Origin of the sequence: Kitasatospora sp. NPDC088160 (assembly GCF_044741445.1) — a bacterium.
Classification (GTDB): Bacteria; Actinomycetota; Actinomycetes; order Streptomycetales; family Streptomycetaceae; genus Kitasatospora.
Genome location: NZ_JBIUSS010000026.1, coordinates 1 through 115,343 on the forward strand (window position 1 = coordinate 1; position 115,343 = coordinate 115,343).

The 115,343-nt window shown below is 73.5% G+C and carries 85 protein-coding genes and 1 rRNA gene (1 of these 86 running past the window's edge); 64 read left to right on the forward strand and 22 right to left on the reverse strand.

Going from position 1 to position 115,343, the window contains the following annotated elements; translation table 11 throughout:
• A 5S ribosomal RNA gene (gene rrf / locus ACIOGZ_RS33255) occupies positions 1-87 on the forward strand; the annotation flags it as partial.
• Positions 88-185: 98 nt separating this feature from the next.
• Positions 186-1,031 (forward strand): phosphatase PAP2 family protein, encoded by an 846-nt coding sequence (locus tag ACIOGZ_RS33260; protein WP_363584621.1) that lies wholly within the window; start codon positions 186-188, stop codon positions 1,029-1,031.
• Here the strand turns inward: ACIOGZ_RS33260 and ACIOGZ_RS33265 are convergent.
• Together ACIOGZ_RS33265 and ACIOGZ_RS33270 are read right to left on the reverse strand one after the other, a co-directional pair.
• Positions 1,024-1,587 (reverse strand): GPR1/FUN34/YaaH family transporter, encoded by a 564-nt coding sequence (locus ACIOGZ_RS33265; protein ID WP_363584619.1) that lies wholly within the window; start codon positions 1,585-1,587, stop codon positions 1,024-1,026. The two genes, ACIOGZ_RS33260 and ACIOGZ_RS33265, sit on opposite strands and share 8 nt — an antisense overlap.
• 304 nt (positions 1,588-1,891) lie before the next feature.
• Positions 1,892-4,453 (reverse strand): SpoIIE family protein phosphatase, encoded by a 2,562-nt coding sequence (locus ACIOGZ_RS33270; RefSeq protein ID WP_400988732.1) that lies wholly within the window; start codon positions 4,451-4,453, stop codon positions 1,892-1,894.
• 570 nt (positions 4,454-5,023) lie between these two features.
• Between ACIOGZ_RS33270 and ACIOGZ_RS33275 the strand changes: the two genes are divergently transcribed.
• The 9 genes from ACIOGZ_RS33275 to ACIOGZ_RS33315 all read left to right on the forward strand — a co-directional run bounded on the left by ACIOGZ_RS33275 (position 5,024) and on the right by ACIOGZ_RS33315 (position 18,271).
• Complete coding sequence (locus ACIOGZ_RS33275; RefSeq protein WP_400808729.1) at positions 5,024-9,532, forward strand: HAMP domain-containing protein; 4,509 nt, start codon at positions 5,024-5,026, stop codon at positions 9,530-9,532.
• A gap of 294 nt (positions 9,533-9,826) precedes the next feature.
• The gene (locus ACIOGZ_RS33280) at positions 9,827-10,465 is read left to right on the forward strand and encodes a response regulator (RefSeq protein ID WP_063351395.1); all 639 of its coding nucleotides are present in this window, start codon (positions 9,827-9,829) and stop codon (positions 10,463-10,465) included.
• A 146-nt stretch (positions 10,466-10,611) separates the two neighbouring features.
• Positions 10,612-13,299, forward strand: a complete 2,688-nt coding sequence (locus tag ACIOGZ_RS33285; RefSeq protein WP_363630369.1) for a DNA translocase FtsK — start codon at positions 10,612-10,614, stop codon at positions 13,297-13,299.
• 263 nt (positions 13,300-13,562) lie between these two features.
• Positions 13,563-14,426 (forward strand): helix-turn-helix domain-containing protein, encoded by an 864-nt coding sequence (locus ACIOGZ_RS33290; RefSeq protein WP_363584611.1) that lies wholly within the window; start codon positions 13,563-13,565, stop codon positions 14,424-14,426.
• A 117-nt stretch (positions 14,427-14,543) separates the two neighbouring features.
• Positions 14,544-16,037 (forward strand): 30S ribosomal protein S12 methylthiotransferase RimO, encoded by a 1,494-nt coding sequence (gene rimO / locus ACIOGZ_RS33295; protein ID WP_363584609.1) that lies wholly within the window; start codon positions 14,544-14,546, stop codon positions 16,035-16,037.
• Positions 16,034-16,672, forward strand: coding sequence for a CDP-diacylglycerol--glycerol-3-phosphate 3-phosphatidyltransferase (gene pgsA / locus ACIOGZ_RS33300; RefSeq protein WP_363374405.1), 639 nt, complete (start codon positions 16,034-16,036; stop codon positions 16,670-16,672). The genes rimO and pgsA overlap by 4 nt, the downstream gene beginning before the upstream one ends.
• 32 nt (positions 16,673-16,704) lie before the next feature.
• Positions 16,705-17,181 carry a CinA family protein gene (locus tag ACIOGZ_RS33305; protein ID WP_400808726.1) on the forward strand — a complete coding sequence of 159 codons (477 nt, stop codon included), beginning with the start codon at positions 16,705-16,707 and terminating at the stop codon, positions 17,179-17,181.
• A 381-nt stretch (positions 17,182-17,562) separates the two neighbouring features.
• Positions 17,563-17,931: a helix-turn-helix domain-containing protein gene (locus tag ACIOGZ_RS33310; protein ID WP_049660741.1), complete on the forward strand. Its 369-nt coding sequence runs from the start codon at positions 17,563-17,565 to the stop codon at positions 17,929-17,931.
• 55 nt (positions 17,932-17,986) lie between these two features.
• Entirely contained in the window at positions 17,987-18,271 is a 285-nt protein-coding gene (locus ACIOGZ_RS33315; RefSeq protein WP_363584605.1) for a hypothetical protein, read from the forward strand.
• Between the two features lie 77 nt (positions 18,272-18,348).
• Here ACIOGZ_RS33315 and ACIOGZ_RS33320 read toward each other — a convergent pair whose 3' ends face one another.
• On the reverse strand, positions 18,349-23,100 hold the full coding sequence (locus ACIOGZ_RS33320) for an ATP-dependent helicase (RefSeq protein ID WP_363584603.1): 4,752 nt from the start codon (positions 23,098-23,100) through the stop codon (positions 18,349-18,351).
• A 172-nt stretch (positions 23,101-23,272) separates the two neighbouring features.
• On the opposite strand from ACIOGZ_RS33320, the gene ACIOGZ_RS33325 reads away from it, so the two are divergent.
• The 7 genes from ACIOGZ_RS33325 (at position 23,273) to rny (ending at position 31,065) form a co-directional block, all read left to right on the forward strand.
• Entirely contained in the window at positions 23,273-24,874 is a 1,602-nt protein-coding gene (locus ACIOGZ_RS33325) for a S8 family serine peptidase (RefSeq protein ID WP_400988734.1), read from the forward strand.
• Positions 24,875-24,927: 53 nt separating this feature from the next.
• Positions 24,928-25,518, forward strand: a complete 591-nt coding sequence (locus tag ACIOGZ_RS33330) for a GNAT family N-acetyltransferase (protein ID WP_363584599.1) — start codon at positions 24,928-24,930, stop codon at positions 25,516-25,518.
• Positions 25,515-25,709, forward strand: a complete 195-nt coding sequence (locus tag ACIOGZ_RS33335; protein ID WP_363584597.1) for a DUF3046 domain-containing protein — start codon at positions 25,515-25,517, stop codon at positions 25,707-25,709. The genes ACIOGZ_RS33330 and ACIOGZ_RS33335 overlap by 4 nt, the downstream gene beginning before the upstream one ends.
• Positions 25,710-25,916: 207 nt before the next feature.
• Positions 25,917-27,050 carry an AI-2E family transporter gene (locus ACIOGZ_RS33340; protein ID WP_363584633.1) on the forward strand — a complete coding sequence of 378 codons (1,134 nt, stop codon included), beginning with the start codon at positions 25,917-25,919 and terminating at the stop codon, positions 27,048-27,050.
• Between the two features lie 177 nt (positions 27,051-27,227).
• Positions 27,228-28,346 carry a recombinase RecA gene (gene recA / locus ACIOGZ_RS33345; RefSeq protein ID WP_363630360.1) on the forward strand — a complete coding sequence of 373 codons (1,119 nt, stop codon included), beginning with the start codon at positions 27,228-27,230 and terminating at the stop codon, positions 28,344-28,346.
• A 4-nt stretch (positions 28,347-28,350) separates the two neighbouring features.
• Positions 28,351-29,439, forward strand: a complete 1,089-nt coding sequence (gene recX / locus ACIOGZ_RS33350) for a recombination regulator RecX (RefSeq protein ID WP_400988736.1) — start codon at positions 28,351-28,353, stop codon at positions 29,437-29,439.
• 156 nt (positions 29,440-29,595) lie between these two features.
• Positions 29,596-31,065, forward strand: a complete 1,470-nt coding sequence (gene rny, locus ACIOGZ_RS33355; RefSeq protein WP_400988737.1) for a ribonuclease Y — start codon at positions 29,596-29,598, stop codon at positions 31,063-31,065.
• A gap of 68 nt (positions 31,066-31,133) precedes the next feature.
• Here rny and ACIOGZ_RS33360 read toward each other — a convergent pair whose 3' ends face one another.
• From ACIOGZ_RS33360 to ACIOGZ_RS33380, 5 genes are all read right to left on the reverse strand, one after another.
• On the reverse strand, positions 31,134-32,882 hold the full coding sequence (locus ACIOGZ_RS33360) for an FAD-dependent monooxygenase (RefSeq protein ID WP_400988739.1): 1,749 nt from the start codon (positions 32,880-32,882) through the stop codon (positions 31,134-31,136).
• Between the two features lie 122 nt (positions 32,883-33,004).
• Positions 33,005-33,856 (reverse strand): amino acid ABC transporter permease, encoded by an 852-nt coding sequence (locus tag ACIOGZ_RS33365; RefSeq protein WP_363584589.1) that lies wholly within the window; start codon positions 33,854-33,856, stop codon positions 33,005-33,007.
• Positions 33,853-34,503, reverse strand: a complete 651-nt coding sequence (locus ACIOGZ_RS33370; protein ID WP_363584587.1) for an amino acid ABC transporter permease — start codon at positions 34,501-34,503, stop codon at positions 33,853-33,855. The genes ACIOGZ_RS33365 and ACIOGZ_RS33370 overlap by 4 nt, the downstream gene beginning before the upstream one ends.
• Before the next feature lie 55 nt (positions 34,504-34,558).
• Positions 34,559-35,461, reverse strand: a complete 903-nt coding sequence (locus ACIOGZ_RS33375) for a glutamate ABC transporter substrate-binding protein (protein WP_363623184.1) — start codon at positions 35,459-35,461, stop codon at positions 34,559-34,561.
• Positions 35,462-35,581: 120 nt separating this feature from the next.
• Positions 35,582-36,355 (reverse strand): amino acid ABC transporter ATP-binding protein, encoded by a 774-nt coding sequence (locus tag ACIOGZ_RS33380; RefSeq protein ID WP_363584583.1) that lies wholly within the window; start codon positions 36,353-36,355, stop codon positions 35,582-35,584.
• 371 nt (positions 36,356-36,726) lie between these two features.
• Between ACIOGZ_RS33380 and ACIOGZ_RS33385 the strand changes: the two genes are divergently transcribed.
• Both ACIOGZ_RS33385 and ACIOGZ_RS33390 read left to right on the forward strand, forming a co-directional pair.
• A complete protein-coding gene (locus tag ACIOGZ_RS33385; RefSeq protein ID WP_350880177.1) occupies positions 36,727-37,482 on the forward strand; it encodes a response regulator transcription factor in 756 nt (251 codons plus the stop codon).
• A gap of 6 nt (positions 37,483-37,488) precedes the next feature.
• Positions 37,489-38,922 (forward strand): HAMP domain-containing sensor histidine kinase, encoded by a 1,434-nt coding sequence (locus ACIOGZ_RS33390; protein ID WP_363630357.1) that lies wholly within the window; start codon positions 37,489-37,491, stop codon positions 38,920-38,922.
• A gap of 102 nt (positions 38,923-39,024) precedes the next feature.
• On the opposite strand, the gene ACIOGZ_RS33395 is transcribed toward ACIOGZ_RS33390, so the two are convergent.
• Complete coding sequence (locus tag ACIOGZ_RS33395) at positions 39,025-40,044, reverse strand: TAXI family TRAP transporter solute-binding subunit (protein ID WP_363584579.1); 1,020 nt, start codon at positions 40,042-40,044, stop codon at positions 39,025-39,027.
• 85 nt (positions 40,045-40,129) lie between these two features.
• Between ACIOGZ_RS33395 and miaB the strand changes: the two genes are divergently transcribed.
• Both miaB and ACIOGZ_RS33405 read left to right on the forward strand, forming a co-directional pair.
• The gene (gene miaB, locus ACIOGZ_RS33400) at positions 40,130-41,632 is read left to right on the forward strand and encodes a tRNA (N6-isopentenyl adenosine(37)-C2)-methylthiotransferase MiaB (protein WP_363584577.1); all 1,503 of its coding nucleotides are present in this window, start codon (positions 40,130-40,132) and stop codon (positions 41,630-41,632) included.
• A 117-nt stretch (positions 41,633-41,749) separates the two neighbouring features.
• The gene (locus ACIOGZ_RS33405; protein WP_363630356.1) at positions 41,750-42,448 is read left to right on the forward strand and encodes a class III extradiol dioxygenase subunit B-like domain-containing protein; all 699 of its coding nucleotides are present in this window, start codon (positions 41,750-41,752) and stop codon (positions 42,446-42,448) included.
• Between the two features lie 15 nt (positions 42,449-42,463).
• Here ACIOGZ_RS33405 and ACIOGZ_RS33410 read toward each other — a convergent pair whose 3' ends face one another.
• On the reverse strand, positions 42,464-42,727 hold the full coding sequence (locus tag ACIOGZ_RS33410) for an antitoxin (protein WP_363584573.1): 264 nt from the start codon (positions 42,725-42,727) through the stop codon (positions 42,464-42,466).
• A 188-nt stretch (positions 42,728-42,915) separates the two neighbouring features.
• On the opposite strand from ACIOGZ_RS33410, the gene miaA reads away from it, so the two are divergent.
• The 5 genes from miaA to hflX all read left to right on the forward strand — a co-directional run bounded on the left by miaA (position 42,916) and on the right by hflX (position 49,761).
• Complete coding sequence (gene miaA / locus ACIOGZ_RS33415) at positions 42,916-43,881, forward strand: tRNA (adenosine(37)-N6)-dimethylallyltransferase MiaA (protein WP_363584571.1); 966 nt, start codon at positions 42,916-42,918, stop codon at positions 43,879-43,881.
• A gap of 226 nt (positions 43,882-44,107) precedes the next feature.
• Positions 44,108-44,608 (forward strand): hypothetical protein, encoded by a 501-nt coding sequence (locus tag ACIOGZ_RS33420; RefSeq protein ID WP_363374361.1) that lies wholly within the window; start codon positions 44,108-44,110, stop codon positions 44,606-44,608.
• 97 nt (positions 44,609-44,705) lie between these two features.
• A complete protein-coding gene (gene dapF, locus ACIOGZ_RS33425) occupies positions 44,706-45,617 on the forward strand; it encodes a diaminopimelate epimerase (protein WP_363584569.1) in 912 nt (303 codons plus the stop codon).
• A 197-nt stretch (positions 45,618-45,814) separates the two neighbouring features.
• Positions 45,815-48,154 carry a RelA/SpoT family protein gene (locus tag ACIOGZ_RS33430; protein WP_400988742.1) on the forward strand — a complete coding sequence of 780 codons (2,340 nt, stop codon included), beginning with the start codon at positions 45,815-45,817 and terminating at the stop codon, positions 48,152-48,154.
• A gap of 104 nt (positions 48,155-48,258) precedes the next feature.
• Positions 48,259-49,761 carry a GTPase HflX gene (gene hflX, locus ACIOGZ_RS33435; protein ID WP_363584565.1) on the forward strand — a complete coding sequence of 501 codons (1,503 nt, stop codon included), beginning with the start codon at positions 48,259-48,261 and terminating at the stop codon, positions 49,759-49,761.
• Positions 49,762-49,910: 149 nt separating this feature from the next.
• Here the strand turns inward: hflX and ACIOGZ_RS33440 are convergent, their stop codons facing one another.
• Both ACIOGZ_RS33440 and ACIOGZ_RS33445 read right to left on the reverse strand, forming a co-directional pair.
• Positions 49,911-51,035 carry a hypothetical protein gene (locus tag ACIOGZ_RS33440; protein ID WP_363584563.1) on the reverse strand — a complete coding sequence of 375 codons (1,125 nt, stop codon included), beginning with the start codon at positions 51,033-51,035 and terminating at the stop codon, positions 49,911-49,913.
• A gap of 67 nt (positions 51,036-51,102) precedes the next feature.
• The gene (locus ACIOGZ_RS33445) at positions 51,103-52,275 is read right to left on the reverse strand and encodes a trypsin-like serine peptidase (protein WP_400988744.1); all 1,173 of its coding nucleotides are present in this window, start codon (positions 52,273-52,275) and stop codon (positions 51,103-51,105) included.
• A 334-nt stretch (positions 52,276-52,609) separates the two neighbouring features.
• On the opposite strand from ACIOGZ_RS33445, the gene ACIOGZ_RS33450 reads away from it, so the two are divergent.
• From ACIOGZ_RS33450 to ACIOGZ_RS33470, 5 genes are read left to right on the forward strand one after another with little or no spacing between them, the layout of a single operon-like run.
• The gene (locus tag ACIOGZ_RS33450; protein ID WP_400988746.1) at positions 52,610-54,427 is read left to right on the forward strand and encodes an IucA/IucC family protein; all 1,818 of its coding nucleotides are present in this window, start codon (positions 52,610-52,612) and stop codon (positions 54,425-54,427) included.
• Positions 54,424-54,993, forward strand: coding sequence for a GNAT family N-acetyltransferase (locus ACIOGZ_RS33455; RefSeq protein ID WP_363584558.1), 570 nt, complete (start codon positions 54,424-54,426; stop codon positions 54,991-54,993). The genes ACIOGZ_RS33450 and ACIOGZ_RS33455 overlap by 4 nt, the downstream gene beginning before the upstream one ends.
• 9 nt (positions 54,994-55,002) lie before the next feature.
• Positions 55,003-56,442: a lysine N(6)-hydroxylase/L-ornithine N(5)-oxygenase family protein gene (locus ACIOGZ_RS33460; protein ID WP_400988748.1), complete on the forward strand. Its 1,440-nt coding sequence runs from the start codon at positions 55,003-55,005 to the stop codon at positions 56,440-56,442.
• Positions 56,420-58,243 carry an IucA/IucC family protein gene (locus ACIOGZ_RS33465; protein WP_400335081.1) on the forward strand — a complete coding sequence of 608 codons (1,824 nt, stop codon included), beginning with the start codon at positions 56,420-56,422 and terminating at the stop codon, positions 58,241-58,243. The genes ACIOGZ_RS33460 and ACIOGZ_RS33465 overlap by 23 nt, the downstream gene beginning before the upstream one ends.
• Positions 58,244-58,255: 12 nt before the next feature.
• Complete coding sequence (locus tag ACIOGZ_RS33470; protein ID WP_363630347.1) at positions 58,256-60,397, forward strand: ATP-dependent DNA helicase; 2,142 nt, start codon at positions 58,256-58,258, stop codon at positions 60,395-60,397.
• Between the two features lie 132 nt (positions 60,398-60,529).
• Here ACIOGZ_RS33470 and lexA read toward each other — a convergent pair whose 3' ends face one another.
• On the reverse strand, positions 60,530-61,315 hold the full coding sequence (gene lexA / locus ACIOGZ_RS33475; RefSeq protein WP_371522837.1) for a transcriptional repressor LexA: 786 nt from the start codon (positions 61,313-61,315) through the stop codon (positions 60,530-60,532).
• A 452-nt stretch (positions 61,316-61,767) separates the two neighbouring features.
• On the opposite strand from lexA, the gene nrdR reads away from it, so the two are divergent.
• The 9 genes from nrdR to ACIOGZ_RS33520 all read left to right on the forward strand — a co-directional run bounded on the left by nrdR (position 61,768) and on the right by ACIOGZ_RS33520 (position 72,948).
• Entirely contained in the window at positions 61,768-62,265 is a 498-nt protein-coding gene (nrdR, locus tag ACIOGZ_RS33480; RefSeq protein ID WP_063349343.1) for a transcriptional regulator NrdR, read from the forward strand.
• A gap of 203 nt (positions 62,266-62,468) precedes the next feature.
• On the forward strand, positions 62,469-65,351 hold the full coding sequence (locus tag ACIOGZ_RS33485; RefSeq protein WP_400988750.1) for a vitamin B12-dependent ribonucleotide reductase: 2,883 nt from the start codon (positions 62,469-62,471) through the stop codon (positions 65,349-65,351).
• A 173-nt stretch (positions 65,352-65,524) separates the two neighbouring features.
• The gene (locus ACIOGZ_RS33490) at positions 65,525-66,289 is read left to right on the forward strand and encodes an SDR family oxidoreductase (RefSeq protein ID WP_400988752.1); all 765 of its coding nucleotides are present in this window, start codon (positions 65,525-65,527) and stop codon (positions 66,287-66,289) included.
• Between the two features lie 48 nt (positions 66,290-66,337).
• The gene (locus tag ACIOGZ_RS33495; RefSeq protein WP_363584548.1) at positions 66,338-66,574 is read left to right on the forward strand and encodes an RNA polymerase subunit sigma-70; all 237 of its coding nucleotides are present in this window, start codon (positions 66,338-66,340) and stop codon (positions 66,572-66,574) included.
• A 3-nt stretch (positions 66,575-66,577) separates the two neighbouring features.
• Positions 66,578-67,141, forward strand: a complete 564-nt coding sequence (locus tag ACIOGZ_RS33500; protein WP_363584546.1) for a Clp protease N-terminal domain-containing protein — start codon at positions 66,578-66,580, stop codon at positions 67,139-67,141.
• Positions 67,142-67,620: 479 nt separating this feature from the next.
• A complete protein-coding gene (locus ACIOGZ_RS33505; RefSeq protein ID WP_400988753.1) occupies positions 67,621-68,964 on the forward strand; it encodes an ABC transporter substrate-binding protein in 1,344 nt (447 codons plus the stop codon).
• A 209-nt stretch (positions 68,965-69,173) separates the two neighbouring features.
• Positions 69,174-70,196: a sugar ABC transporter permease gene (locus ACIOGZ_RS33510; RefSeq protein WP_363630341.1), complete on the forward strand. Its 1,023-nt coding sequence runs from the start codon at positions 69,174-69,176 to the stop codon at positions 70,194-70,196.
• Complete coding sequence (locus tag ACIOGZ_RS33515; protein WP_350880131.1) at positions 70,193-71,140, forward strand: carbohydrate ABC transporter permease; 948 nt, start codon at positions 70,193-70,195, stop codon at positions 71,138-71,140. The genes ACIOGZ_RS33510 and ACIOGZ_RS33515 overlap by 4 nt, the downstream gene beginning before the upstream one ends.
• 296 nt (positions 71,141-71,436) lie before the next feature.
• Positions 71,437-72,948, forward strand: a complete 1,512-nt coding sequence (locus tag ACIOGZ_RS33520; protein WP_400988754.1) for a DUF4153 domain-containing protein — start codon at positions 71,437-71,439, stop codon at positions 72,946-72,948.
• A gap of 142 nt (positions 72,949-73,090) precedes the next feature.
• On the opposite strand, the gene ACIOGZ_RS33525 is transcribed toward ACIOGZ_RS33520, so the two are convergent.
• Positions 73,091-74,638, reverse strand: a complete 1,548-nt coding sequence (locus ACIOGZ_RS33525; RefSeq protein ID WP_400808539.1) for an MFS transporter — start codon at positions 74,636-74,638, stop codon at positions 73,091-73,093.
• Between the two features lie 366 nt (positions 74,639-75,004).
• Between ACIOGZ_RS33525 and ACIOGZ_RS33530 the strand changes: the two genes are divergently transcribed.
• From ACIOGZ_RS33530 to ACIOGZ_RS33540, 3 genes are all read left to right on the forward strand, one after another.
• Positions 75,005-75,556: a TetR/AcrR family transcriptional regulator gene (locus ACIOGZ_RS33530; RefSeq protein WP_363584536.1), complete on the forward strand. Its 552-nt coding sequence runs from the start codon at positions 75,005-75,007 to the stop codon at positions 75,554-75,556.
• A gap of 125 nt (positions 75,557-75,681) precedes the next feature.
• Entirely contained in the window at positions 75,682-76,380 is a 699-nt protein-coding gene (locus ACIOGZ_RS33535; RefSeq protein ID WP_363584534.1) for a ribonuclease HII, read from the forward strand.
• 99 nt (positions 76,381-76,479) lie between these two features.
• On the forward strand, positions 76,480-77,157 hold the full coding sequence (locus tag ACIOGZ_RS33540) for a hypothetical protein (protein ID WP_363584532.1): 678 nt from the start codon (positions 76,480-76,482) through the stop codon (positions 77,155-77,157).
• A 255-nt stretch (positions 77,158-77,412) separates the two neighbouring features.
• Here ACIOGZ_RS33540 and ACIOGZ_RS33545 read toward each other — a convergent pair whose 3' ends face one another.
• Together ACIOGZ_RS33545 and ACIOGZ_RS33550 are read right to left on the reverse strand one after the other, a co-directional pair.
• On the reverse strand, positions 77,413-78,111 hold the full coding sequence (locus ACIOGZ_RS33545; RefSeq protein ID WP_363584530.1) for a hypothetical protein: 699 nt from the start codon (positions 78,109-78,111) through the stop codon (positions 77,413-77,415).
• A 359-nt stretch (positions 78,112-78,470) separates the two neighbouring features.
• Positions 78,471-80,666, reverse strand: coding sequence for a RecQ family ATP-dependent DNA helicase (locus ACIOGZ_RS33550; protein WP_363630335.1), 2,196 nt, complete (start codon positions 80,664-80,666; stop codon positions 78,471-78,473).
• 228 nt (positions 80,667-80,894) lie between these two features.
• Here ACIOGZ_RS33550 and ACIOGZ_RS33555 point away from each other — a divergent pair, with 228 nt between their 5' ends.
• The gene (locus ACIOGZ_RS33555; protein ID WP_400988756.1) at positions 80,895-82,472 is read left to right on the forward strand and encodes a DUF4192 family protein; all 1,578 of its coding nucleotides are present in this window, start codon (positions 80,895-80,897) and stop codon (positions 82,470-82,472) included.
• 61 nt (positions 82,473-82,533) lie between these two features.
• On the opposite strand, the gene ACIOGZ_RS33560 is transcribed toward ACIOGZ_RS33555, so the two are convergent.
• On the reverse strand, positions 82,534-83,847 hold the full coding sequence (locus ACIOGZ_RS33560) for an alpha/beta fold hydrolase (RefSeq protein WP_400988757.1): 1,314 nt from the start codon (positions 83,845-83,847) through the stop codon (positions 82,534-82,536).
• 765 nt (positions 83,848-84,612) lie between these two features.
• Between ACIOGZ_RS33560 and ACIOGZ_RS33565 the strand changes: the two genes are divergently transcribed.
• From ACIOGZ_RS33565 to ACIOGZ_RS33595, 7 genes are all read left to right on the forward strand, one after another.
• Positions 84,613-86,736 carry a glycogen debranching N-terminal domain-containing protein gene (locus ACIOGZ_RS33565; protein WP_363630379.1) on the forward strand — a complete coding sequence of 708 codons (2,124 nt, stop codon included), beginning with the start codon at positions 84,613-84,615 and terminating at the stop codon, positions 86,734-86,736.
• Positions 86,737-86,842: 106 nt separating this feature from the next.
• Complete coding sequence (locus ACIOGZ_RS33570) at positions 86,843-87,601, forward strand: NUDIX domain-containing protein (protein WP_350880113.1); 759 nt, start codon at positions 86,843-86,845, stop codon at positions 87,599-87,601.
• A 228-nt stretch (positions 87,602-87,829) separates the two neighbouring features.
• Positions 87,830-89,305 (forward strand): ATP-binding cassette domain-containing protein, encoded by a 1,476-nt coding sequence (locus tag ACIOGZ_RS33575; RefSeq protein WP_400808528.1) that lies wholly within the window; start codon positions 87,830-87,832, stop codon positions 89,303-89,305.
• Between the two features lie 3 nt (positions 89,306-89,308).
• A complete protein-coding gene (locus ACIOGZ_RS33580; RefSeq protein WP_400808525.1) occupies positions 89,309-90,232 on the forward strand; it encodes a hypothetical protein in 924 nt (307 codons plus the stop codon).
• 118 nt (positions 90,233-90,350) lie between these two features.
• Positions 90,351-91,283: a FadR/GntR family transcriptional regulator gene (locus ACIOGZ_RS33585; RefSeq protein ID WP_363584519.1), complete on the forward strand. Its 933-nt coding sequence runs from the start codon at positions 90,351-90,353 to the stop codon at positions 91,281-91,283.
• Between the two features lie 454 nt (positions 91,284-91,737).
• Positions 91,738-93,375: an RNA polymerase sigma factor gene (locus ACIOGZ_RS33590; protein WP_363584517.1), complete on the forward strand. Its 1,638-nt coding sequence runs from the start codon at positions 91,738-91,740 to the stop codon at positions 93,373-93,375.
• 300 nt (positions 93,376-93,675) lie between these two features.
• Positions 93,676-94,476, forward strand: coding sequence for a S1 family peptidase (locus ACIOGZ_RS33595; RefSeq protein ID WP_400808719.1), 801 nt, complete (start codon positions 93,676-93,678; stop codon positions 94,474-94,476).
• Positions 94,477-94,669: 193 nt separating this feature from the next.
• Here ACIOGZ_RS33595 and ACIOGZ_RS33600 read toward each other — a convergent pair whose 3' ends face one another.
• Complete coding sequence (locus ACIOGZ_RS33600) at positions 94,670-94,903, reverse strand: hypothetical protein (RefSeq protein WP_400988759.1); 234 nt, start codon at positions 94,901-94,903, stop codon at positions 94,670-94,672.
• Positions 94,904-95,440: 537 nt separating this feature from the next.
• Between ACIOGZ_RS33600 and ACIOGZ_RS33605 the strand changes: the two genes are divergently transcribed.
• The 6 genes from ACIOGZ_RS33605 to ACIOGZ_RS33630 all read left to right on the forward strand — a co-directional run bounded on the left by ACIOGZ_RS33605 (position 95,441) and on the right by ACIOGZ_RS33630 (position 102,628).
• Positions 95,441-97,552, forward strand: coding sequence for a DNA topoisomerase IV subunit B (locus ACIOGZ_RS33605; protein WP_363584511.1), 2,112 nt, complete (start codon positions 95,441-95,443; stop codon positions 97,550-97,552).
• A 163-nt stretch (positions 97,553-97,715) separates the two neighbouring features.
• Positions 97,716-98,201, forward strand: coding sequence for a CcdC protein domain-containing protein (locus ACIOGZ_RS33610; protein ID WP_400988761.1), 486 nt, complete (start codon positions 97,716-97,718; stop codon positions 98,199-98,201).
• A gap of 54 nt (positions 98,202-98,255) precedes the next feature.
• Entirely contained in the window at positions 98,256-99,416 is a 1,161-nt protein-coding gene (locus ACIOGZ_RS33615; RefSeq protein WP_363584507.1) for a histidine kinase, read from the forward strand.
• 73 nt (positions 99,417-99,489) lie between these two features.
• A complete protein-coding gene (locus ACIOGZ_RS33620; RefSeq protein ID WP_400988762.1) occupies positions 99,490-100,185 on the forward strand; it encodes a response regulator in 696 nt (231 codons plus the stop codon).
• Positions 100,186-100,310: 125 nt separating this feature from the next.
• A complete protein-coding gene (locus ACIOGZ_RS33625; protein ID WP_400808513.1) occupies positions 100,311-100,874 on the forward strand; it encodes a DUF485 domain-containing protein in 564 nt (187 codons plus the stop codon).
• A gap of 32 nt (positions 100,875-100,906) precedes the next feature.
• The gene (locus ACIOGZ_RS33630) at positions 100,907-102,628 is read left to right on the forward strand and encodes a cation acetate symporter (RefSeq protein WP_400988775.1); all 1,722 of its coding nucleotides are present in this window, start codon (positions 100,907-100,909) and stop codon (positions 102,626-102,628) included.
• Positions 102,629-102,695: 67 nt separating this feature from the next.
• Here ACIOGZ_RS33630 and ACIOGZ_RS33635 read toward each other — a convergent pair whose 3' ends face one another.
• Both ACIOGZ_RS33635 and ACIOGZ_RS33640 read right to left on the reverse strand, forming a co-directional pair.
• The gene (locus ACIOGZ_RS33635) at positions 102,696-103,385 is read right to left on the reverse strand and encodes a response regulator (protein ID WP_363584499.1); all 690 of its coding nucleotides are present in this window, start codon (positions 103,383-103,385) and stop codon (positions 102,696-102,698) included.
• Positions 103,385-104,980, reverse strand: a complete 1,596-nt coding sequence (locus ACIOGZ_RS33640) for a sensor histidine kinase (protein ID WP_363584497.1) — start codon at positions 104,978-104,980, stop codon at positions 103,385-103,387. The genes ACIOGZ_RS33635 and ACIOGZ_RS33640 overlap by 1 nt, the downstream gene beginning before the upstream one ends.
• A gap of 219 nt (positions 104,981-105,199) precedes the next feature.
• On the opposite strand from ACIOGZ_RS33640, the gene ACIOGZ_RS33645 reads away from it, so the two are divergent.
• The 3 genes from ACIOGZ_RS33645 to ACIOGZ_RS33655 all read left to right on the forward strand — a co-directional run bounded on the left by ACIOGZ_RS33645 (position 105,200) and on the right by ACIOGZ_RS33655 (position 108,086).
• Positions 105,200-106,024 carry an ABC transporter ATP-binding protein gene (locus ACIOGZ_RS33645; RefSeq protein ID WP_063349366.1) on the forward strand — a complete coding sequence of 275 codons (825 nt, stop codon included), beginning with the start codon at positions 105,200-105,202 and terminating at the stop codon, positions 106,022-106,024.
• Positions 106,014-106,889, forward strand: coding sequence for an ABC transporter permease (locus tag ACIOGZ_RS33650; RefSeq protein WP_400988764.1), 876 nt, complete (start codon positions 106,014-106,016; stop codon positions 106,887-106,889). Before ACIOGZ_RS33645 ends, ACIOGZ_RS33650 begins: the two co-directional genes overlap by 11 nt.
• Before the next feature lie 120 nt (positions 106,890-107,009).
• Complete coding sequence (locus ACIOGZ_RS33655) at positions 107,010-108,086, forward strand: ABC transporter substrate-binding protein (RefSeq protein WP_350880086.1); 1,077 nt, start codon at positions 107,010-107,012, stop codon at positions 108,084-108,086.
• 151 nt (positions 108,087-108,237) lie between these two features.
• On the opposite strand, the gene ACIOGZ_RS33660 is transcribed toward ACIOGZ_RS33655, so the two are convergent.
• Both ACIOGZ_RS33660 and ACIOGZ_RS33665 read right to left on the reverse strand, forming a co-directional pair.
• A complete protein-coding gene (locus tag ACIOGZ_RS33660) occupies positions 108,238-109,140 on the reverse strand; it encodes a sucrase ferredoxin (RefSeq protein WP_363584493.1) in 903 nt (300 codons plus the stop codon).
• 95 nt (positions 109,141-109,235) lie between these two features.
• Positions 109,236-111,686, reverse strand: coding sequence for a DNA topoisomerase IV subunit A (locus ACIOGZ_RS33665; RefSeq protein ID WP_363584491.1), 2,451 nt, complete (start codon positions 111,684-111,686; stop codon positions 109,236-109,238).
• A gap of 250 nt (positions 111,687-111,936) precedes the next feature.
• Here ACIOGZ_RS33665 and ACIOGZ_RS33670 point away from each other — a divergent pair, with 250 nt between their 5' ends.
• From ACIOGZ_RS33670 to ACIOGZ_RS33680, 3 genes are all read left to right on the forward strand, one after another.
• The gene (locus ACIOGZ_RS33670; protein ID WP_363584489.1) at positions 111,937-113,298 is read left to right on the forward strand and encodes a pitrilysin family protein; all 1,362 of its coding nucleotides are present in this window, start codon (positions 111,937-111,939) and stop codon (positions 113,296-113,298) included.
• 20 nt (positions 113,299-113,318) lie between these two features.
• The gene (locus tag ACIOGZ_RS33675) at positions 113,319-114,683 is read left to right on the forward strand and encodes a M16 family metallopeptidase (RefSeq protein WP_400336211.1); all 1,365 of its coding nucleotides are present in this window, start codon (positions 113,319-113,321) and stop codon (positions 114,681-114,683) included.
• 311 nt (positions 114,684-114,994) lie between these two features.
• Positions 114,995-115,343, forward strand: partial view of an RtcB family protein gene (locus tag ACIOGZ_RS33680; protein ID WP_400988766.1) — the start only. It continues 845 nt past the right edge of the window; only the first 349 of its 1,194 coding nucleotides appear in the window; it begins with the start codon at positions 114,995-114,997; the stop codon falls past the right edge of the window.

The following is a 115,343-nucleotide window of genomic DNA, read 5'->3' on the forward strand; positions in this document are numbered from 1 at the left end:
GGTTACATTCCGAACCCGGAAGCTAAGCCTTACAGCGCCGATGGTACTGCAGGGGGGACCCTGTGGGAGAGTAGGACGCCGCCGAACAATCATTCCGAAAAGACCCCCTCCCGTCCGGGAGGGGGTCTTTTTGCGTTAACCTCTGCCAACACACGAACCAGAGTTTGTCGGAGAGGCGCGATCCGTTGCAGAACCTGACCCTTACCTGGCAGTCCGCCGGGGGCGCCGCGGTCGCTCTCTACGGCGGGGCGTACGCCGCCGCCAGGGTCCGGAAGCCGTCCTTGTCGGCGCTGTTGCGGGAGGCCGGCACGCTGCTGGCACTGTTCGCGCTCTGGCAGCTGGTGGGTCACCTCTCGGTGAGGAGCGGGGACCACGCGCTGGACCGGGCGGATTGGATCCACCGCACCGAGTCGGCGATCGGTCTACCGGACGAGGCGTCCTGGCAGTCGGCCGTCACGCCGTACCCGGTGCTGGTGAGGCTCGCGAACTACTACTACGCGGCGATGCACTTCGCGGTGATGCTGGCGGTGCTGCTCTGGGTGTTCGTGCGGCACCGGGAGCGGTACGCGTGGGTGCGGAACACGGTGGTGATCACCACGGCGGTGTGTCTGCTGGTGCAGTTCATCCCGGTGGCGCCGCCCCGGATGCTGCCGCAGCACGGGTTCGTCGACGTGGCCGCCGAGTACGGGCAGTCGGTGTACGGGGGCGCGGTGGGCGGTGTGGTGGTGGCCGACCAGCTGTCGGCGATGCCCTCGGTGCACGTCGCGTGGTGCGTGCTGGCGGCGGTCGCGGTGGTGCGGGTCTCGCGGAGCCCGCTGCGGTGGGCGATGGTGCTGCACCCGGTGCTGACCGTCGCGGTGGTCGTGGTGACCGCGAACCACTTCTGGGCGGACGGCATCGTCGCCGTCGTGATCCTGCTGTTCGCGTACGCCGCCCAGGCCCTGGTGGCACGTCGCCGGGGTCGGGCCTCCGTCGACACGGAGGTCCGACCCCGGCGCGCGACGGCGGATCAGCCGCAGCGGGTCACTTGACGGGCAGGGCGATCCTGCCCCAGGAGCCGTTGCTGAGCGCGGAGGTGGCCCAGTACCAGGCGGTGAGCCCGGAGACGGCCGCGATCCAGCCGGCGAACTTGGCGAGGCCGCTGTAGCCGCCGAAGGCGGCGATGGCGTTCAGCAGCAGGGACAGCGTCAGCAGGCCGTAGACGGCGCGGCTGAACAGGCCAGCGCCCCAGCTGGCGGCGGTCAGGGTGAGGGCGAGCAGGGCCCAGAGCAGGAGGAACAGGCCGGCGGCGTTCTTGCCCGCCCCGCCGGCCGCCGACCAGGTCGCCCAGAAGGCGCCGAGGCTGGTGAAGGCCGTTCCGGTGAAGCCCTCGCCGCCGCGGAGCTGCCACAGGCCCGCGATGAAGAGGGTGACTCCGCCGACCAGGTGGGCGAGATGTGCCGCGTCCCCGACCCCGGTGCCGCTCAGGACGCCGGTGGAGAGCAGGCCGTAGGCGAGCAGTGTGAGGCCGAGTGCGAGGTAGCCGAGGTTACCCGCGTCGGCTCCGGTGGAGCGGGCGTTCGTTGCCCCGGTAGCTTCGTTGCTCACCGGAGGCTCCTTTCACTTTGGGCGCGCGCAGGGCGCAGTCAACGCAGTGGTGTGGTCCGATGAGGTGGATGCGCGCGACCGCGCCGAGGGCGCACGGCTGGAGCGTGCGCGGGCTGCGGTCAGAAGTGATGGGCCGGCGGAAGAGCCGCCGGTCGTGTCCCCGCCGGGGGATTCCCCGGTGAGATCGGTGTACCCGGCCGTACTCGCTTGTACCCTTGTGAATATAACAATTTGTGACGATGTCAGTTGTGGAACGCTCAGGGCCGACCGGGACGCCGGGGGCTGACCGAGAGACGGCGTCGGCTCACGAGGTGCGCTGGGTCGGCACCCGCAGGGTCAGGATGGCCATGTCGTCGGACGGCGGTTCCGGGGCGAAGCGCTCGACGGCGCGCTGCACCCGCATCGCGACCGCCCCGGCGGTCAGGCCGGTACAGCCCGTGAGCACCTCGGCGAGGCCGTCGTCGCCCAGCATCCGGCTGCCCTCGCGGCGTTCGGTGACGCCGTCGGTGACGCACAGCAGGACCTCGCCGGGGGAGAGCACCAGGCGCTCGGCGGTGAGGTCGAGGTCCTCCATGACGCCGAGCAGCGGCTGCGGGGTGGCGGCCCGGTCGACCTGGCCGTCGGTGCGCAGCCGGAGCGGCAGCGGGTGGCCGGCGCAGACCAGGGACAGCTCGGTGCTGCCGTCCGGGCGGGGCGTCAGCTCGCCGTAGAGCAGGGTGAGGAAGCGGCTGCGCGAACCCTCGTCCAGGATGGCCGCGTTGAGGCGGCGGAGCACCTGCGGTGCGTCCAGGCCCTCGCGGGCGAGCAGGCGCAGCGAGTGCCGGGCGAGGCCGGTGACCGAGGCGGCCTCGGGGCCGGTGCCGCAGACGTCGCCGATCGCGAAGCCGTAGGTGCCCTCGCGGATGGTGAACAGGTCGTAGAAGTCGCCGCCGACCTCGTTGCCCTCGCCGGCGGCCTGGTAGTAGACGTCGACCTCGACGCCCGGGATCTCGGGCAGGTCCGGCGGGAGCAGGCTGCGTTGCAGGGCCTGGCTGGTGGCGGTGCGCTCGGAGTAGAGGCGGGAGTTGTCGAGTGCGAGGGCGGCCCGGCGGGAGAGGTCCTCGGCGAGTTCGAGGATCTCCTGGCGGAACCGGACGCCGGCCGGGACGCCGAGCGCGAGCAGCCCGATGACCCGGTTGCGGGCGGTCAGCGGCAGGACGACGGTCTCGCCGAGCAGTCCGGCGAGTTCGGGGCTGTCGGTGAGGCCGCCGGCGGCGGCGGTCTCGGCGGGCGCCGACCAGAAGCGGACGCCGTGGGTCGGGCCGGCGTCGGGGGCCGGGGTCTTGTCGAGCAGGTCGCGCAGCGGGTCGATCCGGTCCTCGTCCTCGTGCAGGACGAAGGCGAGGCCGGCCGCGGCGCGGTGGTCGCCCTTGGTGTAGACGGCGCACCAGGAGGCGAGGGTGGGGACGGCCATCTGGGCCATCAGGGCGAGGGTCTGCTCGTGTTCGAGGGTGCCGGCGAGCAGGTCGGAGGCCTCGACGAGGAAGGACAGCGAGCCCCGGCGGAGTCGTTCGAGCTCGGTCAGCCGGGTGCTCTCGACGGCGAGGGCGACCCGGTCGGCGGCGAACTGCAGCCGCAGGGCGTCCTCGTTGTCGTAGCGGCCGGGCGCGGCGGTGGCGATGCCGAGCGAGCCGATCAGCCGGCCCTCGACCTTGAGCGGGACGGTGACCAGGGAACGCATGCCGCTGCCGGTGAGCAGGGGCAGGCCGGTCGGGCGGGCGGTGAGGTCCTCGTGGACGGAGGGCAGCCGGGCGGAGTCGTAGCGGCTGCCGGTGTCGACCGGGAAGCGGGTGTGCCGGCGGTGTCCGGAGGTGAAGCCGGTGGCGGCGCGGACCTCGAACTCGGTCTCGTCGTCGGTGGTCAGCAGCAGGTACGCGGCGTCGGCGTCGAGCAGGTCGCGGGCGCGTTCGACGGTGCGCTGGAGCAGGGTGTCGAGGTCGTCGGTGGCGACCGGGCCGGCCAGCAGGTCGAGTCGGGGGCCGGTCGGGTCGGAGCGCTCGCCGGGCAGGGCTCGGGCGGGGGAGCGGAGCACCGCGCGGTCGGGTTCGAGGACGAGCAGGCAGAGGGTGGAGGGGACGCCCTCGGTGTCGCGCACGCGGACCTGGACGCCGTACACCTCGACCTCGTGGCCGTCCGCGCGGCGGACGCCGTAGCCGCCCTCCCAGCGGGCCAGTCGCAGGGTGTCGGCGAGGCCGAGGCCGCGGCCGGCGGACTGCGGCCAGACGGCGAGGTCGGCCCAGGGGCGGCCGAGGACGGTGGTGGCGGGGTACTGGAAGAGCGCCTCGGCGTCCGGGTTCCAGGCGAGGACGCGGCCGTCCTCGTCGAGCTGGACGACGGCGACGTGCACCGGGCCGGGGCCGCTGGGCAGGTCGCTGCCGGGGGTCGCGGGGACGGCGTAGCGGGTGCCGGCCACGGGGGCGGGCAGGGCGAGCCGGAACCAGACGGTCTTGCGCCCGGCCGCGTACTCGACGCCCCAGCGCTCGGCGAGGGCGGAGCACATCAGCAGGCCGCGGCCGCCCTCGCCGTCGGGGTCGGCGTAGCGGTCGGAGGAGGTGACGGGGCCGTCGCCGAGGGAGGGCAGGCCGCGTTCGGGGTGGTGGTCGGTGACTTCGATCCGGACGGTGCCCTCCTCGCGCAGGCAGCACACCTCGGCGGCGGTGCCGGCGTGGACGACGGCGTTGGTGACCAGTTCGCTGACCAGGACGACGGCGTCGTCGACGACCTCGGGCAGACCCCAGCCGAGCAGCGCGTCCCGTACGAAGCCCCGGGCGGCGGCTGCGGACCGGCCGTCGGGGGCGAAGGTGGCGGCTGCGCGCGCGGTGACCACGTTGCCACTTCTCCTCTGCTGCTCTGGCCTTGACTGTCCGGGGCGTGGCGCCGACTCCCGGTGCGTGCCGCCGGGGTGGCGGCGCTGGGTCGGGTCATGGCCCGGTGCAGCGCTCCACCCTACTTTCCGCTTGGTTCCCCGTGGGGGCGGGGCGTTGAAACAGGCACCTGAGAGTGATTCTGCCCACCTGTTTCGGACGGTCGGCTACCAACCGGGCGCAACCGGCCGTATACCCGGCGCCGGTGCTGCCAGACTGGGGGGTCCGCGACGGCCGGTCGGAGCAGTACGGTCGATGCGGGTGCCGGTGTGCCGCGTGGGGCGCCGGTACGCAGCCCGACCGGGCCGGTGCCCCGGTGCGTGCCGTACCGGCACGGACGGTCACCGGAAAGTTCACGATGTGGGAGGGGCCCGTTGAGTTCGGCCACCAAGGACGCAACCGGTACGACGCCGCCCGTTCCGCGCGGTGGGCGGTCCGGGACCGCGCCGCGGAACGCGGCCGGCCGGCGAGTGAGCCACAACCGGGGGGCGGAGCCGGCCGAACTGCGGAAGCTGTTGGCCGCGCTGACCGCGATGCGGGACGGCAACTTCCGCCGCCGGCTGACGGTTCCGGGGGACGGGCCGCTGGCGGAGATCGCCGCGGTGTTCAACGAGGTCGCCGAGCGCAATCAGCACCTGACCGGAGAACTGGCCCGGGTGCGGCGGGCGGTGGGCCGCGAGGGCCGGCTGAACGAGCGGCTGGAGACCGGCGCGGGCGAGGGCGCCTGGATGGCGGCCGTCGACAACTGCAACGCGCTGATCGACGATCTGGCCCGTCCGATGGCCGAGGTGGGCCGGGTGCTCTCGTCGATCGCCGAGGGCGACCTGGACCAGAAGATGGAGCTGCGCTCGCTGCACAGCAACGGGGTGAGCCACCCGCTGCGCGGCGAGTACCTCAAGATCGGCCGGACCGTCAACGGGCTGGTGGACCAGCTCTCGGAGTTCACCGACGAGGTGACCCGGGTGGCCCGCGAGGTGGGTACCGAGGGCAAGCTGGGCGGCCAGGCCAAGGTCCGCAGTGTGTCCGGCAGTTGGAAGGACCTGGCGGATTCGGTCAACACCATGGCCGGCCGGCTGACCGCGCAGGTGCGCAACATCGCCCAGGTGACCACCGCGGTGGCCAAGGGCGACCTGTCCCGCAAGGTCACCGTCGAGGTGGCCGGCGAGATGCTGGAGCTGAAGAACACCGTCAACACGATGGTGGACCAGCTGAACGGGTTCGCCGCCCAGGTCACCGGGGTGGCCAGGGACGTGGGCACCGAGGGCCGGCTCGGCGGCCAGGCGCAGGTGCCGGGCGTGGCCGGGGTCTGGCGGGACCTGACCGACTCGGTGAACTTCATGGCCGACAACCTGACCGGCCAGGTGCGCAACATCGCCCAGGTGACCACGGCGGTGGCGCGCGGGGACCTCTCGCAGAAGATCGAGGTGGACGCGCGCGGCGAGATGCTGGAGCTGAAGAACACCATCAACACGATGGTCGACCAGCTCTCCGGCTTCGCCGAACAGGTGACCAGGGTGGCCCGCCAGGTGGGCACCGAGGGGCGGCTCGGTGGCCAGGCGCAGGTGCCCGGGGCGGCCGGGGTGTGGCGCGACCTGACCGACAACGTCAACTTCATGGCGAACAACCTCACCGATCAGGTGCGCAACATCGCGCAGGTGACGACCGCGGTCGCCAAGGGCGACCTGTCGCAGAAGATCCAGGTGGACGCGCGCGGGGAGATCCTGGAGCTGAAGAACACCATCAACACGATGGTGGACCAGCTGGGCGCCTTCGCCGACGAGGTCACCAGGGTGGCCCGGGACGTCGGCACCGAGGGCATCCTCGGCGGTCAGGCGAGCGTGCCCGGGGTGTCCGGGACGTGGAAGGACCTGACCAACAGCGTCAACCTGATGGCCAACAACCTGACCAGCCAGGTCCGCAACATCGCCGAGGTGACCACGGCGGTGGCGCGCGGCGACGTGTCGAAGAAGATCACCGTCGACGCCCGGGGCGAGATCCTGGAGCTGGTGACGACCGTCAACACCATGGTCGACCAGCTGTCGGCGTTCGCCGACGAGGTGACCCGGGTCGCCCGCGAGGTGGGCACCGAGGGGATCCTGGGCGGCCAGGCGCGGGTGCGCGGGGTGTCGGGGATCTGGAAGGACCTGACCGACAACGTCAACTTCATGGCCTCCAACCTGACCGGGCAGGTCCGCAACATCGCCGAGGTCGCCACCGCGGTGGCCCGCGGCGACCTGTCCAAGAAGATCACCATCGAGGCGCAGGGCGAGGTCGCCGCCCTCGCCGGGACCTTGAACACCATGGTCGACCAGCTCTCCTCCTTCGCGGTGGAGGTGACCAGGGTGGCCCGCGAGGTCGGCACCGACGGCACCCTGGGCGGTCAGGCGAGCGTGCCGGGCGTGGCCGGCATCTGGAAGGACCTGACCGACAACGTCAACCTGATGGCCAACAACCTCACCGGCCAGGTCCGCAACATCGCGCTGGTGATCACGGCGGTGGCCCGCGGCGACCTCTCGCAGAAGATCGACGTCGACGCGCGCGGCGAGATCCTCCAGCTCAAGACCAGCATCAACACCATGGTCGACCAGCTGTCGGCGTTCGCCGACGAGGTCACCCGGGTCGCCCGCGAGGTGGGCACCGACGGGCGGCTCGGCGGTCAGGCCCGGGTACCCGGCGTGGACGGCACCTGGCAGGACCTCACCGAATCGGTGAACGAACTGGCCAACAACCTGACCCGGCAGGTGCGCGCGATCGCCCAGGTCGCCACCGCCGTGACCAGGGGCGACCTGAGCCTGCGGATCGACGTGGACGCCGCGGGGGAGCTCGACGAGCTCAAGGACAACATCAACCAGATGATCGCCAACCTGCGCGAGACCACCCGCACCAACCAGGAGCAGGACTGGCTCAAGACCAACCTGGCGCGGATCTCCGGCCTGCTCCAGGGCCGCCGGGACCTGGAGGCCGTCGCCTCGCTGATCATGACCGAGCTGACCCCGGTGGTCTCCGCCCAGCACGGCGCCTTCTTCCTCGCCCAGCCGGCCGGCCGCACCGCCGAGCTGATCACCGAGGACGACGACGAGAACGACACCGTCCTGCGGCTGATCGGCAGTTACGGCTACCAGCGGCGCGCGATGCCGACCACCTTCCGGCCCGGCGAGTCGCTGATCGGGCAGGCCGCGGTGGAGAAGCGGGCGATCATCCTCAAGGAGGCGCCGCCCGGATACCTCAAGATCGCCTCCGGCCTCGGCGAGGCCTCGCCGGCCCACATCGTGGTGCTGCCGGTGCTGTTCGAGGGCCGGCTGCTGGGCGTGATCGAGCTGGCCACCTTCAGCTCCTTCACCACCGTCGCGCTGGACTTCCTCAACCAGATCGCCGACCTGATCGGCGTCACCGTCAACACCATCAGCGTCAACACCAAGACCGAGGGCCTGCTGCTGGAGTCCCAGCGGCTCACCGCCGAACTCTCGATGCGATCCGCCGAGTTGGAGGCGCGCCAGGAGGAACTGGAGCGCACCAACGAGGAGTTGCAGGAGAAGGCCGAGCAACTCGCCCAGCAGAACCGCGACATCGAGATCAAGAACAGCGAGATCGAGGAGGCCCGGCAGGTCCTGGAGGAGCGCGCCGAGCAGCTCGCCCTGGCCTCCCGGTACAAGAGCGAGTTCCTCGCCAACATGTCGCACGAGCTGCGCACCCCGCTCAACTCGCTGCTGATCCTGGCCAAGCTGCTCTCCGACAACAACGAGGGCAACCTCTCGCCCAAGCAGGTCGAGTTCGCCGACACCATCCACGGCGCCGGATCCGACCTGCTCCAGCTGATCAACGACATCCTCGACCTCTCCAAGGTCGAGGCCGGCAAGATGGACGTCCGCCCGGCCCGGATCGCCCTGGTCCAGCTGGTCGACTACGTCGAGGCCACCTTCCAGCCGGTCGCGCTGGACAAGAACCTGGACTTCGCCGTCCGGGTCTCGCCCGCCCTGCCGGTCACCCTGCACACCGACGAGCAGCGGCTCCAGCAGGTGCTGCGCAACCTGATCTCCAACGCCGTCAAGTTCACCGACGCCGGCGCGGTCGACTTCTCGATCTCCCCGGCCGGCGCGGAGGTCCCGCAGCACGTGCGCGAGCGGCTGCTGGAGTCCGGCTCGATCAAGGACCCGGACGACGAACTGATCGCCTTCGCGGTCTCCGACACCGGCATCGGCATCCCCGGCAACAAGCTGCGGGAGATCTTCGAGGCGTTCAAGCAGGCCGACGGCACCACCAGCCGCAAGTACGGCGGCACCGGGCTCGGCCTGTCGATCAGCCGCGAGATCGCGCGGCTGCTGGGCGGCGAGATCCACGCCGAGAGCGAGCTGGGCAAGGGCTCCACGTTCACGCTCTACCTGCCGCTGCGCACCGAGGCCCCGGACCCGACCCAGGTCGAGCGCCCGGTCGTGTCGAGCGTCCCGGCGCTGCGCGCCTCCGTCGGCGTGACCCCGATCGGGGTGCCCGTGCCGGTCGGCGAGAACCCGGCCGACCACTGGGCCCAGGAGGTCCGCGAGCTGGCCGAGGAGCGCCGCCGCGGCGCGGTGGAGCGCCGGCGCAGCGCCTCCCTGGAAGCCGCCGCCGGGACCCGCCCGGTGGAGCCCGCGCCGCCCCGCCCCAGCCGCAGCGACGTGCGTTTCGACGGCCAGCAGGTGCTGATCGTGGACGACGACGTCCGCAACGTGTTCGCCCTCACCAGCGTGCTGGAACAGCACGGCCTGACCGTCCTGTACGCCGAGAACGGGCGCGAGGGCATCGAGATGCTGGAGCAGCACGAGAACGTGGCGCTGGTCCTGATGGACATCATGATGCCGGAGATGGACGGCTACGCGACCACCGAGGCGATCCGCCGGATGCCCCAGTTCGCCGGCCTGCCGATCATCGCGCTGACCGCCAAGGCGATGAAGGGCGACCGCGAGAAGTCGCTGGAGGCGGGCGCCACCGACCACATCACCAAGCCGGTGGAGACCGACCACCTGCTGGCGGTGATGCGCGAGTGGCTGCGGGCGGACCGCGCGTAGCGCCAGGGGAGGGCGCGAACTCCGGGGCGGGCTCCGGAGTTCGCGCCGTCCGGTGGGCCGGTTTGCTGGCGGTCGGGCCCGGGAACCGGGTAGGGTCACCGATCGTTGCGAACAGTGACCGGACGGCGACACATTGCTGAGCGTGCGCCGGAGCACTGGGCGCGCGCCGCTCCGGATCGGGTCACGACGGAGCGATGTGCCGGGCGAGGGGGTGCGGCTAGCATGACCGGGGTAGCGGTGGGCAGTACGCGAGTGCCATCACCGGGCGGCAGGCAGGCGACAGGAGGGCGAGCCCTGATGCAGAAGGCGAAGATCCTCCTGGTCGACGACCGACCGGAGAACCTGCTGGCGCTGGAGGCGATCCTCTCCGCGCTGGACCAGACGCTGGTGCGCGCCGTCTCCGGCGAGGAGGCGCTCAAGGCGCTGCTCACCGACGACTTCGCGGTGATCCTGCTGGACGTCCAGATGCCCGGGATGGACGGCTTCGAGACGGCCGCCCACATCAAGCGCCGCGAGCGCACCCGGGACATCCCGATCATCTTCCTGACCGCGATCAACCACGGCCCGCACCACACCTTCCGCGGCTACGCGGCCGGCGCCGTGGACTACATCTCCAAGCCGTTCGACCCGTGGGTGCTGCGCGCCAAGGTCTCGGTCTTCGTCGACCTGTACGTGAAGAACTGCCAGCTGAAGGAGCAGGCCGCGCTGCTGCGGCTGCAACTGGAGGCGGGCGGCGGCGAGCCGCCCCTCGGCGGGGCGCTGCTGGGCGAGCTGTCCGCGCGGCTGGCGGCGGTCGAGGAGCAGGCGGAGGCGCTGGGCAAGCAGTTGGACGGCGTCGAGGACGCCGGGGTGGCGGCCACCGCGGCGCACCTGGAGCGCAAGCTGGCGGGGCTGCGCCGGGCCCTGGACGCGCTCCGGCCGGGAACCGCGTAACCGATCGTCGGGGTTCACTCCTGCGGGTGAATTTCCGACGCGGCCGGGTGAAACCGGGTCAGCGTGACGGTGTGTCTGCGACACGTCCCCGAGCCCCGGCTCGGGCACATGTGCACTGGTGGCCCACCCCGGTAGGCTGCTGACCCATGGCCACTCGTACGCCCGGAAGCGCGGCACGCAACCCGAGTCCGGGACCGTCCAAGAAGGCCGCGGCGAAGGCCCCGGGCAAGCCGCCCGCGAAGAAGGCGGCGGCCAAGAAGGCGGCCCCGGCGAAGAGGGCGGCGGCCAAACCGGCCCCGCCGTCCCCGCCGCCGCCCAAGCCGATACTCTTCCGGGCCGTCCGGGCCGTCTGGCTCGGCGTGGCGAACAGCATCGCCGCGATCTTCCGGGGCTTCGGCGACGGGGCCAAGAACCTCCACCCCGCCCACCGCAAGGACGGGCTGGGCCTGCTGCTGTTCGCACTCGCGCTGGTGACTGCCGCCGGCACCTGGTTCAGCCCGCAGGGCTGGCTGGGCGAGGCGGCCACCGCCGTGGTGTCCGGGCTGTTCGGGCGGCTCGACGTGCTGGTGCCGTTCCTGCTGGCCGGGATCGCGGTCCGGCTCTGGCGCCACCCGGAGCTGCCGGAGGCCAACGGCCGGATCATGATCGGCCTGAGCGCGCTGCTGGTCGGCGTCCTCGGCCTGGTGCACATCGGCTGCGGCGCGCCCATGATGGGCAGCGGCGCCTCGCGGATACGGGCGGCCGGCGGGATCATCGGCTGGGCCGTGTCCACCCCGATGATGGCCGCCGCCGGGCCGGCGCTGGCCGTGCCGCTGCTCCTGCTGCTGTCCTTCTTCGGCCTGCTGGTGGTCACCGCCACCCCGGTCAACCGCATCCCCGAGCGGCTGCGGTCGGCCGGCGTGCGGCTCGGCGTGGTGGAGCCCGGGCCGGAGGACGAGCTGCGCGAGGGGCGTACGCCGGAGCGCGACCTGTCCACCGAGCCGCCCGAGGACGCGGACCCCTCCGCGCTGCCGTTCACCGTGGGCAGCGAGGACCCGGGCGACGAGGTGGCCGCCCGCCGTCGGCGCCGCCGCCGCAAGCCGGCGGACGACGAGGACCAGCCCGATGCCGTCCGGGTGTCCCTGGACAAGGAGCCGCTGGACCCGTACGCCACCCGCGACCTCGCCGCCGGCGCCGCCGCCGACCTGGACGGGGCACTCGTCTACGGCGTGCCCGCCTCCTCGGCGGTGGCGAACATGATGCACCAGGTGCAGGACCGCACCGCCCCGCCGGAGGAGGCCGCCGTCCCGGCCGCCCGCAGCGCGGGCCCGGGCGCGCCCGAGGAGCACGGCCCGGCGCCGGTGCGGATGGAGCAGCTCCAGCTGGCCGGCGACGTCACCTACGCGCTGCCCCCGCTCGACCTGCTGGAGCGCGGCGGCCCGGCCAAGGCCCGCAGCGCCCTCAACGACGAGGTGGTGGCCCAGCTCAGCAGCACCTTCACCGAGTTCAAGGTGGACGCCAGGGTCACCGGTTTCACCCGGGGCCCGACGGTGACCCGCTACGAGGTCGAGCTCGGCCCGGCCGTCAAGGTGGAGCGGATCACCGCGCTCGCCAAGAACATCGCGTACGCGGTGGCCAGCGCCGACGTGCGGATCATCAGCCCGATCCCGGGCAAGTCCGCGGTCGGCATCGAGATCCCCAACCGGGACCGCGAGATGGTCAACCTCGGCGACCTGCTGCGCTCGCGCACGGCCGCCGAGGACACCCACCCGATGGTCGTCGGCATGGGCAAGGACGTCGAGGGCCAGACCGTGATGGCCAACCTCGCCAAGATGCCGCACATCCTGGTGGCCGGCGCGACCGGCGCGGGCAAGTCGTCCTGCATCAACTGCCTGATCACCTCGATCCTGGCCCGGGCCACCCCGGACGAGGTGCGGATGGTGCTGGTCGACCCCAAGCGGGTCGAACTGACCGCGTACGAGGGCATCCCGCACCTGATCACGCCGATCATCACCAACCCGAAGAAGGCCGCCGAGGCCCTCCAGTGGGTGGTCCGCGAGATGGACCTGCGCTACGACGACCTCGCGGCGTTCGGCTTCCGGCACGTGGACGACTTCAACGCGGCGGTGAAGGCCGGCACGGTCACCCCGCCGCCGGGCAGCGAGCGCGAGCTGACCCCGTACCCGTACCTGCTGGTGATCGTCGACGAGCTGGCCGACCTGATGATGGTGGCGCCGCGCGACGTCGAGGACTCGGTGGTCCGGATCACCCAGCTGGCCCGTGCGGCCGGCATCCACCTGGTGCTGGCCACCCAGCGGCCCTCGGTGGACGTGGTCACCGGTCTGATCAAGGCCAACGTGCCGTCCCGGCTGGCCTTCGCGACCTCCGCGATGGCCGACTCCCGGGTCATCCTGGACCAGCCCGGCGCGGAGAAGCTGATCGGCAAGGGCGACGCGCTGTTCCTGCCGATGGGCGCCGGCAAGCCGATCCGCCTCCAGGGCGCGTTCGTCACCGAGGCGGAGATCGCCGCGGTGGTGCAGCACTGCAAGGACCAGCTGACCGCCGTCTACCGGGACGACGTGACGGTCGGCGGCGGGGCCAAGAAGGAGATCGACGAGGAGATCGGCGACGACCTGGACCTGCTGATCCAGGCGGCCGAGTTGGTGGTCTCCACCCAGTTCGGCTCGACCTCGATGCTCCAGCGCAAGCTCCGGGTCGGCTTCGCCAAGGCGGGGCGGCTGATGGACCTGATGGAGTCGCGCGGGATCGTCGGGCCGAGCGAGGGTTCCAAGGCCCGCGACGTCCTGGTGAAGCCGGACGAGCTGGACGGGGTGCTGGTCGGCCTGCGCGGTTGACGACCCGCGCCCGCGGCGAGTGTTCACTCGTTCGGAGGAGGGTAGGCGCGTGCAGGGGAACCGAACGTCCGTACGCCGCGTCACAGGCCGGAAAGCGAACCCCCCGGGTTCCCCGTGCGGGCCCGCTGACGGCCGTTCAGCGGGGTGCCGGGCCCCCGTCGGGGCGGGCGCGCGCATTCGGGCCTGTTCCGCTTGAGAAACGATCCGCCCGCGCCCCTAGACTGTTCCCCAGCAGGTGGCCATCCGCTCGAAAGGCGTGCCCCGTGACCATCGGCAAGTCCCCCGACCGCGAGAACGCCCCGTCGTCCGTCGAGTCGACCGACGACGCGGTGCAGGCGGCCGATGCCCCGAGCATCGGCCGGGTGCTGTCCACCGCCCGGATCGAGGCCGGGCTCACGGTGGACCAGGTGAGTACGGCGACCCGGGTCCGGGTGCCGATCGTCCATGCCATCGAGGAGGACGACTTCGGCCGCTGCGGCGGCGACTTCTACGCCCGCGGGCACATCCGCGCGATCGCCCGCGAGGTCGGCGTCGACGGCGAGGCCCTGATCGCCCGGTACGACGCCGCGCACGGCGGCTCGCCCGCCTCCAAGCGGCCGACCCAGCTGATCGACAGCGGCCCGATCAAGGTGCCCGGCCGCGGCCGGCCGAACTGGGCGGCGGCCATGGTCGCCGCGATCGTCGTGGTGGTCGTCCTGATCGGCTTCAACCTGGTCAGCGGCAAGGACGGCCACACCGGCACCGGCTCCGCCAGCGCGCCGCTGCCCAGCGGCTCCGGCACCGGCTCGGTCGCCTCCGTGCCCTCGCCCACCGTGCAGCCGCCGGCGCCCGTGCCGAGTGCGGCCGCGATCGCCGCCGTCCCGGCCGACAAGGTCACCGTGAAGCTGGTCGCCGAGGGCAGCACCAGCTGGGTGTCCGCGGTGGACGGCAGCGGGAAGTCGCTGTTCCAGAACAACATCAGCGACGGCCAGGACCAGACCTTCACCGACGCCAAGCAGATCAAGCTGGTGCTCGGAAACGGCGGGGCCGTGCACGCGTACGTCAACGGCAAGGACCTCGGCCTCCTCGGCAAGGACGGCCAGGTGGTGCACGTCACGTACACCCCCGGCGATCCGCAGGCGGGCTGACCACAGGCCTGCGGAGGCCCTGGAGAGCGGCCCTGCGGCCTGGCGAAGATCTGGTAATCCGAGGCGCGCGGCCTCCGGGGCGAACGGCACCGGAGGCCGCGCGTTAATCTTGGCCCTATGCCTGAACGCCGTACTGTCGCCCTTGTCACGCTCGGATGTGCCCGCAACGAGGTGGACTCCGAGGAACTCGCCGGGCGACTGGAAGCCGACGGCTGGTTGCTCGTCGACGACGCCGCCGAAGCGGACGTCGCCGTCGTCAACACCTGCGGCTTCGTCGAGGCCGCCAAGAAGGACTCCGTGGACGCCCTGCTGGAGGCCAACGACCTCAAGGGGCACGGCCGCACCCAGGCCGTCGTCGCGGTCGGCTGCATGGCCGAGCGGTACGGCAAGGAGCTCGCCGACGCCCTGCCCGAGGCCGACGGCGTGCTCGGCTTCGACGACTACTCCGACATCTCCGACCGCCTCCAGACCATCCTCTCCGGCGGCCACCACGCCCCGCACCTCCCGCGCGACCGCCGCAAGCTGCTGCCGATCAGCCCGGCCGAGCGGCAGTCCGCCGCCGAGGCCGTCGCGCTGCCCGGCCACGGCGCCGCCGAGACCCCGGCCGAGCCGATCGCCGACCTGCCCGAGGGCCTCGCCCCGGCCTCCGGCCCGCGCACCCTGCGCAAGCGGCTCGACGACAACCCGGTCGCCTCGGTCAAGCTCGCCTCCGGTTGCGACCGGCGGTGCTCCTTCTGCGCCATCCCGGCGTTCCGCGGCTCCTTCATCTCCCGCCGCCCCTCCGACGTGCTGCACGAGGCCCAGTGGCTGGCCGAGCAGGGCGTGCGCGAGGTCGTCCTGGTGAGCGAGAACAACACCTCGTACGGCAAGGACCTCGGCGACATCCGGCTGCTGGAGACGCTGCTCGGCGAGATCTCCGCGCTCGAGGGCGTCGAGCGGGTCCGGGTCTCCTACCTGCAGCCCGCCGAGATGCGCCCCGGGCTGATCGACGCGATGACCGGGACCACGGACGTGGTGCCCTACTTCGACCTGTCCTTCCAGCACTCGGCGCCCGCCGTGCTGCGCCGGATGCGCCGCTTCGGCTCCACCGACCAGTTCCTGGACCTGCTGAAGACCATCCGCGACCGGGCCCCGCAGGCCGGCGCCCGGTCCAACTTCATCGTCGGCTTCCCCGGCGAGACCGAGGCGGACTTCGCCGAGCTGGAGCGCTTCGTCACGCACGCCGGGCTGGACGCGATCGGCGTCTTCGGCTACTCCGACGAGGACGGCACCGAGGCCGCGACCTACGACGGCAAGCTGTCCGAGGACGTGATCGCCGACCGGCTGAACCGGCTCAGCCGGCTGGCCGAGGAGATGACCGCCCAGCGGGCCGAGCAGCGCGTCGGCACCGAGGTCGAGGTCCTGATCGAGTCCATCGAGGACGGCGTGGTCGAGGGCCGGGCCGCCCACCAGGCCCCCGAGACCGACGGCCTGACCACCCTCACCGGCGTCGAGGACCCGCAGATCGGCCAGTTCCACCGGGCCAAGGTGGTCGCCAGCGAGGGCGTCGACCTGATCGCCGAGGCGCTGGAGCCGGTCCGGGTCCGTCAGGCCCCGGGAGCCGGGGAATGACCAAGGGGCCCGGCGCCCCGGCCGCGGCCCATCCGGGCAGACCGCCGGCCGCGGTGCCGCCGGCGCCGGCTGTCTGGAACATCGCCAACATGCTCACGATGCTCCGGCTGCTGCTGGTGCCGGTCTTCGTGTCGCTGCTGTTCGCCGACGGCGGGCACGACCCCAAGTGGCGCTCGGTCGCCTGGGCGTCGTTCGCCATCGCGATGATCACCGACCTGTTCGACGGCGAGCTGGCCCGGCGCAAGGGCCTGGTCACCGACTTCGGGAAGATCGCCGACCCGATCGCCGACAAGGCGATCATGGGCTCGGCGCTGATCGGCCTCTCGCTGCTCGGCGACCTGCCCTGGTGGGTCACCGCGGTGATCCTGGCCCGCGAACTCGGCATCACCCTGATGCGTTTCTGGGTGATCCGCTACGGCGTCATCCCGGCCAGCCGGGGCGGCAAGATCAAGACGCTGACCCAGGGCATCGCGGTCGGCATGTACGTGCTGGAGCTGACCGGCTGGCTGGCCACCGCCCGGGCCGTGCTGATGGCCCTGGCGGTACTGCTGACCATCGGCACCGCGCTGGACTACGTCGGACAGGCGCTGCGCATGCGCCGCGAGGGACTGGCCGCGGAGCGCGCGGGCCGGTGAGTGACGGGGGAGACCGGGTGACGGACCACGAGCTGGCGGTACGGGCGCACGAGGCGCTGCGCTCCAGGGGCGGCACGCTGGCCGTCGCCGAGTCGCTGACCGGAGGGCTGCTCGCGGCCGCCCTGGTCGACGTCCCCGGGGCGTCCGCGACCTTCCGGGGCTCGGTCACGGCGTACGCCACCGAGCTGAAGGCCTCGGTGCTCGGCGTGGACGAGGGGCTCCTGGCGGTGTACGGGCCGGTCCACCCGGTGGTGGCGGGGCAGATGGCCGAGGGCGTGTGCCGGCTGCTGGGGGCCACGTACGGGATCGCGACGACCGGGGTGGCCGGGCCGGACCCGCAGGACGGGCAGCCGGTGGGCACCGTACACCTGGCGGTCGCCGGTCCGGAGGGAACTCTGGTCAGTTCGCCCCGGCTGTCGGGCGGGCGTGCCAGAATCCGTCACGGGGCGGTGACCGCCGCTCTGGAGCTGTTCGTCGGGCGGCTACGGGCCGCTACGCCCACGACCTGAACCCCGCGGGGCCCGCACCCGGGCGTCCCGCAGCCCGTGTGGAGGCGCCGCGGAGGCGTGGTGGAGTCCCGGTCGCGGCGATCTCCACCGAACCGCGATCTGCCGATCCGGTCCGCGGGCATGGCACAGCTGGAGGATCGTGTTACATCCAACGGCCTGGTTGGGCAGAAACCAGGTGGCGAACGAGTTGCGTGACGGTGGCCGGGCGGCCCACGGCGGGTACCACGAGGGGCCCGCGGACCCGGGAACGACACCGGAACGAGGAGGGGGACAGCCTTGCAGCCCAGAGTGAACACGACCAGGGTCCCCGCACGCGATGCGGGCAAGGCGGTACGGTGGGGTCGTGACATCTCGATCCGCAGTCCGAGGAGGGAGGCACCGATGATCCTGCTTCGTCGCCTACTGGGCGATGTACTGCGTCGGCAGCGCCAGCGCCAGGGCCGCACACTCCGCGAGGTGTCGGCGGCAGCCAGGGTTTCGCTCGGTTACCTCTCCGAGGTCGAGCGGGGACAGAAGGAGGCCTCCTCGGAGCTGCTCTCCGCCATCTGCGACGCGCTCGACGTCCGGATGTCCGAGGTCATGCGCGAGGTCAGCGACGAACTGTCGCTCGCCGAACTTGCGGCGATGGCCACCCTCTCCGAAGGTGATCTGCTGAGGCCGGTACTCGAACCGGTTCCGCTGCCCGCCCCCGGCACCGACCGGGCGAACATGTCGCCCAAGGCCGCCGCGATGGACGTGGTCGCCGCCTGAACCCGGCCTCGACTCCCGGGCTCCTGGTGCCCGGGGCGAGCGAAGGAGGGCGGTCGTGCGCAGAGCCGCGACGGCGTGCACGGAGGCTCGAATACGGCTGCGGCGACTGATGCCGTGGCCGGCCCGCCGGGTCCTGGTGATCCTGACGGCAGGGCTGGTCTGGTGGCTGCCGGCGGTCCGGGGACAGTTGGCCGACGGCGCCGCGCTGGGGTTGCTCGCGGCCGGCGGCTGGGGACTCGGCCTGATCCCGGTCCACGCCGACCGGGACGCCACCGGGCCGGAGCGGCGCCCATCGGCGGCCGTGGCCCGGGTGGAGGCGCAACCGCCGACGGTCGGCTGAGCCACTCGAACGGGTGATACGAGCGAACGAAGGCCGCGGGGCACCGGATGCCCCGCGGCCTTCGCTGTCGGCGGACCTCAGGAGGACCGCAGGCGCAGGCCGCGCGGGGTGGCGTGGAAACCGGCCTCCTCCAGCGCGGCGCCCAGCGCCGAGCCGAGGGCAGGCTCGCCGTTCGCCCGCTCGACCGTGACGCTGCCGAGCGCACCCTCGCGGACCGCGGCCGCCAGCGCGCCCACCGCCAGCGCCCGGGTGGCGCCGTCCTCCGGCCAGGCCAGCAGTGACTTGCCGCCCCGCTCGACGTACAGCGCCAACTCGCCGTCCACCAGCACCACCAGGGCGCCCGCCTTGCGGCCCGGGCGGTGCGCCCGGGCCTCCTTGGCTCCGGGGGCCGTCGGCGGCTCCGGCCAGGGCAGCGCGGAGCCGTAGGCGTTCGCCGGATCGGCGGCGGCCAGCACCAGCACCTGCGGCGGCTCGGTGGCCGGGGCGGCCGGCCACTCGGCGGCCCGGGCCCGCTCCAGTCGTCCGTTGACCGAGCGCAGCCGGTCGGCCGCGCCCTCCATGGCGAACTGGGCGCCGCCCAGCCCCTCGACGAAGTAGCCCCGGCGGGCCCGGCCGCGCTCCTCCATCGCGGCGAGCACCCGGTACACCCCGGCGAAGCCGCCCGGCACCCGCTCGGCGGCCACCGCGCCCCGGGTGACCAGGCCGTGCCGGTCCAGCAGGCTCTGCGCCTGGGTGGTGGCCCGGACCGTCGGGTCGGTGGTGAAGGCGGGCAGCAGTGACCAGCGCCCGGCCACCGTCGGCGGGCCGCTGCGCAGCGCGCCGCCGACCCGGCCGAAGGCGCGGCCGGCGCCGCCGTAGCGGCCGCGCGGGGTCGCCCGGGGCGCGCGGTGGGCGGTGGCACCGGCCGTCCGGCCGGAGCCGAGCAGGGCGCGCAGCGGGGCGAGGGTGTCGTTGGTGACGTACCCGGCCCAGACGAGGTCCCAGAGCGCCTCGACGGCCTCCGGCTCCGGCGTCTCCTCCGGCAACTGCTGGACCAGCTGGCGGAAGAACAGGCCGTAGCCGCCGGCCAGTGCCGCCATCAGCGCGCTGTGCACGGGGGTGAGCGCGGGCGGGACGGGCTCGGGGCGCAGCAGGTGGGCGTGCTCGGCCAGGTGCAGGCTGAGCCAGCCGTCCTTGCCGGGCAGTGCGCCGGCCCCGCACCAGCCGATCTCGCCGGCCGCCGTCAACTCGTCCAGCAGGCCGGGGGAGTAGTCGGTGAGCCGGGCCGGGAGGATCAGCTTCTCCAGGGCGGAGGCGGGCAGGGCGGTGCCCTGGAGCTGTTCGACCACCCGCAGCAGGCCGTCCGGGCCGCGCAGTCGGTGGCCGGCCAGGTGCTGCCACTGCGGGAGGAACGCGGCCAGGGCGCGCGGTGGGACGGGTTCGACCTCCTGGCGCAGGGCGGCCAACGAGCGGCGGCGCAGCCGGCGCAGGACCTCGGCGTCGCACCACTCGGTGGTGGTGTGGTCGGGAGGGGTGGTGTGGAGCGCCTCCGGCGAAGGGTGTTGGCGGGCGACGGGTGGGCGGAACTGGCCCTGGACCAGTCGGCCGGCGGCGGTGAGCCGGTGCAGGGTGCCGGTGACGACGGCGGTGCCGAGGCCGAAGCGGGCGGCCGCCTCGGCGGCGGCGAACGGGCCGTGGGTGCGGGCGTGGCGGGCGAGCAGGTCTCCCAGCGGATCCTTGACCGGCTCGGTGAAGGCCTCGGGGACGCCGACCGGCAGCGGGGTGCCGAGCGCGTCGCGCAGCCGCCCGGCGTCCTCGACGGCGGACCAGCGCCGCTCGCCGGCGATCCGGACCTGGATCACCCGGCGGGCGGCCTCCAACTCCAGTGCCCAGAGCGGCTCGGCGCCGCGGGCCGCCAGCTCGGCCTCGGTGAGCGGGCCGAGCAGGCGCAGCGCGTCGGCGACGCCCTCGGCGTCCTTGATCCGGCGCTCGGGGGTGAGGCGCTGGAGCTCGGCCTCCAACTCGGCGATGACCTGCGGGTCGAGCAGTTCGCTCAGCTCGGCCTGGCCGAGGAGTTCGGACAGCAGCCGGGAGTCGAGCGAGAGGGCGGCGGCGCGGCGCTCGGCGAGCGGGGAGTCCCCCTCGTAGAGGAACTGGGCGACGTAGCCGAACAGGAGGGAGCGGGCGAAGGGCGAGGGCTCGGGGGTGGTGACCTCGACCAGGCGGACGGCGCGGGATTCGAGGTCGCCCATCAGCTCGACCAGGCCCGGCACGTCGAAGACGTCCTGGAGGCACTCGCGGACGGCCTCCAGGACGATCGGGAACGAGCCGTACTCGGAGGCGACTTCGAGCAGTTGGGCGGCGCGCTGGCGCTGCTGCCAGAGCGGGGTGCGGCGGCCGGGGCTGCGGCGCGGGAGCAGCAGGGCACGGCCGGCGCACTCGCGGAAGCGGGAGGCGAACAGGGCGGAGCCGCCGACCTGGTCGGTGACCAGCTGCTCGATCTCGGCGGCGTCGAACAGGGCGGCGTCGGCGCCGACCGGGGCCTCGTCCGAACCGGACCGCTCCGAAGGGCTGTTGAAGTCGAAGTCGGTGGCGAGGAGGTCGGCGTCCGGCAGGCGCAGCACGATGCCGTCGTCGGCGTGCATGACCTGGGGGTCGAGGCCGTGCTTCTCGCGCAGCCGGGCGCCGAGCGCGAGCGCCCAGGGGGCGTGCACCTGGGCGCCGAAGGGGGAGTGGATGACGATCCGCCAGTCGCCGAGCTCGTCCCGGAAGCGCTCGACGACGATGGTGCGGTCGTCCGGGAGGTGGCCGGTGGCGGCGCGCTGCTGGGCGAGGTAGTCGAGCAGGTTGGCGGCGGCCCAGTCGTCCAGGCCGGCCCGGTGCAGCCGGGCGGTGGCGGCCTCGGGCGTCAGGGCGCCCAGCTCGCGGGTGAACGCGCCGAGGGCGCGGCCGAGTTCGAGTGGGCGGCCGAGGGTGTCGCCCTTCCAGAACGGGAGCCGGCCGGGCACGCCGGGGGCGGGGGTGACCAGCACCTTGTCGTGGGTGATCTCCTGGATCCGCCAGGAGGTGGTGCCGAGGGTGAACACGTCGCCGACGCGGGACTCGTAGACCATCTCCTCGTCGAGCTCTCCGACCCGGCCGCCGCCCTTCTTGCCCGTCTTCGAATCGGACCCGGTGGCGCCGGCGATGAAGACGCCGAACAGGCCGCGGTCGGGGATGGTGCCGCCGGAGGTGACGGCGAGCCGCTGGGCGCCGGGCCGGCCGGTCACGGTGCCGGCCACCCGGTCCCAGACCACCCGGGGGCGCAACTCGGCGAAGGCGTCCGAGGGGTAGCGGCCGGCCAGCATGTCGAGCACGGCTTCGAAGGCGGACTGCGGGAGGGTGGCGAAGGGCGCGGCGCGGCGGACCACGGTGAGCAGGTCGTCCACCGGCCAGGCGTCCAGCGCCGTCATCGCGACCAGTTGCTGGGCGAGCACGTCCAGCGGGTTGCGCGGGACGCGCAGCGCTTCGATCCGGCCGGCCCGCATCCGCTCGGTGACCACGGCGGACTGCACCAGGTCCCCGCGGTACTTGGGGAAGAAGACGCCGGTGGAGACGGCGCCGACCTGGTGGCCGGCCCGGCCGACCCGTTGCAGGCCGGAGGCGACCGAGGGCGGGGACTCGACCTGGACGACCAGTTCGACGGCGCCCATGTCGATGCCCAGTTCCAGGCTGGAGGTGGCGACCACGGCGGGCAGCCGGCCGGCCTTCAACTCCTCCTCGACCAGCGCCCGCTGCTCCTTGGAGACCGAGCCGTGGTGGGCGCGCGCGATGACCGGCGGGGCGCCCTTGGCGACGCCGGACTCGGCCATCAGCTGGGCGGGGGAGTGCGCCTCGGGCAGCCGCTCACCGGTGGCCCGTTCGAGGGCGATCTCGTTCAGCCGGTTGCACAGGCGCTCGGCGAGGCGGCGGGAGTTGGCGAAGACGATGGTCGAGCGGTGCGCCTGGACCAGGTCGACGATCCGCTCCTCGACGTGCGGCCAGATCGACGCCTGCCGCTGCGGGTCGGCGTCGGAGGAGGCGCCGGTGGCCGGGGCCGCGGGCAGGTCGTCCAGGTCGGGGACGGGGACGACCACCGACAGGTCGAACTCCTTGGCGGCGGCGGGCTGGACGACGACGGCGCCGCGCTGCGGGCTGAGGTAGCGGGCCACCTCCTCGACCGGGCGGACGGTCGCGGACAGGCCGATCCGGCGGGCCGGGCGCTCCAGCAGTTCGTCCAGCCGCTCCAGGCTGAGCGCGAGGTGGGCGCCGCGCTTGGTGCCGGCGACGGCGTGCACCTCGTCGAGGATCACCGTGTCGACGCCGCGCAGCGCCTCCCGGGAGGCGGAGGTGAGCAGCAGGAACAGCGACTCGGGGGTGGTGATCAGGATGTCCGGCGGGTGGGTGGCGAAGCGGCGGCGGTCGGCGGCGGGGGTGTCGCCGGAGCGGGTGGCGACCTGGACCTCCGGCTCGGGCAGGCCGAGCCGGACGGCGGCCTGGCGCAGGCCGGTCAGCGGGGCGCGCAGGTTGCGCTCGACGTCCACCGCGAGGGCCTTGAGCGGCGACACGTACAGGACCCGGCAGCGGCGCTTGGGGTCCGCCGGGGGCGGGGTGCTGCTCAGGCGGTCCAGGGCGGAGAGGAAGGCGGCGAGCGTCTTGCCGGAGCCGGTGGGGGCGACCACCAGGACGTCGGTGTCCTGCCGGATGGCGCGCCAGGCCTCGGCCTGGGCGGTGGTGGGGGCGGAGAAGGCGCCGGTGAACCAGGCCCGGGTGGTCGGGGCGAATCCGGCCAGGGGGTCGTCGTTCGGCGGGGTCGGGTGCGGGGGCGCCATGCCCCCATGGTGCCGGGTGGCACCGACAACCGGGGTGGGGGAGCGGAGGTCGCACGGGTGTGGTGAGCCCGGGTGTAGTTAAAGGAGCAAAAAGGCAAATCCGCTCATATGGTGATGAATCAGGCCAGTGATCCACCCCCGACCCACCGGACCGACGAGCGGAGACCGTGCGATGGCGCAGGTGAACCCGTCCGGCAGTCCCGCCCGTGCCGCCCGCCGCCGCGTCCGCGGGCCCGCCCGGGCGCTGCTCGCGATGCTGCTCACTGCACTCGTGGTCGGCGGCGCCGTCCCGTACGTGTCCGGATCCGGCCGGCCCTACCTCAGCTACCTGGTGCTCGCCGGGCAGGAGGACGCCGCCGGGGCCGCCCTGGCCGGGGCCGAGAGCCGGGCGGCGGGCGGGCAGGTGGTCCAGGAGTACCCGCAGATCGGGGCCGTCCTGGCGTACGCCACCGGCGGCTTCGCGGGCACGCTGCGGGCCCGGCCCGGGATCGCCGCCGTCGGCACCACCCGGACCGAACCGGTGGTCGCCCCGCCCCGCCTGCTGGACGGCGCCGGGGACTTCGCCGCCGGTACCGACCGCGCCGACCGCGCCGGCCGCAGCAGCACCGATCAGACCCGTCGCGACAGCGATCACGCCCGTCGCAGCAGCACCGACAGCGCCCGTCGCGACAGCGCCGACCGGCAGGACGGCGGCACCGTCACGGTGCCAGACCCGGGCGAGGGCGACCCGTGGAACCTCGCCATGCTCGGCGGCGCCGGCGCCCGGGCCGGCGACGCCTCCACCGGGATCCGCGGTCCCGCCGGCGCGCCGACCGCCGACGCGCTGCACAAGGTGCTCGTCGCGGTGCTCGACTCCGGCGTCGACGACACCCACCCGGACCTGCGCGCCGCCGTCGACCCGAAGGCCTCCGTCTCCTGCGCCGACGGCCGGCCCGACGCCCGCTCCGGCTCCTGGCGGCCCGACCCCGGGGTCAGCGAGAGCGGCCACGGCACCCACGTCGCCGGGATCGTCGGCGCCACCCGGGACGGCCACGGCGTCACCGGGGTCGCGCCGGGCGTGCGGATCGCCGCCGTCCGGCTGCTCGGACCGCTCGGCCAGTACTACGCCGAGAACATCGTGTGCGGCATGCTCTGGGCCGCCGACCACGGCGCCAAGGCGATCAACAACAGCTACTTCGCCGACCCGTGGAAGTACAACTGCCCGGAGGACCCGGACCAGGCCGCGCTGATCGCCGCCGTCGGCCGGGCCTCCGCCTACGCCCAGCGCAAGGGCGCCGTCGTGGTCGCCTCGGCGGGCAACGACGGGCAGGACCTCGGTGCCGCCCGGACGGACGAACGCAGTCCCAACGACCGGGTCTCCGGCCCGGCCCGCTCCCGCTACCTGGGCACCGAGTGCATCCGGCTGCCCGGCGAACTGCCCGGCGTCGTCACCGTCACCGCCGTCAACCGGGACGGCCGCCCGTCCGGCTACTCGAACTACGGCCGCGGCCGGGTCTCGCTGGCCGCCCCCGGCGGCGACCCGGACAGCGGGCCGCAGGGCGCGGTCGTCTCCGACTGGCCGGGCGGGCAGTACGCGGCACTGGCCGGCACCTCGATGGCGGCGGCGCACGTCACCGGCGTGGTCGCGGTGGCCGCCGCCCTGCACCCGGACTACGGCTCCGCCCCGCTCGCCGCCCTGCTCGCCGGCACCGCGGCGGCCGCCTGCCCGCCCGGGCCGTACGCCTGCGGGGCCCGGCAGTACTTCGGTGCCGGGCTGCTCGCGCTGCCGCGCTGAGGCGGGCGGAAAACCGGGTGACGCCGCCCGGGCCGGCGGGTGAGGATCGGGGCGTGACCGTCTTCCTCACCACCGAGCGGCTGGTGCTGCGCCGCTTCACCGCAGCGGACGTCGACCACCTGGTCGAACTGGACGGCGACCCGGAGGTGATGCGCCACCTCACCGGCGGGCGGCCGACCGCGCGGGAGCGGGTCGAGGGCGAACTGCTGCCGCTGTACCTCGCGCACCACCGGCGGTACGGAGACCTCGGCTGGTGGGCGGCCGAGGAGCGGGACGGCGGGGCCTTCCTGGGCTGGTTCGAGTTCCGGCCGACGCGGGACGGCGACCGCTCCGAGGTCGAGCTGGGGTACCGGCTGCGCCGGGCCGCCTGGGGGCTCGGGTACGCGACCGAGGGGGCGCGGGCGCTGGTCCGCCGCGGCTTCACCGAACTGGGCGTGCGGCGGGTGGTGGCGTACACGATGACGGTCAACGCGGGCTCGCGGCGGGTCATGGAGAAGACCGGGCTGTCGTTCGTCCGCACCTTCCACGAGGACTACCCGGAGGCGATCCCCGGCAGCGAGCACGGTGAGGTCGAGTACGCGCTGACGGCCGGGCAGTGGCGGGCCCGGAGCGGGGCCGCGCGGTCCGGGATACTGGAGCCATGAGGCTGACGGAGTTCTGGCGACGGATGCACGCGCACTTCGGGGAGGCGTACGCGGAGTCCTTCGCCTCCGACCACGTGATGAGCGAACTCGGCGGGCGGACGGTGCGGCAGGCGCTGGAGGCGGGCTGGGAGGCCAAGGACGTCTGGCGGGTGGTCTGCGAGACCCAGGGCGTCTCCGGCGTGCTGCGCTGACCACCGCCCGCCCGCGGGACCGACCCCGCCCCGGCGGGGTGCCCGGTGCTCGGGCGGTTCCGAGGGATGGGTGAGACTGTCGGAGTGACAAGCAGCGCAGAAGCACAGAATTCGGACAGGACGGCGCGGGTCGCCGACGAGGCTCCGGGCCCGCCGCCCGAACCGCGGCTGCCGGAGGGCGCGGCCGGCGGCCTCTGGGGTGGCGGGATGCCGCGCTGGCTGCCCCGGGCGATGGTGCTGGCCCTGGTGCTGGTCGGGCTGTTCCAGCTCGCCGACTGGGCCTTCCACCAGCTGATCGACCTCTTCGTGATGCTGCTGGTGGCCTTCTTCCTCTCGCTGGCGCTGGAGCCGGCCGTCGACCGGATGGCGGCGCGCGGGGTGCGTCGCGGGATCGGCACCTTCCTGGTGTTCGTCGCGGTGGGGATCGCGGTGATCGGGTTCCTCGCGGCGCTCGGCACGCTGCTGGTCGATCAGGTCGCGAAGATCGCCGGGGACCTGCCGCACCTGGTCGACAACCTGATCAACTGGGTGAACCGGACGTTCCATCAGGACCTGTCGCTGGGCGAGCTGCAGAAGAAGCTGCTCAAGGACTCCGGCGCGATCGAGAGCTACGCCCAGCAGGCCGCCGACAACGTCTGGGGCCTCTCCTCCACCGTGATCGGCGGGCTCTTCCAGGCCTTCACGGTCGGGCTGTTCACCTTCTACTTCACCGCCGAGGGCCCGCGGGTCCGCCGGACGGTCTGCTCGATGCTGCCGCCCGCCAAGCAGGGCGAGGTGCTGCGGGCCTGGGAGATCGCACTCGCCAAGACCGGCGGCTACCTGTACTCCCGGGCGCTGCTCGCGGTGGTCTCCGCGATCGGGCACTGGGTGATGTTCGCGCTGCTCGACCTGCCGTACGCGGCCGCGCTGGCGGTCTGGGTCGGCGTCATGTCGCAGTTCGTGCCGACCATCGGGACGTACCTGGCCGGCGCGCTGCCGGTGCTGGTGGCGCTCACCGTGCAGCCGGTGGACGCGCTCTGGGTGCTGATCTTCGTGGTGGTCTACCAGCAGGTCGAGAACTACCTGCTGCACCCGAGGATCACCGCGCGGACGGTGGACGTGCACCCGGCGGTCGCGTTCGGCGCGGTGATCGCGGGCGCGGCGCTGCTCGGCGCGGTGGGCGCGCTGATCGCCATCCCGGCGGCGGCCACCTTGCAGGGCTTCGTCGGGACGTACGTGCGGCGGTACGAGGTGGCCACCGACCCGCGGATCGACCGGGGCGAGCAGCGGCGGGCCCGGCGGGAGCTGCGCCGGGAGGCGGCGCGGCGGCTGCGGCGGATGGTCGGCGGCGACGGGAGGTGACCCGGCCGGCGGTGGCGGCACCGTTCGGACGTGCGAGGCTTGAATCGAACAGTTGTTCTCTATACTCTCCGGCGAGGAGTTTTCCACAGGCGGAGCCGGGTCGGGCTCGTTTGTCAGTGGGACGCGCTAGCGTCGAGGACGATGAAGCGCACAGCACAGAACCCGAGGGTGGAAGCCATGGCAGGTACGGACCGCGAGAAGGCCCTTGAGAACGCACTCGCTCAGATCGAGCGGCAGTTCGGCAAGGGCTCGGTGATGCGCCTGGGCGAGAAGGCCAACGAGCCGATCGACGTGATCCCCACCGGGTCCACCGCCCTGGACGTCGCCCTCGGTGTCGGCGGTATCCCGCGCGGCCGGGTGGTCGAGATCTACGGCCCCGAGTCCTCCGGCAAGACCACCCTGACCCTCCACCTGGCGGCCAACGCCCAGCGGGCCGGCGGCACGGTCGCCTTCGTCGACGCGGAGCACGCGCTCGATCCCGAGTACGCCAAGAAGCTCGGCGTGGACACCGACGCCCTGCTGGTCAGCCAGCCGGACACCGGTGAGCAGGCGCTGGAGATCACCGACATGCTGATCCGCTCCGGCGCGGTCGACCTGATCATCATCGACTCGGTCGCGGCGCTCGTCCCGCGCGCGGAGATCGAGGGCGAGATGGGTGACTCGCACGTCGGTCTGCAGGCCCGGCTGATGAGCCAGGCGCTGCGCAAGATCGCCGGTGCGCTGAACCAGTCGGGCACCACGGCGGTGTTCATCAACCAGCTGCGCGAGAAGATCGGCGTCATGTTCGGCTCGCCGGAGACCACGACCGGTGGCCGGGCGCTGAAGTTCTACGCCTCCGTCCGGCTGGACATCCGCCGGATCGAGACCCTGAAGGACGGCACCGAGGCGGTCGGCAACCGCACCCGCGTCAAGGTGGTCAAGAACAAGGTCGCCGCGCCGTTCAAGCAGGCCGAGTTCGACATCCTCTACGGCGTCGGCATCAGCCGCGAGGGCGGCCTGATCGACATGGGCGTCGAGCACGGCTTCATCCGCAAGTCCGGCGCCTGGTACACCTACGAGGGCGACCAGCTCGGCCAGGGCAAGGAGAACGCCCGCAACTTCCTGCGGGACAACCCGCAGCTCGCCGACGAGATCGAGCGGAAGATCAAGGGCAAGCTCGGCATCGGCCCGAAGACCGAGGAGCCGGCAGAGGGCGAGGCCGCGGCCGCTGCCGCCGACGGCGCCGCGAAGCCGATCACCGCGACCGCCGCCAAGACGGCCGCGGCGAAGAAGACGGCGGCGGCCGCCAAGGCCTGAACCGTTGACGCAGCACGACGCAGTGGGTGAGGGCGGACCGGCGGGTCCGAACGGCGACGACTACGGGCCGCCGGACTGGTTCGCCGCCGTGGCGGGGGAGCCGGAGCCGCCGTTCGAGGCGACGCCCCGGGCGCGGTCGCAGTCCCGGAAGGGGCGGCGGCGGGAGCGGTCCTCCGCCGCACAGTGGGCATCCGGTCCGGAGCCGGAGTTCGACCGGGCGCCGGCCCGGGCGGTGCGCGGCGCGGCGCCCGGGCCGGCTCCGGCGGAGCCGACGGTGGACGAGCTCGGGCTCGTCTCCGCCTCCGAACTGCCCACCGGCCGCCGCAGGCGGCGATCGGCACTGGCGGCCGAGGAGTTCGACGAGGCCGGCTCCGCGACGGCGGGCAGCGGCCGGGGCGAGGCCGGGGCGGTCGGTCACGGGGGTGTGACCGCCCCGGCCCCGCGCACCGGTGCCGGGGCGCGTCGTGGGCGGCGCACTGCGGCCGGGCGCTCCGCCGGGCACGCCTCGGACGAGGCGGGCGCTCCGGGTGACGAGCGAGACCCCTCCGCCCGTACCGGCCGAACCGCGCGGAAGCGGGCCGGGGCCGAGGAGACGGCCGATCCCGAGGGCCGTGCCCGCGACATCTGCCTGCGGCTGCTCACCGGCGCCGCCAAGAGCCGCAAACAGCTCGCCGACGCCCTGCGCAAGCGGGAGATCCCGGACGACGTCGCCGACGAGGTGCTCACCCGGCTCGAAGAGGTCGGGCTGATCGACGACGCGGCCTTCGCCGCGGCCTGGGTGGAGTCCCGGCACGCCGTCCGGGGGCTGTCCCGGCGGGCGCTGGCCCAGGAACTGCGCACCAAGGGCGTGACCGCGGACCTGGTCGAACAGGCCGTCGCCCAGCTCGACCACGACGACGAGACCGAGGCCGCCCGGGCGCTGGTGGACCGCAAGCTGCGGTCCACCCGGGGGCTGGACCCGCAGGTCCGGATACGGCGGCTGGTCGGCGTGCTGGCCCGGCGCGGCTACTCCGAGGGGCTGGCGTTCCGGGTGGTGCGGAGCGCGCTGGACGAGGAGGAGCCGGGCGAACCGTCGGGAACCGGGAGGGACTAGTGGCCGTCCGGTAGCCATTGCGTACGCTTCTTGGTCCAGTCCAGGTCGAGTCTTGACCGTTTCGTGACCCGCGCCTAGCCTCGCACTCAGTGCGGGGGCGCTTCCGGACGGCGGTCCACGCCGGGCGGCGGACAGCGGTGACGGGGAGTGGGCGGCATGAGGATCTCTGCGGGCACCGGATCGGACGCCTCCCTGCTGCTCCTCGCCGGGTCGGCCGGCGCCGTCCTGCTGCTCCTCGCCGTCCTGGTCGGGTTGCTGGCCAAGCGGCTCCGGGCCGCCCAGCGGCGCGCCGGCGTCGAGGCCGAGCGCGTTCGCGGCTGGGCCGAGCAGCAGACCTCCCGGCAGCGGGCCGAACTCGACCGGCGTGAGGAGCAGTTGGCCGAGGAGCTGCGCCGGGTCCGGACCAGGGAGGACGAACTCGCCGCGCGCTCCGCCGAGCTGGAGCGCGCCCGGGGCGAGGCCGAGGCGCTGGTGACCCGCCGGGTGGCGGTGCTGGAGCGGGCCGGCGGACTCTCCGCCGAGCAGGCCCGCGCCGAACTCCTGCGGGAGGCCGCGACCACGGCCCGGCGGGAGGCCGCGGTCACGGTCCGGGAGCTCGAGCGCGAGGCCAGGGAGGAGGGCGAGCGCCGGGCCCGGGGCATCCTCGCCGGGGCGATCCAGCGGCTGGCGACGGTGCAGACCGCCGAGACGGCGGTCACCGTCTTCCGGCTGCCGAGCGAGGACATGAAGGGCCGGATCATCGGCCGCGAAGGCCGCAACATCCGTGCCTTCGAGGCGGTCACCGGCGTCAACCTGATCATCGACGACACCCCCGCGACGGTGCAGCTCTCCTGCTTCGACCCGGTCCGCCGGGAGACCGCCCGGCTCACCCTGGAACAACTGGTCGAGGACGGCCGGATCCACCCGACCCGGATCGAGCACGTCCACGAGCGCAGCCGCGAGGAGGTCGAGCAGTGCTGCGTCCGGGCCGGTGAGGACGCCCTGCTGGACGCCCGGGTCGGCGGGATGCACCCCGAACTCGTCCGCACCCTGGGCAGTCTGCGCTACCGGGTCTCGTACGGGCAGAACGTGCTCGGGCACCTGCTGGAGTCCGCGCACCTGGCCGGGATGATGGCCGCCGAGCTCGGGGTGGCCCCGGAGCAGGTACGACGGTCGGCCCTGCTGCACGACATCGGCAAGGCGCTCACCCACGAGGTCGAGGGCAGCCACGCGGCGGTCGGCGCGGACTTCGCCCGCCGGCACGGGGAGTCCCCGGAGGTGGTGCACGCGATCGCCGCGCACCACGGCGAGGTGGAGCCGCGCACCGTGGAGGCCGTGCTCACGCAGGCCGCGGACGCCTGTTCGGGCGGGCGGCCCGGGGCGCGCAAGGAGTCGCTGGAGGTGTACGTGCGGCGGCTGGCGCGGCTGGAGGAGATCGCCCGCGCGCACGAGGGCGTGGCCGAGGTGTACGCGATGCAGGCGGGGCGCGAGGTACGGGTGATGGTGCGGCCGGAGGAGGTGGACGACCTCGGGGCGCAGCTGATCGCCCGCGAGGTCGCCCGGCAGGTCGCCGAGGAGCTGACCTATCCCGGCCAGATCCGGGTGACGGTGGTCCGGGAGAGCCGGGCCATCGCGGTGGCGAGTTAGGCCCTGCCCGGCCCTGCCAGGCCCTGCCAGGCCCTGTCCGGCGCACGCCCGGGGCGCGCGCCAGGGCCCTACGCGTGGGGTGAGTCCACCTGCCGGGGCGCCTGGCGGACGGCGGGCTCCGGCGCGGGGTCCTGGTCGGGCTCGGCTTCGGGTGCGCCGGCGAGCGGGGCCGGCCCGCCCCGGGCGCGGTCGGCGAGCGCCAGCAGGTCTTCGGCGGCGGCGCCCTGGGTGGCGCCGACCAGGTGCCCGTCCGGCCGGATCAGCAGCACGGTGTGCGGCCCGGCCTCCGGGTACTCCTCGGTGACCAGCACTTCGGCGGGCACCGGCAGCGCGGCGGCGACCTCGGCGAGCCGGGGCATCAGGCCGGCGCCCAGCCAGTGCTCGGCGGACCAGACGGCGGTGCCGGGGGCGACCAGCAGCAGCAGGAAGGTGACGCCGAGCCGGGCGTGCAGGTGGTCCGGGGTGCCGTCGGCGGCGAGCACCGGCAGGTCCGGGACGAGCACGCCGGGGGCGGTGGCCGGCAGCAGTTCGCTGAGCGAGGTGGTGCCGCGGGCGCCGCGCTGGACCGGCACCCGGCCGGGGACGCCCGAGGGCGCGGCCGGGTAGGCGGGCGCGCCGCCGAAGCGGCCGGTGCCGAGCTGTCCGTCGGCGAGCAGCGGTGCGTGCTTGCGGAAGCCGCCGACCAGCAGCGAGCGCCGGGTCTGCTGCCAGCCGCGCAGCGGGCGCAGCAGCGGCATGGACTGGTCGACGGCGCGCAGCCGGGCGCCGACCGCGCCGCGCCGTTCGGCCTCGTAGCCGTCCAGCAGGGAGCCTCCGGGTTGTGGGCCGCCGGAGTGGAGGTGCCAGGCGAGGGAGAGCCGCCAGGCGAGGTTGTCGGCGTCGCGCAGCCCGTCGGCCAGGTTCTGCATGCCGAGCGCGCCGTGCAGGTGGGCGGCGTCGCCGGCGAGGAAGCAGCGGCCGCTGCGGAACCGGGCGGCGAGGCGCTGCTGGGCGGTGTGGTCGGCGGCGGCGAGCAGGTCGAAGCGGGGGAGTTCGCCGCACCAGCCGGTGAGGGTGGCGGTGACCCGGGTGAGCAGGGTGTCGCCGGTGACGACGCCGGGCCAGGTGGCGTGCGGGTCGACGGTTTCGGTGGGCGCGGGCCGCCCGGGGGGCAGCCGCCAGTCGAGCCGCCAGACGCCGTCCGGCAGCGGGCGTGCGGAGGCCTCGCGGTCGCCGCGCCACGGGGGCTCGCGGTGCAGCCGGGCCTCGTGGAAGGGCAGGTCGACCCGGACGGTGGCGATGGCGTTGCGGTCGACGGCGGGGCGGCCGGGGAAGCGGATCTTCAGGAGCTTGCGGACGGCGGATCTGGCGCCGTCGCAGCCGACCAGGTGGCTGCCGCGCCACCAGGTGCTGGAGCCGTCCTGGGTGCCGTGGGTGCGGACGCTGACGCCGTCGCGGTCCTGTTCCAGTTCGACGACCCGGCTCAGCGGGACCAGCCGGACCAGCGGGGTGCCGGTGAGGGCGTCGCGCAGGCCGCGCTGGAGGCGGTGCTGGGGCAGGTGGAAGGCGGGGGAGTCGGTGAGGTCGATCCGCAGCACCTCCTGGCGGCGGCGCCAGACGGTGAAGGAGTCCCAGAGGGCGGAGTCCGAGACGGCCCGCGGGTAGCCGATCCGGGTGAGGAAGGCGGCGGTGTCGGCCCCGAGGACGACGCTGCGCGGGCCCTCGGGGCAGAGCCCGGAGCCCTCGTCCAGGACGATGGTCGGCACCTCGTGCCGGGCGAGGGCGAGGGCCAGGGCCAGACCGACCGGTCCGGCCCCGACCACGATCACCGGGTCCATGTGGTGACCTCCGGGCACGAACCGGCCGATGGGCCGGCGTCAGTTACCGCTGCCGCATATGCCGCGTGGATGCTCCCGGGAGGTGTCACGAAGAGCAATGCAACAGTTCACCTGCGTGTGCGTCAAGCAGCAGCTGAAGTGCGCCGGTTCGCGCCGCGACGGCCGCGCGCTTCGATCCACCGGGCGAGGGCGGTCAGCAGCAGGCACATGGCGATGTAGATCGGACCGATCACCAGCACCACGGGGATGTAGGGGAAGCCCGCGGCGTTGATCGGCTGGCTGGCGATCGCCTTGCCGACGAACAGCAGCTCGTGGAAGGTGATGACGAAGCCGAGCGAGGTGTCCTTCAGGGTGACGACCAGCTGGCCGATCATCGAGGGCAGCATCGAGCGGATCGCCTGCGGCACCAGGATGCCGGCCATCACCTGGGTCTTGCGCATGCCGAGCGCGTAGGCCGCCTCGGCCTGGCCGCGCGGGACGGCGTTGACGCCGCTGCGGATGATCTCGGCCTGCACCGAGCCGTTGTAGAGGGTGAGGCCGAGCACCAGCGCCCACATCGGCTCCTTCGCGAAGAACGCGTAGTAGAGCGCGACGATCAGGATCAGCAGTGGCATCGCCCGGAAGAACTGGACGAAGCCGACGGCCGCCCAGCGGACCGGCTTGTGGTCGGAGAGCTGCCCGGCGGCGAGCAGGCCGCCCAGGGCGAGCGAGAACAGTGCGGCCAGGCCGAAGGCCTCCAGGGTGGAGAGCAGGCCGTCCACGATGCGCTGCTGGACGGTGTTGTACTGGAACGCGTCCCACATCTGCGGGTCGAACTGGCCGTTGTCGGAGAGCGCGGCGAAGACGTACCAGAGCAGGGCGGCGACACCGATCAGCGCCAGCACCCCGAACAGCCGGTACCGGGTGCGGGCCCGCGGGCCGGGGGCGTCGTAGAGGACGCTGGCCGTGGGGGTGCGGGTGAAGAGGTTGCTCATCGGGCCACCGCCAGTCGGGATTCCAGGACGCGGAACAGCGTGGCGACCGTGGCACTGATCACCAGGTAGGCGCAGGCCACCCAGAAGAAGATCCCGAAGATCGCGTAGCCGCGCTCGGAGAGGGTCTGCTGCACGCTGTACAGCTCGCTGACGCTGAACGCGCCGGCGATCGCCGAGTTCCTCGGCAGCGCGATGAACACGCTGCTCAGCGGGGCCAGGACGGTCCGGGTGGCCTGCGGCAGGATGACCAGGGTGAGGGTCTGGCCGAAGCTCATGCCGAGGCTGCGGGCCGCCTCGGCCTGGCCGAGCGGCACGGTGTTGATGCCCGAGCGGATCACCTCGCAGACGAACGAGGCGGTGTAGCCGCCGAGCGCCAGCACCGCGAAGGTGAGGTGGCCGAAGTGCACCCCGAGCGGCGGCAGGCCGAAGGTGACGGCGAAGAACAGCAGGGTCAGCGGGGTGTTGCGGAACAGCGTGACCCAGGCGGTGCCGAAGGCACGCAGGACCGGCACCGGGGAGACCCGGAAGGCCGCCAGCAGGGTGCCCAGCAGCAGGGCGAGCAGGGCGCTGAGCGCGCTCAGCTCGATCGTCTGCAGGAAGCCGTCGCGGAACAACGTGAAGTTGTCCTGCTCGAACAGGAACCCCATCCGGCGGCCCTCCTCTCATCAGATGGTCAGGACGGATGGTCGGGCGTGGACCGGATCAGTAGCGTTCGAGGGCCGGCACGGCCGGCGCGGCGGAGCCGGACGCGCCCAGGGTCGCGTCGTAGGCCTTCTTCCAGTCGCCGTTGTCCTCGTGGGCCTTGAGCGCGTCGCTGATGGCGTTGCGCAGGACCGCGTCGTCCTTGTTGAGACCGACGCCGTAGTTCTCCTTGGTGAACGGCTTGCCGACCACCTTGAGCTTGGGGGCGTACTTGGAGGCGTAGCCCTTGAGGATCGCGTCGTCGGTGGTGACCGCGTCGACCTCGCCGGACAGCAGCTTCTCGACGCAGGCCGAGTAGGTGTCGAACTGCGTGATCTTCGGGTTGTACTGCTGGATGTTCTTGATCGAGGTGGAGCCGGTGGCGGTGCAGATGTTCTTGCCGCCGACGCTCTCCGGGCCGGTGATCGAGGTGTTGTCGGCCTTCACCAGGAAGTCCTGGCCGGCGATGTAGTACGGGCCAGCGAAGGAGACCGTCTTCTTGCGCTCGTCGTTGATGCTGTAGGTGCCGACGTAGAAGTCGATCTGGCCCTTGGCGATGGCCGGCTCGCGCTGCGAGGAGACCAGCGTCTGCCACTTGATCTGCTGCGGGCTGAAGCCGAGGTCGGCGGCGATCATCTTGGCGATCTCGATGTCGAAGCCGCTGCGGTCGCCGCTGGCGACGTCCTCGAAGCCCAGGAACGGCTGGTCGGCCTTGGCGCCGATGATCAGCTGACCGCGCTTCTTCGCCTCGGCGAGGATCGCCGAGTCGATCTTGACGTCGGTCTTGACCGTGTAGGTGGGCAGCGCCGGGGCGTTGCCGCTGCTCGCGGCGGTGGCGCCGGGGGTGCCGTCCTTGCCACAGGCGGCGGTGGCGGTGAGCGCGACGGCACAGAGCGCGACGGCGAGGGTGCGACGAGTCCTCATGAGGGTTGTTCTCCTGGGAGCTGGGCCACGGCTAACCGGGCTCTGGCGTCTGGAAGGTGCGTGCGCGGGCAGGGCCGCCCGGCGTCCTTGCCGGCGGCGGTCCCGCGTGGTCTCGAAGCGTCAGTGGTGGAGGATCTTCGAGAGGAAGTCCTTGGCGCGGTCGGAACGCGGCGCGGTGAAGAAGGCGTCCGGGGTGTTCTGCTCGACGATCCGGCCGTCGGCCATGAACAGCACGCGGTTGGCGGCGGAGCGGGCGAAACCCATCTCGTGGGTGACCACGACCATCGTCATGCCGTCGGCGGCCAGCTGGCGCATGACCTCCAGCACCTCGTTGACCATCTCCGGGTCGAGGGCCGAGGTGGGCTCGTCGAAGAGCATCACCTTGGGCTTCATCGCCAGCGCCCGGGCGATCGCCACGCGCTGCTGCTGGCCGCCGGAGAGCTGGGCGGGGAACTTGTCCGCCTGTGCGCCGACACCGACCCGCTCCAGCAGTTCGCGGGCGGTCTTCTCGGCCTGCGCCCGGGCGATCCCGCGCACCTTGACCTGGCCGATGACGACGTTCTCCAGCACCGTCTTGTGCGCGAACAGGTTGAAGCTCTGGAACACCATGCCGACCTCGGCGCGCAGCCGGGCCAGCTCCTTGCCCTCGGCGGGCAGCGGGCGGCCGTCGATGGTGATCGTGCCGGAGTCGATGGTCTCCAGCCGGTTGATCGTCCGGCAGAGCGTCGACTTGCCGGAGCCGGACGGCCCGATCAGGACCACGACCTCGCCCTGGACGATCTTCAGGTCGATGTCCTGGAGGACGTGCAGCGCTCCGTAGTGCTTGTTCACGCTGCTCAGCACGACCAGGGGGGCGGCTGCAGGGGTGGAGTCCTCGACCGGATTCTCGGCCATCGCGCCTGCTCCCTCGTGTCGGCCCGTGAAAGTCTGAACTCCCTTGGGCGGCAATGGTGGTACGAAATCCGGGAGCCGCGACCGGCGGAGCCGCAGCCCCCGGTGGGCCGACCATAGGAGTGATGACGACGTGCCGTCAGCCGATCTGAGCGGAACTTGAGGATCACGAAACGGCCACACGCTGCTCGCGGGCCGTTCGCCGGGTCGCCAACGGGGCATGTGAAAGCGGGCGTCCGCGCCGGCGCGCCCCGCCCCGTGGCAGCCGTCGGGCGACCGAGCCTGGCGCCGGGCCGCCCACTGGCTCATACTGCGCAGGACCGGGGCCCGACCGGGCGGTCCCGGTGATCAGGTGGGGGAAGGAGGAGAACAGGATGCGACTGCTGCTCGTCGAGGACGACGAACGCGTGGCCGCCGCGCTGGTCGCGGTACTGGGCCGGCACGGCTTCCAGGTCCGGCACGCCCGCAGCGGGCACGAGGCGCTGGACGCCCTGGTGCCGGACGGGAACGACCCGTACCGGGTGGTGCTGCTCGACCTCGGGCTGCCCGACCGCGACGGCTTCGAGGTGTGCAGCCGGATCAGGGCCGGCAGCGGCGTCCCGGTGATCATGGTCACCGCCCGCGCCGACATCCGCTCCCGGATCCACGGCCTCAACCTGGGCGCCGACGACTACGTCACCAAGCCCTACGACATGGGCGAGCTGCTCGCCCGCATCCACGCGGTGGCCCGCCGCGGCGCCGCCCCCGCCTCGGTGGCGGTGCCCGCGCCCGACGCCGTCCCGCAGCAGCGCGGCCCGCTGGAGTCCCGCGGCATCCGGATCGACCGGGAGCGCCGCCGGGTCAGCGTGGACGGCCGGGACGTGCCGCTCACCCGCAAGGAGTTCGACCTGCTCGCCCTGCTCGCCCAGAGCCCCGGCGTGGTCTACCGGCGCGAGCAGATCTTCAGCGAGGTCTGGCGCAGCGGCTGGGAGGGCAACGGGCGCACCCTGGAGGTGCACATCGGCTCGCTGCGCAACAAGCTCGCGCTGCCCGGCCTGGTCGAGGCCGTCCGCGGCGTCGGCTACCGCCTGATCCCGGAGTCCCCGGCGCCCGCCGCGGACCCGGCCCCGCCCGCCCCCGCGGAGCGCTGACCGCACGTGCGCACCCGCCTGCTCGGCATCCTGATCGCCCTCATGCTCTGCGTCCTGGCCGCCCTGGGGCTGCCGCTCGCGGCGGCGGTCGCGGCGGCCGAGCAGAGCAAGGTGGTCGTCGACCGGCTCGACGACGCCGCCCGCTTCGCCCAGGACCTGCCCACCTCCGGCCCCTCGGCGGTGGAGTCCGCGCTCAAGGGCGACCCGGAGCCCGCCCCCGGCGACGTCAGCCGCCGGCACGCGATCGACGCCGAGGTCCGCCGCTACCACGACCTGTACGGCGTGCGGCTGGGCATCTTCCAGCGCGACGGCGTGCCGATCGCCGCCGCCCCCGCCGACTGGCGGGTGCCCCCCGGGGGCTGGGGCGCGCAGGCCTTCCAGGAGGCGCTGGACGGGCGGCGCAGCCACAACCCGCCCCAGGTCTGGCCGTGGACCGACGACCGCACCCTGACCGTCGCCACCCCGGTGGTGCGCGACGGCGACGTGGTCGCGGTGGTGCTCAGCGAGTCCCCCACCGGGGCGCTGCGCACCCGGATCCTGCACAGCTGGCTGGTGATCGGCGCCGGCGAGGCCGCCGCGATGATCGTCGCGGTGCTGCTGGCCGGTCGGCTCACCGAGTGGGTGCTGCGCCCGGTCCGCACCCTCGACCGGGCCACCCACGACATCGCCACCGGCCGGATGGCCGCCCGGGTCGCGCCCGGCGGCGGCCCGCCCGAGCTGCAGCGGCTGGCCCGCTCGTTCAACGAGATGGCCGACCACGTGGTGCTCGCCATGGACCAGCAGAAGGCCTTCGTCGCGGACGCCTCGCACCAGCTGCGCAACCCGCTGGCGGCCCTGCTGCTGCGGGTCGAGGTGCTCGGCCTGGAACTGCCCGAGGGGCACGAGGAGGAGCTCGGCGGCGTCCGGGAGGAGGGCGTCCGGCTGGCCCGGGTGCTGGACGACCTGCTGGGCCTGGCCACCGCCGAGCACGCCCGCCCCGAACCCGAGCAGACCGATCTCGCCGCGCTCACCCTGGCCCGGGTCGACGCCTGGCGGCCGGTCGCCGAGCAGCGCGGGATCGAGCTGCGCTGGGAGGGCCCGGCGCTCGCCGTCGGCATGGCGGACCCGATCGGCTTCGGCTCCGCCCTGGACGCCGTGCTGGACAACGCGCTCAAGTTCGGCCCGGCCGGCAGCGGGGTGCGGCTGAGGGTCTCGGTGCGCCGGGACGAGGTCGCGGTGACCGTCACGGACGCCGGGCCCGGCCTCGCCGAGGACGAGCTGCCCCGCGCCGGGGACCGCTTCTGGCGCAGCCCGCGGCACCAGAACGTGGACGGCTCCGGGCTCGGCCTGTCGATCGCCCGCACCCTGCTGGCGGCGGGCGGCGGTTCGCTCGCCTTCGCCCCGGTCCAGCCGACCGGGCTCGCGGTGACGCTGGCGGTGCCGCGGCCGGAGAAGCGGTAGCCCGTACGGGCCCACGGCGCCCGTGCGGCGTCAGGGCTTCCGGGCTTCAGGGCTTCACCTTCAGGGCCTCACCTTCAGGGCTCCACCTTCAGGGCTCCACCTTCAGGGCTTCACCGAGCGGTAGTAGCGGGCCGCGCCCTCGTGCAGCGGGAGCGGGTCGGTGTAGACGGCGGTGCGCAGGTCGACCAGCTGGGCGGCGTGCACCTGAGCGCCGATCTGGTCGCGGCTGTCGATCACCGCCCGGGTCATGCCCTCGACCAGGCCCGGGTCCACGTCGTCCCGGGTGATCAGCAGGTTGGGCACGGCCACGGTGGAGACGGCGTCCTTGGGGTCGGCGTTCGGGTAGGTGCCCTTGGGCATGGTGGCCGCCCGGTAGGCGTCGGTGCCGCCGCCCTCCATCTTGTGGATGGCCCCGGCGAGGTCCCCCAGCGGCACGACCCGCATCCGCATGTGGTCGGACAGGTCGGTGAGGGCGCTGGTCGGCAGCCCGCCGGACCAGAAGAAGGCGTCGAGCTTGTTCTCCCGCAGCTGGTCGGCGGCGTCCCCGACGCCCGCCGACACCGGGACGATGTCGTGGTCCGGGTCCAGGCCGGCCGCGGCCAGCAGCCGCCTGGTCACCAGGTTCACCCCGGACTGCGGCAGGCCCACGCCGACCCGCAGCCCCTTGAGGTCGGCCGTGCGGTGCACCGTCGAGGAGGACGGGACGATCAGCTGGAGGTAGTCGTCGTACAGCCGTGCGATCGCCCGCAGCCGGTCCTTGCCCGGGCCCTGGTAGTCGGCGACGGCGTCGGCGGTGGCGATCGCGAAGTCGTCCTGGCCGCTGGTCACCCGGGCCAGGTTGTCGATCGAGCCCTCGGTGTTGTCCAGGGCCAGCCGCACCCCCGGCATGGCCTTGGCGACGTGGGCCTCCAGCAGCTGCCCGTACCGGTCGTAGACACCGCGCTGCACGCCGGTCGCGAAGCGCGTCTCGCCGCGCGGGTAGCCGGGCGAGCGGCCCGCCGACAGCCACCAGCCGCCCAGCCCCGCGACCAGCAGCACCAGCACCAGCACCGTCCGCCACAGCGGGCTGCGGGCCGCGGTGCGGACGGCGGCGCCGAGACGGGACGGGGTGGTGGGGGTCATGCAGGGATACTGCCAGGCGCTCCGCCGGAACGGGAGGGGAAACGGTGGGGGAAAAGCGCTTCGCGGCTGCCCGTACCCTGGTCTGGTGAGCGGTGAGAGCGGATTGAAGAGCTACAAGGTCGTCACGTACGGCTGCCAGATGAACGTCCACGACTCCGAGCGGCTGTCCGGCCTGCTGGAGGACGCGGGTTACGTCAAGGCCGGGCAGGACGGCGACCCGGACCTGGTCGTGTTCAACACCTGCGCGGTGCGGGAGAACGCCGACAACAAGCTGTACGGCAACCTCGGGCAGCTGGCGCCGGTCAAGAGCCGCCACAAGGGCATGCAGATCGCCGTCGGCGGCTGCCTCGCCCAGAAGGACCGCGACACCATCGTCCGCAAGGCCCCCTGGGTCGACGTGGTGTTCGGCACCCACAACATCGGCCACCTGCCGGCGCTGCTGGAGCGGGCCGCGGTCGAGCGCAAGGCCCAGGTCGAGATCCTGGAGTCGCTGGAGACCTTCCCCTCCACCCTGCCGACCCGCCGCGAGTCCGCGTACGCCGCGTGGGTCGCCATCTCCGTCGGCTGCAACAACACCTGCACCTTCTGCATCGTCCCCGCGCTGCGCGGCAAGGAGGAGGACCGCCGCCCCGGCGACGTCCTCGCCGAGATCGAGGCGCTGGTGGACGAGGGCGTCATCGAGGTGACCCTGCTCGGCCAGAACGTCAACGCCTACGGCTCCGACCTGGGCGACCGCGAGGCCTTCTCCAAGCTGCTGCGCGCCGCCGGCCAGATCGAGGGCCTGGAGCGGATCCGCTTCACCTCGCCGCACCCGCGCGACTTCACCGACGACGTGATCGCCGCGATGGCCGAGACGCCGAACGTGATGCACCAGCTGCACATGCCGCTGCAGTCCGGCTCCGACACCGTCCTCAAGGCGATGCGCCGCTCCTACCGCCAGGAGCGCTTCCTCGGGATCATCCGGAAGGTCCGCGAGGCGATGCCGGACGCGGCCATCTCCACCGACATCATCGTGGGCTTCCCCGGCGAGACCGAGGAGGACTTCGAGCAGACGATGCACACCGTCCGCGAGGCCCGCTTCACCAACGCCTTCACCTTCCAGTACTCCAAGCGCCCCGGCACCCCGGCCGCCGAGATGGCGGACCAGGTGCCGAAGGCCGTCGTGCAGGCCCGCTACGACCGGCTGATCGCCCTCCAGGAGGAGATCTCCTGGGAGGAGAACAAGAAGCAGGTCGGCCGCACCCTGGAGATCCTGGTCGCCGAGGGCGAGGGCAAGAAGGACGACAAGACCGACCGGCTCTCCGGCCGCGCCCCCGACAACCGGCTGGTGCACTTCACCAGGCCGACGGAGCCGGTGCGCCCGGGCGACCTGGTGACCGTCGAGATCACCTACGCCGCCCCGCACCACCTGCTCGCCGAGGGCCCGTCGCTCGCGGTGCGCCGCACCCGGGCCGGCGACGCCTGGGAGAAGCGCCAGGCCAAGCCCGCGGCCAAGCCGGCCGGGGTGATGCTCGGCCTGCCGGGCATCGGTGCCCCGGCCGCGCTGCCCCTGGCCGCTCCGGCGGGCGGGGCCTGCTGCGGCGACTGACGGCCCGCTCCTCGAACGGGGCCCGCTCCTCGAACGGCGGCCCGCTCCTCCACCGGCGGCCCGGCGGGACTTCGAGTCCGGCCGGGCCGCCGTCGCCGTTTGGCTAGAGTGATCCGCATGCTGGTAGCCGCCGCCGTGTGCCCCTGTCCGCCGCTGCTCGTCCCCGAGGTCGCCGCCGGGGCGGCCGCCGAACTGGACCCGCTGCGGGCCGCCTGCGACGAGGCCCTCGCGGCGCTGGTCGCGGCCGGACCGCAGCTGGTCGTGGTGGTCGGCGCCGGCCCGGAGGCCGAGGTGTGGACCGAGGGCGGGGCCGGCTCCTTCCACCGCTACGGGGTGTCGCTGGTCGCCAAGCTGCCCGGCGGCCGGGTCGAGGGGCCGGAGCTGGCGCCCTCGCTGACGGTCGGCGCCTGGCTGCTGGAGCGCGCCGGGGTGACGCTGCCGACGCACGCCTGCGCGGTGCCCGCCGACGCGCCCGCCGACCGGATGCTCGGGCTCGGCCAGGGCCTGGCCCAGCTGGCCGACCGGGTCGGCCTGCTGGTGGTGGGCGACGGCAGCGCCTGCCGCTCGGTGAAGGCGCCCGGCTACCTGGACGAGCGCGCCGAGGGCTTCGACGCCGCCCTGGCCGCCGCGCTGGGCTCAGCCGACCTGCCCGCGCTCGCCGCTTTGGACGCCGGGCTGGCCGCCGAGCTCAAGGCCGAGGGCCGGGCGCCCTGGCAGGTGCTGGCCGGCGCCGCGGAGGGCGCCGGCCTCACCGCGCGGCTCGGCTACCAGGACGCCCCGTACGGGGTCGGCTACGTCGTGGCGTCCTGGAGCTGATCGGAGCGCGGGGCGTCAGGCCCGCGGCGCCTGGCCGTTGCCGCCGGCCGGCCCCTCCTCGCCCGGCTTCGGCTTGTGGGCGAAGTCGTCCACCGCGCCCTTGGCCTTGCTGGCGCCGTGCTCGATCTTCTCGCTGTACTTGCCCTTGGTCGCCTTGTCGATCGCGCCGCCGGCCTTGTCCACCGCGTGCTCGATCTGCTCGCTGTGCTTGCCGGCGAGCTCACTGGCCTTGCCCTTGAGCTCTTCGGCCTTGCCCTTGAGGTTGTCCATCAGACCCATGGCGATCTCACCCTTTCGTCCCTGTCTCCTGCCCAACGTCCGTCACCGCCGAACCGTTCGCAAACCGGCTCAACTGCGGAAACGGCGGAGATGGCCGGAGACGGCTGGACACAGTCACATCGTCGCGCAGTCGGGGCCGACGGGCAGCCCGGTCACCGGTGCGGCGGCGGTTTTGCGAGACTGGAGCGGTGAGCAGCTCCCGTACCGACCAGTCCCGCGCCGCCCAGCCCCGAGTGGTCTGCATCGTCGGCGCGACCGCCGCCGGCAAGTCCGACCTGGCCGTCGCCATCGCCCGCAGCCTCGGCGGCGAGGTGATCAACACCGACTCGATGCAGCTGTACCGGGGCATGGACATCGGCACCGCCAAGCTCACCCCCGCCGAGCGCGGCGGCGTGCCGCACCACCTGCTGGACGTCTGGGACGTCACCGAGGCCGCCAGCGTCGCCGAGTACCAGCGGCTGGCCCGGGCCGAGATCGACCGGCTGCTCGCGGCCGGGCGCACGCCCGTCCTGGTCGGCGGCTCCGGGCTGTACGTCCGGGCGGCGATCGACGAGATGGAGTTCCCCGGCACCGACCCGGCGGTCCGGGCCCGGCTGGAGGCCGAGCTGGAGGAGGCCGGCCCGCTCGCGCTGCACCGGCGGCTGGCCGAGCTGGACCCGGCGGCCGCGGAGGCGATCCTGACCGGCAACGGGCGGCGGATCGTCCGCGCGCTGGAGGTCATCGAGATCACCGGGCAGCCGTTCACCGCGAACCTGCCCGGCAACACCGCCGTCTACGACGCGGTGCAGATCGGGGTCGCGGTGCCGCGCCCCGAACTGGACGAGCGGATCACGCTGCGGGTCGACCTGATGTGGCGGGCCGGACTGCTGGACGAGGTGCGCGCGCTGGAGCGGGTCGGGCTGCGGGAGGGGCGGACGGCCTCCCGGGCGCTCGGCTACCAGCAGGTGCTGGACCACTTCGCCGGCGAGTGCACCGAGGACGAGGCACGGGCGGAGACCGTCCGGGCCACCAAGCGCTTCGCCCGCCGTCAGGAGTCCTGGTTCCGCCGCGACGGCCGGATCAACTGGCTGTCCCGGCCGGCCGGCACCGACCCCGTCGAGCTGCTGGAACGCTCCCTGGAGCTGATCGACCGTCAGGAGCGTCCGGCCGGGTAGGCGGGTTCCGGCCAATCCGGCGGTGCACCTGCGCGCGCAGGTGGCCGTGCAGGACGAACCGGCGGTCACGGCCCGATCACGTGATGGCCACGGATCACCCGTCGACGCCGGTCAGGCCCGGAACGCCCGTCTGGACATGCCATCATCGAAGGCGTAGGGGTCGGCCGCGCGGGCCGACCGTGCCCGACCGCGAGTCCGCTCGTGTCGAACTGTCAGGGGAGGCCGCGTGTCGACGGGTACCGGCCCCGAACCCGGCCAGAGCGGGAGTGTCACCGCACCGGCCGACGAGTCGACGATGGGTGACCTCCCCGTGCTGACCGGCCTGGAGGCGCCCACCTCCTACGCGGTCGCACTGCCGGCCCTGGACACCCGCACCCCGGCGGGCGCGGTGCACGAGCGGGAGATCCGACCGCTGCGCCGGCTCCGCTGGTGGCAGACCCTGCCGATCGCCCTGCTGGGCATCCTCGGCTCGCTGATGTTCGCCTTCCCGCTCGCCTTCGGCTCGGCCGGCGCGCGCGCCACCATGGTCGGCATGCTCGGGCTGCTGCTCACCGCCGCCTCGGTCGGCTGGGGGGCGATGGCCGCCCGGCACGCCGGGTACAAGTGGCCGGGCCTGCCGCGCCGCGGCTCCGGGCAGCGGGCCGGCTGGAAGGCGATCGCGCTCTACACCCTGATCGCGCTGGTGGCCTGTGCGCTGGCCGTCTGGCGGGTCGCCTACCTGCGCTGATCCGTGGGCTGCCGGTGTCGCCCCCCTGCTGCCCCGCGCCGATCCACCGGTCGGACCGCCCGGGTGGCCGGTGCGCCCGTTCAGTACCATCGGGAGGGTGAGCGCATCCTCCCCGCAGCCGGTCGGCGTCCCCTTCTTCAAGGGGCACGGCACCCAGAACGACTTCGTCATCGTCCCGGACCCGGACGGCGCGCTGGAGATCGGCCCCGCGGCCGTCGCCGCGCTGTGCGACCGGCGGGCCGGCATCGGCGGGGACGGGCTGCTGCGCGTGGTGCGCTCCGCCGCCGAGCCGGCCGCCGCGGACCAGGCCGACCGGGCCGAGTGGTTCATGGACTACCGCAACTCCGACGGCAGCATCGCCGAGATGTGCGGCAACGGCGTGCGGGTCTTCGCCCGCTACCTGGTCGAGGCCGGCCTGGCCGAGCCCGGCGAGTTCGCGGTCGCCACCCGCGCCGGGGTGCGGACGGTGCGGGTCGCCGAGGACGCCGGGGACGGGACGCCCGGCGAGGTCACCGTCGACATGGGTCGGGCCCGACTGCCCGGGCCGGACGGCGTCGAGGTCGCGGTCGGCGCGCGGCGCTGGCCCGCGCTGAACGTCAACATGGGCAATCCGCACGCGGTGGCCTTCGTGGACAGCCTCGACCACGCCGGGGACCTGCTGTCCGCGCCGCTGACCAGCCCCGAAGGGGCCTACCCGGAAGGCGTGAACGTCGAGTTCGTGGTGGACCGCGGGCCGCGGCACGTCGCCATGCGGGTGTACGAGCGCGGCTCCGGCGAGACCCGCTCCTGCGGGACCGGCACCTGCGCCGTCGCGGTGGCCGCCATCCGCCGGGACGGCGTCGACCCGGCGGTCACCGGCGAGCCGGCCACCTACACCGTGGACGTGCCGGGCGGCCGACTGGTCATCACCGAGCACCCGGACGGCCGGATCGAGAAGACCGGCCCGGCGGTCATCGTGGCCGCCGGCGAGATCGACGCCCGCTGGTGGGCCGAACTGGGGCGGGTCTGACACGCCTGGGGCGCGGCTCGGACAGCTGACGGCCCGGTTTGCCCATTTCGCGCGGCGGTGAATCCGCCCGTTCGAGTGACGCGTGTCGCGGACGGGAAGCAAGGCATCGCGGAACGTGCTCTGCTCGGTAGCATGGACCACCGGGAAGGCGCCCCTCGGCGGGGTGGCGGCCGGTGATCGCTGCCGGAGGTGCGCCGATGACCATCGAAGCCGGGCAGTCCCTGACGGGGCAGCCGACGTCCGCACGGCAAGCCGGGGCCAGGCGGCCCTTGGGGGAGCTCGGCCGGGCCGCGCTCGGCCGGGCCGGGCGGGCCGCCCTGCTGGCCACCGGCCGGCCGCCCGTCCCGGACGCCCTCGAACCGCTCGTCCGAGTCCACCGCGAGCACCATCCGCAGGCCGACCTCGGCCTGCTCGCCCGGGCCTACCGGCTCGCCGAGGCCAGCCACCGGGGCCAGAAGCGCAAGAGCGGCGGGCCGTACATCACCCACCCGCTCGCCGTCACCATGATCCTGGCCCAACTCGGCGCAGGGACAACCACATTGGTCGCCTCGCTGCTCCACGACACCGTCGAGGACACCGAATTGACGCTCGATCAGGTGAGTGCCGGCTTCGGGCCCGAAGTCGCCTACCTGGTCGACGGGGTGACGAAACTGGAGAAGGTCGACTTCGGCGCCGCCGCCGAGGCCGAGACCTTCCGCAAGATGCTGGTCGCCACCGGCGACGACGTCCGGGTGATGGTGATCAAGCTCGCCGACCGGCTGCACAACATGCGCACCATCCGGCACATGAAACCGGCCAGCCAGGTGCGGATCGCCAAGGTCACCCGGGACGTGCTGATCCCGCTGGCCGAACGGCTCGGCATCCAGGTGCTCAAGGCGGAGCTGGAGGACATCGTCTTCGCCACCCTGCACCCCGAGGAGCACGCCCGCACCCGGGCCCTGATGGCCGGTCACGAGGGCGAGCCGGACACCCTGCTGGCCCCCTTCGCCCGGCTGCTGGCCCGCCAGCTGTCCGAGACCGGGGTGGCCGCCGAGGTCACCGTCCGGCCCCGGCACTGCGTGTCGCTGCACCGGGTGCTGCTCAAGCGGGCCGCCGCGCCCGGCCCGGACGGGCGGCCGCAGGGGCCGCAGCCCGCCGACTTCGGGCGGCTGCTGGTGGTCGTCGAGGAGAACGCCGACTGCTACGCCGTGCTCGGCGAGCTGCACACCTGCTGGACGCCGCTGCCCGGCGAGTTCAAGGACTTCGTCGCCGCCCCCAAGTTCAACCTCTACCAGTCGCTGCACACCGCCGTGGCGCTCAGCGGCGGCACGGTCGTCGAGGTGCTGGTGCGCACCCGGCGGATGCACGAGGTCGCCGAGACCGGGGTGGTCGCGCTCGGCGACCCGGAGCCGGCCGGCTCCGTCCAGGACGCCGACGAACTCGACCGCACCGACCCGGCCCGGCCCGGCTGGCTCAGCCGGCTGCTGGAGTGGCAGCAGGAGACGCCCGACCCGGACGCCTTCTGGTCCGCGCTCACCGCCGACCTGGCCGGCGACCGCGAGATCACCGTCGTGACGGAGAGCGGCGAAACGCTTCAGCTGAGGGCCGGCGCCACCTGCGTGGACGCCGCCTACCTGCTCGGCGAGGAGACCGGCCACCGGTGTATCGGAGCCCGGGTCAACGGCCGGCTCACCGCGCTCTCCACCGTCTTGCAGGACGGCGACCTGCTCGCCGTGCTCACCGAGGCCGTGCCCACCGGAACCGTGCTCACCGAGGACGGGCCGCGCCCCGCCGAACCCTCCGGGCCCGCGCCCGAGTGGCTCGCGCACGCCCGGACCCCGGCCGCCCGGCTGGCCATCGAACGCTGGCTCGCCGACCACCCGGCCCGGCTCCCGGCGGTGTGCACCGGCCCCTCCAGCGGCCAGCCCGTCCCGCCCGCGCACCGCACCACCGAGCGCCGACCGGCCCCGGTCGCGGTGGCCGGCCGGCCCGGGGCGCCGGTCCGGCTGGCCCGCTGCTGCACGCCCGTGCCGCCGGACGAGGTGGCCGGCTACCCGATCCGCGGCGGAGCCGTCGCCGTGCACCGCACCGGCTGCCCGGCCGGGGAGCGGATGCGCGCGGCCGGGCGCGCCGAGCTGGAGGTCCGCTGGCGGCCGGAGGGCAACCCGGCGGCCGGCCACCGGGCCACCCTGCGGGCCGAGGCGCTCAACCGGCCCCGGCTGCTCGCCGACCTCACCGCGGCCATCTCCGCCGAGGACGTCGGCATCGTCTCGGCCGAGGTCGAACCGCCGCAGGAGCTGCGGGTCCGGCACACCTACACCGTCGAACTGCCCGAGCCGGCCGCGCTGCCCGCGCTGATGCGGGCGATGCTCAAGGTCTCCGGGGTGTACGACGTCAGCCGGCCGCAGGCCCCGGACACCGGCGGGGCCCGCCACTCCGGGGAAAATGGGGATGACCGGTTCGCGCCGGGCGTGGGACCATCATGGGGAATTCACGGCCGGTCCACGGCGTTCTCAGGGCACAGGAGCCCCGATGGCACCCGAGGACCTGAGGGGTAGCTCACCTCGCCCGGCGGTAACCGGGGCGGCAGCTGGGCAGACTCCGGGTGGGACCGCACAGGGCGGTCCCCACAGGCCATCCGCACCAGCGACCAAAGGACAGAATGACCTCCACGTCCGACACCCGCGACCACGCCGACGCCCCGCGCCGCCTGAACGGTCTGCGGGCGGAAGCCCTCATGGACGAGGACCTCGCGGCCATCGACGAGGACCGCGGCCACCACTACGACGGCGACCAGTACGACCGCAGCGAGCGTGCCGCCCTGCGCCGCGTCGCCGGCCTCTCCACCGAACTCGAAGACGTCACCGAGGTCGAGTACCGCCAGCTCCGCCTGGAGCGCGTGGTGCTCGTCGGCGTCTGGACGGACGGCACCCTGGAGGAGGCGGAGAACTCGATGGCCGAGCTCGCCGCCCTCGCCGAGACGGCCGGCTCCCAGGTGCTGGACGGCGTGATCCAGCGCCGCGACAAGCCCGACGCGGCCACCTACATCGGCTCCGGCAAGGCGAAGGAACTGCGCGACATCGTGGCGGCCACCGGCGCCGACACCGTGGTCTGCGACGGTGAGCTCACCCCCGGCCAGCTGATCCACCTGGAGGACGTGGTCAAGGTCAAGGTCGTCGACCGGACGGCCCTGATCCTGGACATCTTCGCCCAGCACGCCAAGTCCCGGGAGGGCAAGGCGCAGGTCTCGCTCGCGCAGATGCAGTACATGCTGCCGCGCCTGCGCGGCTGGGGTCAGTCGCTGTCCCGGCAGATGGGTGGTGGCGGCTCCGCCTCGTCCGGCGGCGGCATGGCGACCCGTGGTCCCGGTGAGACCAAGATCGAGACCGACCGGCGCCGGATCCGCGAGAAGATGGCGAAGCTCCGCCGCGAGATCGCCGAGATGAAGAAGGGCCGCGACACCAAGCGCCAGGAGCGCAAGCGCCACCAGGTGCCGTCGGTGGCCATCGCCGGGTACACCAACGCTGGCAAGTCGTCCCTGCTCAACCGGCTCACCGGGGCGGGCGTCCTGGTGGAGAACTCCCTGTTCGCCACCCTGGACCCGACCGTCCGCCGGGCCCAGACCCCGAGCGGGCGGCTCTACACCCTGGCCGACACCGTCGGCTTCGTCCGGCACCTGCCGCACCACCTGGTCGAGGCCTTCCGCTCGACCATGGAGGAGGTCGCCGACGCGGACCTCATCCTGCACGTGGTCGACGGCTCGCACCCCGAGCCGGAGACGCAGCTGGCCGCCGTCCGCGAGGTCATCGTCTCGGTCGACGCGCAGAACGTGCCGGAGATCGTGGTGATCAACAAGGCGGACGCCGCCGACCCGCACGTGCTGCAGCGCCTGCTGCTCCGCGAGCCGCACGCCATCGTGGTGTCGGCCCGCAGCGGCGAGGGCATCGAGGAGCTGCTGAAGCTCATCGACGACGAGCTGCCGCGCCCGGCGATCGAGGTGCGGGCCCTGGTGCCCTACACCCAGGGCGGGCTGGTCTCCCGGGTGCACGCCGAGGGCGAGCTGCTCGGCACCGAGCACACCGGCGAGGGCACGCTGCTGCACGCCAAGGTGCCGGCCGAGCTGGCCGCCGAACTGGAGCGCTACGCGGTGGCGCTGCAGGTCTGAGGCGACGGGCCGACGAAGGGCCCCCGGACGCGACCGTGATGCCGTTGGGCATCGCGCGAGCGTGCGGGGGCCCTTCGCGTGCGCGAGCGTGCGGGGCCGTGCGGGGGCTCGTCCGGGCGTCCGGGCGTCCGAGCGTGCGGGCGTGCGGGCTACTTCACGTTCTTGGCGAAGTAGTCGAAGGCCTGCTTCGCCTGGTCCTGGAGCGAGGGGCCGGCCAGGTACCCGGGCGGGTTGCGGCTGCCGATCGCGGTGACGCTGATCAGGTTGGGCTTGCCGTCCTTGGTGATGAACCAGCCGCCGCCGCTGGAGCCGCCGGTCACGGTGCAGCCGGTGACGTACATCGGCGGGCGGCTCCGGTCGGGGGAGAGCCTGGCCGGCGGGACCGGGGACTCGCAGCGGGAGAGCTCCAGGCCGTCGGACGGCCGATCGGTCGGGTAGCCGTACGCGGTCGCCGAGCCGATCTGCTCGCGCGGGGCGTTGAACCAGACCGGGACCGAGCCGCCGACCGCCTCCTCCAGCGACGCGCCGGAGCCGCCCTCGCCGCGCACCCGGATGATCCCGTAGTCGTACTGGTGGTGGGCGCCGACGCCGTCCTCCCCGAGCCAGGTCGGCGACACCAGCGCGCGCACCGCCACCCACCGGCCGTACGGCGCGGCCTGCTGCTCGGTGAGCGGTTTGCCGCGGGCCGCCTGGCCGTCCCGGTTGAAACCGGGCACGAAGGTGATGTTCCGCAGCCAGCCGCCACCCTTGCCGTCGTGCAGGCAGTGCGCGGCGGTGTAGACGAGGTTGCTGCGGCCCGGGTTGGCCGGGTCGGAGACCACCGTCGCGGAGCAGACCGCGTCGCCCTGGGGCGTGGTGACGAAGAGCCGGCCGACCACGGCGGTGGCCGGGCCGTACGGGTGCGGCTGCGGCGTGGCCGCGACGGCCGCGGGCGGGGCGTCCGGCCGGCCGCCGTCCGGTGCGGCGGTGAGCGGGTACTCCGGGGTGGGCCGGCCCTTGGCGGCGGCCATCCGGGTGGTCGACCAGAAGCCCGGGGCCACCTCGTTGGCGAAGCCGCTGCCGGAGACGAACCGGGCCCAGTCCTCCACCTTCCAGCCCGTCAGGTCGCCCAGGCTGGTGGGCGCCGAGGTGGGGAGGGCGGGCGGTGGCGCGGCCGCCGCGGCGCCGGAGTCGTCCGGCCCGCAGGCGGTCGCGGCGAGCGCGAGCACGGCGAGCACCGCGGCGCCGGTCGGTCCGGATCGGCGCCGCGGTCCGCGGCCGGTGTGCTTCGGCATGCTGCATCGTCCCCCGGGGGCGGCCTCCGCCGCCCGTACGGCTTGGTCCGGTCCGACCGGAAAGGGCCTACGGCTTCTTGGAGATCCAGTCCAGCGCCTGCTTGGCGACCGTCTCCAGGTACGGGCCGCTCAGCGAGGTGTGGTCCTCGGTGCCGATGGACGTGTTGCTGACCAGGGCAGTCTTCCCGTCCGGCATGGTGGCGAACCAGCCGCCGCCGCTGGAGCCCTGGGTCATGTTGCAGCCGATGGTGAGCATCGACGGGCGCTTGGCGTCGAACGACAGCCGGGTCGGCTTGCCGCCGTCGCACCTGTACAGCTCCTGGCCGTCGAACGGCTTGTAGAGCGGGTAGCCGACCGCCGCGACGGACACCTTGTCGCGCGGGGCGTCGAACCAGACCGGGACGGCCGAACCGACCGTCTCCTCCAGCGACTTGCCGGAGTCGTTCTGGTTGTGCACCCGCATGACGGCGAAGTCGTACTGGTTCGCGGCGTCACCGGTGCCGCCGCCCTCGACCATCCACTGCGGCGAGGTGGTGACCAGGTCGGCCCACCAGGTGCCCAGCGGGGCCAGTTCGGACAGCGGGGCCTTCTTGCCGCCGCTGGAGGCGCCCGAGTTGTTGTAGGCGGGAACGAAGACCAGGTCCTTGAAGAAGTCGCCGCCCTTGCCCGCGTGCACGCAGTGGCCGGCCGTCCAGACCAGATTGCTCCTGCCCGGGTGCTGCGGGTCGGTGATCACCGTCGCCGAGCAGTTGCCCCGGCCGCCCTGGGCACTGAAGAACACCTTCCCGGACGGCTGCTTGGTGTACGGGCGGGGCACCGGCACGGCCTTGACCACCGGCGGGTCCGGGTCCGTCACGCCGTTGTCGGCGGCCGGCTTGGCGGTGGGCGGGGCCGGATCGGCGGGCTTGGAGTCGCCCATCTTGTCCGGGTTCCAGAAGTCCTTCACCACCGGGTTGTTGAAGACGTGCTTGGACGCCCACGAGTCCCAGTCCTCGAACTTCCACTTCTTCAGGTCGTCCCAGGACTTCGGCAGGCCCTCCAGCAGACTGGTCGGGATGCCCGACGGGAGGGTGATCCCGCCGATCACGCCGCCCCCCGGGGCGGCGGTGCCGGACGCGGGCGGCGGCGCGGCGCTGCCGCCCCCGTCGCCCGCCGGGCCGTCCGGCCCGCAGGCGCTCGCCGCGAGCAGCGTCCCCGTGACGAGGGCGACGGCCATGGCTGACCGGTGGATCGATGGCATGTGTGCGCTTCCCCCTGTGCTCGATCGGGCTGTCGTGCGGCGACTCGCCGCTGTGGAGTCTTCCACCGGTCACCAGGACGGCGGCGGCCACCCCCCGGGTTGCGGCCCCGACCGGAGGTCACCGATCCGTGACGTGGCCGCCGACGGTCCGTCGGCCCAGCAGGGCCCCGCGCGCCGGACGCGGACAATCCCCGATCTTCACCCGGACGAGTGAGCCAACCTTGTGATCACCCGTCAGGGATAGGTAACCCTTACCTGACGCGACGGTGCGAGCGCCCGCCGATCCTCTCCACCACCCGTGCGTCCGCACCCCCACGCGCCCCAAGGAGCAGCCTTGAGCACCGCCCTCACCGGAGCCCCGCCCGCCCCGCTGCTGCCCGCGGACCGGCCGGCCGAGCCCGATCCGCTGCTGCACCCGGACCCCGCCGTCGCCGCCGAACAGGCCGCACTGGAAGCCCTGCTGCGCTGCTGGACGCGCGAGACCGGCGCCCGCCCCGGCCCCGACGGTCGGCTGCGGATCGCCGTCCTCGGCGGCGCCGCCCGGCTCTCCGCCCCCGTCCGCTACTGGTCGCCCGGCGGCTGGCACCGGTTCGGCCCCGCCGTCCTCTCCGCCGGGGAGGGCACCGCCGACGCCCCCGTGGACGCCGTCACCACCGCCGCGCTGCTCGCCGCCGCGGCCGCCGACCGCCCCGACCCCGGGCAGGTCGCCGACCTCGCCGCCCGGGTCGCCGACTCGGTCGTCCGCACCGCCGACATCCTCGCCCACCGCCGCACCGCCGCCCCCGCCGGCGGCCCCGAACGCTCGCACTTCCTCGCCGCCGAACAGTCCCTGCTGCTCGGCCACCCGCTGCACCCCACCCCGAAGAGCCGCGACGGCCTCGGCCCGGCCCAGAGCGCCGCCTACTCGCCCGAACTGCACGGCTCCTTCCAACTCCACTGGTACGCGGTCCACCGCGACCTGCTCGCCGCCGGCTCCGCCCTCACCGAGAGCGCCGACCGGATCACCGCGGACCTGCTCGGGGACCATGCCGCCCTGCCGCCCGGCACCGCCGCCCTGCCGCCCGGCACCGCCGCCCTGCCGCTGCACCCCTGGCAGGCCCGCGAACTCGCCCACCGCCCGGCCGTCGCCGCCCTGCTCGCCGACGGGCTGCTGCACGACCTCGGCCCGGCCGGCGAACCCTGGCACCCCACCTCCTCGGTGCGCACCGTCTACCGCCCCGGCACCCCCTGGATGCTCAAGCTCTCGCTCGGCCTGCGGATCACCAACTCCCGCCGGGAGAACCTGCGCAAGGAACTCCACCGCGGCCTGGAGGTGCACCGGCTGCTGGAGAGCGGCCTGGCCGCCGAATGGCACCGCGCCCACCCCGGCTTCGACATCGTCCGCGACCCGGCCTGGATCGGCGTCGACCACCCCGCCCTCGGCGACCCGGGCGGCCTGGACACCGTGCTGCGCGCCCAGCCCTTCGCCCCCGCCGACCGCGCGCTGTGCGTCGCCGGGCTGGTCGCCGAACAGCCGCTCGGCACCGGCGACACCGTGCCGTCCCGGCTCGGCGACACCCTGCGGGCGCTCGCCGTCCGCTGCGGCCGCCCGCTGCGGACCGTCGCCGCCGAATGGTTCCTGCGCTACCTGGACGCCGTCGTGCTGCCCGTCCTCTGGCTGGACGGCACGGCCGGCATCGCCCTGGAGGCGCACCAGCAGAACAGCCTCGTCCTGCTCGACGCCGACGGCTGGCCCAGCGGAGGCCGCTACCGCGACAACCAGGGCTACTACTACCGGGAGAGCGCCGCCGACCGGCTCACCGCGCGGCTGCCCGGGCTCGGCGAGCACAGCGACACCTTCCTGCCCGACGAGGTGATCGACCACCACTTCGCCTACTACCTCGGCATCAACCACGTCCTCGGCCTGGTCGGCGCCTTCGGCAGCCAGGGGCTCGCCGACGAGACCGTGCTGCTGGCCGGGCTGCGCCGCTTCCTGGCCGGCCCGCGGGCCGCCGCCACCGGCTCGGCGCTGCCCGGGCTGCTGCTCGACGCGCCCACCCTGCCGTGCAAGGCCAACCTGCTCACCCGGATCAACGGCCTGGACGAACTGGTCGGCCCGGTCGCCACCCAGTCCGTCTACGTGGACATCCCCAACCCGCTGGCGGGCGCATGAGCCTGCTCGACGACCCGCCGGGATGGGGCGCGATCCCCACCCCGGCCGGCGAGTTCCGGCTCAGCCCGGTCCGGCTGCCCGCCGACCTGGACCTGCTCGCCGGGTGGATGAACGACCCCGAGATCGCCGCGTTCTGGCAGCTCGCCGGGCCGCCCGACGCCACCGAACGGCACCTCCGGGCCCAACTCGACGGCGACGGCCGCAGCGTGCCCTGCCTCGGCCTGCTCGACGGCGCCCCGACGAGCTACTGGGAGGTCTACCGCGCCGACCTCGACCCGCTCGCCCGGCACTACCCGGCCCGGCCGCACGACACCGGCGTCCACCTCCTGCTCGGCCCCGCCGAGAGCCGCGGCCGGGGCCTCGGCGCCGTCCTGCTGGCCGCCCTCGCCGAGCGGATCCTGCGGCAACGGCCCCGCTGCGAACGGGTCGTCGCCGAACCGGACGTCCGCAACCGGCGCTCCGTCCGGGCCTTCGAACGGGCCGGATTCCGGCTGGACACCGAACTCGACCTGCCCGACAAGCGCGCCGCCCTGATGGTCCGTGCCCGCGTCCCCTTCGTCGCCTAGGACACCCCCGTGGACACCCCAGCACCCCAGCCGCCGTACGACCTGCTCGGCGTCGGCATCGGCCCCTTCAACCTCTCGCTCGCCGCGCTCGCCGCGCCCGTCCCCGGCCTGCGCACGCTCTTCTGCGACCAGCGCCCGGAGTTCCGCTGGCACCCCGGCATGCTGGTGGACGGGGCCCGGATGCAGGTGCCGTTCCTCGCCGACCTGGTCTCCCTCGTCGACCCGACCAACCCGTGGTCCTTCCTCAACTACCTGCGCGACCAGGACCGGCTCTTCCCGTTCTACTTCGCCGAGCGCTTCCAACTGCCCCGCCGCGAGTACGACCACTACTGCCGGTGGGCCGCCGAACGGCTCGCCAACTGCCGCTTCGGCACCGAGGTCACCGCCCTGCACTGGGAAGCCCCGCACTTCCGGGCCGAGCTGACCGACACCGCGACCGGGCGGCGGACCGAGGTGCACGCCCGCAACCTCGCCCTCGGCGTCGGCACCAGGCCCGTCCTGCCCGAGGCCTTCACCGCCCTCGACGGTCACCCGCGCGCCTTCCACTCCGCCGATTACCTGGACCGCCGCGGCGACCTCGTCGGCGTCCGGGACATCACCGTGGTCGGCAGCGGGCAGTCCGGCGCCGAGGTCTTCCTCGACCTGCTCCGCCGCCACGACGGCGACGGCGTCCGGCTGCGCTGGCTCACCCGGACCAGGGCGCTCGCGCCGATGGAGTACTCCAAGCTCGGCCTGGAGCACTTCACCCCCGACTACACCCGCTACTTCCACAGCCTGCCCGAACCCGTCCGGGACACCCTGGTCGCCGCCCAGTGGCAACTCCACAAGGCCGCCAGCGCCGAAACCCTCGCCGAGATCCACGACCACCTCTACGAACGCACCATCGGCCGCCCGATCGACACCGCCCCGGTCGACATCACCCCCGGCACCGCCGTCACCGAAGCCCGCCCCGGCCCCTGCGGCGGCCTCGAACTGCACTGCCGGCACGGCGACTCCGGCGCCGAACACGTCCTGCGCACCGACGCCGTGGTGCTCGCCACCGGCTACCGGGCCGCCCGGCCGGCCGCGCTCGAACCGCTCGCCCGGCTGATCGACTGGGACCGGGGCGGGCGCTACCGGGTCGACCTCGACCACCGGGTCGCCACCCGGCCCGAACTCACCGGCGGCCTCTACGTCCAGAACGCCGAACTGCACACCCACGGCGTCGGCGCCCCCGACCTGGGACTCGGCGCCCACCGGGCCGCCGTGATCCTCAACGCCGTCACCGGCCGGACCGTCCACCGGCTGCCCGCCCGCACCGCCTGGACCGGCTTCGCGCCGCCCGGGACCGCCCCCGCCGCGGGCGCTGCCGCCGCTGCCGCCGCTGCCGCCGAGGGCACCCCCACCGAGAGCACCCCCACCGTCCCCCGTCCCCAGGAGCTGACCCGTGCCGCAACCGTCGGCCGCTGAACCGCCGTTGTACCTGCCCCCGCACCTGACCGCCGGGCACTGGCGGCGGGCCGGGCGCGCCCTGCTGGCCAAGATGCTCGGCGAGTTCGCCTACGAGGAACTGCTCACGCCCGTCCGCGCCGCCGCCGACGGCGAGTACCTGCTCTGGCTGCCCGAGGCCGAGTACCGCTTCACCGCCCGCCGCGGCGCGTACGGAAGCTGGCGGGTCGACCCGGAGTCGGTCCGCTGCTCCGACCCGGACGGCCTCGACCCGCTGCGCTTCCTCCCGCACGCCCGGCACGCCCTCGGCCTGCGCGGCGAGACCACCGGCCACCTAATCCGCGAACTCACCGCCACCCTGACCGCCGACGCGCACCAGCTCGCCACCGCGCTCACCGCCGCCGAACTCGCCGACCTCGACCACCCCGCCCTGGAGGGCCGCCAGGACGGCCACCCCTGGATCGTCCCCAACAAGGGCCGGATCGGCTTCTCCGCCACCGACGCCGCCCGCTGGGCCCCGGAGGCCCGCACCCCGCGCCCGCTGCCCTGGATCGCCGTCCACCGCCGGCTCGCCGAGTACCGCGGCGTGCCCGGCCTGGAGCGGCCCGAGCAGCTGTACGCCCGCGAACTCGACGACCCGGACGCGCTGCGCGCCGCCCTCGGCCCGGCCGCCGACGACTACCTGCTGCTGCCCGTCCACCCCTGGCAGTGGGACGAGACGATCGTCCCGCTGTTCGCACCCTGGATCGCCTCCGGCGAGATCGTCCCGCTGCCCTCCGACGGCGACCCACGGCTGCCCCAGCAGTCCATCCGCTCCTTCTTCAACACCGCCCACCCCGAGCGCTGCACCGTCAAACTGCCGCTGTCCGTCCTCAACACCCTGGTCTGGCGCGGCCTGCCCACCGAACGCACCCTCGCCGCGCCCGCCGTCACCGCCTGGATCCACGGTCTGCGCGACGCCGACCCGTACCTGCGCGACGAGTGCCGGGTGATCCTGCTCGGCGAGATCGCCTCCGTCACCGTCGACCACCCGCTCTACCGAGAGCTGCCCGAGGCGCCCTACCAGTACAAGGAACTCCTCGGCGCGATCTGGCGCGAACCCCTCGGCCCCTTCCTGGCCGGCGGCGAACGCGCCCGCACCCTGGCCGCCCTGCTGCAGACCGGCTCCGACGGCCGGGCGCTCGCCGCCGAACTGATCGCCCGCTCCGGGCTCACTCCCGCCGCCTGGACCGGCCGGCTGTTCGGCGCGGTGCTGCCGCCGCTGCTGCACTTCCTCTACCGGTACGGGCTGGTCTTCTCCCCGCACGGCGAGAACGCCATCGTCGTCTTCGACGAGCACGACGCGCCGACCCGGCTCGCGGTCAAGGACTTCGTCGACGACGTCAACCTCAGCGACCAGGACCTGCCCGAACTGCGCGACCTGCCCGCCGAGGTCGACGACGTCCTGCTGCGGGACGGCCCGCAGGGGCTCTGCCAGTTCCTCCACTCCGGGCTGTTCATCGGCGTCCTGCGCTACCTCGCCCCGCTGCTGGAGGCGCAGACCGGGCTGCCCGAGGCCGAGTTCTGGGCCCTGCTGCGGGCCGAGATCCGCCGCTACCAGGACCGCTTCCCCGGCCTGGGCGAGCGCTTCGAGCTGTTCGACCTGTTCCGGCCGCGGATCGACCGGCTCTGCCTCAACCGCAACCGGCTGCTGCTCGACGGCTACCAGGACCGCCCGCACCGCCCGCACGCCGCCCGGTACGGGACCGTCCCCAACGCCCTGGTGACCCTGGAGGCGGATCTTCCCGGGCGACGGAGCCGGATTGTCACCCCCGCCCCGTAGGCTGGGAGGGTCATGACGAACGACTCCGAAACCCAGCTCCCCGGCGAGACCGAGCTCCCTGGCGAGGACGGCGGCGCCGCCGCCGACGTCGAGGAAGCCGTCGCCGTCCCGCGCTCCCGCATCCCCGACCTGCTGCACGCCGCGGTGGCGGCCGTCGGCGGCGTCGAGCGCCCCGGTCAGGTCCGGATGGCCGAGGCCGTCGCCGATGCCGTCGACAACGCCGAGCACCTGCTCGTCCAGGCTGGCACCGGCACCGGGAAGTCCCTCGCCTACCTGGTGCCCGCGCTCGCCCACGGGGACCGCGTGGTGGTCGCCACCGCCACCCTGGCGCTGCAACGCCAGCTCGTCGAACGGGACTTGCCGCGCACGGTCGAGGCGCTGCACCCGGTGCTGCGCCGCCGCCCGCTGTTCGCGATGCTCAAGGGCCGCTCCAACTACCTGTGCCTGCACCGGGCCAACGAGGGCACCCCGAGCGACGAGGGCGAGGGCCTGTTCGACGCGGCCGAGGCGCTCGGCGGGCCCGCCAGCAAGCTCGGGCAGGACGTGCTGCGGCTGCGCGAGTGGGCCGACGAGACCGACACCGGGGACCGGGACGACCTCAGCCCCGGCGTCTCCGACAAGGCCTGGGCCCAGCTGGCGGTCACCTCCAAGGAGTGCCTGGGCGCCACCCGCTGCGCATACGGGCAGGAGTGCTTCGCCGAGAAGGCCCGGGAGCGGGCCAAGCTGGCCGACGTCGTGGTCACCAACCACGCGATGCTCGCGATCGACGCGATCGAGGGCGCGCCGGTGCTGCCCGAGCACGGGCTGCTGATCGTCGACGAGGCGCACGAGCTGGTCAACCGGGTCACCGGCGCGGCCACCGCCGAACTGACCGTCGGCGCGGTCAACCGGGCGGTCAAGCGCGCCGCCCGGCTCGCCAACGAGAAGGCCGTGGACGCCTTGCAGGCCGCCGCCGAGAACTACCACGGCCTGATGGAGACCGCCCAGCCCGGCCGGGTCGAGGAACTGCCCGAGTACCTGGCGTACGCGGTCACCTCGATCCGGGACGCCGCCCGCCAGGTGATCAGCTCGCTCGGCGAGACCCGCGACAAGGGGCTCAGCGACGAGGACGCCGTCCGCAAGCAGGCGATGGCCTCCGCCGAGTCGCTGCACGAGACCGCCGAGCGGCTGCTGGAGGACTCCGAGTACGACGTGGTCTGGATCGAGCGCAGCGACCGCTTCGGCATGGGCACCGGCTCGCTGCGGGTCGCGCCGCTCAGCGTCTCCGGGCTGCTGCGCGAGGGCCTCTACAAGGAGCGCTCGGTGGTGCTCACCTCGGCCACCCTCAAGCTCGGCGGGGACTTCAACGGCGTCGCCGCCTCCGTCGGCCTGCCCTCGGACTCCCGGCTGCCGGACCAGCGCACCCCCGGGGACAATCCTTCGGCCGGTTCCGGGTTCGGCGAGGACGCGGTGCCGCACTGGCGCGGCATCGACGTCGGCTCGCCGTTCAAGTACCCCAAGCAGGGCATCCTGTACGTCGCCCGGCACCTCGCAGATCCCGGCCGCGATCCCGAACGGCCGGACATGCTGGACGAGTTGGCGGAGCTGATCGGCGCGGCCGGCGGGCGCACGCTGGGCCTGTTCTCCTCGATGCGCGGCGCCCAGACGGCCGCCGAGGCGCTGCGGGAGCGGCTGGACAACCGGATCCTGCTCCAGGGGGAGGACACCCTGGGCGAGTTGATCCGGGAGTTCGCCTCGGACGCGTCCACCTGCCTGTTCGGCACGCTCTCGCTCTGGCAGGGCGTGGACGTGCCCGGCTCGGCCTGCCAGCTGGTCGTGATGGACCGCATCCCGTTCCCCCGGCCGGACGACCCGCTGATGAGCGCCCGCCAGAAGGACGTCGAACAGCGTGGCGGGAACGGCTTCATGGCCGTCGCGGCGACGCACGCGGCGCTGCTGATGGCGCAGGGCGCCGGCCGGCTGGTGCGCGCGGCCGAGGACCGGGGCGTGGTCGCGGTGCTCGACCCGCGGGTGGAGACCAAGCGGTACGGGAGCTTCTTCCGCTCCTCGATGCCGGAGTTCTGGTACACCACGGACCGCAACCAGGTGCGCCGCTCGCTGGCGGCGATCGACGCCTCGGCGCCGCCGGTCAAGCCGGTGGTGAAGCGGGGCTGAGCGGTGCGGTGATCCGGGGTTCCGTCCAGCCCGCCCCCGGGGCCGAGGCGGGGCCCGGAAGCCCCGGAGACGCCGGAGGGGCTCCCCGCGACCGCGCGGTGGAGCCCCTTCCCGCTGGGTGCGCGCGAGGCGTCAGAGGCGGCGCAGGACCGCGACCACCTTGCCCAGGATGGTGGCGTTGTCGCCGTTGATCGGCTCGTACGCCGGGTTGTGCGGCATCAGCCAGATCCGGCCGTCCTCGCGCTTGAGCCGCTTGACCGTGGCCTCGCCGTCGATCATCGCGGCCACGATGTCGCCGTTCTCGGCGACCGGCTGCCGGCGCACGGTGACCCAGTCGCCGTCGCAGATGGCCGCCTCGATCATCGAGTCGCCGCGCACGGTGAGCGCGAACAGCTCGCCCTCGCCGACCAGCTGGCGGGGCAGCGGGAAGACGTCCTCGACCGTCTGCTCGGCCAGGATCGGGCCGCCGGCGGCGATCCGGCCGACCAGCGGCACGTACGAGGTGGACGGCCGGCCGGCCGTCTCGGCGGTGTTCGGGCGGGCCACCTCGACGCCGCGGACCTCGTAGGCGCGCGGGCGGTGCGGGTCGCGGCGCAGGAAGCCCTTGCGCTCCAGGGCCATCAGCTGGTGGGCGACCGAGGAGGTGCTGGACAGGCCGACGGCCTGGCCGATCTCGCGCATGGACGGCGGGTAGCCGCGGCGCTGGACGGAGTCCCGGATGACCTCGATCACGCGGCGCTGGCGCTCGGTGAGACCGGCCTCGTCGGTGCGGATGCCGGGGGGGCGGCCGGGCAGCGCGCGGGTGGGCGCCTGGTGGGCGTCGTCGAGCGCGGGGGAGTGTTCGATCGGCTGGTCGGGAACGCGGCCCGTGCTGGAAAGGGCCGGGCCGGAGAGGCGCTGGTCTTCGCTACGGTCCATGCTGATGTCCACGCTCTGCTGATTCGTGGTGCGCTGCCCCACCTTGAACTGGGAGTGTTCCTGCACCGGGATGGTGTTGCTTTCGATGGTGTTCACGGCGGCCCCTCTCGACGGCTGTCCTCTCCCCTTTTCCAGCCCAACGCCCCTCCTATCGAAAGGTTGCGCCAAACACACGTTCGAGTGAATTATTCGAGAGTTGGCTGACTCGATCAAGGCTTTGCTGTACATCAAGGTTGTGCATCGAGTAAATGTTCGATCGGATCTCGACTTCGGCAGTCTAATCGGTGCCGACACGCCAGGGGTGGCGCTTCCCCCGGAGACCTACATCTAGTGGCTACAGTCCTCTCCGTGCCCAGTACTAGTGGTTGCGGCGCATGATCAGCTTGCCGAGGCCGGGGTCGCATCGCATAGACTCAACAGGTCCGCACGTCCTGCCAGGGAGGGATCCTCAGGTGCACTGCCCCTTCTGCCGGCACTCCGACAGCCGTGTTGTCGACAGCCGGACCAATGAGGACGGCAGCTCGATCCGCCGTCGTCGGCAGTGCCCGGACTGCGGCCGCCGCTTCACCACCGTGGAGACGGCCGCGCTGATGGTCATCAAGCGCAGCGGGGTCACCGAACCCTTCTCCCGGGAGAAGGTCATCACCGGCGTCCGCAAGGCCTGTCAGGGCCGCCCGGTCACCGAGGACGCCCTCGCCCAGCTCGGCCAGCGGGTCGAGGAGTGCGTGCGCGCCACCGGCAACGCCGAGCTGACCACCCACGACGTCGGGCTGGCCATACTCGGCCCGCTCAAGGAGCTCGACGTGGTCGCCTTCCTGCGCTTCGCCAGCGTGTACCAGGCGTACGACGGACTGGAAGACTTCGAGGCCGCCATCGCGGAACTCCGCGCCGAACGGCCCGTCCCCGAGGCGGACGGCACCTGCGTGCCCGTCGCCGCCGCCGCGCCCTAGGAGGCGCCGGCACCCGGCCCCCTGGCGGGCCTTGCTGCACCACGGGTCCCACGGGGCCCACGCATGCCCGAAAAAAGGGCACAGAACACAACAAACCGTGCGCAAGCAGGCGAGGTCTCCGCCTGCCCGCACACCGGAAGAACGAACCAGCGGTGCCCGGACTTTTCGGGGCACCTCGGGCGTTTGCCCAGGAGGAGGAAGAAGTGACAGACACCACGAGCGGTTCCGCACGCGGGTCGAAGTCCGACAAGACCACGGCCAAGGGCGGCGGCAAGGCGCCCAAGGGCGGTCTGCGGATCGGGCGCATCTACACCACTCCTGGCGTGCACCCGTACGACGAGGTGCGCTGGGAGCGCCGCGACGTCGTCATGACCAACTGGCGCGACGGGTCCATCAACTTCGAGCAGCGCGGCGTCGAGTTCCCCGACTTCTGGTCGGTCAACGCCGTCAACATCGTCACGTCCAAGTACTTCCGCGGCGCCGTCGGCACTCCCCAGCGCGAGTGGAGCCTCAAGCAGATCATCGACCGCGTGGTGCTCACCTACCGCGCCGCCGGCGAGAAGCACGGCTACTTCGCCACCAAGGACGACGCCGAGATCTTCGAGCACGAGCTGACGCACGCCCTCCTCCACCAGGTGTTCAGCTTCAACTCGCCGGTCTGGTTCAACGTCGGCACCAAGCAGCCCCAGCAGGTCAGCGCCTGCTTCATCCTGTCCGTCGACGACTCCATGGAGTCGATCCTCGACTGGTACAAGGAAGAGGGCATGATCTTCAAGGGCGGCTCCGGCGCCGGCCTCAACCTCTCCCGCATCCGCTCCTCGAAGGAACTGCTGTCCTCCGGCGGCAACGCCTCCGGCCCGGTCTCCTTCATGCGCGGCGCCGACGCCTCCGCCGGCACCATCAAGTCCGGCGGCGCCACCCGCCGCGCGGCGAAGATGGTCGTGCTCGACGTCGACCACCCCGACGTCGAGGCCTTCATCGAGACCAAGGTGAAGGAGGAGGAGAAGATCCGCGCCCTGCGCGACGCCGGCTTCGACATGGACCTCGGTGGCGACGACATCACCTCCGTCCAGTACCAGAACGCCAACAACTCCGTCCGCGTCTCCGACGAATTCATGACCGCCGTCGAGAACGGCACCGAATTCGGCCTGCGCGCCCGGATGACCGGCGAGGTCATCGAGACCGTCGACGCCAAGGAGCTGTTCCGCAAGATGGCCGAGGCCGCCTGGGCCTGCGCCGACCCCGGAATCCAGTACGACTCCACCATCAACCACTGGCACACCTGCCCGGAGTCCGGCCGCATCAACGCGTCCAACCCCTGCTCCGAGTACATGCACCTGGACAACTCCAGCTGCAACCTCGCCTCGCTGAACCTGATGAAGTTCCTGCGCGATGACGACTCCTTCGACGCGGAGACCTTCGCCAAGGTCGTCGAGCTGGTCATCACCGCGATGGACATCTCCATCTGCTTCGCCGACTTCCCCACCGAGAAGATCGGCGAGACCACCCGCGCCTACCGCCAGCTCGGCGTCGGTTACGCCAACCTCGGCGCCCTGCTGATGGCCACCGGCCACGCCTACGACAGCGAGGGCGGCCGCGCCCTGGCCGGCGCCATCACCTCGCTGATGACCGGCACCGCCTACCGCCGCGGCGCCGAACTCGCCGGCGTCGTCGGCCCGTACGACGGCTACGCCCGCAACGCCGCCCCGCACCAGCTGGTCATGAAGCAGCACGCGGACGCCTCGCTCGCCGCCGTCTCGCTCGACGACCTGGACGCCCCGGTCTGGGCCGTGGCCAACGACACCTGGCAGGACGTCCTGCGGATCGGCGCGCAGAACGGTTTCCGCAACGCCCAGGCCTCGGTGCTCGCCCCCACCGGCACCATCGGCCTGATGATGGACTGCGACACCACCGGCGTCGAGCCGGACCTGGCGCTCGTCAAGTTCAAGAAGCTCGTCGGCGGCGGCTCGATGCAGATCGTCAACGGCACCGTGCCGCGCGCCCTCAAGCGCCTCGGCTACCAGGACGAGCAGATCGAGGCGGTCGTCGCCCACATCGCCGAGCACGGCAACGTGGTGGACGCCCCGGGCCTCAAGGCCGAGCACTACGAGGTCTTCGACTGCGCGATGGGCGAGCGGGTCATCTCGGCCATGGGCCACGTCCGGATGATGGCCGCGATCCAGCCCTGGATCTCCGGTGCGATCTCCAAGACCGTGAACATGCCGGCCTCCGCGACCATCGAGGACATCGAGGAGATCTACTTCGAGGCGTGGAAGATGGGCGTCAAGGCGCTCGCCATCTACCGCGAAAACTCGAAGGTCGGCCAGCCGCTCTCGGCCAAGAAGAAGGACTCCGAGGCCAAGGCCGAGGAGGCCCCGGCCGCCGCGGTCGAGAAGGTCGTCGAGTACCGCCCGGTCCGCAAGCGCCTGCCCAAGGGCCGCCCGGGCATCACCACCTCCTTCACGGTCGGTGGCGCCGAGGGCTACATGACCGCCAACTCCTACCCGGACGACGGCCTCGGCGAGGTCTTCCTCAAGATGTCCAAGCAGGGCTCGACCCTCGCGGGCATGATGGACGCCTTTTCCATCGCCGTCTCGGTCGGCCTGCAGTACGGCGTGCCGCTGGAGACCTACGTCTCGAAGTTCACCAACATGCGCTTCGAGCCGGCCGGTCTGACCGACGACCCGGACGTGCGGATGGCGCAGTCGATCGTCGACTACATCTTCCGTCGCCTGGCGCTCGACTTCCTGCCGTTCGAGACCCGTTCGGCGCTCGGCATCCACTCCGTCGAGGAGCGCCAGCGCCACCTGGACACGGGCTCCTACGAGCCGCTGGAGGCCGAGGAGCTCGACACCGAGTCGCTCGCCCAGTCGGCGCCGGTGGTCGCCACCCCGGCCCCCGCCGTCGAGGCGCCCAAGGCCCCCAAGGCCTCCCCGGCACAGGCCCACAACTCCACGGAGCTGATCGAGATCCAGCTCGGCCTCAACGCCGACGCCCCGCTCTGCTTCTCCTGCGGAACCAAGATGCGCCGCGCCGGCAGCTGCTACCTCTGCGAGGGCTGCGGCTCCACCAGCGGCTGCAGCTGACAGCCGGTACCGACCCCGCACGGGTGAGCCACCGCTGAGGCGGGGCGAGGACTTCACGTCCTCGCCCCGCCTCTTCTCGTTTGTCCGGGCACTTCGCGGACGCCGATGTCACGGATGGGGGCGGTGGGCGGTCGGTAGGGGTGACGGCGTTCGGCGGGAGGAGTGGTGTGGTGATGGGGACGGTGTTGGTGACCGGGGCGACGGGGGTTCTGGGACGGGAGGTGGTGCGGCTGCTGGTCGCGCGCGGGGTGGCGGTGCGGGGGTTGAGCCGGCGGGTGCGGAGCGGGGGCGCGGGGGTCGAGTGGGTGGTCGGGGACCTGGTGACCGGGGAGGGGGTCGCCGGGGCGGTGGCAGGGGTCGAGGTGGTGGTGGACTGCGCGACCACGGTGGGGCGGAAGGACGTGGCCGCGGTCCGGACGCTGGTGGCGGAGGCCGGGAGGGCGGGGGTGCGGCACCTGCTGTACGTGTCGATCGTCGGGGTCGACCGGGTGCCGATCCCGTACTACCGGGCGAAGCTCGCCTGTGAGCGGGTGGTGCGGGAGTCGGGGCTGGGGTGGACGGTGCTGCGGGCGACGCAGTTCCACGACCTGTTGCTGAGGATCTTCGACGTGTCGGCGCGGCTGCCGGTGTTCCCGGTGCCGGGCGGGGCGTGGGTCCAGCCGGTGGACGTGCGGGAGGTGGCCGTGCGGGTGGCGGAGCTGGTGCGGGAGGGGCCGGCCGGGTACGCGCCGGAGGTGGGCGGGCCGCGGGTGCGGCCGTACCGGGAGCTGGCCGAGGCCTACCTGCGGGCGTCGGGTCGGCGGCGGGTGCTGCTGCCGGTGCGGGTGCCGGGGGCCTCGGGGCGGGCGCTGCGGGCGGGCGGGAACCTCACCCCGGAGCGGAAGGTGGGCCGGGGGACCTTCGAGGAGGTGCTGGCGGAGCGGTTCGGCGACCACTGATGTCAACCAGGGTTGACATCGCCGCAACTGTCAACCACAGTTGACACCATGAGTGAGAGCGGAGAACTCGCGGCCGCGGCGAGCAGCCGTGACCCCGCGGTCGGGCTCCGGGCGGTCCGCGCGCTGCGCGACCTGGCGGACCGCCTGGAAGGCCTGCAGGTGGGCAACGCCCGGTCGCGGGGCTGGTCCTGGCAGGACATCGCGGTTTGCCTCGGGGTCACCAGGCAGGCGGTGCACAAGAAGTACGCCCGGCGCGGGCCCGGCAAGGACCAGGACGGAGGCTGAACGATGTTCGAGCGTTTCACCGACCCGGCGCGGCAGGTGGTGGCTGCGGCCCAGCAGGAGGCCGGGGAGCTGCGGCACGACCGCATCGGGACGGAGCACCTGCTGCTGGCGATCCTGGCCCGGCCGGACGACCCGGCCGCCGGCGTCCTGATCGGGCTGGGGCTGGACCACGGGGCCGCCCGGCGGGCAGTGGTCCGGCTGCTCGGGCCGGGGGACGACACGCAGGCGCTGGCCTCGATCGGAGTGGACCTGGACGCCGTCCGGGCCGCGGTCGAATCGGCCTTCGGTGAGGGCGCGCTGGACGCGCCGGCCGAGGAGGAGCCGAAGCGGCGGGGCTGGTTCAGGTTGGATTCGAGGGCGGGCCGGAGTCCGTTCAGTGCCCGGGCGAAGAAGGCGCTGGAGCTGTCGCTGCGCGAATCGCTGCGGCTCAAGTCCGGTCAGATCGCGGTCGGGCACCTGCTGCTGGGGGTCCTCCGGGAGGGGGACGGCTTCGGCGCCCGGGTGATCGTCGATCACGGACTGGATCCGCAGGCCGTCCGGCGGGCTGTCGAGGGGGTGCTGGCGTGAACCGGCGGGTTCGGCGGCGCGCGGGCCGGACGGCCGCCCGGCCGGGGGCGACCGGGCGCGCCTGAGCTACCCGTACGGCGAGCACGGCTGCCCCTTCCCGGCTCAGGAGGCCGCCGAGGTGATCGCCACTACGGCGATCGAGGTGCTGCCGGTCCGGCCGTACTGACAGTCGGTCAAGATGCTTGGCCCCGTCCGGGTTTCCGGGCGGGGCCGTCGTGCTGTCGAGCGGGGGCGGAGCTCTCGGTCGGGGTGTCGACGGATGAAGGTCGACGTGGACCTTGGCGGCGGCTGGCGGCTGCGTTAACGTCATCGGATCGGTTCGTCCGTCGCCCGCTCGCGATCTCTGCACGCCCGTCTCCGGTACAGCGCGATGTTGTTCAGCCCACCGTCGGCAGCACGCCCTGGCGAGGAGGACCGCATTGACCCTCAACCCGACCGCGCCGTCCAGGAGTTCCGGTCATCGCGGTTCCGGCCGCCGCTTGGCCGTCGTACCCGCCCTGCTCGCGGCGCTGGCCCTGACCGCGGCCTGTTCCAACAGCTCCGGCGGTTCGGGCGGCGGGGGTGACGCGGCGGTCCCGTCGCTGTCCGGCGACTGTGCCAAGTACCAGCCGTACGCCGGGCATTCGGGCACCACGGTGACGATGTTCGCCTCGATCCTCAGTCCGGAGTCGGACAACCTGGAGAAGTCCTGGGCCGAGTTCGCCAAGTGCACCGGCATCAAGATCAGTTACGAGGGATCGAACGACTTCGAGTCCCAGCTGCCGGTCCGGGTGGCCGGCGGCAACGCCCCGGACTTCGCGATCATCCCGCAGCCGGGCCTGCTGGCGCAGATGGTGAAGAGCGGCAAGGTGGTCAAGCCACCCGCCCAGACGGTCACCAACGAGGACCGGTGGAGTCCGATCTGGAAGACCTACGGCTCGGTCAACGGCACCTTCTACGCGGCGCCGATGAGCGCCAACATGAAGTCGCTGGTCTGGTACTCGCCGAAGGCCTTCAAGGCGGGCGGCTACGAGGTGCCGAAGACCTGGGCGGACCTGATGGCGCTCAGCGACCGGATCGCCAAGTCCGGTGGCGCCAAGCCCTGGTGCGGCGGCATCGCCTCGGGCACGGCCACCGGCTGGCCGGCCACCGACTGGCTGGAGGAGGTGGTGCTCGGCACGTACGGCGGTGACGTGTACGACCAGTGGGTCGGCCACCAGGTGAAGTTCTCCGACGAGAAGATCACCACGGCGATGAAGACCGTCGCCGGCTGGATGCAGAACCCGGCCTGGGTCAACGGCGGTTACGGCGACGTCAAGTCGATCGCCACCACCACCTTCCAGGACGCGGGCGCGCCGGTTCTCACCGGCAAGTGCGCCATGCTCCAGCAGGCGTCGTTCTACGAGGCGCAGTGGCCCAAGGGCACCAAGGTCGGCCCGGACGGCGACGTGTTCGCCTTCCACCTGCCCGCGGTGAACCCGGCGATCCCCAACCCGGTCGAGGGCGGCGGCGAGTTCCTGGCCGCCTTCTCCGGCCGGCCCGAGGTGCAGGCGGTGCAGAACTACCTGTCCAGCTCGGACTGGGCGAGCAGCCGGGTGAAGACCGCGACGGGCTGGGTCTCGGCCAACCAGGGCGTGGACAAGAGCCTGTACACCGACCCGATCGACCGGCTGTCGGCGGACGCGCTGACCGACCCGGCGGCGACCTTCCGCTTCGACGGCTCCGACCTGATGCCGGCCGCCATCGGTTCCGGGCAGGAGTGGAAGTCGCTGACCGCCTGGTTCGCCGAGGGGCAGTCGATCCAGAAGACCGCCGCCGACATCGACGCCGCCTGGCCGCAGTAGCCGCCCGCCCGTACGAGGCGCACGCCCCCAGTGGGCGCCTGGCCGTGGTGGGTACTCGGCCGCAGTGGGCGCCTGGCTGCAGTGGGCGCCCGGCCGGACTCGTGCCGGGCCCGGCTGTGCGCCGTTCAGGACCACCTGTCGAGGGCGGTGCGGGGCCACCCACCCGCACCGCCCGCCCCTTCCCACCAGAACAGGAGGGACGCACCGTCATGTCCGTACCCGGAACCCCTTCACCGGCCACCGCGCTCGCCACCGGCTCCTGGGGCGACGCGGCGGTCAAGTTCGGCAACAGCCTCGGCGCCGTCGCGGGCTTCCTCGGCATCCTGCTGCTGGTCTTCTTCGCCGCGGGCCGGGCCCGGGGCCGACTCTCCCGCCCGCTGTCGGTGGTGGTGTTCCTCGGCCCGGCCGCGGTGCTGCTGCTGGTGGGCCTGGTCGTGCCGCTGATCCGCACGGTCTATCTGAGCCTGCAGAACGCCGACGGCAGCGGGTTCGTCGGCGGCGAGAACTTCGGCTGGGCGTTCACCACCGACTCGGTGCAGAAGGTGCTGGTCAACACGCTGCTCTGGCTGGTGGTCGCGCCGTTGGCGGCGACCGGCCTGGGCCTGGTGCTGGCGCTGCTGGTGGACCGGATGCGCGGCCAGGCGGTGTACAAGTCGCTGATCTTCATGCCGATGGCGATCTCGCTGGTCGGCGCCTCGATCATCTTCAAGTTCGTCTACGAGTCGCGCGGACCGGGCCAGTCGCAGATCGGCCTGCTGAGCCAACTCGCCATCGCGGTGGGCTGGGACGACCCGCCGAACTGGATGCTCTCGCAGCCGCTGAACACCTTCCTGCTGATGGCGGTGATGGTCTGGGTGCAGACGGGCTTCGCGCTGGTGGTGCTGTCGGCGGCGATCAAGGCGATCCCCGACGAGGTCACCGAGGCGGCCCGGCTGGACGGCGCGCAGGGGGTGCGGCTGTTCTGGTACGTCACGGTGCCGATGATCCGCACCACGGTGGTGGTGGTGCTGACCACCATCATGATCATCACGCTGAAGGCCTTCGACATCGTCCGCACCATGACCGGCGGCAACTTCGGCACCCAGGTGCTGGCCAACGAGATGTACTCGCAGTCCTTCGTGCAGTTCGACACCGGGCGGGGCAGTGCCCTCGCGGTGATCCTCTTCCTCGCCGTGCTGCCGTTGGTGGCCTACAACATCGTCCAGCTGCGGAAGGAGCGTGGGGTCCGATGAGCGCACCGCACGACAGGCCGGCCCGCGCGATGAGCGCGCCGCACGGCAGCCCGGTCCGGAAGGCCTTCAGCAGCCCGCTGGCCTCGGTCTTCGTGATCGCGGTGACCGTCCTGTGGACGATCCCGACGGTGGGCCTGCTGGTGACCTCGCTGCGCCCCAAGCAGGACGTGACGGCGAACGGCTGGTGGAACGCCTTCCTCCACCCGGACCTGGGCCTGGGCAACTACCACACGGTGCTGTTCGAGGGCGGCTCCGGCGTCTCCACCGGGCTGATGCCGTTCCTGGTGAACTCGCTGGCGATCAGCGTCCCGGCCACCCTGTTCCCGCTGGTGCTGGCGGCGATGGCGGCGTACGGGCTGGCCTGGGTGCGGTTCCGGGGGAGCGACACGGTGTTCTTCGGGGTGTTCGCGCTCCAGGTGGTGCCGATCCAGATGGCGCTGATCCCGCTGCTGCGGCTCTTCTCCGGCGGCGCGCACCTGGGGTCGCTGACGTTGATCCCGGCGGTGGACCTGAAGGGCAGCTACGCGCCGGTGTGGCTGGCGCACACCATGTTCGCGCTGCCGCTGGCGGTGTTCCTGCTGCACAACTTCATCGCCCAGCTGCCGCGGGACCTGATGGAGGCGGCGGTGGTGGACGGGGCCTCGCACTTCAAGATCTTCCGTTCGATCGTGCTGCCGCTGTGCACCCCGGCGCTGGCCTCGTTCGCGATCTTCCAGTTCCTGTGGGTCTGGAACGACCTGCTGGTCGCGCTGACCTTCGCGGGCGGCACGCCGGAGGTGGCGCCGATGACGGTCCGGCTGGCGCAGCTGTCCGGGTCCTTCGGCGGGCGGTGGGAGCTGCTGACGGCCGGGGCGTTCCTGTCGATCATCGTCCCGCTGATCGTCTTCTTCAGCTTGCAGCGGTACTTCGTCCGGGGCTTGCTGGCGGGGTCGGTGAAGGGGTAACGGAGGGGTGGCGGAGGGGCTGCGGGAGGGCTGCGGGAGCGGTGGCGGGAAGGCGGGCCAAGAGTTCTGAACTTGTTCAGAACTGAGTTTTGAACCTGTTCAGAATGGTCTACAGTCGGCTGCAGCCGCGGCGCCGAGCGCGCCCGACGGCGGACTGCCCCAAGGGCGGCTTCCGCATGCCCGCCGACCACCGAGGGGGACTCATGTCCGGCCCGTCCACGCCCGCCCCGGCCGACCTGCCACCCGAGCCCGGACCCGCGACGCCGCCCAGCCCCCATTGGGGGTCCGGCGTAACCGTGCCGCCGCACCACGGGTGGCTGCGTCCGAGCGACCCCGAGCGCAGGGCGGCCGCCACGCCCCGGGTCCTCCTCCTGGCGCTGCTCACCGGCCTGCTGACGGCCTGGCTGCTGTTCGACGGGGTGGGCGTCAACCTGCTGATCTGCGCCGGGGCCACCGCTGCCGCGGCCGGTCTCGCCGCCCGGTCGGCGGGCCGCCGGATCCGGCCCTGGACGGTGGTGTGGAGCCTGCTCGCCGTCGCCCTGCTCGCCGTCCCGGCGCTCTGGGAGGCGGGCTGGCCGGTGACGCTGTCCATCGGGTGCGCGCTCGGCCTGGCCTCGCTCGCGCTGCACGGCGGCCGCCGCTGGGCGGGCGTCCTGCTCCCCCTGCCCGCCGTCCTCTGGCAGCTGCCGCCCGGCGCGCTCTGGCTGAGGGACGGGCTGCGCGGCCGGAGCCTGCCCCACCGGGGCCGGATCGTCCCGGTGCTCAAGGCGCTCGCGGTCGCCGCCGTCCTGCTGACCGTCTTCGGCCTGCTGTTCGCCGGTGCGGACGCCGCCATGGCGGACCTGCTGGGCAGCCTCAGCCCCAGCCTCGACCTCGGCGGGCTCCCGCTGCGCGCGGTGCTGTTCGCACTGGGGGCGTTCACCGCCCTGGGCTTCGCCCACATCGCGGCCGGGCCCCGCCGCTGGGACCGTACGGTCGTCCGGCCGGGCCGGGCCCGCCGCCGGCTGGAGTGGGCGCTGCCGCTGGTCGCGCTCAACCTGATGTTCGGCGCCTTCGCGGTGATCCAGGCCCTGGTGGTGCTCGGTGGCGCCGACGCCGTCCTGCGCAACACCGGGATGAGCCGCTCCGAGTACGCCCGGCAGGGCTTCTGGCAGCTGAGCGTGATCACCGCGCTCACCCTGGTCGTGGTGGCGGTCGCCAAGCGCTGGGCCCCGCGCAGCACGCCCGCCGACCGCCGGGTGGCGCGGATCCTGCTCGGCGCGCTCTGCGTGCTCGCCCTGGTCGTGGTCGCCTCGGCGCTCGGCCGGATGTGGTTCTACGTCGACGCCTCCGGACTGACCAGGCTGCGGCTCTGGGTGCTGGTGGTCGAGGGCTGGCTCGGCGCCGTCCTGCTGCTGCTGATCACCGCCGGGCTGACCCGCTCGGCGGGCTGGCTGCCCCGCGTCGTCGTCCTCAGCGGCATGCTCGCGGCGGCGGTGTACGGGCTGATGGGCCCGGACGCGATCATCGCCGAGCAGAACGTCGCCCGCTTCGAGCGGACCTCCCGGATCGACCTGCGCAACGTCCGCGACCTCTCGCCGGACGCCGCCCCCGCCCTGGACCGGCTCCCCGCCGCCCAGCGGACCTGCGCGTTGCAGTTGATCCGCGCCGGGCTGGAGAACCACCCCGGACAGCCCTGGTACGCGACCAGCGCCTCCGCCGCCCGGGCCCGGGAGATCCTGGCGCAACGGCCGCTGGTGGACCAGCTGGAGGAGGGGCGCACCTCCTGCGAGCGGGCCGGGATGAGGTACCAGGACCTCTGGCCCTGACGCCTGCGCCTGTCTCGGGGGGCGTGCGTTTGGGGCGGGGCTGGTGTGCGGCCCGGAAACGCGGCCGGGAAACGCGGCCGGGCCGGCCGGGAGCGTGCTGCTCCCGGTCGGCCCGGTGTGGTGCGGTGCGCCCTGGTCGGGCTCAGTGCATCGCGACGCCGGAGGCCCCGCTCGGCAGGTCGCTGGCCTTGGCCTTGATCACGAAGACCGAGACCACCAGCGCCAGCCCGGCGAGTACGGCGCCCACGATGAAGCCGTGCGAAATCCCCTGGGTGAGGACCGAGTTGGCGGCGTCGGTGCCCTTCGGGAACTCGTGGTGCTGCTGGAGGTAGGCCAGCTGGTCCGGAGTGGCCGACTGGAGGAACTTCGGCTGCTGGAGCTTGCCCTCGGCGGTGGCGTAGTGCGCGAAGACCGTGGTCAGGATCGACAGGCCGAGCGAACCGCCGATCTGCTGCATGGAGTTCAGCAGGCCGGATGCGGCACCGGTCTCCTGGCCGGGGACGCCCGCGACCGCGAGCAGCATCACCGGGACGAAGATCAGGCCCATGCCGAAGCCGAAGATGACCGTGGGGCCGAGCACCCCGTCCAGGTAGCCGCTGTCCTTGCTCATCTGGGTCAGCCAGGTGAGGCCGACGGTGACCAGCAGGGCGCCGCCCGCCATGAACGGCTTCGGGCCGTACTTGGCCTGGAGGCTGGAGGCGAGCTGCGCGGCGATGATGATCGACACGCTGATCGGGAGGAAGGACACGCCGGCCTTCAGCGGGCTGTAGCCGAGCGGGCCCTGCACGAAGAGCGTGATGTAGAAGAAGATGCCGAACATGGCCGCGGCCAGGCAGAGCATCATCACCAGGCCGCCGGTGCGGTTGCGGTTGGCGAGCAGGTGCAGCGGGGTGATCGGCTGGTCGGTGCGGTTCTCGATCACGACGAACGCGGCGAGCAGCAGCACACCGCCCGCGAAGGAACCGAGCGTGATGCTGTCCGACCAGCCGTCCGAGGCGGCCCGGATGAACCCGTAGACCAGGCCGACCAGGCCGAGCGTCGAGGTGAGTGCGCCCGGCAGGTCGAAGCGGCCCGCGTGGCGCTCGGACTCGGCGATGTAGCGCGGTGCGGCGAGCGCGATCAGCGCCGCGATCGGCACGTTGACGAAGAAGACCCAGCGCCAGTCCAGGTACTCGGTGAGCAGACCGCCGGCCAGCAGGCCGATCGCGGCACCGGACCCGGCCACCGCCGAGAAGACGCCGAACGCCTTGTTGCGTTCCGGCCCTTCCTCGAAGTTGGTGGCGATCAGGGCGAATGCCGTCGGTGAGCAGATCGCGCCGCCGATGCCCTGGAGCGCGCGGGCGGCCAGCAGCATCCCGCCGTCCTGGGCGAAGCCGCCCAGCAGGGAGGCGAAGCCGAACAGCAGGGTCCCGAAGATGAACACCCGGCGGCGGCCGAGGATGTCGCCCGCGCGCCCGCCGAGCAGCAGCAGCCCGCCGAAGGTCAGCGTGTAGGCGTTGATGACCCACGACAGGTTGGTGGTCGAGAAGTTCAGTGCGTCCCTGATCTGCGGCAACGCGATGTTCACGATGGTGGCGTCGAGCACCACCATCAACTGCGTGGCCGCGATGACGGTCAGGGTGATGCCCTTGCCCCGGCCCCGACTGCTCTGTGGTGGTGAGTTCTTGCTGATCGTGTCGGAGATAGCCACGATTGTGCCCCCTGCTGGCTATGTGCCTGGCTGCGTGCTTCGTACGCTGCGGACCGACTGGTCCGGCGTGAGCCCACGGTCTGGCGCGGGCTAGGAAGGAACGGGATCGTTCACTAATGTGGACGATATCCTGGGCCTGATTGTGAACGCAAGCGTTCCCTAAGGATGGTGGCGATGGATCGGTTGGTGCGGCGTCTGACGGCGGACCGGGCGACCGGTCGGGCGGGCGCCCGACCGCTTGCGGCGGCGGACGCGCCCCCGTCACCCGCGGCGCGACCGGGGGCGATGCCCGAGCCGGCGGCTCACTGCCCGATGCGGGTCGCCCGCGAGGCCCTCACGCGGCCGGTGCGGCGCCGGGGGAAGGAGTTGGAGAACGCGATCTTCGAGGCCACGATCGACCAGCTCACCTCCGGCGGATACGCGCGGCTGACGATGGAAGGCGTCGCCGGCGCGGCGCGGACCGGGAAGGCCGCGCTCTACCGGCGCTGGGCGTCCAAGGACGAACTGGTCATCGACGCCCTGGACGCCACTCTCCCACGCCCCTACGACACCCCCGACCTCGGGTCCGCGGATCTCGAATTGCGGCAGCTCATCGAGGTGTTCATGGGCGCGATGAACTCCCCGACGGGCGCCGCGATCCAGACGCTGATGGGCGAGATCGACCATGAACGGGCCGAGGTGTTCAAGGACTTCATCGGCCAGCGGGTGATCGAGCCGACCAAGGAGACCATCCTGGCGATCCTGCGCCGCGGCGCCGACCGCGGCGACGTCCGGCCCGGCGCGGCCACCGCGCTGGTCGCGGACGTCGTCCCGGCGATGCTGCTCTACCAGGTGAAGATCTGCGGCCGGGAGAACACGGGGCCGGACTTCGGGGCCCGGCTGCTGGACGAGGTGCTGTACCCGCTGATCCGCGCCTGAGTGCGGCCGCTGCTGTGGCTCCGCGGGCGGGGCTGTCGGCAGCCGGCCCGGGCGGCTGAGCGGCGGGGCTTAGGCTGGATGCTGCCCAGCTGAACGGGCTGCCCCTCCGCCGAACGGAACTCGCGATGCCCATCGTCCCGCCGACGCACTCCGTCGAGCGCTCGCTCCGCCGGGCCGGCGCCAAGATCGTCGTCGGCCTGGACGAGGTCGGGCGCGGCGCCTGGGCCGGCCCGGTCACCGTGGGCGCGGCCGTCACCGGCCTGCGCAAGGCTCCGGAGGGGCTGACCGACTCCAAGCTGCTCACCGAACTGCGCCGCCGCGCGCTCGCCCCGGTCCTCGCCGACTGGGTCACCGCCTACGCGCTCGGCCATGCCTCGCCGCAGGAGTGCGACGAACTCGGCATGACGGCGGCGCTGCGGCTGGCCGCCGTCCGCGCGTTGGAGGCGCTGCCGGTCGAGCCCGACGCGGTGATCCTGGACGGCAAGCACGACTACCTGGGCGGCCCCTGGCGGGTGCGCACGGTGATCAAGGGTGACCAGTCCTGCATCTGCGTCTCCGCCGCCTCGGTGCTCGCCAAGGTCCACCGCGACGGGCTGATGGCCGAACTCGGCGAGGAATGCCCGGAATACGGCTTCGCGGACAACGCCGGCTACCCGTCCCCGGTGCACCGCGCCGCGCTGGAGGAGTTCGGCCCCACCGGGCATCACCGGCTCTCCTGGGCATACCTGGACGCGCTGCCGAAGTGGCGGCACCTGAAGCGCGTCCGGGACGTCGCGGGTGCGGTCGAAGGCTCCGCCGACGAACAGTTGACGCTCGGTTTCTGACGGTCCGTCTGGAATTGCCTGGGTGGGGCGGTGGGTGTGCGGTGCCCAATGGGTGGGGTGCGCGTGCGTGTTCGAGCGGCATTTGATAGATATCCGGGTATGCCTGTCTTCCCCGAGGAGTCGGAGATTCACGAGAGCCTCCCGGGCCCCGGCGTTCCCTTCCCCCGCGAGTCGGACGCACAAGCCCTCCGCGCGCCTGCCAACGGCGGCGCTTCTTCCACCGCACCCACCACCGTCGCCGCCGTTCCGGTGCCCGGCCCCCGTCCGGCACCGCCGCGCCCGGCACCCCCGCGCGCCGACCGTTCCGGTTCGCCACGACTGATCCCCAAGCCCTCGCCGGCGCAGCGCCGTTCGGGCGGCGCCGAACCGCAGGTCGAGATCCAGCGCGTCGCCGCCACCCCGGCGCGGGCGCTGGAACGCGCGGACGCCGCGGTCGACCGACTGCTGGACGCCGGCCGCGACCCGGGCGACATCCTGGTGCTGACGGTCGGCGAGGCGCACCCGTGGCAGCAGCACGAACTCTCCTTCGGTGAGGAGCGCTACTGGGCGCAGCTCGCCGAGGGCGGCGACGTGTTCTACGCGGACGTCGCGCTGACCCGCCCGGTGCACCGGGAGGTGGTCGTCCTGGTGGTCAACGGCGGGACGGCCGTCCGGGCCGCCGAGGCCCACGCCAAGGCGCTCGGCCACACGACCGCGCTGCTCGTGGTCTGCGGTGACGCCGGCCCGGTCGCCACCGGGGCGGCCGGAACCGCGCCCGGCCGTTCGATCGGCGCCTGACCACGACGGAGCCACCCCGGGCCCGGCGCCGTACGGTGCCGGGCCCGGGTCCGTCGTGCCCCGGTGGCGGCGAGGGCGTACGGTCCGGGGCGCGGGCCGACCCGTGGCTGGTCTCGCGCCCGTGCCTGGTCTCGCGCCCGTGCCTGGTCCTGGTGTCGGCTGTCGGGCCTTGGGGTCGGCTCCGGCCGTGGCATCGTCTGCGATCGTGGCGTCGCCCGTGGCCGCGGCCCGTGGGTGTCGGCGGGACCAGTGGGGTCAGCAGGTGCCGGTGCGCCGGGCCGGCTGGACGGCGGCGACCCGCGCCGGGGGCCACGGGTGCTCGGACTGCCGGGCGTGCTGGGCCCGTTCGGCCGCCTGGTGCCGGGCGCGCTGGCCGCGCGGGGCGTCCAGCGCCGAGCGCGGCGGCAGTTCCGTGACGGTGTGCACCACCCCGTCCGCCCACGAGCCCGCGTGCGGATCGCGTCCGCTCCGGCCGTCCCCGAGGACGTGCCAGCCCGCCGGGGTGAGCCCGATGTACGAGCCGCAGCGCAGGCCGTGCAGGACGGCCGCGTCCCGCAGCGCCCACATCCAGGCGCCGTCCTGTTCGGTCCAGCCGGGTGCGCCCTCGCGGCAGCGCAACAGCACGGCCGTGCGGGTCGGTTCGGCCAGCCGCAGGTCGTGCGGGGTGATCTGGCGCAGGTGCGTGAGCACGGCGTTGCGGTGCTGCCAGCCGTCGGTGTCGTGTGGCCAGGGCGTGAACGAGGCCGAGGCGGACACGTGGTGCAGCGCATTGAGGACGGCGATCACGACCGTGCCCGGCTGGGGCAGGTGGCGCTGGTGCAGTTCCACGACGAACTCGCGCGGGTCGCGCAGCAACGGGATCCCCGAGGCGGTCCAGGTCTCCAGGTCCAGCAGCCGTCTGGGCGCCGAACTCCGGGCGAGGGGATGCTGACCTCGGCCGATACCGTTGATCACGATCCTCCTTCCTGACCCACTGGCACGCGGGTACGTGGGTACGCCGAAGGCCGGGTCCAGCGGACAGGGTTTCGGGTACGCGCCAATTCTCGCGGTATCCGGGGTGGAGCGGCAACGATGAAACGATGAACGCCACCCGAAAGCCCACGTTCCGCCGGATATGTTCCACCGTGTTCCGAGCGTCGTTCGGGCGGCGTTGGACCTTGATCCAGACCGTGTGCGGGGTCCGGTGAACCGCTATCGGCACGGTGACCACTCCTTTCCCCGCTCCGGCGTCCCGCGTGTTCGCGAGTGGGCTGCCTTCTCCCTTCGTTAGGCCATTCGAGTGATGGGTGGAGTGGCGGCCCGCTGCCGCCCGGTCACCCCTGCACGGCCAGCACCAGGGGCAACACCGCGCTCGCCCCGGCACGGCGCAGCAGCCTGGCGGCCACGGTGACCGTCCAGCCCGAGTCGACGAGGTCGTCCACCAGCAGCACCGGCCCGCCGGCCTCGGCCACCGCCTGCGCCACCTCCGGCGGCAGCGTCAGTGCGCCGGCCAGCGAGTGCAGTCGCTGGGCGCTGTTGCTGCGCGCGCCGTGCGGGGGCCGACCGTCGGCGTACTCGATCCGGCCGAGCAGCGGCAGCCGGCCGATCTCGGCGATCCGCGCACCGAGGCTGCCCACCAGCTGGGGGCGGGTCGAGGAGGCCATGACCACCACGCCGACCGGCCGCTCCAACCGGGCGCCGTCCGCCGTCGCGGGCCCGGCCCAGCCGCCGGGGCCGCGGGCCCAGTCGGCGAGCACCGCGACCAGGGCGTCCACGGCCTCTCCGGGGACCGGTACGTCCGGGGCCTGGTCGGCCAGCAGGGTGCGCAGCCGGTTGCCCCAGCCGATGTCGGACAGCCGGCCGAGCGCCCGCCCGTTCTCGGCCTGCTCGCCCGCCGGGATCCGGCCCTTGAGGGGCACGCCGAGGGAGTCCATCCCGGTGGGCCAGAGCCGGCGAGGCTCGAAGCTGATGCCCGGGCGGCCGAGGGCGGCCCGGGCCGCGTCCAGCGCCTCGGCGGAGACCTCGGTGGTGTGCAGCGGCCCCGCGCAGTTGTCGCACCGGCCGCACGGACGGGCCTGCTCGTCGTCCAGCTGGCGGCGCAGGAACTCCATCCGGCAGCCGGTGGTCGCCGCGTACTCGCGCATCGCCCGCTGTTCGGCCTCGCGGGAGGCCGCGACCTTGGCGTACCGGGCGGTGTCGTACGCCCAGCTCTGCCCGGTGGCCGTCCAGCCGCCCTTGACCCGGCGGACGGCGCCGTCCACGTCGAGCACCTTGAGCATGGTCTCCAGCCGGGTGCGGCGCAGGTCCACCCGGGGCTCCAGCGCGGCGGTGGACAGCGGGCGGCCGGCCTCGGCCAGTGCGTCGATGGTGCGGCGCACCTGTTCCTCCGGCGGGAAGGCCAGCGAGGCGAAGTAGCGCCAGATCGCCTCGTCCTCGCGCCCGGGCAGCAGCAGCACCTCGGCCCGGTCGACGCCGCGCCCGGCCCGGCCGACCTGCTGGTAGTAGGCGATCGGCGAGCTGGGCGAGCCCAGGTGCACCACGAAGCCCAGGTCGGGCTTGTCGAAGCCCATGCCCAGCGCGGAGGTGGCGACCAGCGCCTTGACCCGGTTGGCCAGCAGGTCGGCCTCGGCGGTGCGGCGCTCGGCGTCCTCGGTGCGGCCGGAGTAGGAGGCCACCGGGAAGCCCCGCTCGCGGAGGAAGGCCGTCACCTCCTCGGTGGCGGCCACCGTCAGGGTGTAGACGATGCCCGAGCCCGGCAGCCGGTCGAGGTGGTCGGCGAGCCAGGCCAGCCGGTGCGCCGGGTCGGGCAGGGGCAGCACGCCCAGGGTGAGGCTCTCCCGGTCGAGGGGTCCGCGCAGCACCAGGGCGTGCTCGTCGGTGCTGCCGGTGCCGAGCTGCTCGGCGACGTCCGCGGTGACCCGGGCGTTGGCGGTGGCGGTGGTGGCCAGCACCGGGACGCCGGGCGGGAGCTCGGCGAGCATCGTGCGCAGCCGGCGGTAGTCGGGGCGGAAGTCGTGGCCCCAGTCCGAGATGCAGTGGGCCTCGTCGACCACGAGCAGGCCGGTGGAGGCGGCGAGCTTGGGCAGCACCTGGTCGCGGAAGTCGGGGTTGTTCAGCCGCTCGGGGCTGACCAGCAGGACGTCGACCTTCCCGGCGGAGACCTCGGCCTGGATCTCGTCCCACTCGTCGGTGTTGGCCGAGTTGATGGTCCGGGCGTGGATGCCGGCCCGGGCCGCCGACTCGACCTGGTTGCGCATCAGGGCGAGCAGCGGGGAGACGATCACCGTCGGCCCGGCGCCCCGGGCCCGGAGCAGGGCGGTGGAGATGAAGTAGACCGCGGACTTCCCCCAGCCGGTGCGCTGCACGACCAGGGCGCGGCGGTGGTCGACCACGAGGGCCTCGATGGCCGTCCACTGGTCCTCGCGCAGGGCGGCACCGGGCCCGGCGAGCTCGCGCAGGACGGCCTCGGCCCGCGCCCGGACCTCGGCGCGGTCGGCGGTAGCGGTGGTGTGGTTCTCGGACTGCTGCATGGCGTCCATGTAACCCCGAGCCGCTGACATGGGGCGAATGCCGGGGCTGCGGAGAGGTGGAGGCCGGATGTATTTCATCAGCTCCTCAGCTGAACGGCCGCCGACTAATCACCCGGGGGAGTGGGCGCGGTGTGCTCCGAATGAGGGAAGCGGAAAACGAGGGCGGGGTTATCCACAGGAAAAGAGAAAAATCCGGTGTGTCTCTCGGATTGCGTCACGCTTCCGGTCATGAACGCCGCGAACAACCGGAGCGTCATGAACAACGGGAGCGTCATGAACAACGAGCGCGTCACCCTGACCCTCGGCCCGTCCTCCGGCCACCGGCCGGTCACCATGCGCGGCCCGGCCGACATGGCCGAGCTGCTGCCCTACCTCCTGGGGTTCTACCCCGACGACAGCATCGTCGCGGTCGGCCTCCAGGGCCCCGACCTGCACCAGGGCGGAGTGATCCGGGCGGACGTCCCGGAGTCGCCCGAGCAGTGGCCGGCTGCGGCGGAGGAGACGGCCGCCCTGCTGGTCGCCCTCTCCGAGAGGCACGGCGAGCGGCCGGTCCAAGTGCTCCTCTACCTCTGCCAGGATCGGACCACGGCGCACGCCCCTCCGGTGGTGGACGGCCTGCGGCCGCTGGCGGGCGACCTCCGCGCGGCCTTCGGGCGCAGGGGGGTGGCCGTCAAAGAGTCGCTCTGCGTCTCGGACGGCCGCTGGTGGTCCTTCCTCTGTCGCCGCGCCGGGTGCTGCGATCCGGCGGGCAACCCGATCCGCCGTGCCCCCGGCCCGGGCCCGGCGGCCGCCGCCGCGGCGTTCGCCGGCCTCGCGCCGCGTGGCAGCCGGAAGGCGATCATCGGCGGGCTGGCCCCGATCGGCCCGCCGGGGGCGGACGCCCAGCGCGCGGCGCTCGCCCGGGCCGAGGCCGCTGAGGCCGCCAACGGCGCTGACGGCGCTGGGGGCTCCGGGGGCGCGTCCGTCCAGGAGCAGGGTGCCGACCTGCTCGACCAGGCCTTCGCCGAGTTCGCGGCCGGGGCCCGGGAGCTCGACGAGGAGCGGGCGGCCCGGCTGCTGGTCGCCCTGCGGGACCGCCTCACCCGGGATCGCGGAGTCGAGTACGCCCGGCCCGCCGAGCTCGCGCCCGCCGAGCGGCTCTGGCGCTTCCTCGCCCGGCGCGCCGTGTCGCCCTACGAGGGCTGTGCGGTGGCCCCGCTCACCCTGCTGGCCTGGGCCTCCTGGGTGGCGGGGGACACCGCGACGGCCCGCGTCGTGCTGGGCCACGTCCTCCGGCTCGACCCGTCCTACCTGCTGGCCGAGCTGCTGTACGAGTCGTTGAACGACGGTATGACGCCCGACGCGCTGCTCGCGGCGGTCGAGGCGCAGCGTCGGCGGCGCGAGGCGGGTGGGCCCGTGCCGGCGCCCGGTGGCGAACCGGGGCCGGCGCCCACCGAGGGCCCGGGTGGTAACCAGGCCGGCCGCGGTGGGTCGTCGGGGCTGCCCGGGCCGGCGGGGGCCTCACGCCGCCGCCGGCCCGCCCGCCGGAAGGCCTCGAAGGCGGCTCAGGCCACAGCGGCGGCGGCCGAGCACGGCCCCGTCGGCCCGGCCGGCCCCGCCGAGCCGGCTCCGCGTCCGGACGGTCCGGGCCCGCTCGCCCTGCTACCGGTGCCCGGGTGCGCTCCGGTGCCCCGGCAGCGGTCCGCCCGGGGTCTGCGGCTCGGCCGGACAGCGGTGTCCCGGGCGGCCGCCGCACCGTCGGCCGTCGGGCGCCACCGGTGCCGGGGCGTCCGTCGGGCGGCGAGGGGAGCCCACCATGCGCGCTGACCTCGCCGGGCGTCCGTCAGGGGCCGTCCGGAGCCTCGCCGCCCGGCCCGGGCGGGCTTCGCTAGGCCTCGCCGTGCGCAAGCTTGATCAGGCGGTCGAGCACCTTGCCGCCGCTCGCCCGAAGGCCGTCGTGCTCCCACTCGTTGGTGATCCAGGTCCGCAGACCGCGCACCGCGCGGGCGGTCGCCAGCGAGTCGGCGGTGTTCACGTACATGTCGTCGTGGTAGACCGCCGCCACGACAGGGACGGTGTTGGCGGCCAGCCGCGCCGGGTCGTACAGGTCGGGCCAGTCGGTGCGGGCGGCCAGCAGGTCCGCGGTCTCCTTCAGCGGGCGCAGCGCCGGGTCGGTGTCGAACATCCAGGGGTAGATCATCTCCCCGGTGAACAGCACCGGTGCGCCGGAGTCCAGCGCCGCCCGGGCGTCGAACTGCGGGAACTCCTTGCGGACCCGATCGGCAGACCAGGCGGTGCCGCCCTGGTCCACCGAGCGCTGGCCGTAGATCGACTCGTGCAGCACGGCGTACAGCGGGCCCTCCGCGAAGGAGAGCTTGGCCTGGACACCGGCCAGGAAGGTGTCGGACAGCTCGGGGCCGGTCGCGCCGTCCACCCAGGCCTCCTCCAGCAGGTAGTGCAGGGTGCCGGAGCCGCTGCCGCCGCCGAGCATCAGCCCGAGGGCCTGGAACGCCTCGACGGTCAGCAGTCCGCCGTCGGGCAGCGTCGCGGGGGCGGCGGCGAGGTGCGCGGCGATCCGCCGTACCGCCTCGACGTCCTGCGGGAACCTGGCGTAGTGGTCCTCGTTCTTGTGGACCACCCGCGGGTAGGCGGCACGGTAGACGTCGTCCGCCGAACTGCCGAGGCCGGACAGACCGCCGGTGATGAAGGCCTCGGCCAGGCCCTCGGGGGCGAAGGAGAGGTAGGTGAGGGTGCAGAAGCCGCCGAAGCTCTGGCCGAGCACGCTCCAGCGCCGGTCCGCGCCGAGCAGCTGGTGGCGGATCAGCTCGGCGTCCCGCACGATCGAGTCCGCGCGGAAGTGCGCCAGGTAGTCCGCCTGCTCCTGGGCACCGCCGCGCCGGGCGAGGGTCTGCCGGGTCGCGGGCGTGGAGCGACCGGTGCCGCGCTGGTCGAGCAGGAGCACCCGGTAGTCGTCGAGGGCGCGTTCCAGCCAGGCGTCGCGGCCGAGCGGGCGGGCGGCCTTGCCGCCGGGCCCGCCCTGGAGGAAGACCAGCCAGGGCAGGTCGGCCTGCTCGCGGCCGGCGGCCACCACCTCGCGGGCGTACACCTCGATCTGCTCGCCCTGCGGGTCGGCGTGGTCGAGGGGGGCCTGGAAGACGTGGTCGGTCGTAACAATCCCGGGCAGTCGGCTGACGGTGGACATGCAACTCCTCGGTCTCTGCTGGTCACAGCGGTCAGGTCGCGGCTCACGGGGTCACCGGGTGCGGGCGCCGCGACCCCCGCACCGTATCCTGACCGCGGTCGGGCACCGGTTCGACGGTCACCGCCCACTCGGCCAGGCATACGATGCCGGGCCGGGGCGGGTTGCACGGCAGGCCGCGGGCCGGGACGCTGCCGCCGCCACCCGACGGCGAGACCGCGCCGCCCTGGTGGCAGCCCGGTGACGGCCCGACCGTGACGGCTCGACGGCTGCGGCACGACCGCCCGGCGGGCCGGGCTCGACGGGCCGCACCCGTCGCCGGGCGTGACCTGGAGGCGGTGCGCGGCGTTCACCCCGGGGGCCCGGCGACCGGCCGACGGCCGTCCGGCGGCAGGTTCCGGGCGGACCGCCCGCCGAGCGGGGCGGCCACGGCGCCGGGGCACCGGAGCGTGCGGGGCCCGCTCGGGTCACCTGGCTCGGCCGCTGCCGCGGACCACGGGTCGGGCGCCACCGGCGGTCCGGGCCACCGGACCTGACGACGCGCCGGGCACCGCGGCGGGCCCGACGCGAAGGTGCGGTGGGCCGGTACCGGCCCGGTACCGCGCACCGCATGGCACGGCCCGGCACCGGGTACGGCCAGACACGGCACACCCGCCGACGGGGCACCCCGCCGGCCCGGCACCATCAGCACGCGATCGAGCGTGCTCGCGGCCCACCGGCCTGACCAGGCCACCGGACCGCCGAGGGGAGGAGAGTCCGGTGACCGCCATGAGGCCACCACAGGCCATGCCGGCCGAGAGCGTGGTCGGCGCGCCGAGACCGGTCGGCCGTCCCGACCAGGTCCAGACGGCCGGACCGGCGGGGGCACCCGTCGGCCCGAGTCGGCTCACGGCCCCGCCAAGGCCGCAGCCCCCCGCCGTCCACCATGCGGTGCTCTGCGTCAACGCCCCCGCGATGGCCGCCTCCGGACCGGACGGCCAGCTGCGCGGCCACGGCCTGCACGGCTTCTACCGCAACGGCGTCCGGGTGCTCGCCCGGATGGAGCTGCGTCTGGGCGGCATGGAGCCGCTGCCGCTCCAGGGCGCCCTGACCAGCACCGCGCAGGCCCGCTTCCTCGGCGCCGTCCGGCTCCCCGGCGACCTCGACCCGGACCCGGCGCTCACCGTCGAGCGGCTGCGCCACGCGGACGGAGTGGAGACCGTCATCGTGCGCAACACCGGCGGCCGGCCCGCCCGGCTGCCGATGGAGATCGCCCTCGGCACCGACCTCGGCCCGGTCGCCGAGATCGCCGCCGGGCACCGCCCGGCCGACCTGCCGGGCCAGGTGCAGTCCGCCGGGCTGCGCTGGGCCGGCCCGGCGCACAGCGCGGTGGTCAGCGCCAAGCCCTCCCCGCACGCGGTGCTGGCCGGGGCCGGGGTGCTCCGGTGGGACTTGGAGGTGCAACCCGGCGCCCGCTGGTCGGTCGAGCTGCGCGCCGAACTGGAGAGCACCGCCCCCGGCCCGCGGCCGCCCGGCGGGCGGGGCACGGGCGTGCCGCTGCCCTGGGCCCAACCGGAGGTCCGCAGCGACGACGCCCGGGCCGCCCTGCTGGTCACCCGCTCCCTGGACGCCCTCGGCGGGCTGCTGTTCGCCGACCCGGACCGCCCGACCGACCTCTACCCGGCTTCCGGCGCGCCCTGGCGCTTCGGCCTCGCCCCGGCCGACGCGCTCTGGGCCGCCCGGCTCACCCTGCCGCTCGGCACCCGGCTCGCCGCCGGCACCCTCCGGGCGCTGGCCCGCCGTCAGCAGCCCGCCGCCGCCCCGGGCCGCACCGAAGGCCTGCTGCCCGGCGCCCTCCGGCACGGCGGCCCCGAGCTGCCGCCCACCTGCACCGCCACCGAGGCCACCCTGCTGTTCGTCACCGTGCTGGCCGAGGCCTGGCGCTGGGGCCTGCCCCGTGCGGAGACCGCCGACCTGCTCCCGGCCGCGGAGCGGGCCCTGGCCGCCCTCCGCGAGGGCCTGGTCGACGGCTTCGTCACCGACCTCAGCCGCCCGGCGGAGGACCGCGCCGCCCACCCGGTGGCTGCCCGGGCCGAGGTCCAGGCGCAGGCCCACCGCGCCGCCCTGCACGGCGCCGAACTGCTGGAGGCCTTCGGCCGCCCCGGCGCCGAGGAGTGGCGCGGTTGGGCCGCCGAACTGCGCGGGTGCTTCCGCGAGCGGTTCTGGATCGACGACCTCTCCGGCGGACGCCCCGCCGCCGCGCTGGCGCCGGGCGGCCAGCCGCTGCCGGCCGTCGCCTCCTGCCTGGTGCACCTGCTGGACACCGGGCTCGCCGCCGACGGCGGCCGGCACGAGAGCCTGCTGGACCGGGAACAGACCCGACTGCTGGCCCAGCGCCTGGCCGCGCCGGAGCTGGACAGCGGCTGGGGCCTGCGCACGCTCAGCGCCAAGTCCCCCCGCTTCAACCCGTTGGGCCACCGCGGCGGCGCGGTGCGGGTCCACGAGACCGCGCTGGCGATCGCCGGGCTGGCCGAAGCCGGCCATGAGAACGAGGCCGGCGCCCTGCTGGAGGGCCTGCTCGCCGCGGCCGCCCACTACGAGGGGCGGCTGCCCGAGATGTACGCGGGGGAGCAGCGGATCCCCGGCTGCCCGCCGGTGCCGCACCCGGCCGCCTGCCGCCCGGCAGCGGTCTCGGCGGCCGGCGCCGCGCACGCGGTGTTCGCGCTCGCCGGGGTCCGCCCCGACGTGCCGGGCGGCCGGGTCCTGGTCCGCCCGGCCAGCACCGCTCCGCTCGGCGAGCTGGAGCTGACCGGCCTGCGGGTCGCCGGCGAGCCCTTCTCGGTCCGGGTGAGCCGGATCGGCGTGGCGATGGTCGAGGAGGCCTCCGCGGAGCTGCAACTGGGCGCCCGCTGACACCCCTGCCCGGGCCCGCCCGGCTCCGGCGACACCTCAGGAGGGCCGGGCGCGGTCCGTGTACAGGCCTGTGCTTATCGTCAGAGAGACGACTATGATCGTCGCCATGTCGCGCTACGATCCGTCGGCCTTCCCCCCGTTCGCTGTCACGGTTGACCTGGTGGTGCTGACGGTGCGCGACCACGCGCTCTGCGCCCTGCTGGTCAGACGCGGCGAGCCGCCGTTCCAGGGGTACTGGGCACTGCCCGGCGGCTTCGTCCGCCCGGACGAGGGCCTGGCCGAGGCCGCCTCCCGGGAGCTGGCCGAGGAGACCGGCCTGCGCGCACACTCCGCCCCCGGCCACGAGGCGGTCGGCCCCGGCGCGGCCGGTGCCCACCTGGAGCAGCTCGCCACCTACGGCCACCCGCAGCGCGACCCCCGGATGCGGGTGGTCAGCGTCGCCTACCTGGTCCTCGCCCCCGACCTGCCGACCCCCCGGGCCGGCGGCGACGCCAGCAGTGCCCGCTGGGCCCCGGTCGGCGAACTGCTCGGCCGGAGCCCGGTCGACGGCGTCCCGCTCGCCTTCGACCACGGGCTGATCCTCGCCGACGGCGTGGAACGCGCCCGCTCCAAGATCGAATACTCCTCCCTCGCCACCGCCTTCTGCCCCACCGAGTTCACCGTCGGCGAGCTGCGCCGGGTCTACGAGGCGGTCTGGGGCGTGGTCCTGGACCCGCGGAACTTCCACCGCAAGGTCACCGGCACCCCCGGCTTCCTGCTGCCCTCCGGTGGCACGACGACCCGTCAGGGCGGCCGCCCCGCCCAGCTGTTCACCGCGGGCGGCGCGACCGTCCTCAACCCGCCCATGCTGCGCCCGGAGTCCTGACCCGGCCCGGGCCCGCCGCCGACTCCCCCCGACCCGGGAATCGCAGGATCGGATTGTCCCCTGATCGGGTGAGGTGGGTGGCCGACGGGCCCGCGCCGCTCCCGTAATGCCCGGAATCTCCGCCACCGGCCCCTAATGTGCTGGCGCGGGGCCGTGCTGGCACGCGCCAACACACCAGGGGGCGCCCCGCGTCGGGCAGGTCGGCCGAGGGCATGGGAGCAGGCAGCGATGATCCAGATCACCGGACTGACCAAGGTCTACCGCAAGGGCGCGCCGCCCGCGGTGCTCGATCTGACCTTCGACGCCCGGCCCGGCATGGTGACCGCGCTGCTCGGCGCCGAGGGCGCGGGCAAGTCCACCGCGCTGCGGCTGATGCTCGAACTCGAACGCGGCCAGGGCATCACGCTCTTCGACGGTCGCACCTACCGCCGGCTGCGCCGCCCCGAGCGCGAGGTCGGCGTGCTGCTGCCCGGCCCCGGGCCGGGCGCGGCCGCCGTGGCGGGCCACCCGGGCCGCAAGGCGCACGGCCACCTGCGGATGCTGGCCGCGGCGGTCGGCGCCCCCGCACGGCGGGCCGACGAACTGCTGGAGCAGACCCGGCTGGCCGCCGTCGCCGGGCAGCGGCTGCGCAGTTTCTCGCCCGGCATGCACCGCCGGCTGGCCCTGGCCGCGGCCCTGCTCGGCGACCCCGGCACGCTGCTGCTGGACGCGCCGACCGAGGGCCTGTCCCCGCGCAACGTCGAGTGGTTCCACTCCTTCCTGCACTCGTTCGGCGTCGCCGGCGGGACGGTCCTGGTGACCACCCGCACCCCGCAGGAGGCCGCGCAGCTCGCCGACCGGGTCATCACGCTGGACCGCGGCCGGCTGGTGGCGGACCAGCCGGTGGCGGAGTTCCGCCGGACCAGGCTCAGCCCCGAAGTGGCCGTCCGCGGGCCGCAGATGGCGCGGCTGGCCGACCTGCTGGTCAGTCAGGGCGCCGAGGTGCGGCGGGACGGCGGCGCGGGCCTCGCGGTGGCGGGCGTCGACCGTACCGAGATCGGTGAACTCGCCTATCGCCACGGCATCCTGCTGCACGAGCTGGCCGACCGGGTGGTCGAGCAGCCGGCGCCCCGGGTCGCCCTGCCGGTCGCATCGGGCCGCTCCGGCCACCTCCGTGTCCAGTCGGGCCCCACCGCTGCCGAGCCGGGTCCCGAACCCGGCCCCGAACCCGGCCCTGAGCCCGCTCAGGAACCGGCCTCCGACGTCCAGGCCGTCACCGTCCCGCGCCACCGGGGCGCCCGCCGCCCGGAAGCCCGCCCGGTGGCCGCCCACCACCGGGACGAGGCGGCGCTGCCCACCCGCGCCCTGCCGGCCGCCTCGGCCGCGACCGCCCTCTCCGCCCTCGGCGCCACCCCCCGCCAGGCCGAGCCCGCCGAGCCCACCCCGACCGTCGTCGTGGAGCGGCTGTTCCGTGACGGCCCCGGCGCCCTGGCCAGATCCGCGTCGGCCCTCGCCCCGGCCCCCGACCCCGACCCCGGCCCCGCTGTCGGCGACGGGAGGCCCGCGCCCGACCCGACCAGGGGCCGCCGCGAGAGCGCCGCCGACCTGCTGACCGACGACACCGTCCGGCTCGGCCGCCCGGCCGGGGCCCAGGTTCCGGCCGCGACCCCGGCCCCCGGCGGTCCCGTCAGCCCCGCCACCCCCGACGACCACCGGAGCGAGTGAACCGTGCGTGTCCTGGCCTACGAGCTGCGCCGCCTGCGCGGCCTGCGTTCCACCTGGCTGCTGCTCGCCGCCGTGCTGCTGTGCGACGCCGTCACGGCCGCCGTCCTGGCGAGCCAGGCCCCGGCCGGCCCGCTGGCCGTCCCGGCCGGGGTGCGGCTGCTGACCGCCGCCGTACCGCTGATCCCGCTACCGTTCGCCGCGTTCGGGGCCGGCGTGCTGGGCGCGCTCTCGTACGGGCACGAGGTGCGACACCCGGGGCTGCCGGCCTCCCAGGTGTCGTACCCGCGGCGGGTGCGACTGCTGCTGGCCAAGCTGCTGGTGGTCGGTCCCGTCGCGGGGCTGCTGGCGCTGGCGACCCTGCTCCTCGACGCGGTGGCGGTGCAGCTGGCGCTGCCGGGAGGGGTGACGGTGGCCGCCTGGGCGGAGCCCTCGGCCTTGTCGGACCAGGTGTCGCAGGCGCTGGCCGCCACCGGGCTGTCCGGCCTGGCCGACCTGCCGGGCCTGACCGACCTGCCGGGCGTGTTCGCTCCGGTGGCGCTGGCGGCCGGCCACGGGGCGCCGGCGGCCCTGCTGGCCTTCGTCCTGCTGACCGTCGTGGCGGGCTGGACCGGGGTGCTGACGACGTCACTGACCCGCAGCGCCTCGGTCGGGGTGCTGCTGTTGTGCGCGCTGCCGCCGCTGCTGGAGTCCGGTGTGGCGCTGCTGCTGCGGGAGACCGGCAGGCCGTGGCCGACCCGTGCGGCCGAGCTGCTGCCGTTCCAGTCCGGCGTCGAATGGGCCTACGGCTGGGTTTACCGCGGGGAGCACGAGGCGGTGGCTGGGAGCGCGGCGCTGACGGATCCGGCTCTGCTCGCGGCGGTGGCGGCGCCCGCGGCCGTCCTGCTGCTCGCGGCGCTCCTGGTGCAGGTCCGGCGGCGCGCGCTCTGACGCCGGGCGCCGAGGGGGCGGCCGCGCCGAAGCATCAAGATCGACCAGCAGTGACCGTAATGCGCGGTTCTTCCTGATAAGAAGTCAATTATCCAGTCGCGGTCGATCACCCTTTCGTGTGCTTTTCACGAGAATTCTCAAGCTGCGCCCGCCGATCGCCGACAAAGGAGCTGTGAGTACCCTTGCGCACCCCACCATGACCCCCGCCCGTTCCGCCGACGGACCCATCCACGGCCCCGGCGATCTGGACCGCTTCTCGTACGCCGACCGGCCGACTCCGCCGGCGCCCCGTTGGGAGGGCGCCGAGTCCGATCTCGCCCGGGTCGGCCGCAAGACCACCAGTAGCCGCGGCCGCGGTCTGCACGGCCAGCTGGTCCAGCAGCTCGGCCAGATGATCGTCTCCGGCGACCTGGGCGCCGACCGTCCGCTCGTGCCCGAGGAGATCGGCCAGCGGTTCGAGGTGTCCCGCACAGTCGTCCGCGAGTCGCTGCGCGTCCTGGAGGCCAAGGGCCTGGTCAGCGCCCGGCCGAACGTCGGCACCCGGGTCCGTCCGGTCGCCGACTGGAACCTGCTGGACCCGGACATCATCGAGTGGCGCGCCTTCGGCCCGCAGCGGGACGAGCAGCGCCGGGAGCTGTTCGAGCTCCGCTGGGCGATCGAGCCGCTGGCCGCCCGGCTCGCCGCCGGCCACGGCCGGGAGGACGTCCAGCAGCGGCTGGTCGAGCTGGTCGAGATCATGGGCCACGCCGCCGCCCAGGCCGACCTCTCCACCTACGCCCGGGCCGACGCCGAGCTGCACGGCCTGATCCTCCAGATGGCCGGCAACCGGATGCTGGAGCACCTGTCCGGGATCGTCGCCGGCGCGCTGCAGGTGTCGGGCGGGCCGGCCATCTCCTGCGAGCGCGCCTCCGAGTCCTCGGTCAGCCTGCACGCCAGGCTGGTGGATGCGCTGGGCACCGGCGACGGCACCGCGGGGGAGGCCGCGATGCGGGCGCTGCTCACCGTCCACCCCGAGATCGAGCCGTCCGTCCCCGCCCCTCGGGAGCACTGAGCGGGCCGTTCCGGTGAGCGGGCGCCCCGTCCGTCCTCCGTTCCTCCAGGGCCCTCCGGCCGCACCCGCGCGGCGCAGCCGGAGGGCTTCTGCATGTCGGCGGTCCGACCCGAACGTTTGATGCCCCGTCCATGACAACGGGTTTCGGTGCGAGTGCGCGATGATGGATTCCGGCCCCGTGGCCGCGGGCGCCGAGTGGTGTGACCCGCGACACGAAGGCCATGCGTAACACTTGACGAGTAGCAGCGATGTCTCCTGAGCGGGAGCAGCTCCGGAATACTTCAACATGTCACAATGCTGTGTTGGTCCGCGGCGCTGCTGCCGTCCTGCAAACCCAGTCCTCAAGCCCGAGTCGGTCGGAATCGACACCGCGCGCCCGACGCGCGATTTCCTTCCCCGCCCGCTCGGGCGGCCGGTACGGGTTCGAGTCCACTCATCGTCCGAGAGGTTGTTCGTGTCGGCCAGCACATCCCGTTCGCTTCCCCCCGAGATCGCCGAGTCCGCAGCTCTGCTGGCGCTCATCGAGCGGGGCAAGGCCCAGGGGCAGATCGCCGGTGACGACGTGCGCCAGGCGTTCGAGGCGGACCAGATCCCGGTCACCAAGTGGAAGAACGTCATGCGCAGCCTCAACCAGGTGCTGATTGAGGAGGGGGTGGACCTCATGGTCAGCGCGGCCGAACCGGCCGGCGCCAAGCGCAAGAGCGTTGCTGCCAAGAGCCCCACCAAGCGCACCGCCACCAAGGCTGTCACCACCCGGAGCCCGGCCGCCCCCACGGCCCCGACCAAGCCGCCCGTGCGGATCGCGCCCGGTGCGCCCGTCGCGGCCCCGGCCGTGGCGGCCGCCACGGCGTCCGCCCCCACGGTGTCCGCCGAGATCACCTCGGAGACGACCGGGGTCGCCTCCGGGCTGAAGGCGGTCGCGGCGAAGAAGGCCGCCCCGGCCAAGAAGGCCGCGGCCAAGAAGACCGCCGCGCCGGCCAAGAAGACCGCCGCCAAGAAGACCGCCGCCAAGGCGGGCAAGGGCGACGAGGAGCTCATCGGCGAGGAGGAGCTGCTCGAGGACGTCGCGCTGCCCGGCGACAAGGCGGGCGAGGAGGCGGAGCCCGAGGAGGAGTCGCAGGGCTTCGTGCTCTCCGACGACGACGAGGACGACGCGCCGGCCCAGCAGGTCGCCGTCGCCGGTGCCACCGCCGACCCGGTCAAGGACTACCTGAAGCAGATCGGCAAGGTCCCGCTGCTCAACGCCGAGCAGGAGGTCGAGCTCGCCAAGCGCATCGAGGCCGGTCTGTTCGCCGAGGACAAGCTCTCGGCCGCCGACAAGCTCGCCCCCAAGCTCAAGCGCGAGCTGGAGATCATCGCCGAGGACGGCCGCCGCGCCAAGAACCACCTGCTGGAGGCCAACCTCCGCCTGGTGGTCTCGCTGGCCAAGCGCTACACCGGCCGCGGCATGCTCTTCCTGGACCTGATCCAGGAGGGCAACCTCGGTCTGATCCGTGCGGTCGAGAAGTTCGACTACACCAAGGGCTACAAGTTCTCCACCTACGCCACCTGGTGGATCCGCCAGGCGATCACCCGCGCCATGGCCGACCAGGCCCGCACCATCCGCATCCCGGTGCACATGGTCGAGGTCATCAACAAGCTGGCCCGGGTCCAGCGCCAGATGCTCCAGGACCTGGGCCGCGAGCCCACCCCGGAGGAGCTGGCCAAGGAACTCGACATGACCCCCGAGAAGGTCATCGAGGTCCAGAAGTACGGCCGTGAGCCGATCTCGCTGCACACCCCGCTCGGCGAGGACGGCGACAGTGAGTTCGGTGACCTGATCGAGGACTCCGAGGCGGTCGTCCCGGCCGACGCGGTCTCCTTCACCCTGCTCCAGGAGCAGCTGCACTCCGTGCTGGACACCCTCTCCGAGCGCGAGGCCGGCGTGGTCTCGATGCGCTTCGGCCTGACGGACGGTCAGCCGAAGACGCTCGACGAGATCGGCAAGGTGTACGGGGTCACCCGTGAGCGCATCCGCCAGATCGAGTCGAAGACCATGTCGAAGCTGCGCCACCCGTCGCGTTCCCAGGTGCTGCGCGACTACCTGGACTGATCAGGCCGGTACGGCAAGCGTGTGACGAAGGCCCGGAGCCCCACGGCTCCGGGCCTTCGCCGCTGTCCGGGCCCGGGCGGGTCAGCGTCCGGGTGGCCGTTGTCCCTCGTCCGGGTGGCGGTGCGACGGGAAGCGGTCGCACCGCGTAGTCGATCACCTACGCTGTGGCGGTTGCCTGCTGCCGAGCCGACTGGAGTCACGGTGCTGCCCAACCCGGACCGCGCTGCCCTGCCGACCCCCGCCCCGCCCCCGGCGAGCCCGGCGGCCGCCCGTGCGGGCCGCCGCCGACGGGCCGCCGTACTGGCGCTGCTGGCCGCCGTCCCCGTCCCGCTGGTCGCGCTCGGCGCGGCCGGTCCGGCCGGGGCGCAGCGCCGGGTGGTCGGCGGCACCGCCGAGACCACCGTCGACCACCCGTGGGTGGTGGCGCTGTCCAGCCGCCAGCAGTTCGGCAGCGGCCGCTCCGGCCAGTTCTGCGGGGGAGCGCTGGTCACGCCGACCAAGGTGGTGACGGCCGCGCACTGCTTCTACGACGAGTCCAGGGGCGCCAAGGTGGACCGGCCGGGCCTCAAGGCCGTCATCGGCCGGGACGACATGCGCAGCTCGGCCGGCCGCGAGGTGCCCGTCCGGTCGGTGTGGATCCACCCCGACTACTCCTTCACCGCCAACCTGAACGACGTCGCCGTGCTCACCCTCGCCGACCCCCAGGACTCCCGGCCGGTGATCGACCTGGTCGGCCAGGGCGAGACCGAGCCGTACGCGGCCGGGACCGCCGCGCGGGTCTTCGGCTGGGGCGACACCACCGGGCGCGGTGACTACTCGCCCACGCTGCGCGGGGTGGAGGTGCCGATCATCGCGGACCAGACCTGTGCGCAGGCCTACCCGGGCGGGCCGGACGGCAAGTTCGACGCCCGGGGCATGGTGTGCGCGGGTGAGGAGAAGGGTGGCAAGGACGCCTGCCAGGGCGACAGCGGCGGCCCGCTGGTCGTCGGCGGCCGACTGGTCGGCCTGGTCTCCTGGGGGACGGGTTGCGCCGAGGCGGCCCACCCGGGCGTCTACACCAGGGTGGCGTCCGTCGCGGACGCGGTGCGCTCGGTGCTGTGAGGGCCGCCCGGGCCGTTGCCGGTGACCAACTGGTCACGTTCTGACGTCACATCGCTGCGGAGCGTGCCGGTCTCCGTGAACAGCAGAGCCGGGCGACCGGTTCCCGAGGGGACCTGTCGCCCGGCTCACCGGTCGCGCGGAGTGCGCGACCGGATACACAGCTCGACGCCGACTGCTGGTGTGGCGCCTTGGATCAGCGCTCTTCTTCGGCGGCCGTGGCGTTGGCGGTGCCGCTGAGACGGCCGCTCTCGTCCTGTATCTCCACGGCGACCTTCTTGAGCTCGGGCTCGAACTTCCGGCCGTGGTGGGCGCAGAAGAGCAGCTCTCCGCCGCTGGCGAGTACGACGCGCAGGTAGGCCTGGGCGCCGCAGCGGTCGCAGCGGTCAGCCGCGGTGAGCGGGCTCGCAGGTGTCAGAACAGTAGTCACGTCGCCTCTTCTCTAGCTCGACGAGCTGTCGTACCAGGGTCAACATCCAACCAGGCCGAAAACGTTCCCGCTCGTGGCTTTTCTTCTCTGAGGATTCTGCTGTGTTGATGAGGACGTGCCCCGGGGGCCGGTGGTTCATGCGTACCGAATCCCAGGATCCGCCCGTCCCTCGAACGCCCGATCGGGACCGGGTGCGAGGTCCGCGTAGCATAATCCTCTGCCGGGTTGGAGCATAAGCCCCGCCCCGGGCCCCGGTAGCCTGCATAACGGCAGTTCCGGAGCCTGTGCCAGGCCCCACGATCCGCCAGGACCGGTGGTACCGGGAGGAGATGGCGCCCCGGGGTCCGGATACCGGAGCGGTCCTTGTTCGCGCAGCGCGTACAAGCTGCGCGGGAGCGGCCCGCCGTGCTGTGCACCCAGCGGAGGGGTGCGAGCACACCGGGCGACGACTGTCGGTGCGGCGTGCTGCACTGGCGGATGGTCCGGATGCGTCCGGATGTGACCGATGAGACAGAACTTCACCGAGGAGAGTGCCGCGTGAGTGCCGAAACGACCGTGCCGTCCGCACTGCTGGCCGGCGACGACGGTTCCAACTACACCGCTCGGCACCTGCTCGTCCTGGAGGGCCTGGAGGCGGTCCGCAAGCGCCCCGGCATGTACATCGGCTCGACGGACAGCCGCGGCCTGATGCACTGCCTCTGGGAGATCATCGACAACTCCGTCGACGAGGCGCTGGGCGGTTACTGCGACCGCATCGAGGTCCTGCTGCACCCGGACTCCTCGGTCGAGGTCCGCGACAACGGGCGCGGCATCCCGGTCGACGTCGAGCCCAAGACCGGGCTGTCCGGCGTCGAGGTCGTGATGACCAAGCTGCACGCCGGCGGCAAGTTCGGCGGCGGCTCCTACGCGGCCTCCGGCGGCCTGCACGGCGTCGGCGCCTCCGTGGTCAACGCCCTCTCCGCCCGGCTGGACGTCGAGGTCGACCGCAGCGGACACACCCACGCGATCAGCTTCCGCCGCGGCACCCCCGGCATCTTCACCGAGGCCAGCCCCGACGCGCCCTTCGAGCCCGCCAACGGCCTGACCAGAGCCCGCAAGGTGCCCAAGGCCCGCACCGGCACCAGGATCCGCTACTGGGCCGACCGGCAGATCTTCCTCAAGGACGCCCGGCTCTCCCTGGAGCACCTGCACAGCCGCGCCCGGCAGACCGCCTTCCTCGTCCCCGGCCTGACCATCGTCGTGCGTGACGAGCGGCTCACCGAGAGCGAGCAGGTCGAGGAGTCGGTCTTCCGCTTCGACGGCGGCATCGCCGAGTTCTGCGAGTTCCTGGCGCCCGACAAGCCGGTCTGCGACGTGCTGCGGCTGCGCGGAGAGGGCACCTTCAAGGAGACCGTGCCCGTCCTGGACGAACTCGGCCACATGACCCCCACCGAGGTCACCCGGCAGCTCGGCGTGGACATCGCGCTGCGCTGGGGCGCCGGTTACGACACCACCCTGCGCTCCTTCGTCAACATCATCGCCACCCCCAAGGGCGGCACCCACATGACCGGCTTCGAGCGCTCGCTGGCCAAGACCGTCAACGAGGCGCTGCGCGCGGCCAAGCTGCTGCGCGTCGCCGAGGACGACATCACCAAGGACGACGCCACCGAGGGCCTCACCGCGGTGGTCACCGTCCGGCTCGCCGAGCCGCAGTTCGAGGGCCAGACCAAGGAGGTGCTCGGCACCTCGGCGGCCAACCGGATCGTCGCCGCCGTCGTCGCCAAGGAGCTCAAGGCCTTCCTCACCTCGGCCAAGAAGGACCAGAAGCTCCAGGCCCGGGCCGTGCTGGACAAGGTCGTCGCGGCCGCCCGCACCCGGGTCGCGGCCCGCCAGCACAAGGAGGCCCAGCGCCGCAAGACCGCGCTGGAGACCAGCTCGCTGCCGGCCAAGCTGGCCGACTGCCGCAGTGACGACGTCGACCGCAGCGAGCTCTTCATCGTCGAGGGCGACTCCGCGCTCGGCACCGCCAAGCTCGCCCGCAACTCCGAGTTCCAGGCGCTGCTGCCGATCCGCGGCAAGATCCTCAACGTGCAGAAGGCCTCGGTGAGCGACATGCTCAAGAACACCGAGTGCGCCGCGATCATCCAGGTGATAGGGGCCGGTTCGGGCCGCACCTTCGACATCGACCAGGCCCGTTACGGCCGGGTCATCTTCATGGCCGACGCCGACGTCGACGGCTCGCACATCCGCACCCTGCTGCTGACGCTGTTCCACCGCTACATGCGGCCGATGGTCGAGCAGGGCCGGGTTTTCGCCGCCGTGCCGCCGCTGCACCGGATCGAGCTCACCAGCCCCAAGCGCGGCCAGGAGAAGTACCACTACACCTACTCCGACGCCGAACTGCGCTCCACCCTGCTGGAGTTCCAGCGCAAGGGGCAGCGCTGGAAGGAGCCGGTGCAGCGGTACAAGGGCCTGGGCGAGATGGACGCCGACCAGCTGGCCGAGACCACCATGGACCCGCGCCACCGCACGCTGCGCCGGATCAACCTGGGCGACCTGGAGCAGGCCGAGCGGATCTTCGACCTGCTGATGGGCAACGACGTCGCCCCGCGCAAGGAGTTCATCGTGGACTCGGCGGCCACCCTGGACCGCTCCCGCATCGACGCCTGAGGCCTTCGGATCCTTCCGGCACGAGGGCCCTCCACCCACGGGTGGAGGGCCCTCGTGCTGCCGGTTCCACCTGTGGTCCACCCCGGCGCCGATCAACCGGGGGCGCCGGATCCGTAGCGTCGGAGAGGTCAGTACAAGCCTCCTGTCGGGACGGAGAAGTCCGATGACCGCCCTCGTCAACATCGTCGTGATCATCGCGGTGATGGTCCTCGTGGTCCAGCGCCAGATGCGCGCCCAGCGCCTGGACACCGAGCGTCGTTTCTGGCTGCTGCCGCTGATCCTCGGCGTGCTCGCACTGCGCGACCCGCAGCTCATCGACCACCAGCACACCGCGCTGTCCGCCACCCTGGTCGGGTGCGGCCTGGCGGCGGTGGTCGCGATGGGCTCCGTCTGGGGCTGGACCGTGCGGCTGTGGCGGGCCGGGGACGGCTCGGTCTGGGCCAAGGGCACCAAGGCCACGGTGGCCGCCTGGGTCGGCATGCTCGCCATCCGGCTCGCCCTGTACGGCATCGGCGCGGCACTGCACGTCCACCAGGCGGGCAGCGCGCTGCTGCTGGGACTGGCGGTCCTGCTGCTGACCCGCTCGTTCGTGGTGAACTGGCGGGCACGGGCCCTGGACCTGCCGCAACAGGCCGCCGTACCGCGCTGACCGCCCTGTCGGGGCCTGCCGGGCCCGCTGTCCGAGAACGTCGAGGAGGCACCTGTGGTCGAGTGGTACTGGACCCGCTGGCCGTCCCGCGAGGGGCTGGAGCGCGAGGTCGGGAGATGGCCGCGGCGGGCCCTCTCCCTGCTCGGCCGCACCGTCCTGCTGGTCGTCGTCTGCTGGGGGACGTTCTCCGGCGGCAAGTACGCGGGCTGGGCGGTGGTGGTCGTGGCGGCCGGACTGCTCGGGGTCGCCGCCCTGGCCACCGGCTACCTCTACGCCACCCGGGAACAGCGCCTGGCGCTCTCGCTGGGCCTGGCCGTCGCCCTGCTCGGCAGCGCCTGGCTGGCCAACTGGGGGCAGGCCTACCTGCTGGCCGACTTCGTCTGGTGCGGGCTGGCCGTGGTCGGGGTGGTCCGGCTGCCGCCCGCGCCCGGCCTGCTCACCGCGGCGGCCGCGCTGGGCTCGTACACTGCCGCCAGCTGGGCGAGCTGGGTGAGCATCTTCGCCACCATCGGCGGGCTCGGCCTGCTCGGCTACCTGCTGCGGCTGGACGTCGAGGCCCGCGGCACCGCCCGCCAGCTGCTCACCCAGGAGCGCGCCGCCCGGGCCGCCGAGGCGGAGAGCGCGGCGCTCGCCGAACGGGCCAGGATCGCCCGGGAGATCCACGACGTGCTCGCGCACAGCCTCTCCGCGCAGCTCGTCCACCTGGAGGCGGCCCGGCTGATGCTGGACGCTGGCACCGACCGCGGGCAGATCCGCGAGCGGGTCGTCGCCGCCCGGCGGATGGCCCAGGACGGGCTGGTCGAGACCCGGCAGGCGCTGTCCGCGCTGCGCGGCGAGCTCACCCCGGTCGGTGAGTTCCTGGTGGAGCTGACCGGGCGGGAGCGGGCCGCGCTCACCGTCACCGGCACGCCCCGACCGCTCGCCGCCGAGGCCGCCCTTGCGGTGCGGCGCACCGCGCAGGAGGCGGTGACCAACGTCCGCAAGCACGCGCCCGGCGCCCGGTGCACCGTCGAACTGCGCTACCTGACGGAGGCGGTGGAGCTGGAGGTGCGCAACTCCCGCCCTCCGCGCGGCGAACCGTCCGGGGAGCTGGCGGCCAGCGGCAGCGGGTACGGTCTGCTGGGGATGCGCGAACGCGCGGAACTGCTCGGCGGCACCCTGCTGGCGGGCCCCGAGGACGGAGGGTGGCGCGTGCTGCTGCAGGTGCCGGCATGAGCGAGCGCGGCGAGCTCATCATCAGCAGGTGCGGATTTCGCGAAGCGACTGCCGAGCGAAGCGGGGCGGGCGCATGAGCGAGGCAGAAGTCACCAGGGTGCTGGTGGTGGACGACCAGACGGTGGTGCGCGAGGGCATCGTGATGCTGCTGGGGCTGCTGCCCGGCATCGAGGTGGTCGGCGCGGCGGCGGATGGGGAGGAGGCCGTCGCCCTGGTGGAACGGTGTCACCCGGACGTGGTGCTGATGGATCTGCGGATGCCGCGCGTCGACGGCGTCGAGGCGACCCGGCGGATCCGGGCCGCGCACCCGCAGACCGAGGTCGTGGTGCTCACCACCTACGCCGACGACGACTCGCTCTTCCCCGCTCTGCAGGCCGGGGCGCGCGGCTACCTCACCAAGGACGCCGGTGGCGAGGAGATCGCCCGGGCGATCGCGGACGTCCGCGCGGGGGCGGCCGGGCTCTCGCCGCAGATCCAACTCCGTTTGCTGGAAAGGCTTTCAGGGCCTGCGGCCGGATCCGCGCCGGGGGCCGGGAAGCCGGCCGGGCGGCCGGGGGAGCTCCCGGACGGGCTGACCGCCCGGGAGGCGGAGGTGCTGGCGCTGATCGCGGAGGGGCTCTCCAACGCCGAGATCGCCCAGCGGCTGTTCGTCAGCCAGGCCACCGTGAAGACGCACATCAACAACCTGTTCGCCAAGACCGCGGTACGGGACCGGGCGCAGGCGGTCTCGTACGCCTTTCGACACGGGATCACCGGTACGCAGCAGTAGTCGGATGAGTGTCTGTCGGATGATCGATCACCTCATCGAGTGAAGGTATCGGCAATGGTCAGAGGGGCTGTCCGGCGGCCACCATCATGGTTGGGGTCAGAGTGCCCGCCGGTCCAGGAGCAGTTGTGCCACAGCAGCAGACGAGCAGTCCCGGACAGGGGCAGCGATTTGACTGGTGGGCCGCTCCGGCCGCCGCCACCGCCGCCGACCGGCCGGACGTGCCCGGCCAACCGGCGGTACCGGCCCAGTCGGCCCCCACCCGCGCGGTCCAGCCGGTACCGGCCGAGCGGGCGCCCGTCCGGGCCGCCGCTGCCCCCGCCGCCCAGCCCGCCGTCGAACCGGCGACCGCCCCCCGGGCCCTGGTGCCCGCCACCGACAGCACCGAGGTGTACCGGGCCGTCCAGCGCAGCGACGCCTTCCAGGACATCCGCCGCAGCTACCGGTCGTTCGTCTTCCCGGTCAGCGGAGCCTTCCTCGGCTGGTTCCTGATGTACGTCGCCGCGCAGGCCGCCGCCCCCGGCCTGATGCGCAGCCAGGTGGCCGGCCCGCTCAACGTGGCCTGGCTGCTCGGCCTGCTGCAGTTCGCCTCCACCTTCCTGCTCACCTGGCTCTACGCCCGCAACGCCCGGACCAAGCGCGACCGCGCCGCCCTGGGCCTGCGCTGGGACACCCAGGACCAGCTGCGATGACGACCACGATCACGACCGCGGTGACGACCGCGATGACGACCGCCACCCCGCCCCCCGTCGCCCCCACCGGCGACCACCACGACCTCGCGATCGCGCTGTTCGCCGTCGTCGTCCTGGTCACCCTGGCGATCACCCTCTGGGTCGGCCGCCGGGGCAGCGCCACCGAGGACTTCTACGCCGGCGGCCGCGACTTCACCCCGCTGCAGAACGGCTTCGCGCTCTCCGGCGACTACCTCTCCGCCGCCTCCTTCCTCGGCGTCGCCGGGCTGATCGCGCTGTACGGCTACGACGGCGTGCTCTACAGCATCGGCTTCCTGGTCGCCTGGCTGGTGGTGCTGATGCTGGTCGCCGAACTGGTCCGCAACGCCGGCCGGTACACCCTCGCCGACGTGCTCGCCCTGCGGCTGCGCCGCCGCAAGGTCCGGGCCGCGGCCGGTGGCGCCAGCGTCGTCGTCACCCTGCTCTACCTGGTCGCCCAGATGGTCGGCGCGGGCTCGCTGGTCGCCCTGCTGCTCGGCACCAACAGTGCCCAGGCCCGGACCTGGACCATCGTCGCCGTCGGCGGACTGATGATCGTCTACGTCACGATCGGCGGGATGCGGGCCACCACCTGGATCCAGATCGTCAAGGCCTTCCTGCTGATCGCCGGCTCGGTGCTGCTCACCGTGCTGCTGATGGTCCGCTTCCACGGCGACGTCGGCGAGCTGATGCGCCAGGCCGCCCAGCACAGCGGCGCCGGGCGGCGCTACCTCGAACCCGGCCTCAAGTACGGCGCCACCTTCACCAGCCGGCTCGACTTCTTCAGCCTGGGCCTCGCCCTGGTGCTCGGCACCGCCGGACTGCCGCACATCCTGTCCCGCTTCTACACCGTGCCCACCGCGCGGGCCGCCCGCCGCTCCACGATGTGGGCGATCGGCCTGGTCGGCGGCTTCTACCTGATGGCCATCGCGCTCGGCCTGGGCGCGACCGCGCTGGTCGGCTCGGCGGAGGTGCGGCACGCCAACTCGGCCGGGAACACCGCCGTCCCGCTGCTCGCCCTGGTGCTCGGCGGCGGCAACGGCAGCACCGGCGGGGTGGTGCTGTTCGCGCTGATCTCGGCGATCGCCTTCGCCACCATCCTCGCCGTGGTCGCCGGGCTCACCCTGGCCTCCTCGGCGGCCTTCGCCCACGACATCTGGGCCGGTGCCTGGCGCGGCCGGCCGCGCCGGCGCCCCTTCCGGCGGCGTGCCGCCGTCCCGGCCTCCCGGCCGGGGGAGGCGGGGGATGCGGGGGACGTGGCGGAGGCCGAGCCGACGGGCGAGGCCAGCGAGCGCCAGGAGGTCTGGGTGGCACGGTTCGCGGCCGTCGGGATCGGCGCGGCCGCGATCGCGATCAGCCTCTACGCCCAGCAGCTGAACGTCGCCTTCCTGGTCGGCCTGGCCTTCGCGGTGGCGGCCTCCAGCAACCTGCCCGTCCTGCTGTACAGCCTGTTCTGGTCGCGGTTCACCACCCGCGGCGCGGTCTGGTCGGTGTACGGCGGGCTGGTCCCGGCGATCGTGCTGGTCGTCTTCTCCCCGGTGGTCTCCGGCACCAAGGTGGCGCTCTTCCCCGGCGTCGACTTCCACTGGTTCCCGCTGGAGAACCCCGGCATCATCTCCATCCCGCTCGGCTTCCTGGCCGGCTGGATCGGGACGATCACCTCGCCCGAGCCGGCCGACGCGGACCGCTTCGCCGAGCTGGAGGTGCGCGCCCTCACCGGTGCGGGCGCGGCCTGAGCGCCGCGCCCCGGGGAACCCCGGCGGGCCTGGGGCCGCCGGGGTTCCCCCACGTCCGGGCGTGGTGTCAGGTCCGGACCGCCAGGCCGTAGCGGTGCTCGGGGCGGCCGGTGTCGCCGTAGCGCAGGGTCAGCCGCAGCCGGCTGTCCCGCTCCAGCTGCTTGAGGTAGCGCTGCGCCGTCGAGCGGCTGAGCCCGGTGGCGTCCGCGACCTCCTGCGCGGACAGCGGGCGGCCCGCCTGGCGCAGCACCCCCAGCACCAGGTCGGTGGTGGGCGCCGAGTGCCCCTTCGGCAGCGGGCCGGCCGGGGCGGCGGCGCTGCGCAGGGTGGCGAACAGCCGGTCCACCTCGTCCTGGCCGGCCTCCCGGGCCGCCGGGCCGGCCAGCGCGTGCCGCAGCTGCGCGTACGCGACCAGCTTGTCCCGCAGGCCGGCGAAGGTGAACGGCTTGACCAGGTACTGCAGCGCGCCGTGCTGCATCGCGGCGTGCACCGTCGACACGTCCCGGGCGGCCGTCACCATCATCACGTCGCAGGCCACCTGCCGCTCCCGCAGCCGGCGCACCAGCGCCAGGCCGGTCTCGTCCGGCAGGTGGTGGTCGAGCAGCAGCAGGTCCACCGGGCGGCGCTCCAGCGCGGCCAGCGCCTCCCCGGCCGAGTGCGCGGTACCGGTCACCCGGAAGCCCGGCACCTTGGCCACGTACGCGGCGTGCACGTCCGCGACCCGGAAGTCGTCGTCCACCACGAGTACGTCGATCATCAGGCCTCCACGAGCTGAGGGGTGAGCAGGGCCTCGGGCAGCTCGACCGTGAACCGGGCGCCGCCGAGCGGTCCCGCGTCGAGCACGATCCGGCCGCCGGTCCGTTCGACCAGTCGCCGCACCATCGCCAGCCCCAGCCCGCGCGGACGGTGCGCGGGCGCGTCCTTGCTGGTCCACCCCTCCTCGAAGACCTGCTCGCGCAGCTCCTCCGGCACGCCCGGGCCGCTGTCCGCGACCTGGAGCAGCAGTGTGGAGCCGGCCGCCGCCAGCGTCACCTCCAGCCGGCCGCCCCCACCCGCCGCGAGCGCGTCCACCGCGTTGTCGATCAGATTGCCGAGCACCGTCACCAGCGCCCGCGCGTCCACCACCGCGTCCGGCAGGTGCGCCGCCGGGGCCAGCGCCAGCCGCACCCCGCGCTCGCCCGCCACCGCCGTCTTGCCCGCCAGCAGCGCCGCGACGTGCGGATCCTGCACCTGCTCGGCGATCCGCGCCGCGACCACCGCGTGCGAACCGGACTGCTCCGAGATGAACGCCACCGCCTGCTCGTGGCGGCCCAGCTCCAGCAGGCCCAGCAGGGTGTGCATCCGGTTGGCGTGCTCGTGGTCCTGGGCGCGCAGTGCCTCGGTCAGGCTGCGCGTGGTGTCCAACTCGCGGACCAGCGACTCCAGTTCGGTCCGGTCGCGGAGCGTCACGACCGCGCCGCCCTCGGCCGTGCCCATCCGGTTGACCACCAGCACCCGGTCGTCCCGGACCGCCGGCAGGTCGGCGCCGGTGATCCGCCCGGTCAGCACGTCCGCCAGCCGGCCCGGCGGCAGCACCGCGTGGATCGGCCGCCCGGTGCAGTCCTCCGGCAGGCCGAGCAGCCGCACCGCCTCGTCGTTGGCCAGCCGGATCCGGCCGCGCTCGTCCAGCGCCACCATGCCCTCGCGGATGCCGTGCAGCATCGCCTCCCGCTCCACCAGCAGCGCCGAGATGTCGGCCAGCGCGATGTTGTGGGTGCGGCGCTTCAGCCGCCGGGCCAGCGCCAGCGTGGCGACCGTCCCCGCGGCCAGGCCCGCGCCCGCGCACAGCAGGATCCCGGTGAGCATCTTCAGCAGCCGGCGGCGGATCGAGTCGTCGCTGATGCCGACCGACACCTCGCCGACGATCCGGCCGTCCGCGGCCCGCAGCGGCACCTTGCCGCGCGCGGTGCGGCCCAGCGTGCCCTGCTGCATCGCGGTGACGCTGAGCCCGCTGAGCGCCGGCTCCGGATCGGTGCTGACCCGGTGGCCGATCCGCTCCGGGTCGGTGTGCGAGAGCCGGATCCCGTCCAGGTCGGTGACCACCACGAAGCTCGCGCCGGTGGCCAGCCGGATCTGCTCGGCGTTGCGCTGCGCGGTCGCCGAGTCCCGGGCGTCGGCGGCGCGGGCGATCGCCTCGTCGGTGGCGGTGGCCTGGGCGATCGACAGCGCCCGCTGCATCGCGTCGTGGTCCAGCTCGCTGCTGACCGGGGCCAGGAACAGGCCGGCGGTCACGGTGGTGACACCGACGGTGACGACGGTCTGGCTCAGCAGCAGTTGCGCGAAGACCCGGCGGGGCCAGCGGGGCAGCTTCATCCGGGCCTCCTCTCGGCGGCTGTGGGGGCGGGTACGTCAGGGTCGGGACACCCTACGTTTCCGGCGTGTTTCTGTCAGCCGCGTCCCCGCAGTTGTAGCGGAAGCAAAAGGAGCAGAACACCCCTCAATGCGGAGAAACCGCAGTACGCCGAGAAGGCTCCCGCCCGGGCCCGGCCCGCTCCTACCTTTCCGGGGCAAGCACAGACCCGGGAGGATCGAATGAGCACAACCCCGGCGATCGAGCTGACTGGCGCGACGAAACGGTTCCGCACCCCGTCCGGGGCCCTGCACACCGCCGTCCGTGATCTCGATCTGACCGTCGCCCAAGGCGAGTTCGTCGCCGTCGTCGGGCCCACCGGCTGCGGCAAGTCCACCACGCTGACCCTGGTCAGCGGCCTGGAGGAGCCCACCGAGGGTGAGGTCCGAGTGGACGGCGAGCCGGTCCGCGGGATCCACCCCAAGGTCGGTTTCGTCTTCCAGCAGGACGCCGTCTTCCCCTGGCGCACCGTCCTGTCCAACGTGATGGCCGGGCCGCGCTTCCGCGGCGTGCCCACCGCCGAGGCCAGGGAACGGGCCCGGGACTGGCTGGGCCGCGTCGGCCTCGCCGCCTTCGAGGACCGCTACCCGCACCAGCTGTCCGGCGGCATGCGCAAGCGCGTCGCGCTCGCCCAGACCTTCGTCAACGACCCGGACATCCTGCTGATGGACGAGCCGTTCTCGGCGCTGGACGTGCAGACCCGCGCCCTGATGTCCGACCAGTTGCTGGAGCTGTGGGCCGGGACCAGGTCCTCCGGGAACGCCGCGTCGGTCGTCTTCGTCACCCACGACCTGGACGAGGCCATCGCGCTCGCCGACCGGGTCGTCGTCATGACGGCCGGACCGGCCACCGTCAAGGAGATCTTCACCGTCGACCTGCCACGACCGCGCACCGTGGAGGCCGTCCGGCTGGAACCGAGGTTCGTCGAGCTGTACCGCGAGATCTGGGCCTCGCTCGGCGAAGAGGTGCGCATCACCCGGGAGAGAGGAGCGGGTCGTGCCGCTTGAGACCGCGTCGGCCGTCGCCGACAAGCCCCCGGCGGCCACCCCCGCCAGCCGTACCGAGGCCCGCGAACGGGCCGCCCGCAACCGGAGGCTGACCGTCTACGGGGCCCGGGTCGCGGTCCTGGTCGCCTTCCTCGGACTGTGGGAGGTCTGCGCCCGCACGGACGTCATCGACCCGTTCAACTTCTCGCAGCCGTCGAGGATCTGGGACCAGATCTGGCAGTGGATCACCCACGGCACCGCGCAGGGCTCGCTCGGCGAACAGATCGGCTACACCCTCTACGAGGCCCTCACCGGCTGGGTGATCGGCGTCATCTGCGGTGTGCTGCTCGGCATCGCGCTCGGCCGGGTCCGCTTCCTGGCCGACGTGTTCGGGCCCTACATCAAGGTGCTCAACGCCATCCCGCGGATCGTGCTCGCCCCGATCTTCCTGATCTGGTTCGGCCTCGGCCCGGCCTCCAAGGTCGCCTCCGCCGTCGTCCTGGTGTTCTTCCCGGTGTTCTTCAACGCCTTCCAGGGCGCCCGCGAGGTGGACCGCAACCTCGTCTCCAACGTCCGCATCCTCGGCGCCGACGGCCGCAAGGTCACCCTCCAGGTGGTCATCCCCGCCGCCACCACCTGGATCTTCACCAGCCTGCACGTCAGCTTCGGCTTCGCCCTGATCGGGGCCATCGTCGGCGAGTACATCGGCGCCACCAAGGGCCTCGGCCTGCTCGTCGCCGCCGCCCAGGGCACCTTCAACGCGGCCGGCGTGTACGCCGCCATGACCATCCTCGCCGTCGTGGCGCTGCTCACCGAGGGGCTGCTGACCTTCGCCGAGACGAAGCTGTTCCGCTGGAAGCCCGCAGACACGGGCGACGGCCGCTGAACCCTTCTGCGTCGCTGAACCCCATCCCCTGCGTCGCGAACCCCCTGCGTCGCGAACCCCCCGCTTCGCTGAACCCCCTGCGCCGCTGATCCCCCCTCGCAGAGAGAGGCACCCCCACCCATGCGCCCGAACCCGATCGGCAGACCCGCCGCGGCCGCCCTCGCCGCCGTCCTGCTCCTCCCGCTCTCCGCCTGCGCCAACGACGCCGCCACGACCACCCACGGCGCCGCCGCCCCGGCCGGCCGGCAGGTCGACGGGCCGAAGGTCAAGATCATGGTCGGTGGCCTGGACAAGGTCATCTACCTGCCCGCGATGCTCACCCAGCGGCTCGGCTTCTTCGCCGACGCGGGCGTCAACGTCGAGCTGATGAGCGAGCCCGCCGGCGTCAACGCCACCACCGCGCTGCTCGCCGGCGACGTCCAGGGCGCCGTCGGCTTCTACGACCACACCATCGACCTCCAGGCCAAGGGCAAGATCGTCGAGTCCGTGGTGCAGTTCTCCCAGGCCCCCGGCGAGGTCGAACTCGTCTCCACCAAGCAGGCCGACGCCATCAGGTCCGGCGCCGACTTCAAGGGCAAGAAGCTCGGCGTCACCAGCATCGGTTCCTCCACCGACTTCCTCACCAAGTACCTCGCCGTCAAGAACGGCACGGCCGTCAGCGAGTTCAGCCCGATCGCGGTCGGAGCCGGCCAGACCTTCATCGCCGCGCTCCAACAGGGCAGCATCGACGGCGGGATGACCACCGACCCGACCGTCGCCAACGTCCTCGACAAGGGCCTCGGCAAGATCCTCTACGACATGCGCACACCCGAGGGCTCCCGCGAGGCCCTCGGCGGCCTCTACCCGTCGTCCTCGCTCTACATGAACACCGACTGGGTGGAGAAGAACAAGGACACCACCCAGAAGCTCGCCAACGCCTTCGTCAAGACCCTCAAGTGGATGTCCACGCACAGCCCCGAGGAGATCGCCGCGAAGATGCCCGCCGACTACGCGCAGGGCGGCGCCGAGCAGTACGCGGCCGCGATCAAGGCGACCCTGCCGATGTTCACCACCGACGGCGTGATGCCGGCCGACGGCCCCAAGACCGTCCTCGCCGTGCTCGCCGCCTTCCACCCGGACGTCAAGGGCAAGGAGGGCACCATCGACCTCTCCCGCACCTACACCACCGAGTTCGTCGGCAAGGCCGTCACCGGCTGAGCCGACACCCGACGTGACGGCCCCGCGCGCCTCCGTGGACAGCAGGCGCGGGGCCGCCCGCGCGCTCCGGTCCCGCGCTCACCCCCACGGGCGCGGGGCCGCCCGCGCGCTCCCGACCTGCTGATGACCCTGCCGGCGCGCTTCCGTCCCGCTACCGACCCCGCACCGAGAGCACGTCCATCCGCGACGGCGTCCCCGCCGCCTTGCCGCAGCTCTCCGGACGCGCCGGCTCGCTCACCGCCTCGATCACGTCCACCTCCCAGGCCCGGCCGTCCTGGTGCAGCACCGAGACCAGCCAACGGCCCGCGCCGTCCGGCCGCTGGGCCAGCGTCAGCGCGTCCACCCCGGTCTCCCCGGTCGCCAACCGCACCGCGTGCTCGGCCGCCTGACCCGGACGCTCCCAGCCTGAACAGCCCCGTGACCAGGCCGGCACCATGTGCCCGGCCGCCGTCGCCGCCAGCACCTCCTTGGCCGCCTCCGCCGTCAGCCGCCCGTACGCGTAGCCGTACGGCAGCACCAGCATCGTGGGGGAGAAGCGGTGCCCGCCCAGGTGCGTCACCTCCCACACCTCGCTGTGCCCGGCCGCCGCCAGCTCTGCCGCCAACGGTCGGCCCAGCAGCGCGCAACAGCGGTCCCGCCGCCCGTTGGTGCACACCAGCGCCAACGGGCCGCCGACGTGCTCCACCCCGAAACCGCCGTGGTCACCGACGCCCAGCGCCGCGAAGTCCAGCTCCAGCAGCTCCGCCGGATCGGCCACCTCCGCCCGGCGCACCCAGCCGCGACCCGGCACCGTGTGCGCCACGACCACCTCGTGCCGCGCCGTCGGCAGGCAGTCCGCGTGCCGCCCCGGCCGCCGGATCAGCGCCACCCGCACCCCGGTGCCCGCCGCGGCCGCGTCCAGCGCCCGCCCCGTCGCCGGGTCCAGGTGGCTCTCCCCGAGCGCCTTCGCGCCCCACGGCCCGTTCTGCTCCACCAGCAGCCAGGTGGTCGCCACCGCGGCGGTGGCGGTCAGCGGCTCCGACAGTTCACGCGACAGCGTCGCACAGGTGCTCACCCGGGTAAGGCTACCCTCGGCACCCGCCGCGCCCCGGAACGACGAAGGAGGGGCGCCGGACGGCTCCGGCACCCCTCCTCCACCACGCTCGCGCCCTACGCCGGGCCGGCCACCACCGCGATCGGAGCCGTCACCGGCGTGCCCGAACCGTCACGGCGCGGGTCGCGCTCCGGCAGGTCCACCGGCGCGCCCTTGTCGGACGCCGCCCGGGCCGGGGCCACGCCCGCCCAGGCGAACGTCAGACCGTCCTCACCGCGCAGGAACCGCTGGCAGCGCACACCGCCCGTCGCCCGGCCCTTGCGCGGGTACTGCTCGAACGGCGTCACCTTCCACGACGTCTGCTCCTCGCCGCTCAGCGTCCCCGACGCCCCCGCCACCGAGACCACCACTGCGTCCGACGCCGGATCCACCGCCGTGAACGACAGCACCCGCGCCCCGTCGGAGAGCTTGATCCCCGCCATGCCGCCCGCCGGACGGCCCTGCGGGCGCACCTGCCCCGCCGGGTAGCGCAGCAGCTGCGCGTCCGAAGCGATGAAGACCAAGTCCTCCTCGCCGGTGCGCAGTTCGACCGCGCCCACCAGCTCGTCACCCTCCTTGAGGGCGATCACCTCGAACTCGTCCTTGTTCGCCGGCCACTCCGGCACCACCCGCTTCACCACGCCCTGCGCCGTGCCCAGCGCCAGCCCCGGAGAGGACTCGTCCAGCGTGGTCAGCGCCAGCGCCCGCTCCCCGGCCTCCAACCGCAGGAACTCGCCCACCGCCGCCCCGCCGGCCAGCGTCGGCGACGGCGTCGGCGGCAGAGCCGGCAGATCGATCACCGGCAGCCGCAGCACCCGGCCCGCCGACGTCACCACACCCACGTCCGCCCGCGCCGTCGCCGGCACCGCCGACACGATCACATCGTGCTTCGACCGCTTCTCCGACAGCTCGAACGGCTCCCCGTCCGCCGTCCGCGCCAGCAGGCCCGTCGACGACAGCAGCACCCGGCACGGGTCGTCCGCCACCTCCAGCGGCACCGACAGCGCCGCCGACGGCGCCGCCCCCGCCTCCAGCAGCACCGTCCGCCGCTCCGTCCCGAACTGCTTCGCCACCGCGCCGAGTTCGGACGACACCACGCTGCGCAGCCGGGAGTCCGAGTCCAGGATCTCGGTCAGCTCCGCGATCTCCGCGTTCAGCTTCGCCTTCTCCTGCTCCAGCTCCACCCGGTCGAACCGGGTCAGCCGCCGCAGCGGAGTGTCCAGGATGTACGCCGTCTGCGTCTCCGACAGCGAGAAGCGCTCCATCAGGCGCTCCTTCGCCTGCCCCGCGTTGTCACTCGACCGGATGATCGCGATGACCTCGTCGATGTCGAGCAGCGCGACCAGCAGACCGTCGACCAGGTGCAGCCGCTCCTCCCGCTTGCGCCGGCGGAAGTCGCTGCGCCGCCGCACCACGGTGAACCGGTGGTCGACGTAGACCTCCAGCAGCTCCTTCAGCCCCAGCGTCAGCGGCTGGCCGTCCACCAGCGCCACGTTGTTGATGCCGAAGGTCTCCTCCATCGGCGTCAGCTTGTACAGCTGCTCCAGCAGCGCCTCCGGCACGAAGCCGTTCTTCACCTCGATCACCAGCCGCAGCCCGTGCTCGCGGTCGGTCAGGTCCTTGACGTCCGCGATGCCCTGCAGCTTCTTCGCGTTGACCAGGTCCTTGATCTTCGAAATGACCTTCTCCGGGCCGACGTTGTACGGCAGCTCGGTCACCACGATGCCCTTGCGGCGCGCCGTCACCGCCTCGACCGTCGTGGTCGCCCGGATCTTGAACGTGCCGCGGCCCGACTCGTACGCGTCCCGGATCCCCGACAGGCCCACGATCCGCCCGCCCGTCGGCAGGTCCGGACCGGGCACGAACCGCATCAGCGTGTCCAGGTCCGCGGTCGGGTGCTTGATCAGGTGCCGGGCCGCGGCCACCACCTCGGACAGGTTGTGCGGCGGCATGTTCGTCGCCATGCCGACCGCGATGCCCGTCGCGCCGTTCACCAGCAGGTTCGGGAACGCCGCCGGCAGCGCCAACGGCTCCTGCTCGCTGCCGTCGTAGTTCGGACCGAAGTCGACGGTGTCCTCGTGGATCGACTCCACCATCGCCATCGACGCCGCCGTCAGCCGCGACTCCGTGTAGCGCATCGCCGCCGGCGGGTCGTCGTTGCCCAGCGAACCGAAGTTCCCGTGCCCGTCGATCAGCGGCAGCCGCATCGAGAACGGCTGCGCCATCCGGACGACCGAGTCGTAGATCGACGCGTCGCCGTGCGGGTGCAGCCGGCCCATCACCTCGCCCACCACACGGGCGCACTTCACGTGCGCGCGGTCCGGCCGCAGGCCCATCTCGTTGGCCTGGTACAGGATCCGGCGGTGCACCGGCTTCAGACCGTCCCGCGCGTCCGGAAGCGCACGCGAGTAGATCACCGAGTAGGCGTACTCCAGGAAGGAGCCCTGCATCTCGTCCACGACGTCGACATCGAGGATCCGCTCCTCGAAGTCTCCGGGCGGCGGGGTCTGCGAACTGCGGCGGGCCATCGCGGCGGGGCTCCCTTACGTCTCGCTTGCTGTGTCTCGGTCAGTCTCTGACGTCCATCCGCCGACCCTCGTCAACAGGGCTCGGCGCCCCCATTGTGGACCCTCGCGCCGACACTCCCGGCCAGCGCCCCTCTTCCGCCCCTGGCGAACGCCCTGTCTGCGCGGGACACGAACACGCCCCCCGCGCGTTGCACCACAATGGGGGACGCCACACGAACCCCGACATCGACGACGGGAAGGACCCGAGCGCATGGCCAACCCGGCCCCCGCATCCGCCTCCACCGGAGGACATGGCGCTGCCATCGCCATCACCGAGCACCGCCTGGCCAACGGCCTGCGCGTCGTCCTCTCCGAGGACCACCTCACCCCGGTCGCCGCGGTCTGCCTCTGGTACGACGTGGGCTCCCGCCACGAGGTCAAGGGCCGCACCGGCCTCGCCCACCTCTTCGAGCACCTCATGTTCCAGGGCTCCGCCAACGTCTCCAACAACGGGCACTTCGAGCTCGTCCAGGGCGCCGGCGGCTCGCTCAACGGCACCACCAGCTTCGAGCGCACCAACTACTTCGAGACCATGCCCGCCCACCAGCTGGAGCTCGCCCTCTGGCTGGAGGCCGACCGCATGGGCTCGCTGCTCGCCGCCCTCGACGAGACGTCCATGGAGAACCAGCGCGACGTCGTCAAGAACGAGCGCCGCCAGCGCTACGACAACGTCCCCTACGGCACCGCCTTCGAGAAGCTCACCGCGCTCTCGTTCCCCGACGGCCACCCGTACCACCACACCCCGATCGGCTCCATGGCCGACCTCGACGCCGCCACCCTCGACGACGCCCGCGCGTTCTTCCGCACCTACTACGCGCCCAACAACGCCGTCCTCACCGTCGTCGGCGACATCGACCCCGAGCAGACCATCGCCTGGGTCGAGAAGTACTTCGGCAGCATCCCCGCCCACGACGGCAAGCAGCCGCCGCGCTCCGGCGAACTCCCCGACACCATCGGCAGCGAACTGCGCGAGCACGTCCGCGAGGACGTCCCCTCCCGCGCCCTGATGGCCGCCTACCGCCTCCCGCACGACGGCACCCGCGACGCCGACGCCGCCGACCTCGCCCTCACCATCCTCGGCAGCGGCGAGTCCAGCCGCCTCTACAACCGGCTCGTCCGCCGCGACCGCACCGCCGTCGCCGCCGGCTTCGGCCTGCTCCGCCTCGCTGGCGCCCCCAGCCTCGGCTGGCTCGACGTCAAGACCTCCGGCGACGCCACCATCGAGCAGATCGACGCCGCCGTCGACGAGGAACTCGCCCGCTTCGCCGCCGAAGGCCCCACCCCCGAGGAACTCGAACGGGCCCAGGCCCAGATCGAGCGCGAATGGCTCGACCGGCTCACCACCGTTGCCGGCCGCGCCGACGAACTCTGCCGCTACGCCGTCCTGTTCGGTGACCCCAAGCTTCTCAACGACGCCCTCCCCAAGGTCCTCGACATCACCGCCGAGGAGGTCCAGGCCGTCGCCAAGGCCCGGCTCCACCCCGACAACCGGGCCGTCCTCGTCTACGAGCCCACCACGGCCGACGACACCGACGCCCCCGCCGCCACCGATGAGGAGGGTGCCGCCGCATGAGCACCGACTACGTCCCCGCCATGACGTTCCACCCCCAGCCCGAGCCCGGCACCCCCGGCCCCTGGGCCTTCCCCGCCCCCGAGCGCGCCGCCCTCGGCAACGGCATCACCGTCCTGCACTGCCACCGGCCCGGCCAGCAGCTCGTCGCCGTCGAGGTCCTCCTCGACGCCCCGCTCGCCGCCGAACCCGACGGCCTCGACGGCATCGCCGCCATCCTCGCCCGCGCCCTCAGCGAAGGCACCGACACCCTCACCGCCGAGGAGTACGCCGCCGAACTCGAACGCGCCGGCGCCACCCTCGACGCCCACGCCGACCACCCCTGCATCCGCGTCTCCCTGGAGGTCCCCGCCTCCCGCCTGCAGCGCGGCCTCTCGTTGCTCGCCGACGCCCTGCGCGCCCCCGCCCTCCCCGAGGACGAGATCGAGCGCCTCGTCGCCAACCGCCTCGACGAGATCGTCCACGAGCAGGCCAACCCCGCCCGGCGCGCCGCCAAGGCCCTCTACGCCGAGCTCTTCGACGGCGCCGACCGCCTCTCCCGGCCCCGCAGCGGCACCGCCGACACGGTCAAGGCCATCGACCGGGCCGCCGTCAAGGCCTTCTACGACGCCCACGTGCGCCCCGCCACCGCCACCGTCGTCGTGGTCGGCGACCTCACCGGCACCGACCTGCCCGCCCTCCTGGAGAGCACCCTCGGCACCTGGACCGGCAACACCGCCGAACCCTCCGCCCACGCCCCCGTCACCGCCGACGACCGCGGCCGCGTCGTCATCGTCGACCGCCCCGGCTCCGTCCAGACCCAACTCCTCATCGGCCGCATCGGCCCCGACCGCCACGACCCCGTCTGGGCCGCCCAGATCCTCGGCACCTACTGCCTCGGCGGCACCCTCACCTCCCGCCTCGACCGCGTCCTGCGCGAGGAGAAGGGCTACACCTACGGCGTCCGCTCCTTCGCCCAGCCGCTGCGCTCCGCCGCCGACGGCAGCGGCCGCTCGCTGCTCGCCATCAGCGGCTCGGTGGACACCGCCTCCACCGCCCCGGCGCTCGCCGACACCTGGACCATCCTGCGCACCCTCGCCGCCGAGGGCCTCACCGACGCCGAGCGCGACGAGGCCGTTCAGTTCCTGGTCGGCGTCGCACCGCTGAAGTACGAGACCGCGGGCTCGGTCGCCGGCACCCTGGCCGACCAGGTCGAGCAGTACCTCGCGGACGACTACCAGGCCGAGGTCTACCGGCAGCTCGCCGAACTGCCCACCGCCGCCGCCACCGAGGCCGTCGTCGCCGCCTTCCCGCCGGACCGCCTGGTCACCGTGCTGGTCGGCGACGCCGCCGTCATCGCCGACGACGTGCGGGCCCTCGGCATCGGCGAGGTCACCGTCGTCAGCTGACCCGGCGTTTCCCGTACGGCCCGGTGGAGCACCCGCTCCGCCGGGCCGTCGCGTTGTTAAATCCGTTGCGGGCCAGCGGCGTTCCGTGGATAGATATCCCCGGCACACACGAACGACGACGAACGACGACGAACGAAGGGAGGCGGTCACCATGCGGGTCGAGCGAGCCATACGCCGACGCTCCCCGAGGCCGTCCTCCCCCTGTGCCCAGGGCGCCTGAGCCCCACCCCCGAACTTCCCCGAGCCGCACCGGGCTTCTTCGCGCGGCACCCCCTTCCCCGAACCACCCGACCGCTGGAGGTCGTTCGACCATGACGTACACCGAGGTGCCCGGAATCCGGGTCCCGATCCGGATGTGGACCGACCCGGCCACCGTCGAGGGCCAGGCCCTGCAGCAGCTGCGCAACATCAGCTCCCTGCCCTGGCTGCACGGCCTCGCCGTGATGCCCGACGTCCACCTGGGCAAGGGTGCGACCGTCGGCTCCGTCATCGCTATGAAGGGCGCCGTCTGCCCGGCGGCGGTCGGTGTCGACATCGGCTGCGGAATGAGCGCGGTGAAGACCTCCCTCACCGCCGAGGACCTCCCCGACGACCTGTCCCGCCTCCGCTCCAAGATCGAGCAGGCCATCCCGGTTGGCGCTGGCGTTCACACAGAACCGG

Coding starts and splice junctions, on each gene's coding strand:
- ACIOGZ_RS33610 (WP_400988761.1), top strand. CDS start 97,716: ATGACCGCCCTCGTCAACATCGTCGTGATCATCGCGGTGATGGTCCTC.
- ACIOGZ_RS33655 (WP_350880086.1), top strand. CDS start 107,010: ATGCGCCCGAACCCGATCGGCAGACCCGCCGCGGCCGCCCTCGCCGCC.
- ACIOGZ_RS33395 (WP_363584579.1), bottom strand. CDS start 40,044: ATGACCCCCACCACCCCGTCCCGTCTCGGCGCCGCCGTCCGCACCGCG.
- ACIOGZ_RS33645 (WP_063349366.1), top strand. CDS start 105,200: ATGAGCACAACCCCGGCGATCGAGCTGACTGGCGCGACGAAACGGTTC.
- ACIOGZ_RS33310 (WP_049660741.1), top strand. CDS start 17,563: ATGATCCTGCTTCGTCGCCTACTGGGCGATGTACTGCGTCGGCAGCGC.
- ACIOGZ_RS33675 (WP_400336211.1), top strand. CDS start 113,319: ATGACGTTCCACCCCCAGCCCGAGCCCGGCACCCCCGGCCCCTGGGCC.
- ACIOGZ_RS33285 (WP_363630369.1), top strand. CDS start 10,612: ATGGCCACTCGTACGCCCGGAAGCGCGGCACGCAACCCGAGTCCGGGA.
- ACIOGZ_RS33335 (WP_363584597.1), top strand. CDS start 25,515: ATGAGGCTGACGGAGTTCTGGCGACGGATGCACGCGCACTTCGGGGAG.
- ACIOGZ_RS33670 (WP_363584489.1), top strand. CDS start 111,937: ATGGCCAACCCGGCCCCCGCATCCGCCTCCACCGGAGGACATGGCGCT.
- ACIOGZ_RS33550 (WP_363630335.1), bottom strand. CDS start 80,666: ATGCAGCAGTCCGAGAACCACACCACCGCTACCGCCGACCGCGCCGAG.
- hflX (WP_363584565.1), top strand. CDS start 48,259: ATGACCTCCACGTCCGACACCCGCGACCACGCCGACGCCCCGCGCCGC.
- ACIOGZ_RS33365 (WP_363584589.1), bottom strand. CDS start 33,856: ATGAGCAACCTCTTCACCCGCACCCCCACGGCCAGCGTCCTCTACGAC.
- ACIOGZ_RS33570 (WP_350880113.1), top strand. CDS start 86,843: ATGTCGCGCTACGATCCGTCGGCCTTCCCCCCGTTCGCTGTCACGGTT.
- ACIOGZ_RS33410 (WP_363584573.1), bottom strand. CDS start 42,727: ATGGGTCTGATGGACAACCTCAAGGGCAAGGCCGAAGAGCTCAAGGGC.
- ACIOGZ_RS33455 (WP_363584558.1), top strand. CDS start 54,424: ATGAGCCTGCTCGACGACCCGCCGGGATGGGGCGCGATCCCCACCCCG.
- ACIOGZ_RS33635 (WP_363584499.1), bottom strand. CDS start 103,385: ATGATCGACGTACTCGTGGTGGACGACGACTTCCGGGTCGCGGACGTG.
- ACIOGZ_RS33430 (WP_400988742.1), top strand. CDS start 45,815: ATGACCATCGAAGCCGGGCAGTCCCTGACGGGGCAGCCGACGTCCGCA.
- ACIOGZ_RS33540 (WP_363584532.1), top strand. CDS start 76,480: ATGCCTGTCTTCCCCGAGGAGTCGGAGATTCACGAGAGCCTCCCGGGC.
- ACIOGZ_RS33385 (WP_350880177.1), top strand. CDS start 36,727: ATGCGACTGCTGCTCGTCGAGGACGACGAACGCGTGGCCGCCGCGCTG.
- ACIOGZ_RS33445 (WP_400988744.1), bottom strand. CDS start 52,275: ATGCCATCGATCCACCGGTCAGCCATGGCCGTCGCCCTCGTCACGGGG.
- ACIOGZ_RS33275 (WP_400808729.1), top strand. CDS start 5,024: ATGCGGGACGGCAACTTCCGCCGCCGGCTGACGGTTCCGGGGGACGGG.
- ACIOGZ_RS33375 (WP_363623184.1), bottom strand. CDS start 35,461: ATGAGGACTCGTCGCACCCTCGCCGTCGCGCTCTGTGCCGTCGCGCTC.
- lexA (WP_371522837.1), bottom strand. CDS start 61,315: ATGGACCGTAGCGAAGACCAGCGCCTCTCCGGCCCGGCCCTTTCCAGC.
- ACIOGZ_RS33565 (WP_363630379.1), top strand. CDS start 84,613: ATGAGGCCACCACAGGCCATGCCGGCCGAGAGCGTGGTCGGCGCGCCG.
- ACIOGZ_RS33405 (WP_363630356.1), top strand. CDS start 41,750: ATGCTGGTAGCCGCCGCCGTGTGCCCCTGTCCGCCGCTGCTCGTCCCC.
- ACIOGZ_RS33535 (WP_363584534.1), top strand. CDS start 75,682: ATGCCCATCGTCCCGCCGACGCACTCCGTCGAGCGCTCGCTCCGCCGG.
- rimO (WP_363584609.1), top strand. CDS start 14,544: ATGCCTGAACGCCGTACTGTCGCCCTTGTCACGCTCGGATGTGCCCGC.
- ACIOGZ_RS33620 (WP_400988762.1), top strand. CDS start 99,490: ATGAGCGAGGCAGAAGTCACCAGGGTGCTGGTGGTGGACGACCAGACG.
- ACIOGZ_RS33490 (WP_400988752.1), top strand. CDS start 65,525: ATGGGGACGGTGTTGGTGACCGGGGCGACGGGGGTTCTGGGACGGGAG.
- ACIOGZ_RS33440 (WP_363584563.1), bottom strand. CDS start 51,035: ATGCCGAAGCACACCGGCCGCGGACCGCGGCGCCGATCCGGACCGACC.
- ACIOGZ_RS33340 (WP_363584633.1), top strand. CDS start 25,917: ATGCCGCGCTGGCTGCCCCGGGCGATGGTGCTGGCCCTGGTGCTGGTC.
- ACIOGZ_RS33575 (WP_400808528.1), top strand. CDS start 87,830: ATGATCCAGATCACCGGACTGACCAAGGTCTACCGCAAGGGCGCGCCG.
- ACIOGZ_RS33630 (WP_400988775.1), top strand. CDS start 100,907: ATGACGACCGCCACCCCGCCCCCCGTCGCCCCCACCGGCGACCACCAC.
- ACIOGZ_RS33360 (WP_400988739.1), bottom strand. CDS start 32,882: ATGGACCCGGTGATCGTGGTCGGGGCCGGACCGGTCGGTCTGGCCCTG.
- ACIOGZ_RS33370 (WP_363584587.1), bottom strand. CDS start 34,503: ATGGGGTTCCTGTTCGAGCAGGACAACTTCACGTTGTTCCGCGACGGC.
- ACIOGZ_RS33555 (WP_400988756.1), top strand. CDS start 80,895: ATGAACGCCGCGAACAACCGGAGCGTCATGAACAACGGGAGCGTCATG.
- ACIOGZ_RS33500 (WP_363584546.1), top strand. CDS start 66,578: ATGTTCGAGCGTTTCACCGACCCGGCGCGGCAGGTGGTGGCTGCGGCC.
- ACIOGZ_RS33515 (WP_350880131.1), top strand. CDS start 70,193: ATGAGCGCACCGCACGACAGGCCGGCCCGCGCGATGAGCGCGCCGCAC.
- pgsA (WP_363374405.1), top strand. CDS start 16,034: ATGACCAAGGGGCCCGGCGCCCCGGCCGCGGCCCATCCGGGCAGACCG.
- recA (WP_363630360.1), top strand. CDS start 27,228: ATGGCAGGTACGGACCGCGAGAAGGCCCTTGAGAACGCACTCGCTCAG.
- ACIOGZ_RS33320 (WP_363584603.1), bottom strand. CDS start 23,100: ATGGCGCCCCCGCACCCGACCCCGCCGAACGACGACCCCCTGGCCGGA.
- ACIOGZ_RS33665 (WP_363584491.1), bottom strand. CDS start 111,686: ATGGCCCGCCGCAGTTCGCAGACCCCGCCGCCCGGAGACTTCGAGGAG.
- ACIOGZ_RS33325 (WP_400988734.1), top strand. CDS start 23,273: ATGGCGCAGGTGAACCCGTCCGGCAGTCCCGCCCGTGCCGCCCGCCGC.
- ACIOGZ_RS33640 (WP_363584497.1), bottom strand. CDS start 104,980: ATGAAGCTGCCCCGCTGGCCCCGCCGGGTCTTCGCGCAACTGCTGCTG.
- ACIOGZ_RS33510 (WP_363630341.1), top strand. CDS start 69,174: ATGTCCGTACCCGGAACCCCTTCACCGGCCACCGCGCTCGCCACCGGC.
- ACIOGZ_RS33380 (WP_363584583.1), bottom strand. CDS start 36,355: ATGGCCGAGAATCCGGTCGAGGACTCCACCCCTGCAGCCGCCCCCCTG.
- ACIOGZ_RS33560 (WP_400988757.1), bottom strand. CDS start 83,847: ATGTCCACCGTCAGCCGACTGCCCGGGATTGTTACGACCGACCACGTC.
- ACIOGZ_RS33470 (WP_363630347.1), top strand. CDS start 58,256: ATGACGAACGACTCCGAAACCCAGCTCCCCGGCGAGACCGAGCTCCCT.
- ACIOGZ_RS33495 (WP_363584548.1), top strand. CDS start 66,338: ATGAGTGAGAGCGGAGAACTCGCGGCCGCGGCGAGCAGCCGTGACCCC.
- rny (WP_400988737.1), top strand. CDS start 29,596: ATGAGGATCTCTGCGGGCACCGGATCGGACGCCTCCCTGCTGCTCCTC.